107 protein-coding genes (1 of these 107 only partly in view) are annotated in these 113,706 nt (G+C 63.6%); 63 read left to right on the top strand and 44 right to left on the bottom strand.

All coding sequences use genetic code 11. The annotated features are described in order from the left end of the window. The 5 genes from VL52_RS00530 to VL52_RS00510 form a co-directional block, all read right to left on the bottom strand. Positions 1-533 carry the beginning of a helix-turn-helix domain-containing protein gene (locus tag VL52_RS00530; protein ID WP_046155236.1) on the bottom strand. The gene continues 1,444 nt to the left of window position 1, outside the view, so the window shows 533 of its 1,977 coding nt (coding positions 1-533); the start codon lies at positions 531-533; its stop codon lies beyond the left edge, outside the window. Further along, positions 526-1,572, bottom strand: a complete 1,047-nt coding sequence (locus tag VL52_RS00525; protein ID WP_046155235.1) for a TniB family NTP-binding protein — start codon at positions 1,570-1,572, stop codon at positions 526-528. The genes VL52_RS00530 and VL52_RS00525 overlap by 8 nt, the downstream gene beginning before the upstream one ends. Beyond that, positions 1,572-3,536, bottom strand: coding sequence for a TnsB C-terminal domain-containing protein (locus VL52_RS23025; RefSeq protein ID WP_082113568.1), 1,965 nt, complete (start codon positions 3,534-3,536; stop codon positions 1,572-1,574). The genes VL52_RS00525 and VL52_RS23025 overlap by 1 nt, the downstream gene beginning before the upstream one ends. Beyond that, positions 3,517-4,158, bottom strand: a complete 642-nt coding sequence (locus VL52_RS23020) for a TnsA endonuclease N-terminal domain-containing protein (RefSeq protein ID WP_082113567.1) — start codon at positions 4,156-4,158, stop codon at positions 3,517-3,519. The genes VL52_RS23025 and VL52_RS23020 overlap by 20 nt, the downstream gene beginning before the upstream one ends. A gap of 320 nt (positions 4,159-4,478) precedes the next feature. Next, on the bottom strand, positions 4,479-4,751 hold the full coding sequence (locus tag VL52_RS00510; RefSeq protein ID WP_144410128.1) for a hypothetical protein: 273 nt from the start codon (positions 4,749-4,751) through the stop codon (positions 4,479-4,481). Positions 4,752-4,946: 195 nt separating this feature from the next. Here VL52_RS00510 and VL52_RS00505 point away from each other — a divergent pair, with 195 nt between their 5' ends. Both VL52_RS00505 and VL52_RS23015 read left to right on the top strand, forming a co-directional pair. Then, complete coding sequence (locus VL52_RS00505) at positions 4,947-5,954, top strand: hypothetical protein (RefSeq protein ID WP_144410127.1); 1,008 nt, start codon at positions 4,947-4,949, stop codon at positions 5,952-5,954. Next, positions 5,888-6,424 carry an Xre family toxin-antitoxin system antitoxin gene (locus tag VL52_RS23015; protein WP_082113566.1) on the top strand — a complete coding sequence of 179 codons (537 nt, stop codon included), beginning with the start codon at positions 5,888-5,890 and terminating at the stop codon, positions 6,422-6,424. The genes VL52_RS00505 and VL52_RS23015 overlap by 67 nt, the downstream gene beginning before the upstream one ends. Before the next feature lie 73 nt (positions 6,425-6,497). On the opposite strand, the gene VL52_RS25525 is transcribed toward VL52_RS23015, so the two are convergent. Further along, the gene (locus tag VL52_RS25525) at positions 6,498-6,860 is read right to left on the bottom strand and encodes a HigA family addiction module antitoxin (RefSeq protein WP_268753670.1); all 363 of its coding nucleotides are present in this window, start codon (positions 6,858-6,860) and stop codon (positions 6,498-6,500) included. Between VL52_RS25525 and VL52_RS00495 the strand changes: the two genes are divergently transcribed. The 4 genes from VL52_RS00495 to VL52_RS24330 all read left to right on the top strand — a co-directional run bounded on the left by VL52_RS00495 (position 6,774) and on the right by VL52_RS24330 (position 12,004). After that, complete coding sequence (locus VL52_RS00495) at positions 6,774-7,520, top strand: DUF5131 family protein (RefSeq protein WP_046155233.1); 747 nt, start codon at positions 6,774-6,776, stop codon at positions 7,518-7,520. The genes VL52_RS25525 and VL52_RS00495 overlap by 87 nt on opposite strands. 172 nt (positions 7,521-7,692) lie before the next feature. Continuing rightward, positions 7,693-8,991 (top strand): three-Cys-motif partner protein TcmP, encoded by a 1,299-nt coding sequence (locus tag VL52_RS00490; protein WP_082113564.1) that lies wholly within the window; start codon positions 7,693-7,695, stop codon positions 8,989-8,991. Positions 8,992-9,344: 353 nt separating this feature from the next. Beyond that, complete coding sequence (locus VL52_RS00485; RefSeq protein WP_046155231.1) at positions 9,345-11,357, top strand: STM2767 family DEAD/DEAH box helicase; 2,013 nt, start codon at positions 9,345-9,347, stop codon at positions 11,355-11,357. Positions 11,358-11,359: 2 nt separating this feature from the next. Further along, positions 11,360-12,004: an STM2766 family helicase-associated protein gene (locus VL52_RS24330; RefSeq protein WP_144410126.1), complete on the top strand. Its 645-nt coding sequence runs from the start codon at positions 11,360-11,362 to the stop codon at positions 12,002-12,004. Between the two features lie 353 nt (positions 12,005-12,357). Here the strand turns inward: VL52_RS24330 and gyrB are convergent, their stop codons facing one another. From gyrB to dnaA, 3 genes are all read right to left on the bottom strand, one after another. Beyond that, the gene (gene gyrB, locus VL52_RS00475) at positions 12,358-14,748 is read right to left on the bottom strand and encodes a DNA topoisomerase (ATP-hydrolyzing) subunit B (protein WP_046155230.1); all 2,391 of its coding nucleotides are present in this window, start codon (positions 14,746-14,748) and stop codon (positions 12,358-12,360) included. A gap of 130 nt (positions 14,749-14,878) precedes the next feature. Then, the gene (gene dnaN / locus VL52_RS00470; RefSeq protein WP_046155229.1) at positions 14,879-15,988 is read right to left on the bottom strand and encodes a DNA polymerase III subunit beta; all 1,110 of its coding nucleotides are present in this window, start codon (positions 15,986-15,988) and stop codon (positions 14,879-14,881) included. 42 nt (positions 15,989-16,030) lie between these two features. Further along, positions 16,031-17,434: a chromosomal replication initiator protein DnaA gene (gene dnaA, locus VL52_RS00465; RefSeq protein WP_046155228.1), complete on the bottom strand. Its 1,404-nt coding sequence runs from the start codon at positions 17,432-17,434 to the stop codon at positions 16,031-16,033. Positions 17,435-17,764: 330 nt separating this feature from the next. Here dnaA and rpmH point away from each other — a divergent pair, with 330 nt between their 5' ends. The 7 genes from rpmH (at position 17,765) to VL52_RS00430 (ending at position 24,394) form a co-directional block, all read left to right on the top strand. Next, complete coding sequence (gene rpmH, locus VL52_RS00460; protein ID WP_021477546.1) at positions 17,765-17,899, top strand: 50S ribosomal protein L34; 135 nt, start codon at positions 17,765-17,767, stop codon at positions 17,897-17,899. A gap of 4 nt (positions 17,900-17,903) precedes the next feature. Beyond that, the gene (gene rnpA / locus VL52_RS00455) at positions 17,904-18,269 is read left to right on the top strand and encodes a ribonuclease P protein component (RefSeq protein WP_011137952.1); all 366 of its coding nucleotides are present in this window, start codon (positions 17,904-17,906) and stop codon (positions 18,267-18,269) included. After that, complete coding sequence (yidD, locus tag VL52_RS00450) at positions 18,245-18,454, top strand: membrane protein insertion efficiency factor YidD (RefSeq protein WP_021477548.1); 210 nt, start codon at positions 18,245-18,247, stop codon at positions 18,452-18,454. Before rnpA ends, yidD begins: the two co-directional genes overlap by 25 nt. A gap of 19 nt (positions 18,455-18,473) precedes the next feature. Further along, entirely contained in the window at positions 18,474-20,111 is a 1,638-nt protein-coding gene (gene yidC / locus VL52_RS00445; RefSeq protein WP_046155227.1) for a membrane protein insertase YidC, read from the top strand. Positions 20,112-20,438: 327 nt separating this feature from the next. Next, a complete protein-coding gene (gene mnmE, locus VL52_RS00440; RefSeq protein ID WP_046155226.1) occupies positions 20,439-21,791 on the top strand; it encodes a tRNA uridine-5-carboxymethylaminomethyl(34) synthesis GTPase MnmE in 1,353 nt (450 codons plus the stop codon). A gap of 360 nt (positions 21,792-22,151) precedes the next feature. Further along, the gene (locus tag VL52_RS00435) at positions 22,152-22,643 is read left to right on the top strand and encodes a putative pterin-binding protein (protein ID WP_046155225.1); all 492 of its coding nucleotides are present in this window, start codon (positions 22,152-22,154) and stop codon (positions 22,641-22,643) included. Positions 22,644-22,699: 56 nt separating this feature from the next. Continuing rightward, entirely contained in the window at positions 22,700-24,394 is a 1,695-nt protein-coding gene (locus VL52_RS00430) for an ATP-binding response regulator (protein ID WP_046155224.1), read from the top strand. Between the two features lie 511 nt (positions 24,395-24,905). Here the strand turns inward: VL52_RS00430 and VL52_RS00425 are convergent. Next, positions 24,906-26,111, bottom strand: coding sequence for a bifunctional transcriptional activator/DNA repair enzyme AdaA (locus tag VL52_RS00425; RefSeq protein ID WP_082113563.1), 1,206 nt, complete (start codon positions 26,109-26,111; stop codon positions 24,906-24,908). 143 nt (positions 26,112-26,254) lie between these two features. On the opposite strand from VL52_RS00425, the gene VL52_RS00420 reads away from it, so the two are divergent. Further along, complete coding sequence (locus VL52_RS00420; protein ID WP_046155223.1) at positions 26,255-27,091, top strand: isocitrate lyase/PEP mutase family protein; 837 nt, start codon at positions 26,255-26,257, stop codon at positions 27,089-27,091. 72 nt (positions 27,092-27,163) lie between these two features. Here the strand turns inward: VL52_RS00420 and VL52_RS00415 are convergent, their stop codons facing one another. The 10 genes from VL52_RS00415 to VL52_RS00370 form a co-directional block, all read right to left on the bottom strand. Next, positions 27,164-27,895, bottom strand: a complete 732-nt coding sequence (locus VL52_RS00415; protein ID WP_046155222.1) for an ABC transporter permease — start codon at positions 27,893-27,895, stop codon at positions 27,164-27,166. Continuing rightward, the gene (locus VL52_RS00410) at positions 27,892-28,821 is read right to left on the bottom strand and encodes an ABC transporter ATP-binding protein (RefSeq protein ID WP_046155221.1); all 930 of its coding nucleotides are present in this window, start codon (positions 28,819-28,821) and stop codon (positions 27,892-27,894) included. Before VL52_RS00410 ends, VL52_RS00415 begins: the two co-directional genes overlap by 4 nt. Next, positions 28,818-29,957 carry an ABC transporter permease gene (locus tag VL52_RS00405; RefSeq protein WP_046155220.1) on the bottom strand — a complete coding sequence of 380 codons (1,140 nt, stop codon included), beginning with the start codon at positions 29,955-29,957 and terminating at the stop codon, positions 28,818-28,820. Before VL52_RS00405 ends, VL52_RS00410 begins: the two co-directional genes overlap by 4 nt. 19 nt (positions 29,958-29,976) lie before the next feature. Next, the gene (osmF, locus tag VL52_RS00400; RefSeq protein ID WP_046155219.1) at positions 29,977-30,894 is read right to left on the bottom strand and encodes a glycine betaine ABC transporter substrate-binding protein OsmF; all 918 of its coding nucleotides are present in this window, start codon (positions 30,892-30,894) and stop codon (positions 29,977-29,979) included. 129 nt (positions 30,895-31,023) lie between these two features. Next, positions 31,024-31,371: a hypothetical protein gene (locus VL52_RS00395; RefSeq protein ID WP_046155218.1), complete on the bottom strand. Its 348-nt coding sequence runs from the start codon at positions 31,369-31,371 to the stop codon at positions 31,024-31,026. A gap of 145 nt (positions 31,372-31,516) precedes the next feature. After that, positions 31,517-31,816 carry a GIY-YIG nuclease family protein gene (locus tag VL52_RS00390; protein ID WP_046155217.1) on the bottom strand — a complete coding sequence of 100 codons (300 nt, stop codon included), beginning with the start codon at positions 31,814-31,816 and terminating at the stop codon, positions 31,517-31,519. Further along, positions 31,803-33,386: a TerC family protein gene (locus VL52_RS00385; protein ID WP_046155216.1), complete on the bottom strand. Its 1,584-nt coding sequence runs from the start codon at positions 33,384-33,386 to the stop codon at positions 31,803-31,805. The genes VL52_RS00390 and VL52_RS00385 overlap by 14 nt, the downstream gene beginning before the upstream one ends. A 130-nt stretch (positions 33,387-33,516) precedes the next feature. Then, positions 33,517-34,662 carry a c-type cytochrome biogenesis protein CcsB gene (gene ccsB / locus VL52_RS00380; RefSeq protein ID WP_046155308.1) on the bottom strand — a complete coding sequence of 382 codons (1,146 nt, stop codon included), beginning with the start codon at positions 34,660-34,662 and terminating at the stop codon, positions 33,517-33,519. Beyond that, positions 34,662-36,683: a cytochrome c biogenesis protein ResB gene (locus VL52_RS00375; protein ID WP_046155215.1), complete on the bottom strand. Its 2,022-nt coding sequence runs from the start codon at positions 36,681-36,683 to the stop codon at positions 34,662-34,664. The genes ccsB and VL52_RS00375 overlap by 1 nt, the downstream gene beginning before the upstream one ends. Before the next feature lie 128 nt (positions 36,684-36,811). Then, positions 36,812-37,426, bottom strand: coding sequence for a c-type cytochrome (locus tag VL52_RS00370; protein WP_046155214.1), 615 nt, complete (start codon positions 37,424-37,426; stop codon positions 36,812-36,814). Between the two features lie 92 nt (positions 37,427-37,518). Between VL52_RS00370 and yihA the strand changes: the two genes are divergently transcribed. Then, entirely contained in the window at positions 37,519-38,139 is a 621-nt protein-coding gene (yihA, locus tag VL52_RS00365) for a ribosome biogenesis GTP-binding protein YihA/YsxC (protein ID WP_021475550.1), read from the top strand. 204 nt (positions 38,140-38,343) lie between these two features. Here the strand turns inward: yihA and VL52_RS00360 are convergent, their stop codons facing one another. The 3 genes from VL52_RS00360 to VL52_RS23650 all read right to left on the bottom strand — a co-directional run bounded on the left by VL52_RS00360 (position 38,344) and on the right by VL52_RS23650 (position 40,475). Then, entirely contained in the window at positions 38,344-39,156 is an 813-nt protein-coding gene (locus VL52_RS00360) for a septal ring lytic transglycosylase RlpA family protein (protein ID WP_231178476.1), read from the bottom strand. Between the two features lie 103 nt (positions 39,157-39,259). Continuing rightward, on the bottom strand, positions 39,260-39,724 hold the full coding sequence (trmL, locus tag VL52_RS23655) for a tRNA (uridine(34)/cytosine(34)/5-carboxymethylaminomethyluridine(34)-2'-O)-methyltransferase TrmL (RefSeq protein WP_021475552.1): 465 nt from the start codon (positions 39,722-39,724) through the stop codon (positions 39,260-39,262). A gap of 40 nt (positions 39,725-39,764) precedes the next feature. Beyond that, complete coding sequence (locus tag VL52_RS23650; protein ID WP_235429163.1) at positions 39,765-40,475, bottom strand: ComFC family protein; 711 nt, start codon at positions 40,473-40,475, stop codon at positions 39,765-39,767. Between the two features lie 98 nt (positions 40,476-40,573). Between VL52_RS23650 and bioB the strand changes: the two genes are divergently transcribed. From bioB to VL52_RS00300, 10 genes are all read left to right on the top strand, one after another. After that, positions 40,574-41,557 (top strand): biotin synthase BioB, encoded by a 984-nt coding sequence (gene bioB / locus VL52_RS00345; RefSeq protein WP_082107249.1) that lies wholly within the window; start codon positions 40,574-40,576, stop codon positions 41,555-41,557. A 113-nt stretch (positions 41,558-41,670) separates the two neighbouring features. Next, positions 41,671-42,822, top strand: coding sequence for an 8-amino-7-oxononanoate synthase (gene bioF / locus VL52_RS00340; RefSeq protein WP_046155211.1), 1,152 nt, complete (start codon positions 41,671-41,673; stop codon positions 42,820-42,822). Between the two features lie 115 nt (positions 42,823-42,937). Further along, complete coding sequence (locus tag VL52_RS00335) at positions 42,938-45,781, top strand: bifunctional diguanylate cyclase/phosphodiesterase (RefSeq protein ID WP_046155210.1); 2,844 nt, start codon at positions 42,938-42,940, stop codon at positions 45,779-45,781. Continuing rightward, the gene (locus tag VL52_RS00330) at positions 45,771-46,388 is read left to right on the top strand and encodes a class I SAM-dependent methyltransferase (RefSeq protein WP_046155209.1); all 618 of its coding nucleotides are present in this window, start codon (positions 45,771-45,773) and stop codon (positions 46,386-46,388) included. The genes VL52_RS00335 and VL52_RS00330 overlap by 11 nt, the downstream gene beginning before the upstream one ends. Positions 46,389-46,412: 24 nt before the next feature. Next, positions 46,413-47,177 (top strand): pimeloyl-ACP methyl ester esterase BioH, encoded by a 765-nt coding sequence (gene bioH / locus VL52_RS00325; RefSeq protein ID WP_046155208.1) that lies wholly within the window; start codon positions 46,413-46,415, stop codon positions 47,175-47,177. After that, complete coding sequence (gene bioC, locus VL52_RS00320) at positions 47,174-48,079, top strand: malonyl-ACP O-methyltransferase BioC (RefSeq protein ID WP_046155207.1); 906 nt, start codon at positions 47,174-47,176, stop codon at positions 48,077-48,079. Before bioH ends, bioC begins: the two co-directional genes overlap by 4 nt. Before the next feature lie 38 nt (positions 48,080-48,117). Further along, the gene (locus VL52_RS00315; RefSeq protein ID WP_046155206.1) at positions 48,118-48,666 is read left to right on the top strand and encodes a GNAT family N-acetyltransferase; all 549 of its coding nucleotides are present in this window, start codon (positions 48,118-48,120) and stop codon (positions 48,664-48,666) included. A 15-nt stretch (positions 48,667-48,681) separates the two neighbouring features. Next, positions 48,682-49,581, top strand: a complete 900-nt coding sequence (locus VL52_RS00310) for a patatin-like phospholipase family protein (protein WP_144410125.1) — start codon at positions 48,682-48,684, stop codon at positions 49,579-49,581. Between the two features lie 83 nt (positions 49,582-49,664). Further along, on the top strand, positions 49,665-50,315 hold the full coding sequence (locus VL52_RS00305; RefSeq protein ID WP_046155204.1) for a glutathione S-transferase family protein: 651 nt from the start codon (positions 49,665-49,667) through the stop codon (positions 50,313-50,315). Positions 50,316-50,509: 194 nt separating this feature from the next. Further along, entirely contained in the window at positions 50,510-51,394 is an 885-nt protein-coding gene (locus tag VL52_RS00300) for a sterol desaturase family protein (RefSeq protein ID WP_046155203.1), read from the top strand. Positions 51,395-51,460: 66 nt separating this feature from the next. On the opposite strand, the gene VL52_RS00295 is transcribed toward VL52_RS00300, so the two are convergent. Next, on the bottom strand, positions 51,461-52,144 hold the full coding sequence (locus VL52_RS00295) for a glycine zipper 2TM domain-containing protein (protein WP_144410124.1): 684 nt from the start codon (positions 52,142-52,144) through the stop codon (positions 51,461-51,463). A 349-nt stretch (positions 52,145-52,493) separates the two neighbouring features. Here VL52_RS00295 and VL52_RS00290 point away from each other — a divergent pair, with 349 nt between their 5' ends. From VL52_RS00290 to VL52_RS00280, 3 genes are all read left to right on the top strand, one after another. Further along, the gene (locus VL52_RS00290) at positions 52,494-53,864 is read left to right on the top strand and encodes an amino acid permease (protein WP_046155202.1); all 1,371 of its coding nucleotides are present in this window, start codon (positions 52,494-52,496) and stop codon (positions 53,862-53,864) included. Positions 53,865-54,191: 327 nt separating this feature from the next. Continuing rightward, positions 54,192-55,568 (top strand): amino acid permease, encoded by a 1,377-nt coding sequence (locus VL52_RS00285; RefSeq protein ID WP_046155201.1) that lies wholly within the window; start codon positions 54,192-54,194, stop codon positions 55,566-55,568. Positions 55,569-55,787: 219 nt separating this feature from the next. Further along, complete coding sequence (locus VL52_RS00280) at positions 55,788-57,101, top strand: sodium-dependent transporter (RefSeq protein ID WP_046155200.1); 1,314 nt, start codon at positions 55,788-55,790, stop codon at positions 57,099-57,101. Here VL52_RS00280 and VL52_RS00275 read toward each other — a convergent pair. From VL52_RS00275 to VL52_RS00260, 4 genes are all read right to left on the bottom strand, one after another. Beyond that, a complete protein-coding gene (locus tag VL52_RS00275; protein WP_046155199.1) occupies positions 57,096-57,419 on the bottom strand; it encodes an AzlD domain-containing protein in 324 nt (107 codons plus the stop codon). The two genes, VL52_RS00280 and VL52_RS00275, sit on opposite strands and share 6 nt — an antisense overlap. Further along, entirely contained in the window at positions 57,416-58,126 is a 711-nt protein-coding gene (locus tag VL52_RS00270; protein ID WP_046155198.1) for an AzlC family ABC transporter permease, read from the bottom strand. Before VL52_RS00270 ends, VL52_RS00275 begins: the two co-directional genes overlap by 4 nt. A 96-nt stretch (positions 58,127-58,222) precedes the next feature. Continuing rightward, on the bottom strand, positions 58,223-59,056 hold the full coding sequence (locus tag VL52_RS00265) for a helix-turn-helix domain-containing protein (protein WP_046155197.1): 834 nt from the start codon (positions 59,054-59,056) through the stop codon (positions 58,223-58,225). A gap of 85 nt (positions 59,057-59,141) precedes the next feature. Further along, on the bottom strand, positions 59,142-59,789 hold the full coding sequence (locus VL52_RS00260; protein ID WP_046155196.1) for a MarC family NAAT transporter: 648 nt from the start codon (positions 59,787-59,789) through the stop codon (positions 59,142-59,144). Positions 59,790-59,978: 189 nt separating this feature from the next. Between VL52_RS00260 and VL52_RS00255 the strand changes: the two genes are divergently transcribed. The 3 genes from VL52_RS00255 (at position 59,979) to dinB (ending at position 62,244) form a co-directional block, all read left to right on the top strand. Further along, positions 59,979-60,434: a copper chaperone PCu(A)C gene (locus VL52_RS00255; protein WP_046155195.1), complete on the top strand. Its 456-nt coding sequence runs from the start codon at positions 59,979-59,981 to the stop codon at positions 60,432-60,434. A 358-nt stretch (positions 60,435-60,792) separates the two neighbouring features. Further along, on the top strand, positions 60,793-61,092 hold the full coding sequence (locus tag VL52_RS00250) for an Rdx family protein (RefSeq protein ID WP_021479181.1): 300 nt from the start codon (positions 60,793-60,795) through the stop codon (positions 61,090-61,092). A gap of 6 nt (positions 61,093-61,098) precedes the next feature. Next, on the top strand, positions 61,099-62,244 hold the full coding sequence (dinB, locus tag VL52_RS00245) for a DNA polymerase IV (RefSeq protein WP_046155194.1): 1,146 nt from the start codon (positions 61,099-61,101) through the stop codon (positions 62,242-62,244). Positions 62,245-62,250: 6 nt separating this feature from the next. On the opposite strand, the gene VL52_RS00240 is transcribed toward dinB, so the two are convergent. The 6 genes from VL52_RS00240 to VL52_RS00215 form a co-directional block, all read right to left on the bottom strand. Then, positions 62,251-65,007 carry a M16 family metallopeptidase gene (locus VL52_RS00240; RefSeq protein ID WP_046155193.1) on the bottom strand — a complete coding sequence of 919 codons (2,757 nt, stop codon included), beginning with the start codon at positions 65,005-65,007 and terminating at the stop codon, positions 62,251-62,253. Between the two features lie 146 nt (positions 65,008-65,153). Beyond that, complete coding sequence (gene rodA / locus VL52_RS00235) at positions 65,154-66,248, bottom strand: rod shape-determining protein RodA (protein WP_046155192.1); 1,095 nt, start codon at positions 66,246-66,248, stop codon at positions 65,154-65,156. Next, on the bottom strand, positions 66,229-68,169 hold the full coding sequence (gene mrdA, locus VL52_RS00230) for a penicillin-binding protein 2 (protein WP_046155191.1): 1,941 nt from the start codon (positions 68,167-68,169) through the stop codon (positions 66,229-66,231). The genes rodA and mrdA overlap by 20 nt, the downstream gene beginning before the upstream one ends. Positions 68,170-68,183: 14 nt before the next feature. Beyond that, entirely contained in the window at positions 68,184-68,687 is a 504-nt protein-coding gene (gene mreD, locus VL52_RS00225) for a rod shape-determining protein MreD (protein WP_046155190.1), read from the bottom strand. 6 nt (positions 68,688-68,693) lie between these two features. Further along, complete coding sequence (gene mreC, locus VL52_RS00220; RefSeq protein WP_046155189.1) at positions 68,694-69,602, bottom strand: rod shape-determining protein MreC; 909 nt, start codon at positions 69,600-69,602, stop codon at positions 68,694-68,696. A 64-nt stretch (positions 69,603-69,666) separates the two neighbouring features. Then, on the bottom strand, positions 69,667-70,710 hold the full coding sequence (locus tag VL52_RS00215) for a rod shape-determining protein (protein WP_021477375.1): 1,044 nt from the start codon (positions 70,708-70,710) through the stop codon (positions 69,667-69,669). Positions 70,711-71,062: 352 nt separating this feature from the next. Between VL52_RS00215 and gatC the strand changes: the two genes are divergently transcribed. The 22 genes from gatC (at position 71,063) to VL52_RS00105 (ending at position 94,413) form a co-directional block, all read left to right on the top strand. Beyond that, positions 71,063-71,350, top strand: a complete 288-nt coding sequence (gatC, locus tag VL52_RS00210) for an Asp-tRNA(Asn)/Glu-tRNA(Gln) amidotransferase subunit GatC (protein ID WP_046155188.1) — start codon at positions 71,063-71,065, stop codon at positions 71,348-71,350. 82 nt (positions 71,351-71,432) lie between these two features. Then, a complete protein-coding gene (gene gatA, locus VL52_RS00205; protein WP_046155305.1) occupies positions 71,433-72,884 on the top strand; it encodes an Asp-tRNA(Asn)/Glu-tRNA(Gln) amidotransferase subunit GatA in 1,452 nt (483 codons plus the stop codon). Between the two features lie 157 nt (positions 72,885-73,041). Further along, positions 73,042-74,469, top strand: coding sequence for an Asp-tRNA(Asn)/Glu-tRNA(Gln) amidotransferase subunit GatB (gene gatB, locus VL52_RS00200; protein WP_046155187.1), 1,428 nt, complete (start codon positions 73,042-73,044; stop codon positions 74,467-74,469). A gap of 400 nt (positions 74,470-74,869) precedes the next feature. Beyond that, positions 74,870-75,316, top strand: coding sequence for a division/cell wall cluster transcriptional repressor MraZ (gene mraZ / locus VL52_RS00195; RefSeq protein ID WP_046155186.1), 447 nt, complete (start codon positions 74,870-74,872; stop codon positions 75,314-75,316). Then, positions 75,313-76,275 (top strand): 16S rRNA (cytosine(1402)-N(4))-methyltransferase RsmH, encoded by a 963-nt coding sequence (rsmH, locus tag VL52_RS00190; RefSeq protein ID WP_046155185.1) that lies wholly within the window; start codon positions 75,313-75,315, stop codon positions 76,273-76,275. Before mraZ ends, rsmH begins: the two co-directional genes overlap by 4 nt. After that, positions 76,272-76,544: a cell division protein FtsL gene (gene ftsL / locus VL52_RS00185; RefSeq protein WP_021477369.1), complete on the top strand. Its 273-nt coding sequence runs from the start codon at positions 76,272-76,274 to the stop codon at positions 76,542-76,544. Before rsmH ends, ftsL begins: the two co-directional genes overlap by 4 nt. Beyond that, on the top strand, positions 76,544-78,295 hold the full coding sequence (locus VL52_RS00180; RefSeq protein ID WP_046155184.1) for a peptidoglycan D,D-transpeptidase FtsI family protein: 1,752 nt from the start codon (positions 76,544-76,546) through the stop codon (positions 78,293-78,295). The genes ftsL and VL52_RS00180 overlap by 1 nt, the downstream gene beginning before the upstream one ends. A gap of 4 nt (positions 78,296-78,299) precedes the next feature. Beyond that, on the top strand, positions 78,300-79,781 hold the full coding sequence (locus tag VL52_RS00175) for a UDP-N-acetylmuramoyl-L-alanyl-D-glutamate--2,6-diaminopimelate ligase (protein ID WP_046155183.1): 1,482 nt from the start codon (positions 78,300-78,302) through the stop codon (positions 79,779-79,781). Beyond that, positions 79,778-81,139, top strand: a complete 1,362-nt coding sequence (locus tag VL52_RS00170) for a UDP-N-acetylmuramoyl-tripeptide--D-alanyl-D-alanine ligase (protein ID WP_046155182.1) — start codon at positions 79,778-79,780, stop codon at positions 81,137-81,139. The genes VL52_RS00175 and VL52_RS00170 overlap by 4 nt, the downstream gene beginning before the upstream one ends. A 1-nt stretch (position 81,140) precedes the next feature. Continuing rightward, the gene (gene mraY / locus VL52_RS00165) at positions 81,141-82,226 is read left to right on the top strand and encodes a phospho-N-acetylmuramoyl-pentapeptide-transferase (protein WP_046155181.1); all 1,086 of its coding nucleotides are present in this window, start codon (positions 81,141-81,143) and stop codon (positions 82,224-82,226) included. An 11-nt stretch (positions 82,227-82,237) separates the two neighbouring features. Next, positions 82,238-83,599 (top strand): UDP-N-acetylmuramoyl-L-alanine--D-glutamate ligase, encoded by a 1,362-nt coding sequence (gene murD, locus VL52_RS00160; protein ID WP_046155180.1) that lies wholly within the window; start codon positions 82,238-82,240, stop codon positions 83,597-83,599. Continuing rightward, positions 83,596-84,753, top strand: coding sequence for a putative lipid II flippase FtsW (gene ftsW / locus VL52_RS00155; RefSeq protein WP_021477363.1), 1,158 nt, complete (start codon positions 83,596-83,598; stop codon positions 84,751-84,753). The genes murD and ftsW overlap by 4 nt, the downstream gene beginning before the upstream one ends. A gap of 131 nt (positions 84,754-84,884) precedes the next feature. Next, positions 84,885-85,967 carry an undecaprenyldiphospho-muramoylpentapeptide beta-N-acetylglucosaminyltransferase gene (gene murG / locus VL52_RS00150; RefSeq protein WP_046155179.1) on the top strand — a complete coding sequence of 361 codons (1,083 nt, stop codon included), beginning with the start codon at positions 84,885-84,887 and terminating at the stop codon, positions 85,965-85,967. Positions 85,968-86,004: 37 nt separating this feature from the next. Continuing rightward, on the top strand, positions 86,005-87,399 hold the full coding sequence (gene murC / locus VL52_RS00145) for a UDP-N-acetylmuramate--L-alanine ligase (RefSeq protein ID WP_046155178.1): 1,395 nt from the start codon (positions 86,005-86,007) through the stop codon (positions 87,397-87,399). Positions 87,400-87,450: 51 nt separating this feature from the next. Continuing rightward, positions 87,451-88,362 (top strand): D-alanine--D-alanine ligase, encoded by a 912-nt coding sequence (locus tag VL52_RS00140; RefSeq protein WP_046155177.1) that lies wholly within the window; start codon positions 87,451-87,453, stop codon positions 88,360-88,362. After that, positions 88,352-89,077, top strand: coding sequence for a cell division protein FtsQ/DivIB (locus VL52_RS00135; protein ID WP_021477359.1), 726 nt, complete (start codon positions 88,352-88,354; stop codon positions 89,075-89,077). The genes VL52_RS00140 and VL52_RS00135 overlap by 11 nt, the downstream gene beginning before the upstream one ends. Before the next feature lie 19 nt (positions 89,078-89,096). Then, entirely contained in the window at positions 89,097-90,338 is a 1,242-nt protein-coding gene (gene ftsA, locus VL52_RS00130; RefSeq protein ID WP_046155176.1) for a cell division protein FtsA, read from the top strand. Between the two features lie 100 nt (positions 90,339-90,438). Continuing rightward, positions 90,439-91,626 (top strand): cell division protein FtsZ, encoded by a 1,188-nt coding sequence (gene ftsZ, locus VL52_RS00125; RefSeq protein ID WP_021477357.1) that lies wholly within the window; start codon positions 90,439-90,441, stop codon positions 91,624-91,626. A 112-nt stretch (positions 91,627-91,738) separates the two neighbouring features. Beyond that, positions 91,739-92,650 (top strand): UDP-3-O-acyl-N-acetylglucosamine deacetylase, encoded by a 912-nt coding sequence (lpxC, locus tag VL52_RS00120; RefSeq protein WP_046155304.1) that lies wholly within the window; start codon positions 91,739-91,741, stop codon positions 92,648-92,650. Positions 92,651-92,654: 4 nt separating this feature from the next. Further along, positions 92,655-92,837 (top strand): hypothetical protein, encoded by a 183-nt coding sequence (locus tag VL52_RS00115; RefSeq protein WP_046155175.1) that lies wholly within the window; start codon positions 92,655-92,657, stop codon positions 92,835-92,837. Positions 92,838-92,870: 33 nt separating this feature from the next. Next, on the top strand, positions 92,871-93,359 hold the full coding sequence (gene moaC / locus VL52_RS00110) for a cyclic pyranopterin monophosphate synthase MoaC (protein ID WP_046155174.1): 489 nt from the start codon (positions 92,871-92,873) through the stop codon (positions 93,357-93,359). Between the two features lie 283 nt (positions 93,360-93,642). Next, positions 93,643-94,413 carry an SDR family NAD(P)-dependent oxidoreductase gene (locus VL52_RS00105; RefSeq protein ID WP_046155173.1) on the top strand — a complete coding sequence of 257 codons (771 nt, stop codon included), beginning with the start codon at positions 93,643-93,645 and terminating at the stop codon, positions 94,411-94,413. A 49-nt stretch (positions 94,414-94,462) separates the two neighbouring features. Here VL52_RS00105 and VL52_RS00100 read toward each other — a convergent pair whose 3' ends face one another. From VL52_RS00100 to VL52_RS00070, 7 genes are all read right to left on the bottom strand, one after another. Next, complete coding sequence (locus VL52_RS00100; RefSeq protein WP_052717627.1) at positions 94,463-95,437, bottom strand: TauD/TfdA family dioxygenase; 975 nt, start codon at positions 95,435-95,437, stop codon at positions 94,463-94,465. Between the two features lie 78 nt (positions 95,438-95,515). Next, complete coding sequence (locus tag VL52_RS00095; protein WP_046155172.1) at positions 95,516-96,262, bottom strand: class I SAM-dependent methyltransferase; 747 nt, start codon at positions 96,260-96,262, stop codon at positions 95,516-95,518. Further along, a complete protein-coding gene (locus tag VL52_RS00090) occupies positions 96,259-97,629 on the bottom strand; it encodes a LeuA family protein (RefSeq protein WP_046155302.1) in 1,371 nt (456 codons plus the stop codon). Before VL52_RS00090 ends, VL52_RS00095 begins: the two co-directional genes overlap by 4 nt. Before the next feature lie 43 nt (positions 97,630-97,672). Beyond that, on the bottom strand, positions 97,673-98,482 hold the full coding sequence (locus VL52_RS00085; RefSeq protein ID WP_046155171.1) for a sterol desaturase family protein: 810 nt from the start codon (positions 98,480-98,482) through the stop codon (positions 97,673-97,675). A gap of 413 nt (positions 98,483-98,895) precedes the next feature. Further along, the gene (locus VL52_RS00080; RefSeq protein WP_046155170.1) at positions 98,896-99,498 is read right to left on the bottom strand and encodes a hypothetical protein; all 603 of its coding nucleotides are present in this window, start codon (positions 99,496-99,498) and stop codon (positions 98,896-98,898) included. 68 nt (positions 99,499-99,566) lie between these two features. Next, on the bottom strand, positions 99,567-100,073 hold the full coding sequence (locus tag VL52_RS24920) for a CNP1-like family protein (protein WP_046155169.1): 507 nt from the start codon (positions 100,071-100,073) through the stop codon (positions 99,567-99,569). Positions 100,074-100,087: 14 nt separating this feature from the next. After that, positions 100,088-100,852 carry an NRDE family protein gene (locus tag VL52_RS00070; RefSeq protein ID WP_021477346.1) on the bottom strand — a complete coding sequence of 255 codons (765 nt, stop codon included), beginning with the start codon at positions 100,850-100,852 and terminating at the stop codon, positions 100,088-100,090. A gap of 127 nt (positions 100,853-100,979) precedes the next feature. Here VL52_RS00070 and VL52_RS00065 point away from each other — a divergent pair, with 127 nt between their 5' ends. From VL52_RS00065 to VL52_RS00020, 10 genes are all read left to right on the top strand, one after another. Continuing rightward, positions 100,980-101,210 carry a sulfurtransferase TusA family protein gene (locus VL52_RS00065; RefSeq protein ID WP_021477345.1) on the top strand — a complete coding sequence of 77 codons (231 nt, stop codon included), beginning with the start codon at positions 100,980-100,982 and terminating at the stop codon, positions 101,208-101,210. Positions 101,211-101,273: 63 nt separating this feature from the next. After that, the gene (gene pyrC / locus VL52_RS00060) at positions 101,274-102,308 is read left to right on the top strand and encodes a dihydroorotase (protein WP_046155168.1); all 1,035 of its coding nucleotides are present in this window, start codon (positions 101,274-101,276) and stop codon (positions 102,306-102,308) included. Between the two features lie 421 nt (positions 102,309-102,729). Beyond that, positions 102,730-104,346 (top strand): peptide ABC transporter substrate-binding protein, encoded by a 1,617-nt coding sequence (locus tag VL52_RS00055; protein WP_046155167.1) that lies wholly within the window; start codon positions 102,730-102,732, stop codon positions 104,344-104,346. 145 nt (positions 104,347-104,491) lie between these two features. Next, entirely contained in the window at positions 104,492-105,412 is a 921-nt protein-coding gene (oppB, locus tag VL52_RS00050) for an oligopeptide ABC transporter permease OppB (RefSeq protein WP_021477341.1), read from the top strand. Positions 105,413-105,426: 14 nt separating this feature from the next. Continuing rightward, positions 105,427-106,341, top strand: coding sequence for an ABC transporter permease (locus VL52_RS00045; protein WP_021477340.1), 915 nt, complete (start codon positions 105,427-105,429; stop codon positions 106,339-106,341). A 23-nt stretch (positions 106,342-106,364) separates the two neighbouring features. Further along, the gene (locus VL52_RS00040) at positions 106,365-107,366 is read left to right on the top strand and encodes an oligopeptide/dipeptide ABC transporter ATP-binding protein (protein ID WP_021477339.1); all 1,002 of its coding nucleotides are present in this window, start codon (positions 106,365-106,367) and stop codon (positions 107,364-107,366) included. Next, the gene (oppF, locus tag VL52_RS00035; RefSeq protein ID WP_046155166.1) at positions 107,359-108,348 is read left to right on the top strand and encodes a murein tripeptide/oligopeptide ABC transporter ATP binding protein OppF; all 990 of its coding nucleotides are present in this window, start codon (positions 107,359-107,361) and stop codon (positions 108,346-108,348) included. Before VL52_RS00040 ends, oppF begins: the two co-directional genes overlap by 8 nt. Before the next feature lie 102 nt (positions 108,349-108,450). Next, positions 108,451-108,873 (top strand): DUF3224 domain-containing protein, encoded by a 423-nt coding sequence (locus VL52_RS00030; RefSeq protein ID WP_052717626.1) that lies wholly within the window; start codon positions 108,451-108,453, stop codon positions 108,871-108,873. 249 nt (positions 108,874-109,122) lie between these two features. Continuing rightward, on the top strand, positions 109,123-109,851 hold the full coding sequence (locus tag VL52_RS00025; RefSeq protein ID WP_046155165.1) for a 2-phosphosulfolactate phosphatase: 729 nt from the start codon (positions 109,123-109,125) through the stop codon (positions 109,849-109,851). A gap of 48 nt (positions 109,852-109,899) precedes the next feature. Continuing rightward, the gene (locus VL52_RS00020; RefSeq protein WP_046155164.1) at positions 109,900-110,253 is read left to right on the top strand and encodes a YbjQ family protein; all 354 of its coding nucleotides are present in this window, start codon (positions 109,900-109,902) and stop codon (positions 110,251-110,253) included. 180 nt (positions 110,254-110,433) lie between these two features. Here VL52_RS00020 and VL52_RS00015 read toward each other — a convergent pair whose 3' ends face one another. The 3 genes from VL52_RS00015 to VL52_RS00005 all read right to left on the bottom strand — a co-directional run. Then, positions 110,434-111,342, bottom strand: coding sequence for a GNAT family N-acetyltransferase (locus VL52_RS00015; protein ID WP_046155163.1), 909 nt, complete (start codon positions 111,340-111,342; stop codon positions 110,434-110,436). Next, complete coding sequence (locus VL52_RS00010) at positions 111,339-112,601, bottom strand: phenylacetate--CoA ligase family protein (RefSeq protein WP_046155162.1); 1,263 nt, start codon at positions 112,599-112,601, stop codon at positions 111,339-111,341. Before VL52_RS00010 ends, VL52_RS00015 begins: the two co-directional genes overlap by 4 nt. 42 nt (positions 112,602-112,643) lie before the next feature. Continuing rightward, positions 112,644-113,706, bottom strand: a 1,063-nt coding sequence (locus VL52_RS00005) for a long-chain-fatty-acyl-CoA reductase (RefSeq protein WP_046155161.1), incomplete at its 5' end; no start/stop codon positions are given.

Genomic DNA, 113,706 nt, shown 5'->3' with positions numbered 1-113,706 from the left:
TGCAACAACATCTGTTCCAGCGTTTCCGCCAGCAGAATGGCGGCCGCGGGCGCTTCCTCCGGGATTTCCCGACGCAGATCGGCGCCGCAGTTGCAGCGGAGCAGGCTGTCTCGATGCCAGGTCAGCGACTGGCCGCAACTGGAGCAATGGTCTACCAGCCAGGTGCCGTGTTTGGGGCAGGTGTCGAAATACAGCAACTCCCAGCCGATCCGCCACCTAGCCTCCTCCGACAGGCAGTATGGGCAGTGCCGGGCGAAGCGTCGGTTCCAGATGCTGGGCTGATGTCGCGCCAACTCGGCCACGTGGCAAACATGGTTGAGCAGCTCTGGATAAAGCGAATCGGGAGGCAGCAGCTGTTGCTGCCGTAAGGCCTCCGGGGTGAAGGCGATGCCGAGCTGTTCTAGGTCTCGCAGGCTCATGAAGTTAGCCTCGGCCAGCCGGAACAGGTAGCCGATAGGCCCCTCGGTTCGGGTTGGCCGAGGCCGGATCAGCAAGCTGGGAGCATCTTGCCTGGGGATGGTGCTGTCATGCATGGGTCACGCCTCCTTTGCTCTGATGCAGGCCCAGCTTGATGGCTACCGGCGAGCCGACTGGGTCCTTGCGGGTATGTGGGTAGAACATCTCGCCGGGGCGAGTGAGGGGGCGTAGCAACGACTCGGGATGGAAGGGATTTAGCGTGTCGGGCACGTCTTTCCAGATCCGCTCGCGAAAGCTGGCGGCCAGCACATCCAGCGATAGCGTGTTGAGGCCGGCCAGGTTGGCCGCGCAAACCGCGCCCTCCAGCAGCTTGATGGTGTAGTCGAGCAGGCCGAAACTGGCGGTATGAATGCGCCGCGCCAGGTTGGCCTCATGCAAGGGAATCTCGCAGCCCAGCGGCAGGCAGGGGGCGATGCCTTTGAGCAGCCCCCGGTATTCCAAGAAATCCGCCTCATCGTCGAGTTGGAACGGATCCATGGGGATGCACTGCGAGAAGCGGCGCGACAACTGCTCGTTGCTGCGGATCACCAGCTCGGCTGCCGACAGCCCGCACGCCACCATGCCTACGCCGGTACTCTCCAGCAGGTTCTTCAGCCAATCGGTGACATCCCGAAATGCTGTCGCGCTGGGGGTATAGAACAGATGCTGGAACTCATCGATCAACAGCAACTCCACACCGCATTGCGAGAAGAAGTCGACCAGCCGGGTGGTTTTCTCGGGGGCAGTGCCGCGGTGCGACTTCCGGTCCCCCATGGCCTCCAGGATGGCGCCCGCGAGACTGCGTACCGTCGGCGACGACGGCACTCGCACGATGAGGACCGGAATCCGAGTGCGCTGCGTCTCAAAACTGCGTGGTGACTGCGCTTCATACGCCCGGAGGACGGTGCTTTTGCCGGCACCGGAGGGGCCGATCAACAGTACGCCGCCGCCCACGCCATGCGCGCGGCGACGGTGATGCAGTTCGGCGATCTGGAACAGCGCGTGGCGAAAGCGTTGGTGGTAGATGGGTTCCAACTGCAGCTTGTAGCCCAGCACCTTGTCGGACGTGTAGCCGGCGTTCGGGGCGAACTGCCGCATCAGGTCGAGCGGATCCATCACGCGCCTCCCTTCTTGGCTGACACCGACAGCTCCGGCAGCTCATCCTGCAGTCCGTCCGGCAAGGTGTCTGGAACGGCGACTTTGCGGGTTTTGACGGGTTTTCTGGCGGCGACCAGCGGATCCTGTTTTTCCAGCACCGCTTCGCTGTTGAGGTTGAACTGGCGCGCGCCGGACTTCCGGTAGCCCATCTTCTTGTGCTGCAGCGCCGCCTGCGCCAGTTCCTGGATCTCGCGTTTCGCCTCCAGCAAATCCGGGGTGTTGCACAGCTCGCCAAAGCGCTTACGGGCATGGGCGCGGATGGTGCGGTGCATTTCCCTGGGCAGCCCCTCGGCGTACTCTGGGTCGCGGGCGGAGACGCGCAGATACACCCGGCTGTCTGGATCTAGCACATGAATGTGGCCGACATCATCCTCGTAGGTCTTGATCTCCACGGGAACGTTTTTGCCGAAACGCCGGCGGATTAACTGCACGTGGTGGTCGTTGTAATGCAGGCCTTCGAACTCGATGCCGTAGTGGAACAGCGTCCGGCTCGCCGGAATGCCGGCGATCAGCTCCAACTGCTGTGGGTCGGTGGGCAGCGCAATCGGCGTCCGATTGGCGGACTCCTGCCAACGGTCCAGCGGCCGCCCCTTAATGCCGCGGTGAGGTGTGACGTTGTAGACATCGACAATCCAGCGCACCAACAAACGCGTCAGCGTGGCCATGTCCAGGCAGGCCTGTTTCTCTGCCGGGTAGTCGCCGCGCTCTTTGGGGTTGGAAAACGTGGTGCCTGGCAGGGTGTGGATGAGGTCTACATTTTGTGTGCGGATAAACCGTTCGATCGCGCCTTTTTCCCACGACACCTTCGCGCCGCAGAACAGCATCACGATGCTCATCTCCAGGCAGGCCTGTTCAAAACCAGTGCTGTGCAGATCCGGACCATTGTCGACGGCAACCAACTGCGGGATGCCGTAGGCCGGCCACGGGTGCTTGATATCGGTCCACTGGCGCAGCAGATCGTCCTTGGGCAGGATGGCCCGCCGCAGGCACTGCAATAGCGAGTTGGCGGAGGGCGCGCTGATGCTGATGTAGAAACCGACGATCATCCGGGAGTATTGGTCGATCGCCACGGTAATCCACGGCCTGCCCAATGCCAGGCCGGTCACCAGATCGATAATGATGATATCCAGCGGGGTATGGTCGATCTCGATCCGTTCCAGGATGGCCTGAGTCTCCACACGGCCGATCGCGACGCGGTATTTCATCCGCACGGCCTCGGCGCCCTCGCGGGCTAGATCGACCAAATCCTGCTGTAGCGCCTCCAGCCAGCGGAATACCGTGGTACGGCCGGGGCATCTCATCTGCTCGTCAGGGGATAACGTCTGGTTGATGGCCTCGGTACGCGCTTTCATCCGCTGGTAGACCGCCACTTTCGGCAGCTTGTTGTCGGTGAGATAGACCTCGGCGATGACCCGCTCGAACAGCTGATAGCCCGGTTTAGTCTGGTGGTTGGATTCTGGCCGACTCCAGGGAATCAGTTTCAGAATGGAGCGGGTGGTTCGGTAACGCCGCCACCAGTCCGATACGGTCGACGCGCAAGGCGGGTAAGGGTCTCCAATCTCGCTGGCAAGTTGATCAATGCGTGCCTGCCAGACCTGCACGTTGTACGGTGTGTGGTCGGGATCGATGCCCTGCAGATAATGCAGGCGGCGCCGAACGATGGCCTGGATTTTGAGCGGATAGGTCGACAGATCGCGCGGCGTCACGAGATAGATCGCTTCGCCGAGGTTGGCCAATGACTCTTCGTCGATGATCCACTCCTGGGACTGCCAGCGTTGCAAGATTTCCGCGGAGGTCAGCGTCAGAACCTCGCCTTCGTCCGAGAGCAACTGAAGCTTGCCGCTGGCCAGCCGGCGGTCCAGCTCCCAGCGAGTCTGTCTCTGGAGGAATCCCAGGCCACGCTTAAAAGTAAATCGTTGCATGGCACTCTCCCGTAGGTAGTTGAACGAGGGAAGCCGGTGCGAGGGGCTGTGTCAGGTCGACATAGAGCCGGGCTTGCGCGATCAGGGTGTTGGTGACGTCTGGACCGAACCGCTCCAGGCATTGCGCCAAGGGGAGGGATTCGGTCAGATAGAAGGCCGCAACCAGCTGGTTGCGGGTTGGGAGGGGGCTCGCGGGATGGTTGTAGCGATACAGCAGCTGTTTCAGATTGCTGAACAGCGGCTCCTGCCGGATTTCCTTATCGGTCAAAAGCCGATAATCCAGACCTTGCGCCAACAGCTGTTCGGCAATCTGGCGGTATTTCGCTTTGACCTGGGGGCGGGCCAGTTCGGATGCCGGCTTGAGCTCGACGAACAGCACGTGTTCGTCGTACAGAAGCACCCACAAATCTGGGAAGTGGACGCGCATGGCGGTCCCGTCCCAATACGGCAACTTTTCAGGTTGCGCTTTAAAAGCAACGACACCTGGTGATAGCTCCAGCAATAGCAGGGCATCGCGTTCCGGCAGCGATTCCCATGGCACCATCTGTGCCATCTTCTTGGAGGGAAAATAACCACGGATGTGCCGGCCCCGACGGGTAACGACTCGTCGTACTCCTTGCATCGTCTTCTCCCGGCTGCGCGGGCAAGACCTCTCCCTGCGCAGCCACGCATCTGTTGGAAAGTTGGCCAAAAAAGGACGTGAAAATCCGCCGTTAAGTTGAAAACTGAACGTTTTTGGCTGGGGATGGGGGGATGTGGCTTGACCGCCTTGATGCGCGGGACGATACTAGGTTTGAGACCGCAAAAGCTTCGTCTTTTGCATCAAAGGGCTAGCCACTTACGCTAGCCTTTTTTCATATCTACCTCTCCTTCACACCTGGGTTGATCTTGGTCCGTTTTCAGGATGGTCAGCTGCTTGGCTTTCCCCTGTCCCACACGCCTTCATTTGCTATCCGCACTGGTTTCATGATCCTCTTCAGGCAATGTCTGCGCTTGTTGGCAGCCTTGTGCGGCGAGCCAGCTGGCGACGTTGTATGTGAGCGCAAAGTAACCGCGGCGCCCCTCGATCTCGAACTCTTCGATGGGCAGCGATTTCCGAGCTCGGGCCTGGCGGTATGCCGCGGGCGAGGCGTAGCCGAAGATCTTCCAGAGTTCACGACTGGGAAGTAAGGGACCATACAGTTTGGTCAGGTTGTCCCTTAGTTCGTCAGTCAAACGCTCTATATCCGCTTGTTTCGCCACGTCACACCTCGCGTCAGAATTGCATACAGCGTATGCCATGGTTTAGCGTTGGCATAGGTGGACAAAAAACGATAAGGAAATTTTCCCACCCATGAAGTGATTTGTTTAAATTCAATGGGTTGGTTGATTTTTTCTTGGCTTTTCATCGTATTTTTTGACTAAAAAGAGATGAAAAAAAATTGCCTAAAAGAATCCGTCAAAGCACTGCGGGTACGTTATTGGTACGAGGGTGTTCGTCTGCGAACGGGTGAAAAATCCGCCTATGCTTTGGAGAAGAGGTTTGAACAGAAGCCATCTGCCCAAGAGGGGGAGAAGCGAGCACCACCCAAGAAGTGGCAACGGTACAAAAATGGCAAACGGGTACCGCAAGCCAAGCTAACTTCAACGGTGGAGGACGTGGTGCCAGGCTCATCTCAGGAACTGCTCAGCCCGCTCTGGGAGGTCTTGCTCATTGAAGACGTTCTATTTCAGCGAACAAAGCGATATATCAATCAGCTGGAGCTGAAAGTACGTCGGGCCATGTATAGCTGGAGGCAGGCGGAGTTGGAGTGGACGCCAAACTCGGTGAGGAACAGCCAAGGGCGTATCCTAGTTCGGACAGGTAGTCTTGATGCGCTCGCGGGCCTGGTCTTGATGTGGGAGGTGTACCGACATCAACGGCAATATGAAGACATGCAGCTCTTGGCCGATTTGATATACAAGTGCATGTTGATTGTCGGGGAAACATTCAAGGAGCGGGGCTTGGTCGCTGAGTTCTTTGCGATCTTCGACGAGAAGGTTTTTAAACGGACAATTTGGCAAAATGGCAAAAGCGCGATGAATGCAAAAGAATTTGCCAATATGATTGGCCTACTTAATGGCACGTTATCCGCCGAGATAGATAAAACAGACCTGAAGTCGCCTCAGCATGTCCGAAAAGCCAAGCAAGTTCTCATGTATGGTGATGAACGCGATGATTGCCGATTTGGGTTTAGCCTTCCCGTATTTCCCGACTGGAGGGATGGGCCTCCTAGTCCTCGACAGCGTCGATACAGCATGACAAGGATGATGACGTGGGTTTGGGGACGCCTCCGCCTGGAGAGGCCAGAACTGGGAATGCTCAGCTATGAATGCTCCTGGGGAATAGTCCAGGAAGCTTTCGGTATGCCCAACGGTGTCGCAAATTCAGTGCGCTAACTTGTGTAGGAGGCTGCAGCGTGACCAGTAGCAGGGAGAGTGTAATACGTACACGGAGTCGGTCAGCAATGCCATTGCAAAATTGGGAGTGGACTGAACAGACACCGATGGAGCAGATCCAGGCGATCCGAGCAGGTTTACCCGCAAATCAACTGATGTTAGTTGCAGAGTGGCTGCAGGTGTCTGTTCAGGTGCTCGGTGATGTAGTCGGCATCTCCGTCCGGAAGGCCTCGCGGGCAAATGCATCGGGCCTGCCTCTAGATTCTGTGGCTAGCGAACGGCTACTCCGGGTGATGGGCATCCTGAGGGAGGCGAGAGAAACGCTGGGGAGTGATGAACACGCTCGCGAATGGTTGACCCGTTATCACCAAGAGCTTGATTGCACACCCATCAGCTTGCTGGATACCGCACTTGGGGCCGAGATGGTCCGCCGGGTACTTCAGTCAATTTCTTGGGGACTACCGGTCTGAGGTTGATGAAACACGGCGCCATCTGGTTACGGGGTGATCAGGCCAGGACAGGCTGCCCGCTCAGGCTCTCTGTTCAGCGTATCAACAGCTTCTCGACATGCGGCCGTGGCTTCTGTTGTTCCTGCCAAAGCGCCCAGGAGGATTGCATACCTAGCCAGAGCTCAGGGCTGGTACCTAATGCTTCTGCAAGGCGGAGGGCCATATCGGCACTAATCCCTGTATGACCGTGCAGAATGCAGAACCTAGCGGAACTCAGAAAAACCTTGGGGCTAGGCCAGGCAGAAATACTGGAGTTGGCGATTGCCAAGTTGCAGGAAGAGTTACAAAATCGCGATAATGAGGTGCAATTATGACAACGGTAAGCAAAATAGAGTGGACTGAGCGAACTTGGAACCCGACAGTGGGGTGCACCAAGATTTCTCCGGGGTGCAAGCACTGCTACGCAGAGGGTATGGCTGGTCGATTACAAGCGATGAAGACTCCTGGCTACGAGAATGGTTTCGAATTGACGCTGTTGCCACAACGTTTGGATGACCCGCTGAAGCGTAAAACGTCGACCACCTACTTCGTGAACTCCATGTCGGACCTGTTTCATGAAGACGTGCCGTTCGACTATGTGGCTAAGGTCTTTGACGTTATCGAGCGTGCCCACTGGCATACATTTCAGATCCTGACCAAGCGGGCTGATCGTCTGGAGGCGTTCTTTACAGGTAAAACCGCTCCAAGCAACGCTTGGTTAGGCGTGTCGGTCGAGGATCGCAGATACGGCGTACCGCGCATTGATCACCTGCGCCGTGTCGATGCAGCAATCCGCTTCCTCTCAGTTGAGCCGCTGCTCGAGGATGTAGGCGTGTTGGACTTAACCAACATCCATTGGGTAATCGTGGGTGGGGAGTCCGGGCCTAAAGCACGACCGATGAAAATTGACTGGGTCGACTCGATTCGCGGTCAATGCGAAGACGCCGGCGTCGCGTTCTTCTTCAAGCAGTGGGGTGGCTGGGGATCCGATGGTGTAAAACGCGCCAAGAAATATAACGGGCGAGAACTGCATGGTCGGACTTGGGACGAAATGCCGGCTGTTGAAGTGAGAACTTGACGTAAGAAATTATCCATAAACTTGCAGATATAAAAAATTTAATCGGGCTGATAATTTATGTGCTCTGCCGCTCCCTAATTCATGAAAATGGATGGGAGTTCGCAAGGAATTTTTAACATAGTTATCTCGTGCATTGAATTTTAGTTGGATCATTATATCTGGATGCCCTTGCATGGGCTGGAAGCCATATATCCATATGCCACGAAAGCACTATGACTGGGAAAATCCACCTGAGCTTGAAGCACATAGCAAGGTAAAGCACGAAATTTTACGAGACTACATAGTTGAGTATATAAAAGTCTATGGAAAGAACCCACTAGTTCCCAAACTTCCAATGTATTTCATAGATGGATTCGCTGGTGGTGGGAAATATTGGTTTCAACGTCCAAGCCAAATTGTTAGTGGTTCGCCATTCATAATGATGGAGGCTTGTTTCGAGGGAGAGACGTATGTCAATAAGGGGCGTACAACTAATCCTTTTCAGGTTTTTGGGCAGTATTTTTTTATCGACAAAGACAAGGATGCCCATTATGGTCTCAGAAAAAATATTGAAAATAGCCCCTTTGCGCCATGGCTTAACCAGGGGCGAATCCAGTTAATCAAAAGTACCTTCAATCAAGCAATCGAAACCATTATTCAAAGAATTGAGACCGCCAACCCGAAGGCAAGGGCGCTTTTTCTATTGGATCAGTATGGTTACAACCAGATTTCGGTTGGCATGATCAACAAAATCTTGTCCAGACTTCCTTTCTCAGAAATCATCCTAAATTTCAATGTCGATTCTCTCATTAATTATATCAGTGAGAAGAATATTGACAGTTTCATTGAAAAAACACAGTTCTCACTTGACCATCTCAGGGGGAGAGTGGAGCAACTATGGGAAAAGGGAGATGAAGACAATCGTAGGCAGATTCTTCAAAAATACTTCTATGAGGCTATAACGCGTGACTGTGGGGCAGGATATTATGAAAGCTTCTTTATTAAGAACCCCCATGGCTACGGCTTGTACTGGCTGATTCACATGTCAAGGCAACCAACTGCCAGGCACGTCATGAATGAAATTGGATGGCGATATGGGAATGAGGTTGTCCAATATGCTGGAGAAGGGCTTGATAGATTCAATATGATGGGCTATTCACCACTGCATGACGATAGATTTATGGCTGGGGAGTTAGAAATATTTTCTTTCCAGCCAGCCTACCACCAGATGACTCTGGAACGTCTATCTGAACAAATTCCACGTATGCTTCATGGTCGCTTTTCTAATGGAGTAAAAGTGGAGGAATTCTTGAATGCAACCTGTAATCATACAGGGGCATCGAAAGCACACTATTTGACAACTTTGACAAGTTTGCATGCTGGTAACGAAATTACCTTGATGGATGAAAATGGGCGAGTGCTTCGCCGAGGCTCCAAGGCAAAAGAAAAGCTTGTTTTATTCGCCACAGACCAACCGAAGCTTTTCTTGTGAGCGAGGTAAAATGGACCAAAGCTAATTGGTACTGGCTGATCAGCGAGTAGCTTAGAGTTGCTAACAAAAACCGTTAGAGAGCTTGAGCCAAGGTGAACCGATGTAGACAGTACAAAGAGTACGGCAAGGAAGTGCTGTGCGGGATCGTGGGTTTTTGGTAAATTTTATTGATCATATATTTTGAATCGCTCAGGTTTCTCATAAAATACAATGACTTTCAAATCAAAAATGACATTGCCCTGAAGTGAAACTGGCTGCAAGGATATAGATCATGCTAACCGCTATTTTAGTGTAAACTTGAAATATTTAAATTTAAAATATTTCCATACATATCTCTTTATCGGGCTTTATCAATGTCAAACAGTTTCTTTTTCCTCCAAGCAGAAAAAAATCATCTGAATCAAGGATTCCTTGATGAAGTCGAAAATCACGCGATATCAAATCGAGAGCAAATTTATGTAATTTCCAGCCCTCTTGGTGATAGTAGATATACCTACGATCACCCGAGTGTAGTCGTCGTACTCTCTCCCAAGAGGAAACTGACGTTCATAGATTTCAGTGGAAACAATGATTCATTCGACGAATTCGTTGATGATTTCGTTGAGGATCTTGCCTCAATTTCTGACAAATATAGGTATAAAGAAGCTATTGGTCGCCCACGGACTTGGAAGTCTGAACTAATTGCAACGATTTATGCCGATGAGATTGAGCCTTTTGATGCTTGGATAAAAGAGTCAGAACTGCACGATCCCGCAAAGCAGCGAATAGCGGAGCTATTGGTATCCCTTCTCACTGGTAGTATCAATGACATTGAGCGCGTGCAAGCAGATTTGCCGATCAGTCTGCTGGATAGGGTAAAGCGTAAAATACAGTTATTTGATGGTGATCAAACCCGATTTATTTATGAAAAACCAAAGAATGACATCGTACGAATCCAAGGTTTGTCTGGGACTGGAAAAACAGAGCTGCTACTGCACAAGCTTAGAGATTTATATGTAAATCGGCCAAACTCTAAAATTCTCTTCACCTGCCACAATAAGATTCTGGCAGAGCATCTTCGGAAAAGAATACCAGACTTCTTCAATTTCATGAAGGTTGAAGAGCAAATTGCTTGGGAGTCACGCCTTTGGTGTGTTCATGGATGGGGATCAAATGCACTCCCCAATTCAGGTACCTACCGCCTTATTTGTAGCGTATATAAACTACAGTTCAAGCCATTCAGTGCGTACATGTCATTCGCCAGAGCCTGTAGCGAAGCTCTTGAAGAGTTAGGAGAAGAGGTTGATCCATATTTTGATCATATTCTTATTGATGAAAGCCAAGATTTTCCTGAGTCATTTATAGCTCTTTGCCGAAAAGTTAGCCGAGATACATTGTATGTTGCGGGTGACATATTTCAGAGCATCTTCGATGCCAACATTACTCCAAATATTGCGCCTGACCATCTGCTGAGCAAGTGTTACCGCACGGATCCAAGAACACTTATGTTTGCTCATGCTATTGGAATGGGCTTGTTTGAAGAAACCAAATTACGCTGGTTAGAGGACCCTGAGTGGGTTGCTTGCGGTTACATTGTAGAGAAGGCCGCCTCAAACTCTTTATACCGCTTAACGCGTGAGCCGTTAAGGCGTTTTGAGGATATAGAAAATGATGTCCCGAGTGTGGTGCTTGAGTCTGTTAGTGGAAACTTCCTAGATGCTGCTGCATTTAGTATCGTCACTGCAATTCGTCAACTTGCCCAAGAACATCCATCCTTACAGCCTGATGATGTTGGGATCATCATCCTTGACAGAAATGATGAGGCTTTTCCACTAGCAGATAAGCTCTCTATCTTGGTACGCAGGGAGCTCGGATGGCTAGTAAACAAGGCTCATGAAACAAAGCGTCGAGAGCCGGGGCAATTGTTTGTAAGTAACAAAAATAATGTTAAAGGCCTTGAATTCCCATTTGTTATCTGTGTAAGCAAAAGCATTACTAATGGTTATGTTTATCGAAATTCGCTCTATATGACTTTGACACGCTCCTTCCTTCAGTCACGAATGATTGTTTCGGCCGAGCTTAACCAAGATATACTTCATCATATTTCTGACGGATTGAGCCGAATTAACGCGGAAGGTAAGATCGAGGTCATGCCGCCTAATGATGAAGAAAAGGCTCGGATAAAGACTACAATTACGGTAGCTGCTAGCACCCTCTCCTTCTTCGATATGGCTGATAAGGCCTTCGATGAAATTGGCGTTCTTCCTTTATGGCGTGAGCAGCTAATTGATGCACTCAAGAAAGTGATCGGAGAAGAGCCTGATATGGATAATATCAGGGAGACTAGCCGGTTTATGTACGAAAGAATGATAAAGAGCAGGGCTTAAACGTGGCTAAGCAATTCAATCTTAATATTGATAGGTACCAGGCTGAAACATACCTATCAGCCATTCGTTCAAAACGTGACATCATTGTTCTTTGGATGGAGACAGTCAAAAATTTTTTGGTAGGGCAGCCTGCGGAAGGAGCCAATTTTAGCGCACGCCTTACTATCTGTGTAGGGAAGATGAGCCGGCTTTTCTGTACGTCAGAGGGTGGGAGAAAGATATTTTCGATAAGCTTTCCATTTAGCGTAATTTTGCGTGATGAACAGTATCAATTTTTTTCTAGGGAGGGAATAGAAATTGACAGTAGAGTTTCATCAAATATCATTGCGCTAATCGATTCTGGTGAAATATTTGGTGTTCGGGATTTTTGCAGATTTATTGATCCAATCATGGAAATGTCAGACTATGATCCGCAGCTTTGGACGTTAGTGCGAGAGCTGATGATTGCCGAGGATGGTTACATCCGGTATGACTGGGATGATATCCGTGAGGATGGACACCATCATCCATTACATCATTTAGATATTTATTATTCGAGCGCCAGCACGTTTAAGGTTGGTCTTGGGCAGCAGATTGATCAGCCTGCATTAATGTCGATCTTGAATCTTGAGACAGAGTGTCACTATTTGAGGTCCGTAGCTGAGTAATCTAGCGAGAAAATGCCTGAATCACTATAAAATGGGGCATGACGCACGCTTGCGAGTCCCATTTTTGCCAAGTGACCTTGTGGCCCTCACATCAAATGTCACAAAGAATTATAAGTATCAATTCGGAATTGAACTGCCGGAGTAATAACAACCCATAGCAGGTGGATTGCGCATGGGTTACCAACATCCACTTTTGCTGAACGTAGACGGCGTGCTTCAAGAGAACAATTGAGCTAATACGAAAAATGGCCTCCAAGTCTGGAGGCCATCCTTCTCACTGCGTAGGCGGTGAGTAAAATCCCAAAAATCTAGAAAAGTGGGAAAAATCTAGATATTGGTGGGATCCTACACCTTTACACGTCGATATTCCGCGCAATCAAGGCGTTACCCTCAATGAACTGACGTCTCGGCTCCACTTCGTCGCCCATCAGGGTGGTGAACACGTCGTCCGCGCCCATCACGTCTTCGATGCGCACCTTGAGCAGGCGTCGCACGGTCGGGTCCATGGTGGTTTCCCACAGCTGTTCCGGGTTCATCTCGCCCAGGCCTTTGTAGCGCTGGATGTTCATGCCCTTTTTCACCTCGGCCAGCAGCCAGTCCAGCGCCTCGCCAAATTCGGCCACCGGTTTGACGGTTTCGCCGCGTTTGACGTGGGCGCCTTCGCGTAGCAGGCCGCCCAGCAGGTGGCCGGTCTTTTTCAGCTCGGCGTAGTCGCCGCTATCCAGGAAGTTCTGGTCCAGCACGGTGACCAGCACGTTGCCGTGCAGCTTGCGGATGATCTTCACCAGGTGGCCGTCGTTCTTTTCATCGCGCAGCAGTTGCAGCTCGATGGTGTCGGCGGACAGGTGCTTGTTCAGCTCGGCCACGGTGTGGTCGGCCTGCTGTTGGCTTTCCAGCGACAGCGGGCCGGTTTTGAGCATGGCTTCCAGCACCAGCGGGTCGATGACGCGGCTTTCGCGTTCCATCACCGCGCGGGCCAGCAGGAACTGGCGGGCGATTTCGCCCAGGGTTTCGCCGGACAGCGGGGCTTCGCCTTCGGCCGGGATCAGCTCGGCTTTTTCCAGCGCCAGTTGCAGCAGGTACTGGTTCAGTTCGCCGTCGTCTTTCAGATAGCGTTCCTGCTTGCCGTGCTTGGCCTTGTACAGCGGCGGCTGGGCGATGTAGATGTGGCCGCGCTCCACCAGCTCGGTCATCTGGCGGTAGAAGAAGGTGAGCAGCAGGGTGCGGATGTGCGCGCCGTCCACGTCGGCGTCGGTCATGATGATGATGCGGTGGTAGCGCAGCTTGTCCGGGTTGTATTCGTCCTTGCCGATGCCGCAGCCCATGGCGGTGATCAGAGTGGCCACTTCCTGGCTTTGCAGCATCTTGTCGAAGCGGGCGCGCTCCACGTTGAGGATCTTGCCCTTCAGCGGCAGGATGGCCTGGAATTTGCGGTCGCGGCCTTGCTTGGCGGAGCCGCCGGCGGAGTCGCCCTCCACCAGGTACAGTTCGCACAGCGACGGGTCTTTTTCCTGACAGTCGGCCAGCTTGCCGGGCAGGCCCAGGCCGTCCATCACGCCCTTGCGGCGGGTGATTTCGCGGGCTTTGCGCGCGGCCTCGCGGGCGCGGGCGGCTTCCACGATCTTGCCGCAGATGATCTTGGCGTCGTTGGGGTTTTCCAGCAGATAAGTCTTCAGCGCTTCGCTGACCACTTCGTTCACCACCGGGCCGATTTCGCTGGAAACCAATTTATCTTTGGTCTGGCTGGAGAACTTGGGGTCCGGCAGCTTGACGGACAGCACGCAGGTCAGGCCTTCGCGCATGTCGTCGCCGGTGGTGTCCACCTTGGCCTTCTTGGCGGCTTCGGTTTCTTCGATGAACTGGTTCAGCGTGCGGGTCATCACCTGGCGCAGCGCGGTCATGTGGGCGCCGCCGTCCCGCTGGGGGATGTTGTTGGTGAAGCACTGGACGTTCTCTTGATAAGAGTCGTTCCACTGCATCGCCACTTCCACCGTCATGCCGTCTTTCTCGCCCAGGCCGTAAAAGGTCTTGGGGTGCAGCACGTTCTTGTTGCGGTTCATGTACTCGACGAAGCCGGCCACGCCGCCGGAGAAGGCGAAGTTTTCTTCCTTGCCGCTGCGCTTGTCGATCAGCTGGATGCCCACGCCCTGGTTGAGGAACGAGAGTTCGCGGATGCGCTTGGCCAGGATGTCGAAGTGGAATTCGATGTGGCCGAAGGTTTCCACGCTGGCGAAGAAGGTGACCTCGGTGCCGCGGTGGCTGGTATGGCCGGTGACGGTGAGCGGGGCCACCGCGTCGCCGCGGCGGAATTCCATCTCATGCACCTTGCCGTCGCGCCAGATTTTCAGCTTCAGCCAGTCGGACAGCGCGTTCACCACCGACACGCCCACGCCGTGCAGGCCGCCGGAGATCTTGTAGCTGTTGCTGTCGAATTTGCCGCCGGCGTGCAGGATGGTCATGATCACTTCCGCCGCCGACCGCCCTTCTTCCGGGTGGATGTCGGTGGGAATGCCGCGGCCGTTGTCTTCCACGGAAACGGAGTTGTCCGGATTGATGGTGACCTTGATGGTGTCGGCATGGCCGGCCAGCGCCTCGTCAATGGCGTTGTCCAGCACTTCAAACACCATGTGGTGCAAGCCGGTGCCGTCCTGGGTGTCGCCAATATACATGCCGGGGCGCTTGCGCACCGCATCCAGGCCTTTAAGCACCTTGATACTGTCCGCGCCGTATTCTTGTTCGCTCATACTCAAACCTTCCAAATGGCGGCGGCTGCGCCGTGAGGCGGGCCGCGCCGGTCATTCTTGAGAGCCGTCCGCCCCGGGGCGGGGGCTCTTTAACCCGGTGGGCGGCTGGGCCGCCCGCTCCGTCGCTACATCAGATGCGCATCGGCATCACGATGTATTTGAAGTTGCTGACGTCCGGAATGGTGAACAGCGCGCTGCGGTTGGAATCGCCAAACGCCAGCTGCAGGGTGTCGGCCGGCAGATTGGTCAGCACGTCCAGCAGGTAATTGATGTTGAAGCCGATTTCCAGGGTGCCGCCCTGGAAGGCGATTTCCAGTTCTTCCTCGGCTTCTTCCTGTTCGCTGTTGGTGCACAGGATGGACATCTTGCCCGGGGCCAGCACCAGGCGCACGCCGCGGAACTTCTCGTTGGCCAGAATGGCGGCGCGCTGCAGCGCGTGCAGGAATTCCAGGCGTTCGATCAGGAAGATCTTTTCGTTGTCCAGCGGGATCACGCGGTTGTAGTCGGGGAACTTGCCGTCCACCACCTTGCTGATGATCACGGTGGCGCCGAAGCTGAAGCGCACCTGGTTGGCCAGCACTTCGATCTTGATCTCGTCGTCGCTGTCTTGCAGCAGCTTGTACAGCTCGATGATGGTCTTGCGCGGCAGGATCACCTCGGCCTTGGGCAGGGTGGCGGTGACGTCGGCGCTGGCGAAGGCCAGGCGGTGGCCGTCGGTGGCCACCAGGCGCACCTGGTTGCCGTCGGTCTGCATCAAGAGGCCGTTGAGGTAATAACGGATGTCCTGCACCGCCATCGAATACTGCACCTGGGAGATCAGGCGCTTCAGCTCGCGCTGGGACAGCGAGAAGCTGGATTCGCCGGCGCTGCCCACGGACAGCAGCGGAAAGTCTTCCGCCGGCAGGGTTTGCAGGTTGAAGCGGCTCTTGCCGGCCTTCAGCACCAGGCGGCCGCCGTCCAGCTGTTCCAGCGTGACGGTGGCGTTGCCGGGGATGGCGCGCAGGATGTCCTGCAGCTTCTTGGCCGAGGTGGTGAGGCGGAAATCCTCGCCCGGCAGCTCGTCGCTGCTGGCGGTGGTGATCTGGATTTCCAGGTCGGTGGCCAAAAAGCCTACCTGTCCGCCCTTTTTCTCGATCAGGACGTTGGATAGGATGGGCAGCGTGTGACGACGCTCGACAATGCCGGTGACTGCCAGCAAGGGCTTGAGCAGGGCATCGCGTTCGGCTTGCAGGATCAGCATGTGGCGGGCTCCCAATGAATGGTGAAGAGTCGGATCATGGTTTTAATTGCGCAGCATGGCCAGCAGCGCTTCGTAATCGTGGGCGATGTCGGCGTCGTTGGCGCGCATCTCGTTGATTGTCTTGCAGGCGTGCAGCACGGTGGTGTGGTCGCGGCCGCCGAAGGCGTCGCCGATATTGGGCAAGGACAGCTGGGTCAGCTCCTTGGCCAGCGCCATCGCCACTTGGCGCGGGCGGGCGATGTCGCGCGAACGCTTCTTGCTGTGCATGTCGGACAGCTTGATCTTGTAGTACTCGGCCACCGTCTTCTGGATGGCGTCCACCGTCACCTGGCGGTTGCCGGCGGCCAGGATGTCCTTCAGCGCTTCCTTCACCAGCTCCAGCGTGATGTTCTGGTTGGTGAAGCGGGCGTAGGCCACCACGCGCTTGAGCGCGCCTTCCAGCTCACGGACGTTGGAGCGCACGTTCTGGGCGATGAAGAACGCCACGTTGTGCTCCAGCTTGATGCTGTCGGCCTCGGCCTTCTTCATCAGAATGGCCACGCGCATCTCCAGCTCCGGCGGCTGGATTTCCACCGTCAGGCCCCAGGAGAAGCGCGAGATCAGCCGCTCTTCCATGCCTTCTATCTGCTTGGGGTAGCTGTCACAGGTCATGATCACCTGCTTGCCGCCCTCGATCAGCGCGTTGAAGGCGTAGAAGAATTCTTCCTGGGTGCGGTTCTTGCCGGCGAAGAACTGGATGTCGTCAATCAGCAACAGGTCCAGCGAGTGGTAGTAGCGCTTGAATTCATCAAAGGCCTTGTGCTGGTAGGCGCGCATGATGTCGGCCACGTAGCGTTCGGCGTGGATGTAGCGGATCTTGGCCTGCGGGTTCTTCTGGAACACGTGGTTGCCGATCGCCTGGATCAAGTGAGTCTTGCCCAGGCCCACGCCGCCGTAGACGAACAGCGGGTTATAGGCCTGGTCGCCCGGATTTTCGGCGATCTGCATCGCCGCGGCGCGCGCCAGCTGGTTGCCCTTGCCGGTCACCAGCGTGTCGAAGGTGAAGGACGGATTCAGGCGCGTGCTTTCATGGCTGCCGCCAATGGCCTTCACCGCCGCCTGCTTGGCGGGCGACGGCGCGGCCGGGGCGCTGGCCGCGGTCTTGGCCGGCTCCTTGGCCCTGGGCTGGCTGCTGCTGGCTACCGGGGCGGCGGGGCGCGAGCTGGGCGCGCCCAGGCGCAGCTCCACCGGCAGCTCGCCCACCAGTTCAACGGCCAGTTCCTCGATGCGCGGCAGGAAGCGGTCTTTGATGAACTGCATGATGAAGCGGTTCGGTGCGAACAGCGCAATGCCTTCGTCGCCGGCTTCGGCGGTCAGCGGCTTGATCCAGGTGTTGAACTGTTGCGAAGACAGTTCGGCCTCCAGGCGGGCTAGGCACGCAGGCCAGAATTGATCCAGTTCAGTCATTACATACCAAGTGAAAGCGAAAAACCCGCTGCCGGCGCATGGCTTGCAACAGCGGGAAATGCCGCACGCGGCGCGCGTTTCGCGCGCGCGAACGACGGAATGTTCGGCATGGGAGCGGCCGGCGGGCTGCGGTGTTTCGAACGCGGCGGGCTGGAGAGCCCCGGAGTGCGTTCATTTGTTGTGCAGCCGATCGGCAACGGTAAACCTAGACATTCTAACGGTTTTTTGCAAAGTTATCCACAGGGGTGGAGAAAATTCCTCGTTGACAAAGCGGCGAATATCTAGTCAAATCACGCGTTTATTTCCGTTTCGAAACAGGAAACCCATATCATGAAACGTACTTACCAGCCTTCCAATACCCGTCGCAAACGCACTCACGGCTTCCTGGTCCGCATGAAGACCCGTGGCGGCCGCGCCGTCATCGCCGCTCGCCGCGCCAAGGGCCGCAAGAAGCTGGCCGTCTAAGCCCTTGTCGGCTTACCGCTTTCGCCGTGCGCACCGGCTGTTAAAAACGGATGAGTTCTCATCCGTTTTTAGTTTGCGGCAACAGCGCAGCAATGCGTTCTTCCAGGTGTTCGCCCGTCCCAACGGCCTGGACCACGCCCGTGTGGGCCTGGTGGTCGGCAAGAAGGTCGCCAAGCGGGCGGTACGCCGCAACTATATCAAGCGCTGCGTGCGCGAGTGGTTCCGCCTGAACCAGCAAGGCCTGGACGGCGTGGACTACGTGGTGCGCGCCAAGACGGCGTTTACCCGAGAACAGCGCGCCGAAGCTGTAACGGCTTTGCAGGCCTTGTTTGCTAAACTGGCACGATGTCGCGCATCCTCATCCTCCTGATCCGTTTCTACCAGCTGGCTATCAGCCCGTGGTTGGCGCCGCGTTGCCGCTTCCAGCCCACCTGTTCCGGCTACGCGATCGAGGCGGTGAGGAAACACGGCGCGCTCAAGGGCGGCTGTCTGGCCGCCAGGCGCATCTGCCGCTGCCACCCCTGGGGCGGCAGCGGCTATGACCCGGTTCCCTGAACTTTCCGGTATCGAGAAGATGGACTCCAAGCGACTGATAATCTTTGTTCTACTGTCCGTGGGCATCTTGTTTGGGTGGAATGAATATTTCATGCCCAAGCACACCCCGCAGCAGCAAGCGGCCAAGACCCAGGCCACGACCGGCGCCGCCAATAATGTGGCGCAGCCGGCCGACGCCAACAAGCTGACCCGTGGTCAGCGCATCCACGTCAAGACCGATCTGGTCGAGGCGGAGATCGATACCGTGGGCGGCGACCTGCGCTCGCTGAAGCTTCTGAAGCACGGCGCGGCAGAAGACCACAACCAGCCGTTCCAGCTGTTCGAGGACGACGCCAAGCGCACCTACGTGGCCCAGACCGGCCTGGTGGCGGCCAGCAATCCCGCGCTGCCCACCCATAAAACCGTGTTCACCGCCGACAAGCCCAGCTACGAGCTGACCGGCGACAAGCTGGAAGTGAAGCTGACCGCGCCGGACGCCAACGGCGTCAAGGTGAGCAAGGTTTACACCTTCAGCAAGAACAGCTACGAAATCGGCGTTCGTTACGACATCGTGAACGGCGGCGCCGCGCCGCTGGCCCCCACCGCCTACTACCGCCTGCTGCGCGACAGCCAGGCGCCGGAAGGCGAAGGCCGCATGGCTCACACCTACACCGGTCCGGCCGTGTACACCTCGGAGCACAAGTTCCAGAAGGTGAGTTTCGACGATCTGGCCAAGGGCAAGGGCGACTACGCCAAGACCACTACCGACGGCTGGGTGGCGATGGTGCAGCACTACTTCATGTCCGCCTGGATCCTGAAGCCGCTGGACGGCGCCTCGGTCTGCAAGGACGAGCGTTCCTGCCGCTTCGAGCTGAAGGAAACCGCCGGCCTGAACTCCGCCGCCGCGCTGGTGGACTACGCCACCGTCGCGCCGGGCAAGAGCCTGAGCGTGTCCGTGCCGCTGTTCGCCGGTCCGGAAGAGTACAGCATCATCTCCAAGCTGGCCGACGGCATGGAGTACGCCAAGGACTTCGGCATCTTCTACATCTTCGCCTCGCCGCTGTTCTGGCTGCTGGTGAAGCTGCACGCGCTGGTGAGCAACTGGGGCTGGGCGATCGTGCTGCTGACGCTGACCGTGAAGGCGGTGTTCTACCCGCTGACCGCCGCGTCCTACCGCTCGATGGCCAAGATGAAGGCCCTGGCGCCGCGTCTGGAGCGCCTGAAGGCGCAGCATGGCGACGACCGCATGAAGTTCCAGCAGGCGGTGATGGAGATGTACAAGACCGAGAAGGTCAATCCGCTGGGCGGCTGCCTGCCCATGCTGATCCAGATCCCGGTGTTCATCGGCCTGTACTGGGCGCTGCTGGCTTCCGTGGAACTGCGCGGCGCGCCGTGGATTCTGTGGTACACCGACTTGGCCCGCCCGGACCCGTACTACATCCTGCCGGTGATCATGGCCGGCACCATGTTCCTGCAGACTTTCCTGAACCCGCCGCCGGCCGACCCGATGCAGGCGAAGATGATGAAGATCATGCCGCTGGCCTTCTCCGCGCTGTTCTTCTTCTTCCCGGCCGGCCTGGTGCTGTACTACGTGGTCAACAACGTGCTGTCGATGACCCAGCAATGGTTCATCAACAAGCAGATCGAAAAGAGCAACAAGGCCGCGCTGCAATCCTGAGCGCCCCGTCAGAATTGCTGATAGAACCCGGCCACTGGCCGGGTTTTTTGCTGGATAATTGAACAGGAGCAGCTAACAGAGCCCCTGATCCTGCGTTGCGCCTCCTTGCCGTACCATGTGTACTGTCTGCGTCGGCGCGCCTTGGCTCAGGTGCTCTGTTAGCCGCTCTAAATGAATTCGCCGCGGGCATGAAGCCGGTGCGGAGCATGAGCGCAAGGCGGCCTGCCTCCCTCTCCCCTCGGGGGAGAGGGGCGATGCCGGCTCTTGTGCCCGATGTCCGCCCGTGTACCAGCCCGCCGTCCGCGGCCAAGCATCGAAGGAATGCCGATGAACCTCAGCTACACCCCCGCCACCATCTGCGCCGTCGCCACCGCTCCGGGACGCGGCGGCGTCGGCGTGATCCGCGTCTCCGGCAAGGACCTGCTGCCGTTCGCGCAGGCCATCACCAATGGCAAGACGCCCAAGCCGCGTTACGCCACCTACACCGACTTCTTCGACGGCCACGGCCAGGCGCTGGACAACGGCCTGCTGCTGTTCTTCCCCGGCCCCAACAGCTTCACCGGCGAAGACGTGATCGAGCTGCAAGGCCACGGCGGGCCGGTGGTGCTGAAGATGCTGCTGGCGCGCTGCGTGGAGCTGGGCGCGCGACTGGCCGAGCCGGGCGAATTCACCAAGCGGGCCTTCCTCAACGACAAGCTGGACCTGGCCCAGGCCGAGAGCGTGGCCGATTTGATCGACGCCAGCAGCGAGACGGCGGCCAAGAGCGCGCTGAAATCGCTGAAGGGCGCGTTCTCGCGCGAGGTGCACGGCCTGGTGGACGAGCTGATCAACCTGCGCATGCTGGTGGAGGCGACGCTGGACTTTCCGGAAGAGGAGATCGACTTCCTGAAGCAAGCCGACGCCATCGGCCGCCTGCGCCGCCTGCGCGGGCACCTGGTAGGCGTGCAGGCCACCGCCAAGCAGGGCGCCATCCTGCGCGAGGGGATGCACGTGGTGCTGGTGGGCCAGCCCAATGTCGGCAAGTCCAGCCTGATGAACGCGCTGGCCGGCGACGACATCGCCATCGTCACCGATATCGCGGGCACCACCCGCGACACGGTGCGCGAGGAGATCGTCATCGACGGCGTGCCGGTGCACGTGATCGACACCGCCGGCCTGCGCGATACCGACGACGTGGTGGAGAAGATAGGCATCGAGCGCACCTGGCAGGCGGTGGAGCGCGCCGATCTGGCGTTGCTGCTGGTGGACAGCCGCGAGGGCCTGACCGCCGAAGTGCAGGCGATCCTGGAGCGGCTGCCGCCGGCGCTGCCGCGGGTGCAGGTCTTCAACAAGGTGGACCTGTCCGGCGAGGCCGCCGGCCTGACCGTGCAGGACGGCCACCCGCTGGTGCGCCTGTCCGCCCGCACGCTGGATGGCGTGGACGTTCTCAAGGCCAAGCTGCTGGAAATGATAGGCTACAGCGGCGCCGACGAAGGCGTGTTCCTGGCGCGTCAACGCCACCTGGACGCCATCGCCCGCGCGGCCGATCACCTGGAACTGGCGGAAGCAGACTGGGAGCAGGTGGAAATCTTCGCCGAAGAGCTGCGGATGGCGCAGAACGCGCTGTCCGAGATCACCGGCGAGTTCAGCGCCGACGATCTGCTGGGCGTGATCTTCTCGCGCTTCTGCATCGGCAAGTAGTCCGGCCCTTCTTGTCTCTCCGGCATGCGCCGGAATTGCGAAAAGCCCCGCTTCAGCGGGGCTTTTATTTTCGGGCTTCGCGTTCATGGCGCGGGGTTTGCGGGGCATGGATGCAAACGGGGCATCGCTGATCATCCCGATGCGCTGCGCGCCATGCCCGGATCGGAGACGGCGGCATTGGTAATAGCCTTGACCATATATTTTATGCGGCAAAATAAGATATAGTTTGTCATTGAGAATGACATTGTTGTTTTGGTTTAACTAATCTTTGTTAGTTATTTCCGAGTGCGTCCTGTGTTTTGAATTGCCGGTACTGGAGTTTGTGCTAGCGGATGGGCTTGGAAATGAGAGGGAGTGGTGATGAAGAGAATCTTATGGGGATTGCTCAGCCTGTTGCTGCTGAGTGGCAATGGTTGGGCGGAGAGCAATCCCGTTATTTTAACCGTTTCCGGGAAGATTGGAGTATTTACAAATAAAGACAAGACAGCATACGCTTTCAGGGTCAAAGATTTTCAGGCGCTAAAGCAGCACGACATCGTGACGAAAACCAGCTGGACGCCGGTTTCAACTTTTTCCGGCCCGCTGATGCGAGATATCTTGGCGAAAGTTGGCGCAACGGGATCGAAGGTTAAATTTCAGGCATTGAATGACTACGCGTACTCAATCGATAGGCGGGAATTTGATAAATATAATGTCATTCTGGCCCGGTCCATGAATAAAAAACAGCTGGAAGTGAAAGAGCGGGGGCCGCTGTGGATCATGTATCCTATTGCCGATATGCCTAGCGCCGCGAAGGGGCCGCAGCTGGATGCCAAGCTGGTTTGGCAAGTTGATCGCATTGTAGTCTATTGATCCATTGCAAGGTGGATGCCTGAGCGCGTGAGGGTGCGGTGAGAAATAAAGCATGGATGACTGTCAAGAGCATTCCCCCGGTATTCATACTGGTTTTTTTTGTCGCCGCTGCGAGCATTTATATTGCCATTGAACGGCATGTCGTCACTAAAAAGTTTGAGGGGAAGAACGAGGATTTGTACTGGACGGTTGCCCAGCTACAAATCGAGTTGGAGCGCTCGCGCGCGGAGCTGGTTCGTCTGAAGGCGGGCGAGCTGACCATCGATCAGGCCAACCTTAGGCTGGCGGTGGCGAAAAGTCGATTCCTCGACTTTGTCACCCCCTCCAGCGTGCATGGCTTATTGAGCTCGGTTGAAGGATTTCATGGCGTTTCTGAGTTGCTGCAGAAGTTTTTCCACGATGAAAATATTGCTTTGGTCAACCGCTCGTCCGCGCAGAATTACATTGATCAGATCGACGAAATTCGTCCCTTTCTCTCCGAGTTTGCCGTTCAGTCCCGGGTATCTGAAGTGGATAAGGATTTGGCCCGTAGTCAAAGGCTTGCCTCCGCGCTGTGGTTTGCCCTATGGGCTGGGGTCGGCATCATTGTCCTGATTCTCTTGTATCGTTATTACGCGGCGCGCCGCGACGTGGCGGCCCGGCAGGCTTTATTGGAGAAAGAGCGGGCGGCGCATAAGGCAACGGTTTCCGCCGAGCTGGACAGAACCACCTTTCTGGCTACGATCAGCCATGAGATACGCTCTCCGCTACAAACAATGCAAGTCTGCGTAGAGTTGATCGAATTCGAAGTGCCTCCCGCAGGTAAAATGCATGCGACGCTGATGCGCTTGAAGAGCAGCATGACGCATTTGTTGACCCAGGTTCGAGACATCATGGATATCTCGGCAATCAACAATATGCAGTTCCGCTTGCACCCGGAAGATGTGAATGTCGAGACCGTCTTGCACGAAGCGATTGAGGCGCATCGGGTCCAATTGGAAAACAAGGGACTGAAACTGGAAGTTTCAGTGTCTGGCCTGCCTGAAAAAGTCAGGTTGGATGGCAATCGATTGCGGCAAATCGTTGGCAATTTGATCGCGAATGCGATCCGCTATACTGACCATGGCGAGATCGCCGTCATGGCCCGCATCGACTGCGAAGATGATCAGGGGATTCTGCAGATAAGGGTCCGCGACACAGGCATTGGCATTCCCATTGAATTTCAAAGCCGGATTTTCCAGCCCTTCTGCCAAGGCAAGCTGCGTCGGCCGGGCAGCAGCGGTTTGGGTCTAGCGATAGTCAAGGAACTGGTGAGTCTGCTGGGTGGAGAGATCGAACTGACAAGCGAAGAGGGGCAGGGGGCGGAATTCGTTGTCAGGCTGCCGGTGAATATCCAAGAGGGCGGGAGTGAGAGGACGGATTGCATTCTGCTGGTTGAGGATGATGAAAATATAAGCACGCCTTTCGCCGATTGTTTGACGATGAATGGGCATCCCGTTGTTGTGGCAAGCACAGTGAAAGAGGCCTGCCGATATCTTCAGGAAAAAGCCTTCAGCATCATCTTGGTGGATATGCAGCTGGGTAAGGAAAGCGGGTATGACGTTGCGGAGTTTGCCAAGAAAAGCAGAAACAACAAGGCTGCGCCCATCATTGCAATGACGGCTTACCCTGAAGAATATGCCGACTCAAGAGCTGTCTGGTTTGTTGAGCGGCTAGAAAAGCCTTTTGATTTCAATAGGCTGCGGCAAGTTATGAAGCAGCATATGAAATAAAGCATGGTGGGGTTTTGGAGCCAGTTGTCCCGCTCACCGTCTTGCCTTTGTTTGTCAGCGTAGCCAATGCTTATTCTGGCTTAGTTTTATCCACAAGGACGTGATCCTACGATTTTTATCCACAGCTCTGCCTGGAAATGCATTGTCGCTTCAGCCGCGCAAACTGCCACCAAAACCACCGCCCCGGTGGTTTCTTGCTTTCAGGCGCGCAGCGCTGTGGACTGGCCCGGCTCCTGTAGGCATCCCTGCCTTATGAATGGGCTGATGCGGCTTTTGCAACGCGGCGATGAACCTGGGCGGCGGCGCACACCGCTCGTTGGCCATGCCCGCCGATTACCGGTTGGACTTGTACGGAGTGTCGGCCTTATGCACTCAGGCGGCTGGCGCGATTGGGCTGACCTTGCTCGGCGCGGCCTTGCTGCGCTGGATCATGAGCAGGCTGTGGACTGGTATCGGCGTGAGTATCCGAAAGTGTTCGGCGAGCGGCCACGCACCTGATCGCCTTTTTGTCTCAATCCAGATAGTGCTGGGCGTAAGCCCGCCATGGACGCCAAGCATCCATATGCGCTGGAACAGGCATGGGATTGCACTCATCAGGTTCGGCTGCTCGGGGCATGTCGTTTTCTGCGTTTGGGCTCGGTGGGAAAGCATGACTGAGGGAAGGGAAGGCAGGATCAGCGGATGGCAATGGGCATCCGTGCCGGTTCAGCCAGCTGGCGCGATCGCTGGGCGCGGTTTCGTGTTTCCACACACTCTCCGCTACGCTCCAGGCGCCGAGCAGTCGCAAGCCGGGGCGAGCGGCGACACGCTCTGCAAGCATCGGATCTTGCGCTAGATGACGCTCGATGCAGTCTGGGTCGGCGGCGAGGTCCAGCATGGCGCGCAGGCGGGCCAGAATGTCCCCTAGCGCTTGCCATTGGCGGGTTCGTACCGTCACAAGCAGCGCTGGGTGTCGCGTCGGCGTGACGCTCAGCGTGCCAGCGACGCCGCGCCAGCAAAAGACTCGGGCATAGACATCTCCTTGGATAGCTTCAAGCCCCGGGACTACATGAGCCGCCAGTTGCGCCAGCATGTCCGGCCAATCGTAAGGCGGCCGATAGCGCAGCAGCAGGCTGACTTCCCCAGGCGCGTTTTGACAAGCGGATGCATCGCGGCGCAGCTCGCCCGGGGCGCGGCGGTATAGCTGCTGGAATACTTCGTTGAAGCGGCGCACGCTGCCGAAGCCGGCGGCGAAGGCGATGTCGGTCAGCGGCAGCCGCGTTTCGTGGATCAATTGCTTCGCCAACAGCACCCGTCGCGTTTGCGCCACCGTCAGCGGCGAGGCGCCGACGTGTTCGGCGAACAGCCGCCGCAACTGGCGTTCGCCCACGCCCAATTTGTCCACCAGCCCTGCCATGCCGCCATCGTCCAACGCGCCCTGCTCGATCAGCGCCAACGCGCGCGCCACGGTGTGCGAGTGCCCGCTGTTGGCCACGCCGCGCCAAGCGCCGGAATCGGGCGCGGCTTCCGGACGGCAGCGCAGACAGGGGCGAAAGCCGGCCTCCTGCGCCGCGGCGGCGGTGGGGTAGACGGCGATGTTCTCGCGTTTGGCGGTGCGCGCCGGGCAGATCGGGCGGCAGTAGATGCCGGTGCTGCGCACGGCGATGAAGAAGCGGCCGTCGAAGCGGGCGTCGCGGCTGGCCAATGCGCGGTGGCAGAGATCGGGATCGAGTTCCATCGCGCGATGATGCGGGCAACGCGCGGCGCCGGCCAGCGGTTTTCGGACATTGACCCCGGGATGTTGTCGATGGCCGAAAACCGCCAGCCGATGAGTGGCTACCGAGCGACGATGGCGTCCCATTTCCAACCGGAGTACGCGCCATGATTGCGCCTTTGTCCCGTTTTGAACGCTTCCGCCAATTGAACCTGCAGGGCCGGCTGATGCTGCCCAACGCCTGGGACGCTGCCAGCGCCCGGCTGTTCGAGGCAGCCGGCCATGCGGCTATCGCCACCACTAGCGGAGGCATCGCCTATGCCCGCGGCCTGGGCGACGCCCAGCGCATAGGCCGCGAGGCGATGCTGGGCGAGATCGCCCGTATCGCGGCCAGCGTGGCGGTGCCGGTCAGCGCCGATATCGAGGCGGGCTATGGCCTGGCGCCGGAGGATGTGGCGTTGACGGTGAAAGGCGCGATCGAGGCCGGCGCGGTCGGCGTCAACCTGGAGGACAACGGCCACGGGCGGCTGCCGCAACCGCTGTTTGAAACGGCGGCGCAGTGTGAGCGTCTGGCCGCGGCCAGGCAGGCCGCCGGTCAGATGGACGCGCCACTGTGGATCAACGCCCGCATCGACACCTATCTGCTCGATCTTGGCTTGACGTCGGAGCGGCGGCTGGAGGAGACGCTGGCGCGCGGCAACGCTTATTTGGCTGCCGGGGCCGACATGGTGTTTGTGCCAGGACTAAGCGATGTCGCGGAGGCTGCATGGCTGGCGCAACGTTTGCATGGTCCGCTGAACTTGATGGCGTTGCCGGATGTGGCCGGGGCGGACGCCTGGTTCGACGCCGGCGTGCGGCGCGTTAGCCTGGGCGTGGGGCCGATGCTGGCGGTGATGGGTCTGGTTCGGCGCATGGCCGATGAGGCGATGCAGGGCGAGTGGCCGGCGATGAGTGCGCACAGCTATGGCTTTGCCGAGGCGGAAGCGCTGTTCGCCAGGGACTGAAAATTTATCCACAGCCAGGCCGTTCGACGTCTTTTATCCACAGCGCAGCGCAGCGCGGTCAGGGAGCGCAGTTTACGCCTGGCGCTGCGGCGTCAGCCATTCCCCCAACCACTGAAACGCCTGATCGACGACGATCGCCAGCAGCGCCACCGGCAGCGCGCCCTGGATCACGTAGGCGGTGTTGAAGCCGGACAGGCCGACGATGATGGGCAGCCCCAGCGTGCGCGCGCCGACGGTGGAGGCCAGCGCGGCGGTGCCGATATTGATCACCATCGCGGTGCGCACGCCGGCCACGATCACCGGCGCGGCCAAGGGCAGCTCCACCCGCCACAGCATCTGGCGCGCGCTCATGCCGATGCCGCGGGCGGTCTCGCGCGCGTCTTCCGGCACCGATGCCAGGCCGGCCAGCGCGGCGTGGGTGATCGGCAGCAGGCTGTACAGCGCCAGCGCGACCAGCGCCGGCGCGGCGCCGAAGCCGATCAGCGGGACCGTCAGCGCCAGCACCGCCACCGGCGGAAACGATTGGGCGATGGACAGCAGCGTTTCCAACAGCGGGCGGAAATCGCGTCCGGCAGGCCGGCAGGTCCACAGCGCGGCGCTTATCCCCAGCAGGGCCGCCGCGCCGCCGGACAGCGCGACGATGGCCAGATGCGCCAGCAGCAGCTCGCCGAAGTCGTCCTGCAGATACAGCGGACGGTCCAGCTCGGGAAACCAGTAGTGAAACAATGGCGCGCTGCGCGGCAGGCCCAGCAGCAGCGCGGCCAGGGCCAGCGCGCCGGCGATCAGCCCCGCGCGCCGCCTCATGCCGACGAGCCCAGCAGGTCTTCGAAACGCAGCGCGCCCACTTCCGCTCCCGCGGCGTCGATCACCGGCAGCGCCGCCGCGCCCTGCACGATGAAGGCGGACAGCGCTTCGCGCAGCGTGGCGTCGGCGCGCAGGGCGGCGCCGGCGGCGCGCTCGCCCGGGCGCAGCCGATCGGCCACGCGCAACAGCCCCAGCAGCCGCACGCCGGCCTCGTCCGGCTGGAAGAAGCCGCGGACGAAGCCGTTGGCCGGATTCAGCAGGATGTCGCGCGGGCTGCCCTGCTGCTGGATGCGGCCCTGGTCCATCACCGCGATGCGCTGGCCCAGCAACAGCGCCTCGTCGATGTCGTGGGTGACCAGGATGATGGTCTTGCCGGACAGGCGGTGGATGCGGGCCAGCTCCTGCTGCAGGTTGGCGCGGGTCACCGGGTCCAGCGCGCCGAAGGGCTCGTCCATCAGCAGCAGGTCGGGATCGGCCGCCAGCGCCCGGGCCACGCCGACGCGCTGCTGCTGGCCGCCGGACAATTGGTGCGGGTAGCGGCGGCGGAAGTCGGCGGGCAGCCTGAGCAGCGCCAGCAGCTCGTCCACCCGGGCCTGTATTCGCGGGCGCGGCCATTTCAGCAGTTGCGGCACCGCGGCGATGTTCTGCTCGACGGTCCAGTGCGGGAACAGGCCGACGGACTGGATCGCGTAGCCGATATGGCGGCGCAGCAGTTCCGGCGGCTGGGCGTGGATGTCGCGGCCGGCGATGCGGATCTCGCCGCTGTCCGGCTCCAGCAGCCGGTTCAGCATTTTCAGCATGGTGGACTTGCCGGAGCCGGAGGTGCCCACCAACACCGCGAATTCGCCTTCGGCGACGGTCAACGACAGGTCGGCCACCGCGGGCGCGCCGTGGAAGGCTTTGTTGACGTTGGCGATTTCAATCATCGGGGCACGGGCTCCAGCCGGGAGGCCAGTAGTTTGAAGACGGCGTCGCAGCACAGGGTGAGCAGCACGATGGGCAGCACGCCCAGCAGCACCTGGTCCGGCGCGCTGGCCGACAGGCCCTGGAACAGGATGGCCCCGAAGCCGCCGGCGCCGATCAGCGCCGCCACCGCGGCCAGACCCACCGCCTGCACCGTGGTGACGCGCAGGCCGGCGATGAACACCGGCAGCGCCAGCGGCAGTTCCACCCGGCGGAAGATCTGCCACGGCGACATGCCGATGCCGCGCGCGCTGTCGCGGACGGCGGCCGGCACCTGGCGCAGCGCGGCCAGCGTGCCGTGGGTCATCGGCAGCAGCGAGTACAGCGTCAGCGCGGTCACGGCCGGCGCCAGGCCGACGCCGGCGATGCCCGATTGCGGCCACAGCCGTCCCAGCCAGGCCAGCGGCGCGATCAGCAGAGCGAACAAGGCCAGCGAGGGGGTGGTCTGCAAGGTGTTCAAGATCGGGAACAGCCAGGCTTCGGCGCGCGGCCGGCGGAAGGCGGCCAGCCCCAGCGCCGCGCCCAGCAGCGCGGCCGGCAGCACAGACAGGCTCACTAGTTGCAGATGGCGCAGCAGCGCCTGGCTGAACGCGTCGGGATCGTTATGGTATTCGCGCAGCAGCGCCAGCGCGTCCAATCGGCCGGCTGCCAGCAGCGCCAAGGCCGGCAGGCAGCCGGCGCACGCTATGAGCGCGCGGGCGGGCGGACTCAGGGCCAGGCCGCGCAGCGATTCGGCCAGTTGCAGGCAGGCGGCCAGCTGCAGCAGCCAGAAACCGGCGCCGAAGGCGGTGCGGGCCAGCGAGTCGGAATCGCCCCCTCCCAGCCGCGCGGCCTCGACGCCGGCCAGCAGCAACAGCCCGTTGGCCAGCAGGACGGCGCACAAGGCCAGCAGGCCGCGCAGCCGGCGCGACGGGCGCAGCCACGGCGACAGCAGCAAAGGCAGCGCCGGAACGATCAGCCAGAAGGCGCCGGGCAGCGCCGGAAGGCGCAAGCCCTGGCCGCTGAGCAGGCGGTTGGGGGCGTGGCTGAGCAGCGGGCTGCATAGGCCGGCCAGCAGCAGCAGCGCCAATGCCAGCTGCACCCGGTTATGCAGCCGCATCAGGCGGGCGTCCGCGGCGTCACTTGATGAAGCCCTTGCGCTTCAGGTAGCCGGCCGCCACCTGGCGCGCGTTGCGGCCTTCCAGCGCGATGCTGGCGTTGAGTTTCTGCAAGGTCGCTTCGTCCAGCGACTGGAACACCGGCTTGAGCCAGGCGGCGATCTCGGGATGGCGGGCCAGCGCGTCGGCGCGGATGATGGGCGTCGGCGCGTACACCGGCTGCACGCCCTGGGGATCGGCCAGCGCGACCAGGCCCAGCCCGGCCACCGGGCCGTCGGTGCCGTAGGCCATCGCCGCGTTGACGCCGGATGTCTGCTCGGCCGCGGCCTTGATGGTGGCCGAGGTGTCGCCGCCGGCCAGCGCCAGCAGCTGATCCTGGCGCAGCTTGAAGCCGTAGGCGTTCTGGAAGGCGGGCAGCGCGTCCGGCCGTTCGATGAACTCCGCCGAGGCGGCCAGCTTGAAGCGGCCGCCGCGGCCCAGCCAGGCGCCCAGGTCGGCCAGCGATTGCAGGCGATTGGCGGCGGCCACGTCGCGGCGCACGGCGATGGTCCAGGTGTTGTTGGCCGGCGCCGGCGCCAGCCAGACGATGCGGTTCTTGTCGTAATCCAGCTGCTTGACGCGCTGGTAGCCGGCGGCGGCGGATTTCCACGCCGGGTTCTTTTCGTCGGAGAAGAAGAAGGCGCCGTTGCCGGTGTATTCGGGATAGATGTCGATTTCGCCGGCGGCGATGGCGGTGCGCACCACCTTGGTGTTGCCCAGCGACAGCCGGCCCTCGGTCTTCACGCCGTGGGCCTGCAGCACTTGCTGGATGATATTGCCCAGCAATGCGCCCTCGGTGTCTATCTTGGAGCCGACGCGGACGGCGTCGGCCGCGCCGGCGGCGGAGGCCAGCAGGATGCCGGCCAGCAGCGCGGCGAAGCGGGACATGCGGTTTGACATGGATTTTCCCCGTGGCGGACCGGCCGCGCATGATGACGATGGCGTTTACTATACCGCCCATCGCGTGCTTGCGGCCAGCTTCGGGAAGGAGGGGACGCGCCGTCCGCTTTCGGCGCGCGAGGGGGACGGCTAGTTGCCGCTCTTGATCTGCTGGCTGACGCCGTTTTCTTCCTGGTTCAGCGTTTTCTGGTCCTGCTTGGTGATGTGGCCATGGTCGAGCTTGGACATGTCGCGTTCCTGCTGGCGGATGTTCTTGTCTTCCTTGTGCAGCTTATGCGCTTCGGCCTTGCTGATCTGGCCGCTCTTTTCTTCCTGCTTGATGCGGCGGTTCTGATTGGCCAGCCGCTTGTTCACTTCTTCGCGGCGCGGATGGTCTTTCTGCCACTGGGTTTCGTCGGCCAGCGCGGAGCCGGCGAAGGCCAAGCCGCAGGCGGCGAGCAGGGTGGCGGACAGGGTAGTGCGAGCGAGCTTGTTCATGGCGGTTCTCCCGTTGAGGCGCAGGCAAGGCTTGCCTGCACTTCAGCCTAAGCCTTACCGGGAGAGATAGTCTGGATAAGACATATGTACATATATGTAAATACGCCTGCCTTTACAGCTGTTTACAAAGTGCGTGGCGGCCGTGTCAGGATGCCCGATCGGCATCGCCGTGGACGCGCAGAAAATCCCGTTTGGCCGCGGCGGAGAGTTGTTTGAACGCGTGCTCGGCCCGCAGCGCGGCGGAGCGGCCGGGATATTCGATCACCAGTTCGACGGCGACCGGCGGATTGAGGCGGGTGTAGCGCGCGCCCTTGCCGGCCAGGTGCTGGCGATAGCGGCGCGCGACGTCGGTGCTGACGCCGGTGTACAGCGCGCCGTCGGCGCAGCGCAGCACGTAGAGAAACCAGGGCCTGGACGGCCCCGGCTCATGCTCAGATGGCGGCATCGAAGCCGTTGGCCAGCGGGCTGATCAGCACCCGTTCGGTGCGATTGCCCTTCTGCGCGGTGACGCGCAGCTTCCATTCGCCGACGGTCACTTCGTCGCCTTCGCGCGGGATGCGCTCCAGGCAGTCCATCAGCAGGCCGGCCACGGTGTGGAAGTCTTCGTCCTCGAAGTCGCCCAGCGCCAGGTACTGCTCCAGCGTGACGAGCTCCAGGCTGCCTTCGACGTCGTAGCTGCCGTCGCCGTTCACCACGATGGCCGGGCGCTCGTGGCGCTCGTGCTCTTCCGGGAATTCGCCGGCGATCGCCTCCATCAGGTCTTTCTGGGTGACGATGCCTTCCAGGCTGCCGAACTCGTTGACCACGAAGGCCATGTCGGCGGCGTTCTGGCGGAAGCTTTCCAGCGCCTTCAGCACGGTGACGGTTTCCGGCAGCACCAGCGGCTGGCGCAGCGCGGCGTCGATGTCGAGCGCGCGGCCGTCCAAGAGCTGGGCCAGCAGATCCTTGCGGGCGACGATGCCCAGGGGCTCGTCTATGCTGCCGTCGCGGATCACCACCAGGCGGGAGTAGGGGCTGTCGCGCAGCGCCTGGCGCTGGGCCGCTTCCGGCTGGCTCAGGTCCAGGCGGTGGATGTCGGCGCGCGGGGTGGCGATCACGCGGATCGGCCGCTCGGCCAGGGTCAGCACGCTGTGTATCATCGCGCGCTCGTTGTGGCCGAAGGCGGTGTCCTCCACCTGCTGCGGGCCGGCCTCGGGCTTGGCCTCGTCGGCGCTGGCGGCGGTCAGGCGGCTGCCCATCAGGCTCAGCACCGCGTTGGCGGTGCGCTCGCGGAAGCTTTGCGAGCGGTTCAGGTAGCGGATGCGGTTGGCCTGCGACACCTGGTTGAAGGCCTCGATCAAGACCGAGAAGCCGATCGCCGCATACAGATAGCCCTTGGGAATATGGAAGCCGAAGCCGTCGGCGATCAGGCTGAAGCCGATCATCAGCAGGAAGCCCAGGCACAGCATCACCACGGTCGGATGGGCGTTGACGAAGGCGGTCAGCGGCTTGCTGGCGGCGATCATCAGGATCATGGCGATGATCACGGCCAGCATCATCACCGGCAGGTGTTCGGACATGCCGATGGCGGTGATCACCGAGTCGATCGAGAACACCGCGTCCAGCACCAGGATCTGCGCCACCACGGTGGCGAAGGCGGCGTAGGCGCGCTGGCCGCCGCTCTTGACGTGGTCGACGCCTTCCAGCCGCTCATGCAGCTCGGTGGTGGCCTTGAACAGCAGAAACACGCCGCCGCCCAGCATGATCAGGTCGCGGCCGGCGAAGCCGACCCCCATGACCGAGAACAGCGGCGTGGTCAGCGTGACCAGCCAGGAGATGCTGGCCAGCAGGATCAGGCGCATGACCAGGGCCAGCGACAGGCCGACGATGCGGGCGCGGTCGCGTTGTTCCGGAGGGAGTTTGTCGGCCAGGATGGCCACGAAGATCAGGTTGTCTATGCCGAGTACGATCTCGAGGACGATCAGCGTGAAAAGGCCCAGCCAGGCGGCGGGGTCGGACAGCCATGAAAAGTCCATGATGGTGTAACGCGTTCCTTGTGCGATAAAAAAGCGATAAAAACGCTACAAGGATACCAAATGCCAGCGTTCCGGACAGGGAAAATGCGAAAAGCCCGGCAGGTGCCGGGCTTTGGAGAGGCCGCGGGGTTTACAGGCCGCCGTAGGAATGCAGGCCGGACAGGAACATGTTGACGCCGAGGAAGGCGAAGCTGGTGACGGCCAGGCCGATCACCGCCCACCAGGCCAGCGGCGCGCCGCGCCAGCCCTTCACCAGCCGGATGTGCAGCCAGGCGGCGTAGTTCAGCCACACGATCAGCGCCCAGGTTTCCTTCGGGTCCCAGCTCCAGTAGCCGCCCCAGGCGTCGGCCGCCCACATCGCGCCCAGGATGGTGGCGATGGTGAAGAACAGGAAACCGACGGAGATGGCCTGGTACATCATTTCGTCCAGCACCTCGGCCGCCGGCAGGCGGTCTTTCAGCCAGCCCTTCTGCGCCAGCAACTGGCCGATGCCCAGCATGGCGGCCAGCGAGAAGGCGCCGTAGCCGACGAAGTTGGCCGGCACGTGGATTTTCATCCACCACGATTGCAGCGCCGGGATCAGCGGCTGGATGCCGTGCGCCTGGCGGTCGAAGCTGTACCACAGGATGAAGCCGACCGCGGCGCTGATCACCGGCAGCACCAGCGCGCCGGATTGCGCGGCGGCGAACTTGGCCTGGTAGTACAGATACATCAGCGCGGTGATCAGCGTGAACAGCACGAACACTTCGTACAGATTGGACACCGGGATGTGGCCGACGTCGGGCGCGATCAGATAGCTCTCGTACCAGCGCACGAACAGGCCGGCTAGACCCATCACCGATGCGGCCCAGGTCAGGCCGGCGCCCATCCGCGCCAGCTGCGCCGAGCGGCGGGCCAGGCCTATCCAGTAGACGGCGGTGGCCAGGAAGAACAGCGAGCACATCCACATGATCGCCGACTGGCTGGACAGCGCGTACTTGAGCCAGAACGCGCTCTGGCCGCGGGCCAGGTCATGCTGGTACAGCTGGATGCCCAGCAGCGCCAGCGCGCCCGCCAGCGGGAAGAACCAGCGCCAGGCTGGCCAGAACCAGCCCAGCGCCACCAGGCCCAGCGCCGAGCCGGCCAGGATGGCCTGCTCGTAGCCGTCCATCGCGTGGTGGTAGAGGGAGAAGGCGTAGCCGGCGGCGACGGCGATCAGCAGCGCGTACGCCCAGTCCCGGCGGTCCAGCCGCCGCCATAGCGGCAGGCGGTCGAATCTCGTTGTTGCCAGTTCCATCATAGTCCCCGTGTCAGCTGTTTGATCGCGTCGAGATGACGCTGGAAGTCGGTATCCAGATCGCGGTTGTGGCGGTTGGCGGTCATCGCCACCCGCAGTTTGCGGCCATCTATGCGTATCCACAGGCGCAGTTCTCGCACATAGAACATTAGCACGATGCCCAGCACCAGCAAGACCGATCCCAGATAGACCAGCATCTTGCCCGGCGAGCGGGTCAGCTGCAGGCCGGACGACTGCACCTGGTCGAAGCCCTCCAGTTGCAGGAACACCGGCGAGCCGTAGTCCTGCAGCGCGCTGGCGGCCACCAGGCCGTCCAGCAGGAAGCGGTAATGGGCGGCGTCGGCGGCCAGCGGCTTGGCGCCGGCCTTGTCGTCGGCCACCGCCATCACGTCCACCACCGCGCCCTGCAGGATCTTGATATAGGTCTGCGCCACCGCCTGGCGCTTGTCGGCCGGCACCCGCTCGTCGAGGAACTGCTCCAGCGCGGAGAAGCCGCCCGAGGCGAAGCGCTCCAGCACGCCCTTGACGCTGTCGCCGAACTGCTTGGCCAGCTTGTCGTCGATCACGCCGCCCTGCTGCGCCTTGCGGGTGGCGCGCGCGGCGATCTCGCCGTACAGCGCCGGGTTGCGCAGCGCGGCGTACAGGCGCATGAAGCGGTCGACCTGCATGTCGTCGTCCAGCGGCAGGCGCAGGTACTGGAAGGGATCGGCCGGGGTCTTGCGCATGCCGGCCATCAGGTAGCTGGCACCGTCCTGCGCGATCGGCGCCATGTAGTGGACGTATTCCACCGCCTGGCCCTGGGTGTCGCGCAGCTTGAAGGTGATGGACGGGCCGTAGTTTTTCAGATCCTTGTGCAGCTTCACCTCGCGCGCGTCGTGCATGCGCTGGGTGAGGGTGGGATCGCCTTCGCCCGGCTTGGCGACGTTTTCGATGTTGAACACCCTGAGCTCGCCGAATTCCAGCGCGTAGTCCTTGCCGTTGGCGCGCAGCGGCTGGCTGTTCATCGACACGCCTTTCAGTTCGGCCGGCGCGCCGCCGGGAGCGGCCAGGTTCCAGGCCTTCAGCCGCAGCGGCGAGCCGCCGTCGCCGAAGCTGGACTGGTAGATGGCGACGCCGTCGACGATCAGCGGGTGGTTGACCTGGACCGTGGCCTCGGTGGTCTTGCCGCTTTTCTTGTCGGTGACCACGATGTCGCTGGCGAACAGCTTGGGCATGCCGTTGCTGTAGTAGGCGACGTGGAATTTCTTCAGCGAGACGATGAAGGGCAGCTCCTGCACCAGGTAGCCGTTGCCGGAATTGAGGAAGGTGACGTCGGCGCTCTTGCCCTCGGCGATGGTGACGTTGCCGCGGAAGGACAGGTTGGACGGCCCCAGCCGGCTCTGCTCGGGAATCTGGCTTTGCGGGAGGTCGCGGGTTTCCGGCACGATGCGGCCGGCCACTTCCGCGAGCTTCAGCGGCAGGTTGCCGTCCAGCAGGCCGCCGACGCAGATCACGATCAGCGCGATGTGGGCGAGGAAATAGCCGAGCTTGCCGGCGGCGCCCTTCTTGGCGGCGATCAGCTTCACGCCGCCGTCGCGCTCGGCTTCGCGCCAGCGGAAGCCCTGGCCGCGCAGATAGCCCAACAGGCGCGGCAGATCGACTTCCTCGGCCTCCAGCGCCTGGCTGTGCGGCATCGCCGCCAGCGAGTTGTCGCCGGCCTTTTCGCGGTAGCCGCGCATCTGCTTGATGAAGCCCGGGCCGTTGCGCACGATGCACAGCGTGGTGGACAACACCAGGAAGGCCAGGATGATCAGGAACCAGGCCGAATGGTAGACGTCATACAAGCCGAGCAGCTCGAAGGCCTGGAACCAGAACTGGCCGAATTCGAAGGCGTAGTTGGGATAGGGCTCGTTTTGCTTGAGCACGGTGCCTATGATGGAGGCGATGCCGAGCACGGTGAGCAGCCCGATGGCGAAGCGCATCGAGCTGAACAGCTCGTACAGCGCGCGGGACAGGGTTTGGCGACGGTGTGTGGTTTTCATTGTTATGAGCGTGAAAAAGGAAGCCCGTTCGGGGCTTCCCTTTTGAACGGGCCGGAGCGGCAAAGTTGCGTCCGCCCGCGCGGCTGTCGCCGCGCGGCATGTCGGGCTCCGGCGGGAGAGGGCACGGCTCAGCGCAGGCCGGAAATGTACTCGGCCACCGCCTTCATCTCGGCATCGGTCATCCGGCCGGCGATATCGGTCATCATCAGATTCTTGCGGTCGGCGCCGGCCTTGAAGTCGGCCAGCTGCTTGGCGATGTAGCCGGCGTGCTGGCTGCCCACGCGCGGGAACTGCTCGGGCAGGCCCTTGCCGGCCGGGCCGTGGCAGGCCATACAGGCGGGCACGTGGCTGGCGGGGTTGCCGACGCGGTATATCTTGGCCCCCAGCGGCAGCAGCGCCTTGTCGGCCGCTTCGCGGTCCTTGGGTTTTTGCTGGCTGAAGTAGGCGGCCAGGTTGTGCATGTCGTCGTCGGACAGGCCGGCGGTCATGCCCAGCATGGTCGGGTTTTTGCGTTCGCCGGTCTTGAAGGCCTTGAGCTGGCTATACAGATATTGCTGGCTCTGGCCCGCGATGGTCGGATTGGCCGCTGCGACGCTGTTGCCGTCGACGCCATGGCAGGCGGCGCACACGGTGTCCACGATCTGCTTGCCTTTCGCCGGGTCACCCTTGGCCGCCGGGGAGGCTGCCAGCACGTTGCCGGCCAGGGTGAGGGATGCCATCGCCAACAGCATTTTACGTCTCATGGTCGCTCCTTTAGGGTGAGCCCCTAAAATATCTGTAAAAGTAGCAATTCCAAACCTGTTATTCTATACCAATTGATTTCAACCTTACTACCATGTCGATTTTTCAGAACGCCCGGTTTTATACCACCGTCAACCACATGAAGGACCTGCCGGCCACCCGCGCCGAGGTCGCCTTCGTCGGCCGATCCAACGCCGGCAAGTCCAGCGCCATCAACACGCTGGCCAACCGCACCCGGCTGGCCTATGTGTCCAAGACGCCGGGACGCACCCAGCACATCAACTTCTTCGAGCTGGGCGACGAGTGCTTCCTGGTGGACCTGCCGGGCTACGGCTACGCCGAAGTGCCGGAAGCGGTGCGGGCCCACTGGGTGGAGCTGCTGGGCCGCTACCTGCAGACCCGGCAGAGCCTGATCGGCCTTCTGTTGATTATGGACGCCCGCCATCCATTGAAAGACCTGGATCGCAGAATGCTGGAATTTTTCCGCGTCGCCGGCCGTCCGGTGCACATCCTGCTGTCCAAGGCCGACAAGATGTCGCGCCAGGAGCAGAACAAGGTGCTGGCCGAGGTGAAGCGCGAACTGGCCGACTATCCGTCGGTCAGCGTGCAGATGTTCTCCAGCCTGAAGAAGACCGGCGTCGACGAGGTGGAACAGGTGGTCAAGGGATGGTTCGACGCGCTGCCGCCGCAGGACGACGGCATGGCGGAACTTTGAGCGACGGGCTCCGCCTAAGCTTGCAGGTGCTCCGCACCTCCCGCTTGGCTCCCTGAGCGGGGCCTGAATCGTTGCTATCCAGGCTTTGCCCCGGCTTCTCGGCCGGGGCTTTTTATTGGGTTGGGCGGCAGACGGGCATGAAAAAAGGCGAAGGATGAATCCTTCGCCTTTTGCCCTGTTGCCATACGATTCAAGCACGGACCATCACAAGCTGGTGATGACGGTCTCCACGTGCAGGTTTTCCGCTGCGTTGCGCACCGCCTCGTCTGTCGAGAACGGTCCCAGGCGCACCTTGTATGCGCCCTGCTGGTTGACGATGCCGAGCTTGGAGTCGTACTTGTCGTCCAGCCCGTCCAGCGTCTTCTGCAGCAGCGCCTCGGCGTTGGCCAGCGTGTTGAACGAGCCAAGCTGCAGATACTTCGGATTGTCGCCCGCCCTGAGCTCCCGGCCCACAGGCTGGGTCACCGGCTGCGCGGAGGCGGAGTAGGTGCTGTCTTCGGCCGGCCAGACGCGATCGATCGCGATCTTGGCGCTGCCCTGCTGGATGAAGCCCAGCTTGTAGGCGGCGGCGTAGGACAGATCCATCAGGCGCTTCTTGTGAAACGGACCGCGGTCGTTCACGCGAACTACTACCGACTTGCCGTTGGTCAGATTGGTCACCCGGGCATAGCTCGGGATCGGCAGGGTCGGATGGGCCGCAGTCATCGCGAACATGTCGTAGCGTTCGCCAGAGGACGTCTTGCGGCCGTGGAACTGCTTGCCGTACCAGGAGGCACGGCCGACGGCGTGATACGGCTTTTCACGCACATCGGGACGGAAGCTCATGCCCAGCGCCGAGTAAGGCAGGTTGGCCGACTTGATAAGCGGCTCGTCCTGCGGAACGGCGTCGGGAACCAGGCTCAGGTTGACCGGGATATGATCGGCCGGACCGTCGTTCTGGAAATAAGCTCCGTTTTTGGCAACGGACTTCTTGTTAGTCGGCGAAGCCGACTGGTTTGTGGCACTGGCCGTCTTCACAGTGGAACAGGCCACAAGCACTAGACTGACAAATAGAAGCCACAGCCATCGGAGAACAGGTTGCATAAACCTCCCTATGCTGTTGGGCCAACTTTGCGAACCGCTATACCCCCCCTTCGAAACCGAGCTGGCGCCAAGCCTCGAACACCGTCACAGCGACGGCATTGGAGAGGTTGAGGCTTCTCGACTCGGGACGCATCGGCAGTCGAATCCTTTGCTGCGCCGGCAGGGCAGCCAGCACGTCTTGCGGCAAGCCGCGGGATTCGGGACCGAACAGAAAAACGTCCCCGGGTTGGTAGGAAATCCGGTCATGGCGCGTAGCGCCCTTGGTCGTCGCGGCGAAGATCCGCCGTCCCTGAAGCGCACGCAAACAAGCGTCCCAATCTTCATGGACGACGACGCGGGCATACTCGTGGTAATCGAGCCCTGCGCGCCGCAACTTGGCATCCTCAAGCGGGAAGCCCATGGGTTTGACCAGATGCAGTTCACAGCCGGTGTTGGCACATAAACGAATCACATTGCCCGTGTTGGGCGGAATTTCCGGCTGAAATAGAACAACAGTGAACATCGTTGGCAGGCTGGATTGTTCCAAAGAATCAAAATCTTGGTCAAGTTTTTAGGGAAAATGCTCGGGCAAGCACCCATGCGTCGACCCGTTTCGCGCCTTGTTTTTTGATCATTTTAGACAAGGCGGAGAGGGTTGCGCCGCTGGTCGCGACGTCGTCGACGATCGCGATGGAAAGCCCGTCGCACCGGCGTTTTACGTCGAATGCATGGCGAACGTTTCGCAGTCTTTCGGCGCGGCCGAGCGAGGCTTGCGGCAAAGTGTTGCATTTTCGCCAACACAGACTGTCCGAAAAACGGCTGTTTATTGTATCAGCGAACGCTTTGGCAAGCTCGGAACTCTGATTGAAGCCCCTTTCGGCCAGTCGCGGGCCTGCCAGCGGAACAGGAATGACTAAATCGTATTTATGGTCTTGACAGCGGGCAAATTCGGTGAGCAAACCAGAAAGCGCGCCAGCCAGCTGCAGCCGCCGGCCGTACTTGTAGGCATGGATCAGGCCGTTCAGAGGGTAAGCGAACAGATAGGGAACATGCAGCGCGTCGAACGCCGGCGGCTGGCGCTGGCAGTGTCCGCACAGCGCGCCGCCGACTGTCGGTTCCGCGCAACGCGGGCAGCGCTCCGCCGGCATCCGCGGCAGCATCGCCCGGCAGCCTTCGCACAGACCCTCTCGGGCGTGCGGCTGCCCGCATAGCACGCATTTCTGATTAATTATTGAGCAGTTGTCAATTATTAACTTTCTAATATTTGACAGCATGTCGACCACCCTCCAAGATTTTGTCGCCTGCCCATCGGGGCAGGGTGACGAGCCGCACGGCTCGCAGTGAGAATGACAAACAGCTATTGGAGCATACGATGCATTCTGCCACGATGGTACTCAAGCGCCCGGCCACCCCGCATCCGGAAAACACTAATTGGAGCGTAGACGATGTAGAGGCGCTGTTGGGCCTGCCTTTCATGGAGCTGGTGTTCCGCGCCGCCGAAATCCATCGCCAGTTCTTCGACCCGACCAAGATCCAGTTGTCGACGCTGGTGTCGATCAAGACCGGCGGCTGTCCGGAGGATTGCGGCTATTGCCCGCAGTCGGTGCACCACGACACGCCGGTGGCCGACCAGCCGATGATGACGGTGGACGAGGTGGTGGACGCGGCGCGCCAGGCCAAGGCCAACGGCGCGGGGCGCTTCTGCATGGGCGCGGCCTGGCGCGGCCCCAAGGACGCCGATCTGCAGAAAACGCTGGAGATGGTGCGCGAAGTGAAGGCGCTGGGCCTGGAGACCTGCGCCACTTTCGGCCTGCTGCGCGACGGCCAGGCCGAGCAGTTGAAGGACGCCGGCCTGGATTATTACAACCACAATCTGGACACCGCGCCGGACAAGTACGCCGACATCATCCAGACCCGGGAGTACGAGGACAGGCTGGACACCTTGGGCAAGGTGCGCAAGGCGGGGCTGTCGGTGTGCTGCGGCGGCATCGTCGGCATGAATGAGACCCGCGCGGACCGCGCCGGGCTGATCGCCCAGCTGGCCAATCTGGACCCGCAGCCGGAGTCGGTGCCGGTCAATAATCTGGTGCAGGTGGTGGGCACGCCGCTGCAGAACGCCGAGCGGCTGGACTGGACCGAGTTCGTGCGCACCATCGCGGTGGCGCGGATCACGATGCCGGCCAGTTACGTCAGGTTGTCGGCCGGCCGCCGCGAAATGGATGAAGCCACCCAGGCGCTGTGTTTCCTGGCCGGCGCCAATTCCATTTTCTACGGCGACAAATTGCTGACCACCGGCAATCCGGACGTGGTGGCCGACCAGGCATTGATGTCCAAGCTGGATTTGCAGGCACTGTAAAAAACATTAGCAATTCTGTACTGTAGCCTTAAATGGAAACATATATATAGTGTGTCGCACCGGGGCGGGCAGCTGCCGCGGTTTGGTCAACAACGTAAAAGAGTGCAATCGCCATGCGCCTCCAAGACCTGTCCGCAGCCCTGCTGGAATTGGACGCCAGCCATCGTCGCCGTTACCGGGCGACGCTCGAGTCGCCGCAAGGCGTCGATATTGTCATCGATGGCGAGGAATACCTGTCTTTCGCCAGCAACGATTATCTCGGCCTGGCCGATCATCCCTCCCTGGTGCGTGCGCTGCAGCAAGGCGCCGACCGCTGGGGCGCCGGCAGCGGCGCCTCCCATCTGCTGACCGGCCACACGCGGGCCCACCAGCAGGCGGAAGAAGAGCTGGCCGGCTTCGTCGGCCGCGAGGCGGCGCTGTTGTTCGGCTCCGGCTACGCGGCCAATCTGGCGGTGCTGACCAGCCTGGCGGGGCGCGGCGACGCGGTGTTCGCCGACAAGCTCAACCACGCCTCGCTGAATGACGGCTGTCTGTTGTCGAGGGCCGATTTCCAGCGGTTCCGCCACAACGACCTTGATCATCTGGAACAACTGCTGGCCGCCAGCGACGCGCCGACCAAGCTGATCGCGGTGGACGCCGTGTACAGCATGGACGGCGACCAGGCGCCGCTGCCGGCCTTGCTGGCGCTGGCCGAGCGTTACGACGCCTGGCTGTATGTCGACGACGCCCACGGTTTCGGCGTGCTGGGCGACGGCCGAGGTTCGGTCGCCGCGCACGATCTTTCCAGCGAGCGGCTGATCTATATGGCGACGCTGGGCAAGGCCGCCGGTCTGGCCGGCGCCTTCGTCGCCGGCGGCAGGCCGTTGATCGACTGGCTGGTGAACAAGGCCCGCACTTATATCTTCACCACCGCCCAGCCTCCGGCGCTGGCGGCCGCGGTGGGCGTCAGCCTGCGGCTGATCGCCGAGGCCGGCGAGCGCCGCGAGCGGCTGGGGCAGTTGATCGCCCGCTGCCGGCAGCGGCTGGACGGCACCCCTTACGCCGGCCAATCCGCCACGCCGATCCAGCCCTTCGTCGTCGGCTCGGATGAGAACGCGGTTCGGCTGGCCGACGCGCTGCGGCGGCAGGGCTACTGGGTGCCGGCGGTGCGGCCGCCGACGGTGCCGGAAAACGGCTCCCGGCTGCGGATCTCGCTGTCGGCCCGACATGAGCTTTCCCAATTGGACGCATTACTGGATCTGATGCTGAGCCAGGCGGCAAACTGAAGCCTGGCGTGGCGGAAGGCGTCCGCGCCACATGAAAACGTTCAAGCCCGGGGCATTTGCCCCGGGCTTTTGTCTGGCTGCGGACTTTCTCGGCGTCCCGTACTACGATAACGACATGAAGAGCACGGCAGAATATCTGGACGATCCGGAACGGGCCGCGGCCCGCGCTTTGTCGTTATTGCAAGGCCTGGGCGGTTTGAGCGCGGCGGCCGCATGGGGACGGAACGGGGCGGCGTGGCGGCGGCTGGCGGCGTTCGGCGATGCCGACGGCCTGCCCGACGGCGAGACCTTGTCCGCGGGAGAGTCGCTGCCGGCAGGCGCGGGCGCGCAAGCGCTGCGGGCGGGGGGCCAATCCTTGGGATGGCTGGTGTGGCGGGGCGCGCCGCCGGCGCAGCTGGAGACCGTGGCGGCGCTGCTGGCCGGCCATCTGCAGTGCGACGCGTTGCGGGCCGAGCAGGCGGCCGCGCGCGCCGCCAATGAGACGATGCTGGAAATCAGTCTGCTGGCCGGCGAGTGTCCGGCGCTGGAGCGCATGTTGCCGCGGCTGCACCGGTTGATGCAGCGTCTGCTGGACGCCGACAATTTCGGCATCGCGCTGTACGACGAGGACTGCTCCGCGTTCCACTTCCCGTTCTACGTCGACCGGCGCGATCCGTCGCCGCCGGATCCGGAGCGGATCTTTCCGTTGGCCGGCCCCCATGCGTCCTTGACCGCCTGGCTGATGCGCGGGGGCGCGCCGGTGGTGCTGACCGGGGAGCGCATCGAGGAATTGTGCCGGCAGGAGGCGCTGGCGCCTCCGGCGCAGCTGCCGGCTTTCTGGATGGGCGCGCCGCTGGCCAACGCGGCCGACGAGCTGATCGGCGCGGTGGTGCTGCAGGTGTACGATGACCAGCCGATGCCGACATCGGCCGAACAGCAGTGGTTCATGTTCGCCGCCCGCCATGTCGGGTTCGTGCTGGACCGCGTGCTGTACCATGGCCGGCTGGAGCGGCAGGTGGCGCTGCGCACCAGCGAGCTGGAGGGCGCCAACGCGCGCCTGCGCGCCGAGGTGGCTGGCCGCAAGCGCGCGGAGAAATTTCAGGAGGTGCTGTTCCGCATCGCCGAATTGTCCAATACCAGCCTGTCGCTGGAGGCGTTTCTCAGCGGCCTGCACCGGCTGTTGCTGGAGATGGTGGCGGCGCGCAACTGCGTGGTGGCGTTGTACGACATGGGCAGCGACCTGATCAGCTTCCCTTATTGCGCCGACGAATACGCGTCGTCGCTGCGGGCGCGCAAGCCCGGCAAGGGCCTGATCGAGCAGGTGCTGCACAGCGGGCGGCCGCTGCTGCTGGATCCGTACGGCAGCTTGCCGGGCGTCGCGGCGGAGGAAGGGGAGATGCCGCCCAAGAGCTGGCTGGGCGTGCCGCTGTATTGCGACCACGAGCTGCTGGGCGTGCTGGCGGTGCAGAGCTACGACGGCGAGGTGGTGTACGGCTACCGGGACCAGGAGGTGCTGGAGTTCGTGGCCAACCATATCGGCGCCGCGCTGGCTCGGGTGCGCGCGCTGGAGAGCCTGCAGCAGGCCTACGCCGACCTGGAGCAGCGGGTGCGCGAGCGCACCAGCGAGCTGGACGCGGTCAACGCCCAGCTGGAGTTCGACAGCCTGCACGATCCGCTGACCAAGCTGCCCAACCGCAATTATTTCTCCAAGGCGCTGCGCCGCGCCTGGGACGCCTACCTCGACGGCGGCGACCGCTTCGCCGTGGTGTTCATCGACCTGGACCGCTTCAAGCTGGTCAACGACACGCTGGGCCATCTGGCCGGCGACCACCTGCTGTTCGAGGCGGGGGCGCGCATCCGCGCCTGCCTGCGCCATTACGATTTCCTCGCGCGGCTAGGCGGCGACGAGTTCGCGGTGCTGATGTTCGGCATGGACGCGGTGGACGAGTGCGAGATCATCGCCCGCCGCATCGTCAGCGAGTTCGAGCGGCCGGTGATCCTGGCAGGTCGCGAGGTGTTCTCCACCGCCAGCGTCGGCGTGGTGCTGGCCGACCGCGCGCACTACCGCCAGGCCGACGACCTGCTGCGCGACGCCGACCACGCGATGTACTGCACCAAGCAGCAGGGCCGCCAGGGCTACACCTTGTTCAGCCACCAGCTGCGGATAGACCAGGCCGACCAGCTGGCGCTGGAGACCGAGCTTCGGCGCGCGCTGGAGGAGGAGGGCCAGCTGCTGCCCTACTACCAGCCTTTCATTTCCGCCGCCACCGGCGAGCTGGCAGGCTTCGAGACGCTGGTGCGCTGGCAGCATCCGCAGCGCGGGCTGGTGTCGCCGGGCGTGTTCCTGCCGGTGGCCGAGGAGAGCGGACTGATCACCCGGCTGGACCGCTACATGATCAACGCCGCCTGCGCCCAGCTGCGGGCCTGGCGGGCCGAGGGGCGGGTGGACGAGGACTGCGCGCTGCACATCAACCTGTCGTCGGCCAATTTCCGCGACCCGGACCTGGTCGGCTGGATAGGCGAGCGCATCGCCCATTACCAGCTGCCGCCGGCGATGCTGCATCTGGAAATCACCGAGAGCGCGCTGATCGACCAGCCCGAGGCCGCCGCCACCGCGATGCAGGCGCTGCACGGTCTGGGCGTCAGGCTGGCGCTGGACGATTTCGGCACCGGCTATTCGGCGCTGTCCTATCTGCACCGCTATCGTTTCGACGTGCTGAAGATAGACCAGTCCTTCGTGTTCGACCTGGATCGCAAGCAGGAGTCGGTGGCCATCGTCCGCGCCATCCTGGCGCTGGCGCGCGCGCTGGACCTGGACGTGGTGGCCGAGGGGGTGGAGACCGCCAGCCAGCAGGCGATGCTGAAGGAAATGGGCTGCGGCATGCTGCAGGGCTTCTATTTCGCGAAGCCGGCGCCGGCCTGGGCGCTGGACTGGGACAAGCTGGCGCGCCTCGGCAGGGAGCCGGACCGTGTGGCGTGAGTGCGCGAACCGCTTCAACCGCTGGCGTTACGATCTGTACGCGCCGGTGTACGACAAGGTGGCGCAGGGCTTCGCCCGCCACCGCCGCCGCTCGATCGGCCTGCTCAACCCGCAGCCGGACGAGCGCTTGCTGCTGGTCGGCGCAGGCACCGGCCTGGACCTGGATTTCCTGGTGCGCTGCCGCCATATCACTGCGATAGACATCGCGCCGGCGATGCTGGCGCGGCTGCGCGAGCGCGCGGCCAAGCTGGGCATGGAGGTGGACGCCAGGGTGATGGACGGACAGAAGCTGGACTTTCCCGACGCGAGCTTCGACGCGGTGGCGCTGCATCTGACGCTGGCGGTGGTTCCCAATCCGCGGGCCTGCCTGCTGGAGGTGGAGCGGGTGCTGAAGCCGGGCGGCCGGGTGGCGGTGTTCGACAAGTTTCTGGCCGACGGCGGGCGGGCGCCGCTGTGGCGGCGCGCCGGCAATCTGCTGGCGCGCGCCATCGCCACCGACATCAACCGCCGGCTGGGCGACATCGTTTCGGTTACCAAACTGCAACCTTTTCACGACGAAGATGCCGGCTTCGGAGGTTTCCTTCGCATCGTACTCTTGCGAAAATAGCGTTTTCGCCCAATTTGACTGTTCATGAATCTGTTTGTCGAAACGCAGGGCCAGGGACCGGACGTGGTCATGCTGCACGGCTGGGGGCTGCACGGCGGCGTGTTCGCCCGGGTGGCCGAACAACTGGCGACGCGTTTCTGCGTCCACCTGGTGGATCTGCCGGGCCACGGCGCGTCGCCGGCGCTGCAACGCTTCGACGCCGACGCGGTGGCCGATCTGCTCGCGGCCCAATTCCCGTTGCCGGCGCAGGTGGTGGGCTGGTCGCTCGGCGGCCTGATCGCCCAGCACTGGGCCGCCCGCCATCCGGCCCAGGTGAAAAGCCTGGCGCTGGTGGCCACCAGCCCGCGTTTCGTCCGCGACGAAACCTGGCCGCACGCGCAAGAGCGCAAATCGATAGAAGCCGTCGCCCAGAGCCTGGACGGCGCGTTCGAGCAGACGCTGGAGCGCTTCCTCGCCTTGCAGATGATGGGCGCGCCGGCGGCGCGCGACACGTTGAAGGCGCTGCGCGGCGAATTGTTCTCCCATGGCCGGCCGCAAGGCCTGCTGCCGGCGCTGCAGCTGCTGCTGGAGGCCGACGCGCGCGCGCTGGCCGGCCGCATCCAGTGCCCGACCGCGCTGTTCTACGGCGCGCGCGACGCGATCACCCCGATCGGCGCCGGCCGCTGGCTGGCCGAGTCGCTGCCCGACGCCGTCCTTTACGAATTCCCGCAGGCGTCGCACGCGCCCTTCCTGTCCCATGAGCAGGATTTCGTGCGCGCGCTTGCCGAGCATCTGGAAACCCAGGCATGAGTGAAGCGTTTTACACCGACAAGGCGCGCGTGCGCGCCTCGTTCGAAAAGGCCGCGGCCAGCTACGATTCCGCCGCGGTGCTGCAGCGCGAAGTGTCCGACCGCATGGCGGAACGGCTGGATTACATCAAGCATCAGCCGGCGGTGATCCTCGACGCCGGCGCCGGCACCGGCTACGGCTCGGCCGAGTTGCGGCGGCGTTATCCGCAGGCGCGGGTGATCGAGCTGGACCTGGCGCACGCGATGCTGCAGGCCTCGCGAGAGCGCGGCCGATCCGGCGACGGCTTGCTGAAGAAGCTGTTCAAGCCCAGCCAGCCGTGGCAGATCAACGCCGACATCGAAAAACTGCCCTTGGCCGACGCCAGCGTCGACATGATCTGGTCCAATCTGACCATTCAATGGATCAACGAGCCGGACCGGATGTTCGCCGAGATGCGCCGGGTGCTGAAGCCGGACGGCATGCTGATGTTTTCCACGTTGGGGCCGGACACGCTGTTCGAACTGCGCGACGCCTTCGCCGGCGTGGACGGCGCCACCCACGTCAACCAGTTCATCGACATGCACGACATCGGCGACGCGCTGATGCGCGCCGGTTTCGCCGAGCCGGTGATGGACATGGAAAAAATCGCGCTGACCTACGACGACGCCCGCGCGGTGATGCGCGACCTGAAAGCGATAGGCGCGCACAATGCCACCGCCGGCCGCGGCCGCGGCCTGATGGGCAAGCAGGCTTGGCGCAAGGTGGAGGCCGCGTACGAGCGGCACCGCCGCGACGGCAAGCTGCCGGCCAGCTACGAGGTGGTGTACGGCCACGCGTGGAAGGGCACCGAAAAGAAGCTGGCCAAGATGATCGACGACGGCCGCCAGGTGATCGAATTCGTCAAGAAGGCACCCAAGCCCTGACGGCGGACCGCCGCCGCGCAACTTAAAGAAAGTTAGCCATGGAGTTGGAAATCCGTCCCGCGCGTCCGGGCGACGCGGCTTCTCTCGCCGCGCTGTCCATCCAGGTGTGGCTGAGCACCTATGCCATCGACGGCATCCGCCAGGCGTTGGCCGACTATGTGCTGACGGAATTCACGCCGGAAAAGATGGCGGCCTTGATCGCCGATCCGGCGCGCCAGCTGCTGGTGATGGAGAAGAACGGCCATCTGCTGGCTTATGCGCAGCTGAAATCGGATGAGGCCTGCGCCGGCTGCGACGACCCGTCGTCGGAGGTGGAGCGGGTTTACCTGATGGAGAACCATACCGGACAAGGCCTGGGGCGGCGGCTGATGGCGGCGGCGCGTCAATGGGCTGCAGCGCAGCCCGGCCAGCCGCGTTTGTGGCTGAGGGTGTGGCACGGCAACGAACGCGCGATCGCCTTCTACCGCCGCATCGGCATGGCTGTTCATGGCGAAACCGATTTCGAATTGGAGGGCGCGAAGCATCTGAATTACGTGATGCTGGACCCCGCGCCCGTTGGGGCGGTCCTGGCGGCCGCCGATGTCTGAAAGACCGATGCAATCATGATTAGCAAGAGCATTCTACGTCCCGCGCTGCTGGCCGGGATCGCGTCCCTATTATCCGCCTGCATGAGCGCCGCGCCGCCGGACAGCGGCCAGGTCGCCAAGCCGCTGCAGAAACCCAGGATCGCGCTGGCGCTGGGCGGCGGCGCGGTGAAGGGCTTCGCCCACATCGGCGTGATCAAGGTGCTGGAAGGCGCCGGCATCACGCCGGACATCATCGTCGGCACCAGCGCCGGCAGCGTGGTGGGCAGCCTGTACGCGTCCGGCCTGACCGGCATGCAGCTGCAGCAGCGCGCGATCGCGCTCGACCAGGCCGACCTCACCGACTGGACGCTGTCCACCAAGGGAGTGATCAAGGGCGAGAAGCTGCAGAACTGGATCAATGCCCAGGTGGGCAACCGCCCGCTGGAAAAACTGGGCAAGCCGTTCGCCGCGGTGGCCACCGAGCTGGATTCCGGCCGCCGGGTAGTGTTCCGCACTGGCAACACCGGCCAGGCGGTGCGCGCCTCGGCCAGCATCCCCAACGTGTTCCTGCCGGTGAAGATAGGCGGCAAGAGCTATGTCGACGGCGGCCTGGTCAGCCCGGTTCCGGTCAGCGCCGCGCGCGAAATGGGCGCGCAGTTCGTCATCGCCGTCGACATCACCGGCCGCCCCAAGGCCGGCCGCGCCACCGGTTTCCTGTCGATGCTGGACCAGAGCCTGAGCATCATGAACGGCTCGGCGCTGGCGCAGGAATTGAAGCAGGCCGACGTGGTGATCCACCCGAATGTGCTGAATATCGGCTCGGCCGAGTTCGAGGCCCGCAACCAGGCCATCCTGGAGGGCGAGAAGGCGGCGCAGCAGATGCTGCCGCAGATCCGCCAATTGCTGCAGCAAAAGAGCCTGGCGCTGGCTAAATAAGGGAATAGGCTGGATGATGTAGGCCGCGCGCCGATGCCTGGCCCCGCATCGGCGCTTACGAACCCATCGCTATTGGAGTCGGCATGATCAAACTGCACGGTATTCCGCTGTCTCCCTACTACAACAAGGTGAAGATCGCCTTGCTGGAGAAGGGGGTCAATTTCCAGGAAGTGGTGACGACGCCTTCGCAAGAGGACGAGCTGCTGGAAAAGAGCCCGATGGGCAAGATTCCCTTCGTCGAGATCAACGGCCACCCGCTGGCCGAGTCCACGGTGATCCTGGAGTGGCTGGAGGACGCCTACCCCACCGCCTCGCTGCTGCCGCCGACGCCCAACGGCCGGGCGCTGGCGCGCGAGCTGACCGCGATGCTGGAGCTGTACGTGATGCTGCCGGCCAGCCCGCTGATCCGCCACATGCTGAAAGGCACCCGGCCGGAGCCGGAGAAGTGCGAGGAGATCCGCCAGGCGCTGGCGCGCGGCATCGGCGCGGTGGCCAAGCTGGCGCAATGCCGCCCATGGCTGGCCGGCGAGGACTTCAGCTTCGCCGATCTCAGCGCCGCCGGCATCCTGCCGGTGGTGGCGCGCCTGAGCCAGACTTTTCTCGGCGAGGACATGACGCAGCGGCTGGAAGGCTGTAGCGACTACCTGCGCCGTCTGGGCGAGCGCCCCAGCGTGGCGCGGGTGTGGAGCGAGCGCGACGCCTCGCTGGCCGCGCTGATGGCCCGGCGCGACTGAACAATGCGCTGGCCGCGGCATGCGGCTGTCTTGCGGTTTGGCGGCCATCTCCCCGGTTGGGCGATGGCCGCTTTTCATATGGTTTTCCCGCCACAGCGGGCGGGGAAAGCGTGTCGGCCGGGTTGCCGCGGTTGACAGCCCATCGTGCATAGAGCTTACACTCCAATCAAGTGTTTGCTCTATGGCGGGCTGCGATGAAATTTCCGATTGAATTGATCCTGCTGGCGCTGGCGCCGGTATTCCTGCTGTTCGTCGCCTGGGAGTTGTGGCTGTTCCGGCGCCAGGGCCGGCTTGGCCTCTACAATTGGCGCGATTCGCTGTGCAGCGCGGCGCTGGGCCTGCTGCACCAGGGAGCGGACAAGCTGGCCTGGGTATTGGTGCTGCCGCTGTACGGCTGGATCTACCAGCACCATCGGCTGTTAGATTTTTCCGATAGCGGGCTCAGTTTCTTGCTGTTGTTTCTCGGCCAGGATTTCCTCTATTACTGGTTCCACCGCGTCAGCCACCGCGTGCGTTGGCTGTGGGCGGCGCACAGCGTCCACCACAGCTCGACGCGGATGAACTTCACCACCGCCTTCCGTCAGAGCCTGATGTATCCGCTGGCCGGCATGTGGGCGTTCTGGCTGCCGCTGGCCTGGGTCGGTTTCCCGCCCGAGCAGGTGGTGGGAGTGGTGTTGCTCAACCTGGCCTTCCAGTTCTTCGTCCACACCCAGGCTTCGCCCAAGCTGGGCTGGTTGGAGTACGTGTTCAACACGCCCTCGATACATCGCGGCCACCATGCCAAGAACCCGCGCTACATCGACCACAACTACGCCGGCGTGCTGGTGGTCTGGGACCGGATGTTCGGCACCTATGCCGAGGAGTTGGCCAGCGACCCGTGCGACTATGGCACGGTGAAGCTGGTCAACAGCTTCAATCCGCTGTGGGTCAGCCTGGTGGAGTGGCGCGACATGCTGGCCGAGGCCTGGCGCGCCGATGGCTGGCGCGACCGGCTGGTGTTGCTGTTCGGCCCGCCGGAGGCGGCGGAGAAGGTGGCGGAACGGCAGCGCGCCGGCGAGGCGAGGCGGGCCGCGGCCTGAGGCCTTGAATGGAAAAAGGCCCGGCGATGCCGGGCCTTGTCTCTTGCTGAGGCCAATCCGCCGGGATCAGATCAGCAGCTTGCCGTCTTTGGCAGGCAGCGTCTTGCCCTTCGGCTTTTCGTCCATGCGCACGGTGCCGGTCTTGCCGTCCAGCGAGTAGCGCACGTTGTAGCCGACGATTTTCTCCGTCTTTGTTTCTTCAGTGTTGCAGATGGTGCGGGTGCCGGTCACTTGGTCGCGTTGCTGCATGCCTTCCTGTACCCGGTTGCCGGCGTAGCCGCCGGCCAGCGCGCCGATTACGGTGGCCGCCTTCTTGCCGTTGCCGCCGCCTACCTGGTTGCCCAGCAGGCCGCCGACCACGCCGCCGAGCACAGAGCCGGCAATGCGGTTTTCATCCTGCACCGGCGCCTGGTGCACCACTTGCTCCTGGTGGCAGACCTGCTTGGGCTCGGTGCCGGCCTCGCGGATAGGCGTCACGCCCAGGATCTTGGCGTGTGTCGCGTGGACCGGCTTGGGCGCGGCGGCCGCCACCGGGGTGGAGGCCTGCGGCGCCGCCTGCGCGAGGGTGGACGAGGCCGCGCTGGGCGAGAGCGCCTGGATGGCCGGAGCCGAGGCCTGGGCCAGCGGGGCGCTGGCGACGATGGCGGCTTCCGGTTTCGACGACTTCATGGCCTGGATGCCGGCCACGCCCACCGCGCCGAGCGCGATGCCGCCGCCGAGCACGCTGGCGATCAATACGGATTGTTTCATTGTTCTCTCCCTGATGTGACGCACGGGTCACTCAATGCCTTCGACTGGGATTATCGACAAACAGTTGCAAGAGCTGTGTGTGGCATTTGTCACTGCAGGTAACGGAACGTTCGTGCCGGACATGGGGCGGCGGATGCGGAAAATTCGCAGCTAGATAGGTCTGATTGAGCAATTTATGGTTTGAAGTTGCAGAAAACGGGGAATTTTATTTTTAATATTCAATCATTGTGCATATTTTGGGCATTTATATTGTATCCAATGGTTTGACGGCAATGTCGTGCTGATGTTTAGATGATCGCGCACCCGTCCGGGCGCGCGTTTGGCGCCCGCACCTCAAGGAGAATTCATAGTGAGCGAAGCCCACACCGGTTTGCAGCGACAGCTGAAAAACCGCCATATCCAGCTGATCGCGCTGGGCGGCGCCGTCGGCACCGGCCTGTTCCTCGGCTCGGCCAGCGTGTTGAAGTCGGCCGGCCCCTCGATGATCCTCGGCTACGCCATCGCCGGCTTCATCGCCTTCATGATCATGCGCCAATTGGGCGAGATGGTGGCCGAGGAGCCGGTGGCCGGCTCGTTCAGCCACTTCGCCTACCGCTACTGGGGCAGCTTCCCCGGCTTCTTGTCCGGCTGGAACTACTGGGTGCTGTACGTGCTGGTGAGCATGGCCGAGCTGACCGCGGTCGGCGCCTACGTCCAGTACTGGTGGCCGCACGTTCCGGCCTGGCTGACCGCGCTGGTGTGCTTCGTCTGCATCAACGGCATCAACCTCGCCAACGTCAAATCCTACGGCGAGACCGAGTTCTGGTTCGCGTTGATCAAAGTGGCGGCGGTGATCGGCATGATCGTCTTCGGCGGCTACCTGCTGCTGTCCGGCACCGGCGGCCCGCAGGCTTCGGTCAGCAATCTGTGGAACGACGGCGGCTTCTTCCCGCACGGTGTCAAAGGCCTGTTCATGATGATGGCGGTGATCATGTTCTCCTTCGGCGGCTTGGAGCTGATCGGCATGACCGCGGCCGAGGCGTCCGACCCGCAGAAGACCATCCCCAAGGCGGTGAACCAGGTGATCTACCGCATCCTGATCTTCTACATCGGTTCGCTGGCGGTGCTGTTGTCGCTGTACCCGTGGAGCAAGGTGGCCGCCGGCGGCAGCCCCTTCGTGATGATCTTCGAGCAGATCGGCGCCGGATTCACCGCGCACGCGCTGAACTTCGTGGTGCTGACCGCCGCGCTGTCGGTGTACAACAGCTGTGTCTACGCCACCAGCCGCATGCTGTTCGGCCTGGCCAGGCAGGGCAACGCGCCGCGCGCGCTGGGCAAGCTGGACACGCGCGGCGTGCCGGTTTACGCGACGCTGTTCTCCGCGGTCGCCACTTTCGCCTGCGTGATCCTGAACTACCTGCTGCCGGGCGAGGCGCTGGGCCTGCTGATGTCGCTGGTGGTGGCCGCGCTGGTCACCAACTGGGCGATGATCAGCCTGACCCACCTGAAGTTCCGCCGCGCCAAGAGCGGCCAGAAGCTGGTGTTCCCGTCGTTCTGGTTCCCGCTGTCCAACTGGATCTGCCTGGCCTTCATGGTGATGATCCTGGGCATCCTGCTGTTCACGCCGGGCATGGCGGTGTCGGTTTACGTGCTGCCGGTGTGGCTGGGCTTGTTGTGGGCGGGCTTCCGAATGAAGCGCGCGAAGCAGCCGGACGCCGAACTGGCGCGCCAGCTGCCGTAAACCGCGGCGCCGGCCTGTCGGGCCGGCTTCGCGATGCCAGGCCGCCTCTTGGGGCGGCCTTGTCATTGGTGGCATGGCTATCAAGCATTGGACTTTTTGTCCGATAATTGATCTTGAGAGATGGCGGCTCGATGCGAACCGAGCCTGCGTCTTTGACGAATTGCCCTGATTTGTTTTAGTCTTTCTTTGACTTGTACTGATTGGTACGTATTTCAACGAGTTGTGCGGTTGGTTTGTATTGGACATTTTGTCCGATTTTGGGTGGTTCCCCGATAAGCTCCCTGTTTCCAGCGCCGTTCCAATTCACCCACATATGGAGGCGCCAAGGTGAGCGTTCCCTCGACTTACGGCGGTTTGAAGCGCGAGCTGAAAAACCGGCATATTCAGTTGATCGCATTGGGCGGCGCCATCGGCACCGGCCTGTTCCTCGGCTCGGCCAGCGTGCTGAAGTCAGCCGGGCCCTCGATGATTCTCGGCTACGCGGTCGCCGGCTTCGTCATCTTCCTGATCATGCGCCAGCTTGGCGAAATGCTGACCGAAGAGCCGGTGGCCGGCTCGCTCAGCCATTTCGCCGGCCGCTACTGGGGCAGGTTCCCGGCTTTCCTGGCCGGCTGGAACTATTGGGCGCTGTATGTGCTGGCCGGCATGGCGGAACTGACCGCCGCCGGCGAATACGTCCGCTACTGGTGGCCGGAGGTGCCGACCTGGCTGACCGCGCTGGTCTGCTTCGCGGCGATCACCGGGGTTAACCTCGCCAGCGTCAAATACTATGGCGAGACCGAGTTCTGGTTCGCGCTGATCAAGGTGGGCGCGGTGATCTCGATGATCGTATTCGGCGGCTACCTGCTGCTGTCCGGCACCGGCGGTCCGCAGGCCTCGGTCGGCAATCTGTGGAACGACGGCGGTTTCTTTCCGCACGGCTTCGGCGGACTGTTCATGTCGATGGCGGTGATCATGTTCTCCTTTGGCGGCCTGGAGCTGATCGGCATGGCCGCCGCGGAGACCCGCGATCCGCAGAAAACCATCCCTCGGGCGGTTAACCAGGTGATCTACCGCGTGCTGATCTTCTACATCGGTTCGCTGGCGGTGCTGTTGTCGCTGTACCCGTGGAGCAAGGTGGCCGCCGGCGGCAGCCCCTTCGTGATGATCTTCGACCAGATCGGCGTTGGCTTCGCCGCGCACGCGCTTAACTTCGTGGTGCTGACGGCGGCGCTGTCGGTGTACAACGGCGGCGTTTACGCCACCAGCCGCATGCTGTTCAGCATGGCGGAGCAGGGCAACGCGCCGCGCGGCCTGGGCAAGGTGGACAAGCGCGGCGTGCCGGTGAACGCCACCCTGGCTTCGGCGCTGGCCACCTTCGTGGGCGTGATCGTCAACTATCTGCTGCCCAGCAGCGCGCTGGCGCTATTGATGTCGCTGGTGGTGACGGCGCTGGTGATCAACTGGGTGCTGATCAGCCTGACCCACCTGAAGTTCCGCCGCGCCCGCGCCGGCCGCCGCTCGCTGTTTCCGGCGCTGTGGCATCCGTTCGCCAATTGGCTGTGCCTGGCCTTCATGGCGGCGATACTCGGCGTGATGTTGTTCACGCCCGGCATCGCGGTGTCGGTGTACGTGTTGCCGTTGTGGCTTGGCCTGTTGTGGCTGGGTTTCCGGCTGCGCGGCGCGCCGCGCGCCGAGGGCGAGCTGGCGGCCGAGAATGCTTGAGCGCGCACGCCGGGCTTGACGCCTGCGGGCGTTAACCGGCATGCTTGAACCATGATGAAGCAGATTATTTCACTCCAGACCCAAAATTGGCGGTGGCGCAGCTAAGCCGGCGCGCCAGGAGTGTTCACATCCGCTTTCCGGGCCGCCGTCATGGGCGGCCTTGTTGTATCCAGCTTTTCATCCCGTGCGGCGGCAAACAGTTTTGACTCAGGAGTTGTCATGCCACGCACGCAATGGGGTTCCCGCCTCGGTTTCATTCTGGCTTCGGCCGGCGCCACGGTGGGCCTCGGTTCCATCTGGAAATTTCCCTACGTCACCGCGATGAACGGCGGCGGGGCTTTTCTGCTGGTCTACCTTGCCTTCACTTTCACCTTGGGGCTGGCCTTGCTGCAGGCCGAGCTGGCCTTGGGCCGCGCGGCTGGCTGCGGCGCGGTCGGCGCGTTCTCCAAACTGGGCTCGCCGCGCTGGAAGCTGCTGGGCTACGGCGGCGTGCTGTGCTGCTTCCTGGTGTTTTCCTTCTACAGCGTGGTCGGCGGCTGGACGCTGGGCTATCTGCTGCGCGCGCTGGACGGCCGAGTGATGAGCGATGACGTCGGCGCGCTGGGCGCGCTGTTCGGCCAGTACGTCGGCGATCCGGCCGAGGCGCTGCTGACCCACGCGCTGTTCGCCAGCCTGACGCTGCTGGTGGTGGCGGGGGGCGTGCAGAAGGGCATCGAGCGCGTCGGCAAGCTGTTGATGCCGCTGCTGTTCCTGCTGATGCTGGCGCTGATCGTGCGGGCCTTGACCCTGCCCGGCGCGATGGCCGGGGTGGAGGCGCTGTTCCGTCCCGATTTCACCCGGCTGACGCCGGGCATGCTGGTGGAGGCGCTGGGCCTGGCCTGCTTCTCGCTGTCGGTGGGCGCCGGCTGCATGCTGGCCTACGGCTCCTACCTGGGGCCGGGCACCCGGCTCGGCAATTCCGCGTTGTGGGTGACCGGGTTGACCGCGCTGACCTCGGTGCTGGCCGGCTTGATGATCTTCCCCGCCATCTACGCCTTCGGCCTGAATCCGCAAGCCGGCCCGGGCCTGACTTATATGGTGATGCCGGTGGTGTTCAACCATCTGCCCTACGGCCAGCTGTTCGCGACGGCGTTCTTCGCGCTGCTGCTGATGGCGGCGCTGACTTCGGCGGTGTCGCTGTTGGAGGTGGTGGCCATCCTGCCGATAGACGAGTTCGGCGTCGGCCGGCGCAAGGCCGCGCTGGCGGTGACCGCGCTGGCCTTCCTGGCCGGCGTGCCGGCGGCGCTGTCCTTTGGCCTCCTGGCCGACTACAAGCTGTTCGGCCGCAACGCGTTCGAGCTGATGGACTACGCCGCGTCCAATGTGCTGTTGCCGCTGGGCTGCATCGGCACCGCCTTGTTCGCCGGACGCGTGGCGTGGCCGGCGGTGAGGGATGAGCTGCGGCTGTCCGCGCCGGCGGCGATGCTGATGCGCGTCGCCTGCCGCTGGCTGGCGCCGCTGATGATAGGCCTGGTCTTGGCCTACAACCTATAGCAGCCAGCGCAGCGCGCCATAGATGGCGAAGCTGACCACGATGGCCAGCAGCGTCTTGCCGTTTTTCCAGGCGACGGCGATGGCGACGACGGTGCCGCCCAGATAGGCGTTATGCCAGGACAGGTCTATGGTTCCGGCCGGCGCCAGCGCCATCGGCACCACCAGCGCCGACAGCACCGCCGCCGGCACGTAGTGCAGCGCGCGGTTCAGCCAGCCGGGAAAGGCCAGCCGCTGGCCGAGGACCAGGAAGCTGGCGCGCACCGCCAGCGTGGCGGCCAGCATGCCGATGATGGCCGCCCAATGTTGCCATGAGTTCATGCCGCCTCCCGTTTCTGTCCGCGTTCAAGCAGCATGCCGGCGGCGACCCCCGCCAGCGCCGCCAGCATCAGGTCCAACTTGTAGGGCAGACCGCGCGCCAGCAGCGCGACCGCGCCCGCGGCCAGCGCGGCGGCCAGCGTCGGCCGCTTCTTCAACTGCGGTGCGACGATGGCGGCGAAGGTGGCCACCATCGCGAAATCCAGTCCCAATCTGTCCAGTCCCGGCACCGAGCGGCCCAGCGCCACGCCCGCCAGCGTCCATAGCTGCCAGTTCAGATACATGGACAGCGACGATCCCAGCCAATACCACTGGCCGCCGTCCGCGCCCAGGCTGCGGAAGCGGTGCTCGACCACGGCGAAGGTTTCGTCGGTGAGCCAGAACGCCAGCGGCCAGCGCCAGGACAGCGGCCATGGCCGCGCGTAGGGCAGCAGCGTGGCGCTGTACAGCGCATGGCGCAGGTTGACGACGAAGGTGGTCAGCCAGATCACCGGCAGGGCGGCACCGGCGGAAACCAGGCTGACGGCGATGAACTGCGAGGAGCCGGCGAAGACCAGCAGCGACATCGCCGCCGTGGCGGCGGGCGACAGTCCGGCGGCGATGGCCAGGGTGCCGAAGATCAAGCCGAACGGCGCCGCGCCCACCATCATCGGAATGGTGTCGCGCGCGCCGTCCAGCAGCCAGCGGCGTCGGTCGGATAAGGAGGGCATGGATGAATCCTGCGTGCGGCGGGGCCGGACATCGGCCCTCTGTTCCTGATGATGGAGCAGGCCGTCCGGGCTGTCTTGAACGATTTTGCGGCCGGCTCAGCGGGCGCGCGCGCCCACGGCCTTCTGATAGGCTGCCGGCGTGACGCCCAGCGCCTGCTGAAACGCGCGGGTCAGGTGCGGCTGGTCGGCGAAGCCCAGCTCCAGCGCCGCCGCGCCGGGCCGCATGCCGGCCGCCAGCAGCTTGCGGGCGCGCGCCACCCGCAGCTGGTTGCGCCAGGCCACCGGCGGCAGACCGGTCTCGCGCTTGAACTGGCGGCACAGCTGCCAGGGCGACAGGCCGACCGCCGCCGCCAGTTGCTGCAGCGAGTGGTTGGCGGCGGGATCGTCGGCCAGCATCTGCCTGACGGTTTCCACCGCGCCGGGGGCGGATGCCTGCTCATGGGGGCGCAGCCGCATGTATTTGACCAACACCTCGCTGAACACCGCGGCCAGCGCCGATTCGCGCCGCAGCGCGTCGCGGCTGTCGCGCAGCAGCAGGTGCAGGCAGTCCAGCCGGCGCGCCAGGCCGGGGTCGGCCACCACGGTGTCGCGGAAATAGGGCAGGCCCGCCTTGCCGTTCAGATCGGCGGCCAGGCTGCTTATCATGTCGACGCCGGGATAGAAGCCGCGATAGGCCCAGCCGTTTTCGTGGGCGGTTTCGCCGGTGTGCACCTCGCCGGGATTTATCAGCACCAGCGCGCCGACGCCGGCGCGGTGCAGGCCGCCGCGGTGGCGGTAGGACTGCGCGCCCAGGGTCAGCGTGTTGACGACGAACTCTTCGTGGAAATGGGGCGGGAAGGTCCGCTCGGCGTATTGCGCGTCCAGGCATTCCAGCGCGCCGAGGTCGTCGGCGCGGAACAGTTCGGAGCGTTCGGCGGAAAGGGCGGGCATGGCGCGGACCTGCGGTGATGGTCCGCCCATTGTGGCAGAGGCGGCGCGGCTTGTGCGCGCCGGCTTGCTTGGCTTGGGCGGCGACTCAGGAGCCGGCCATGAAGGTGCGGATGCCGGAGCCGACGAACTGCACGCCGATGCAGATCAGCAGGAAGCCCATCAACCGCGTCATCACCTCGCGGCCGCCGCGGCCCAGCCGCTCCGAGATCAGCAGCGACGACTTCAGCGTCAGCCACATGCCGGCGCAGGTCAGGCCGATGGCGGCGAAAGTCATCGCGAAGGCCAGGGCCTTGGCCGGCAGCGTGGAGAGCTCGGCGATCTCGGTGGAAATGCCGATCACCACCGCGATGGTGCCGGGGCCGCTGATGCCGGGCATCGCCAGCGGGAAGAAGGCGTAGTCCTCGCGCTCGCCGGACTGTTTGGGCGCCTGGCCGGGGTCCTGCGACAGGAACAGCATGCGGTAGCCCAGCACCGCCACCACGAAGCCGCCGGCGATGCGCAGCGCGCCGTAGGAAATGCCGAAGGCGGCCATGATCAGATTGCCGGCCAGCAGGCTCACCGCCATGATGGCGGCGGCGAACACGCAGGCGCGGCGGGCTTGCGAGTCGCGGTGCGGTTCGCTCATTTCGCGGGTCAGCGTGATGAACAGCGGAATCTTGGACAGCGGATTGGTGATGGTGATCAGGCTGAGCAGACCGCCGAACAGGAATTGCAGCGACAAGGTTTTGAACATGGTGTTGAGGCCGGGTATCTAGCCCGCCGATTGTAGAGGCTTACGTTGCGGCGGGGTAGCCGGGGACTGCGCTTTAGACCGGCGGCATGGCAAGGTGTGGCGCGAGGCCTACGGATGCGGCAATTTGTCGCGTTCATCGGCCCGCGCGGCGTGCTAGAGTGAGAGCCATTTTCAATTGGAGATCCCGCGATGAAACGTTTCGCCGCCGCCCTGTTGGGCCTGTGCCTGTCCGGCCTGGCAGCCGCCCACTCCTTCCAGTTGGGCGCCATCCACATCGGCCATCCGTGGAGCCGCGCGATGCCGGCCGCCAGCCAGACCGGCGGCGTCTACCTGTCGCTGGAAAACCAGGGCAAGGCCGAGGACAAGCTGGTGTCGGCCAGCACCCCGCGCGCCGAGCGCGCCGAGCTGCACACCCACGTCAACGACAACGGCGTGATGCGGATGCGCAAGGTGGAAGGCGGCGTGGCGGTCGCGCCGGGCCAGACCGTCAAGTTCGCGCCGGGCAGCTACCACATCATGCTGATGGGCCTGAAGCAGCCGCTGAAGGCCGGCGACCGCTTCCCGCTGACGCTGGGCTTCGAGAAGGCCGGCCAGGTGGAGGTGCAGGTGGTGGTGCAGGACGGCGCCGACGACCACGCGCACTGATAGCGCTACCAAGCGACGCCCGCAGCAGCTTGCCGCCGTTTTCGGCACAAGCTGCTGTTTTTTTGTTTGTTTGCCGGCGTTGCGCCGAAGTTACATGCTGCTTCGCAGCAATGCGCGAGGCGACCATCCCGAGCTTTACAGTCCAGGCCCGGCTGGGCACACTGGCCCGAGCAACAAGGTTGAACAAGACGATATCCGCGACGCCGGCCCCCGACTCGGCACTGCGCCAAGTCTGCCAAACATAAAGAGAAATGATGGAGGAGAGGGTGCTTCGCACCCGCACAACACGCTGCAAACAGGGGGTCGGCGCCGTTTTTTACGTTATGCTGTCGTTTTGTTCCCGCCTCGCCTCTCCATCATGAATCCGTCCGACTCCCCCGCTTCCCTTCCCCGCGTCGTCATCCACTACTGCACCGGCTGCCGTTGGCTGCTTCGCGCCGGCTGGCTGGCCCAGGAACTGTTGACCACCTTTGAGAAAGAACTGGCCGAGGTGGCGCTGCGTCCCGGCAGCGGCGGCGTGTTCCGCGTCGAGGTCGACGGCGAGCTGCTGTGGGACCGCAAGGCGGAAGACGGCTTTCCCGAGCTGAAAATCCTCAAGCAGCGGCTGCGCGACCGCATCGCGCCGGACAAGGCGCTGGGGCACAGCGACCGTCCCTGATTCCCGATGAACGCCCCGCAACGCAAGATCATCCACGTCGACTGCGACTGCTTCTACGCCGCGATCGAGATGCGCGACGACCCCAGCCTGCGAGATGCGCCGCTGGCGGTGGGCGGACGCCCGGAGACGCGCGGCGTGGTGGCCACTTGCAACTACATCGCCCGCCGTTACGGCGTGCACTCGGCGATGTCGTCGGCGCGCGCGCTCAGGCTGTGCCCGGAGCTGGTGATCCTGCCGCCGGACATGGCGCGCTACCGGCTGGCCAGCCAGCAGATCATGGCCATCTACCAGCGCTACACCGACGTGATCGAGCCGCTGTCGCTGGACGAGGCCTATCTGGACGTCACCGGCCAGCCGCACGAGCAGGGCAGCGCCACGCTGATGGCCGAAGCGATACGCCGCCAGATCCGCGACGAGGTGGGCATCACCGCGTCGGCCGGCATCGCGCCCAATAAATTCCTGGCCAAGGTGGCCAGCGACTGGAACAAGCCGGACGGCCAGTTCCTGATCCGCCCGCGCGACGTCGACGCCTTCGTCGTCACCTTGCCGGTGGAGAAGATACACGGCGTCGGCCGCGTCACCGCCGAGCGGCTGCACCGGCTGGGCATACACAGCTGCGGCGATCTCAGGCGCTGGTCGCCGGCCGACCTGTTCCGCCATTTCGGCAGCTTCGGCGAGCGGCTGCTGGCGCTGTCGCAGGGCCGCGACGAGCGGCCGGTGTCCACCGACCGCAGCCGCAAGACGATCAGCGTCGAGGAGACCTACGCCCAAGACCTGCCCGACCTCGCCAACTGCCTGTCCAAGCTGCCGGAGCTGGCGGACCGGCTGCAGGCGCGGCTGGCGCGCAGCGGCAGCCCGGAGTTCAAGGGCTTGTCGGTGAAGCTTAAGTTCGATGATTTCAGCCAGACCACGGTGGAGCAGCCGGGCTATGCGCTTTCGATGGCGGCCTTCGGCCAGCTGCTGCGCACCGGCCATGCCCGCGGCGCCCGCCCGGTGCGCTTGCTGGGCGTAGGCGTGAAGCTGGCCGACGATTTCGACCTGCCGCGCCAGCTGCGGCTGTTCGGCCGCGACGGCCGGCCGCTGCCGGACAGCGCGCCGGCGGACGAGGAAACGCCGCCGCCGGAGGGGCCGGCGGCGGATGCGAGCGCTTGACGCGCCTTACTTGGCCGCGGCCGGCTTGGCGGCGAAGTCGCCGGCGTAGGCCTGGGTCAACAGTTCCGGCCGCAGATACTTGCGCAGCGCGGCGTTGACCTCGTCCACCGTCTGCGCGTCCAGCATCGCCAGCCGCTCGCGGGTGAAGGCCATGGTGCGGCCTTGCCACAGCTGGCGCTGCAGCAGGTCGCTGAGCGGGCCGTCCTGGGCCAGCGCCACCTGGTAGGTCCGCCGCAGGCCCTGCTTGGCTTCGGCCAGCTCCTCGGCGGTGACGCCGTCTCGCAGCAGCCGCGCCAGCTCCTCGGCCACGCCCTGTTTCAGCTTGTCCAGATTCTGCGGCGCGAAGATCGCGCCCATCCGCCACGCGCCCACCTTGCCGAAGCTGGCGGCGTCGACGCCGCTGCCGGCGCCGTAGCTGATGCCGTCCTGCTGGCGCAGCCGCGTCAGCAGCCGCGATTGCGCGCCGCCGCCCAGTATCTCGTTGGCCAGCAGCAGCGCCGGGTAGTCGGGCGAGTCGTCGCCGATGGCCAGCGGCAGCGAGGCGCTGTAGACGGCGTTGGCCTTGTCCGGCGTGGCGATGGACAGGCTGGCCGGCTTGGGTTGCGGCAGCAGGCCGTCCACGCGCTGGTAGGCGGCCTTGCTGTTCCAGCGGCCGAACAGCTGGTCCAGCTGGCCGCGGACGGCTGCGGCGTCGAAGTCGCCGACCAGGGACAGCTGCGCGTGGTCGGCGCCGTAGAACTGCTGGTGGAAGCGCTTGAGCGCGTCCAGCTTCACCCCGGCGATGTCGCGGTAGGATTCGTCCAGCGTCGGGCTGTAGCGGATGTCGTCCTTGGCGTAGGCGTTCAACTGCTGATTGACCGCCTGGCCGGCCAGCGCTTGCGGCTCGCCGCGCGAGGAGTCGATGCCGGCCAGCGCCTGGCGCTTCAGCTGCTCGAACTCGTCGGCGGGGAAGGCCGGCTGCTGCAGCAGCTCGGCGATCAGCTCCAGCAGCGCCGGCAGGTTCTGGCGGGTGGTCTTGAAGCGCACCTGCAAGTCCTGGCCGTCCTGGCCGATGTCCAGGCTGGCCTGCAGCGCGTCCAGCTTATCGGCGATGGCGGCGCGGCTCAGCTTGCGGCTGCCGCGATCCAACATGTTGGCGGCCAGCTCGGCCGCCGCGGCCTGGCCGCGCAGATTACCGGCGTCGCCGAAGGAGAAGCTGAATGCGCCGTGGACGACGTTGCCGCGGGTCTGCTTGGGCAGCAGCGCGATCGCCGCGCCGTTGGCGAGCCGGCCGCGTTGGGTGCGGGCCTCGATATTGGCGGGGCTGGCGTCGAAGGCCTCGCCGGCGGCGACGGCGGTCTTGCCCTTGTAATCCTTGACCATCGCGGCCACGTCCGGCGCCGGCGGGATGACGGCGCGGTCGGGCTTGGCGGTGGGAATGAACTGGCCGTAGCTGCGGTTGCTGGGCTTGAAGTAGTTTTCCGCCGCCCGCTGCACGTCGGCTACCGTCAGCGCCGCGATGCGGTCGCGCTGCAGGAAGTACAGCCGCCAGTCGCCCAGCGCGATGGACTCCGACAGCTGCACCGCCAGCCGTTGCGGATCGTTCAGCGTTTGGTCGATGTCCTTCAAGAGCGCGGCCTTGGCGCGTTTGAGCTCGGCGGCGGTGATCGGTTTGGCGCGGATGGCCTCGACGGTGGCCTGCAGGATGGGACGGGCCTGGGCCAGGCTTTGGCGCTTGGACAGCTCGGCCAGGAACACGATGTAGCCGGGCTCGGCCAGCTCGAACGGCATCGCGCTGACGCCGACCGCCTTGTGGGCGGCGACCAGGTTCTTGTACAGGCGGCCGTTGGGCGTGTCGGCCAGGATCGCCGCCAGCGCCTGCAGCGCGGCGCTGTCCGGGTGGCTGCCGGCCGCGGTGCGGTACAGCGTCGCCGCCAACTGGGTGTCGCCGACGCGGCGCACGGTGACTTCGCGCTCGCCGTCGCGTTGCGGCTCCTCGGTCCAGGTGGGCGCGAGTTCGCGCGGTGGCCGCGGAATCTTGCCGAACAGCGTTTCGATCCGCGCCAGAGTCCGGGCGGGGTCGAACTTGCCGCCCACCACCAGCACCGCGTTGTCGGGCTGGTAATACTTGCGGTAGAAGGCCTGCAGGTTTTCGATGCGCACCTTTTCCACGTCGGAGCGCGCGCCTATCGTGCTGTGGCCGTAGTTGTGCCAGTCGAAGCTGATCGCTGACAGCTGCTTCCACAGCACGTTGGCCGGGTTGTTCTCGCCCTGTTCCATCTCGTTGCGTACCACGGTGAATTCGGTGTCCAGATCGCTTCTGGCCACCTTGCTGTTGACCATGCGGTCGGCTTCCATCGCCAGCGCCCAATCCAGGCTGGCCTCGTCGGCGGGGAAGGTTTCGAAGTAGTTGGTGCGGTCGAAGAAGGTGGAGCCGTTGAACTGCATGCCGCGCTTGGACAGCTCGGACATCAGGTTGCCGCTGGTGGGCGTACCCTTGAACAGCATGTGCTCCAACAGGTGCGCCATGCCGGTTTCGCCGTAGCCTTCGTGGCGGCTGCCGACCAGATAGGTCAGGTTGACGGTGGTGGTGGGCTTGGAGTCGTCGGGCGCCAGCAGCACGCGCAGGCCATTGGCCAGCCGGTATTCGCTGATGCCTTCGGCGCTGGCGTAGGGGGCGGCCGCCTGCGCGCGCTGGACGGCCGGCGCGGCGGTTTCGGCGTGGACGGAGAGCGCGGGCGACAAGGCCAGCGCCAGCAGCAGGCTCAGGGTCTTCAGTCTCATGGATTAAGTTGCGTTTCCTTGCTGGATGGGAGGGCGTCCGCTTGACGATGCCGCAGCGGCGTTCGAGGCGTCAAGCCGCGCGGGGCGGATGGACAAACCGGCCTGCTTGGGCAGGCCGGCTCGGCAGGGGTTCCGGAGCGGGGCGCTCAGCGCCGCAGATTGCTGATGCCCATCAGCATGCCCATGCCGATGAACAGCGTGACCGAGGCGGTGCCGCCGTAGGACATGAAGGGCAGCGGCACGCCCACCACCGGCAGGATGCCGGACACCATGCCCATGTTGACGAAGGCGTAGACGAAGAAGGACATGGTGATCGATCCGGCCATCAGCCGGCCGTACAGCGTCTGCGCGCTGGCGGTGATCATCATCGCCCGGCTCAGGATCAGCAGGTAGAGCGTCAGCAGCACCGCGTTGCCGGCCAGGCCGAATTCCTCGGAGTAGACGGCGAAGATGAAGTCGGTGGTGCGCTCGGGGATGTAGTCCAGATGGGTCTGGGTGCCGTTGAGCCAGCCCTTGCCCCACGGTCCGCCGGAGCCGATGGCGATCATCGACTGGATGATGTGGTAGCCGGTGCCCAGCGGGTCGGTGGTGGGGTCGATCAGGGTCAGCACCCGCTTGCGCTGGTAGTCGTGCAGATGGTTCCAGACGATGGGCAGGCTGGCGGCGGCCATCACCGCGCCGGCCAGGATCACTTTCCACGGCAGGCCGGCGAAGAACAGCACGAAGAAGCCGGCGGCGGCGATCAGCAGCGCGGTGCCCAGGTCGGGCTGCTTCAGCACCAGGCCCACCGGCACCAGCATGATGGCGGCGGCGATCAGGTAATGCCACCAGCGCAGCGACAGCTCGTATTTCTGGAAGAACCAGGCCAGCATCATCGGCAGCGCGATCTTCAGGATTTCCGACGGCTGGATGCGGGTGACGCCCAGGCTCAGCCAGCGGGTGGAGCCGTTCACCGTGATGCCCTTGAAGTGCACGGCGATCAGCAGCAGCACGCCCAGCACGTAGATGGGCGGCGCGAAGTTCATCACGCTCTGCGGCCGCATCCGCGCGATCACCCACATCACGGTCAGCGCCATCGCGGTGTAGATCAGCTTGTTGTCTATCTTGTCGAAGGACTGGTTGTTGGCGGAGTAGAGCAGCACCATGCTGACCGCGAAGATCAGGCCGAGGAACAGCATCAGCCAGCCGTCCAGCGGCTCTTTTATCTGCTGCCAGATCTGCTTAATCAGCGGCGTCTTCACGTACGTCTCCGTTTTCCATCGGCACGGTTTTCAGCAGGCCGGCCAGGTCGTTGCGCACCTTGCCGGTCAGGTAGAAGTCGAATAGGCCGCGCGCCACCGGCGCGGCGGCGGCGGCGCCGAAGCCGGCGTTCTCGACGATGATGGCCACCGCGATCTTGGGCTGCTCCACCGGCGCGAAGGCGATGAACCAGCTGTGGTCGCGGTACTGCTCGGCCAGCGCGGCGGCGTTGTACTTGGCGCCCTGCTTGATCGCCACCACCTGGGCGGTGCCGGTCTTGCCGGCCATCGAGTACTGCAGGCCGGCGCCGACGCGGGCGCCGGTGCCGGAGATCATCACGTTGCGCATGCCTTCCTTGATGTAGTCGAAGTATTCCTTCGGGTAAGGCAGCTGCCGGATCGGCTGCGGCTCGATCTGGCGGGATTTTCCGGTCTTGGAGTCCACCACCTGCTGCACCAGGTGCGGTTTGAACACCTGGCCGCCGTTGGCCATGATGGCGGTGGCGTTGGCCATTTGCAGCGGGGTGTAGGCGTTGAAGCCCTGGCCGATGCCGATGCTGACCACGTCGGCCGGATACCAGCGCCGCACCTCGGGCTTGTAGCGGGCGAAGCGCTTTTCCTTCCATTCCTTGGACGGCAGCACGCCGATGGATTCGCCGTCCAGGTCGATGCCTGTTTTGCTGCCCAGGCCGAAGGAGCCGACCACCGGATGGATCTTGTCTATGCCCATGTCCCAGGCCAGCTTGTAGAAGAAGGTGTCGCTGGACACGGTGATCGCGCGCTGCAGGTTGACCATGCCGTTGCCGCTTTTCTTGCTGTCGCGGAACTGGTGGCTGGAGCCGGGCAGCGTGAAGTAGCCGGGCGCCGGACGAATGTCGTGCATGCCTATGCTGTGAGTGTTCAGCGCCGCCATCGCCATGAAGGGCTTGAAAGTGGAGCCTGGCGGATAGGTGCCGCGCAGCGCGCGGTTGATCAGCGGCTTTTGCCAGTCGGTGTTCAGCGCGGTCCAGGTCTGGGTGTCGATGCCGTCGATGAACAGGCTGGGATCGAAGCCGGGCTTGGACAGGAAGGCCAGCACGCCGCCGGTGTTGGGATCTATCGCCACCAGCGCGCCGCGGCGCTCGCCGAACAGCTTGTCGGCCATTTCCTGCAGCCGGATGTCCAGCGCCAGCTTCAGCGTGTTGCCGTTGACCGGCGGCGTGCGGCGCAGGCTGCGCACCGCGCGGCCGCCGGAGTCGGTCTCCATTTCCTCGAAGCCCACCTGGCCGTGCAGGTCTTCTTCGTACACCGCTTCCAGTCCGGTCTTGCCGATGTAGTTGGTGCCCTTGTAGTTGGTGGTCTTGTCCTCTTCCTCCAGCCGCTCCTTGTCCCTCTGGTTGATGCGGCCGATGTAGCCCAGCACGTGGCTGGTCATTTCCTTGTACGGATAATCGCGGAACAGCCTGGCCTTGACCTCGACGCCGGGCAGCTCGAAGCCGTGGGCGGCGACGCGCGCGGCCTCATCGTCGGTCAACTTGACCTTCAGCGGAATGGCTTCGAAATTCTTGCTTTCGGCCAGCAGCTTCTTGAACAGCTTCTCGTCGCGCGGGCTGACGTCGGCCAGCGTCTTCAGCTTGGCGACGGTGGCGGCCAGGTCGGAAATCTTGCTCGGCGTCAGCTCCAGCGTGTAGGCGGAGTAGTTCTGCGCCAGCACGATGCCGTTGCGGTCCAGGATCAGGCCGCGGTTGGGCAGGATGGGCACCAGCGAGATGCGGTTGTTCTGGGCCAGCGTGGAGAAATGGTCGTGCTGCAGCACCTGCAGCCAGACGAAGCGCGCGAGCAGGGTGAGGAACATCAGGATGATCAGCACGTAGGCGATGATCAGCCGCAGCTCGAACTGGGCTTCTTCGGACTGCGGGTTCTTGAAACGGGACGGGCGGCGCATGGATCAGTCGGGTTTCATGCCGTGTGGTGGCGGTAAGGAATCAGCATCAGCTTGGTCAACAGCGGCCACAGCAGCGCGCCGATCAAGGGCGGCAGGAAATAGCTCCAGCCGACGAAGGCGGAGCCGGTCAGCATCCGCACCACCACCATGATCAGCTGGTTGGTCAGCATCAGCCCCAACACCACCAGCGCCTGCTGGCCCAGGTTGAACATCACCAGCTGGCGCTGGCGGCTCAGGGCGAGGAAGGCAGTGATCGAGTAGGCCAGCGCGTGCTGGCCGAACAGGCCGGCGGTGGACACGTCGGCGATGATGCCCATCATGAAGGCGATGCCGATGTTGACCCGGCGCGGCTGGTTGATCACCCAGTACAGGATCAACAGGCCGATGAAGTCGGGCAGCCAGCGCGTGCTGCCGTGCGGCAGCGGCACCAGCTCGACCAGCACGGCGATCACGAAGGTGGTCAGGATGAAGCGGCGCTTGACCGGCTTGAGCAATTCCTTGGGGCGGTCCAACGACATCTGGGCTTACTCCTCGTCGGCGGACTTCTTGCCGCCCTTGGTCTTCTTCTCCGGCAACTGCGGCGGTTCCGCCGGGCGCGGGCGCGTTTCCTTGGCCTGCAGCACCAGCACGTAGCGCGTCTGCTGCACGCCGGACAGCGGCAGGGTGCTGACGCGGGTGAAGGCGGCGCCGGCATTGCGGTCGACCTTGCTCACCACCGCCACCGGGATGCCTTCCGGGAACACGCCGTCCAGCCCCGAGGTGACGATGCGGTCGTTTTCCTTGACGTCCGAACTCTGCGGCAGATAGCGCAGCTCGATGCCGCCACCATAACCATAGAGGATGGCGCGCTCGCCGGTGCGGGCGATCATCACCGGAACCATCTGGTTCTTGTCGATGATCAAGGTCACCTCGGCGGTCAGCGGCTGCACGCGGGTCACCTGGCCCAAGAGGCCGCGCGCGTCCACCACCGGCTGGCCGGCCTGCAGCTTGGCGTCGTCGCCCTTGTCGATGATGATCTTGTACGAGAATGGGTCGCGGCCGGTGTACAGCGTCTCGGCGATCTGAGCCGAGTCGTCGCGCTGGGCGCGGATGCCGTTCAGCTGGCGCAGCTCGTTCAGCTCGCGCTCCAGCGTCTGCAGCCGTCCCAGCTGGGCGGCCATCTGCAGCTGCTTCTCGCGCAGCAGGGTGTTTTCCTGCTTCATCTCGGCCTGCGAGGTCAGGTAGTCGCCGGCGTGGCGCACCGCCTGCGCCGGCATGTTGACCGCGCGCTGCACCGGGTACAGCGCCAGCGACAGCGCTTCGCGAGCCTGTTCCATCAGGCCGTAGCGGCTGTCTCCGATCAAGAGCGCGATCGATGCGACCACGCTCATGGCCAGGCGCGCAGCCGGGGGCGGCCCGGAGCGGAAAAAGCTTGGGGTGTTGGCGAAATCCATGGCCACAGCCACCGCGCCTTGACGGCGCGGCGTTCGCTCGGTTTACAGGGTATTTGCTGGAAGTTTAAGGCACGTTGGTGAAAATGGTGCCGATCTTGTCCATTTTTTCCAGCGCCTTGCCAGAGCCGCGCACCACGCAGGTCAGCGGTTCCTCGGCCACGAACACCGGCAGGCCGGTCTCTTCCGCCAGCAGGCGGTCGATGTCCTTCAGCAGCGCGCCGCCGCCGGTCAGCACCATGCCCTTTTCGGCGATGTCGGCGCCCAGTTCCGGCGGAGTCTGTTCCAGCGCGATCTTCACTGCGGAAACGATCTGGTTCAGCGGCTCGGTCAGCGCTTCCAGGATTTCATTGGAAGACACGGTGAACGCGCGCGGAATGCCTTCGGCCAGGTTGCGGCCCTTGACTTCCATTTCGCGCACCTCGGCGCCCGGGAAGGCGGAGCCGATGGTTTTCTTGATTTCCTCGGCGGTGGTCTCGCCGATCAGCATGCCGTAGTTGCGACGGATGTAATTGATGATGGATTCGTCGAACTTGTCGCCGCCGACGCGCACCGAGTTGGAGTAGACCACGCCGCCCAGCGAGATCACGCCGACTTCGGTGGTGCCGCCGCCGATGTCCACCACCATCGAGCCGGTCGGCTCTTCCACCGGCAGGCCGGCGCCGATCGCCGCGGCCATCGGCTCTTCGATCAGTTCGACGCGGCGCGCGCCGGCGGCGAGGGCGGAGTCGCGGATCGCCTTGCGCTCCACCTGGGTGGAGCCGCAGGGCACGCAGATCACGATGCGCGGGCTGGCGGCGAAGAAGCGGTTAGGGTTCACCTTCTTGATGAACTGCTTCAGCATTTGCTCGGTGACGGTGAAGTCGGCGATCACGCCGTCCTTCATCGGACGGATCGCCTGGATGCTGCCCGGGGTGCGGCCCAGCATGCGCTTGGCCTCCAGGCCGACGGCCAGGATGGACTTTTTGTTGGTCGGCGCGTCGTTGTGGATGGCGACGACCGAAGGCTCGTCGAGGACGATGCCCTTGCTGCGCATGTAGATCAGGGTGTTGGCGGTGCCGAGGTCGATGGCGAGGTCGTTGGAGAAGTATCCGGTCAGCGAACGAAACATTGGGCGGTCCTGGTCAGTTTTCGTCAGTGGCGGACGCCGGCGGCGTCCGTAAAAATCCAGTTTAATCTGTGGCAGGCCCGTTTCCCCGCCTTTTTATCAGGCATGGCAACTATTCACTGTCCCGAGCGTTGCGCACGGGCGTTTTGTCGCGCCGATGCGGGGGACGTCGAACAGTTGTTGCCGGTCTTGCCCGGCAGCGGATTCGGCCTGCGTCTGCAGCCCCGGCGCAGGCTTCCGGCGGGGCGGGAAATGCCCTCGGAATGCGTCGTGGCGCAATGTCGATCTTGGGAGAATCAAACGGGGTATGATACCCTATAAAGCTTGAAATATTAAAGGTTTTAACGAGGAAGCCATGTCGCTGACGCATCAGGATGTCGCACGGATCGCCAAGCTTGCCCGCATCAATGTGAGCGAGGCGGAAATCGCCGCCACAGCGGACCAGCTCAACAATATTTTCGGCCTGATCGAGAAGATGCAGGCGGTGGACACCGACGGCATCGAGCCGATGGCGCATCCGCAGGACGTGTCGCTGCGTCTGCGCGACGACGTCGTCACCGAACCCAACCGTCGCGAGGCCTTCCAGGCGGTCGCGCCGCAAGTGGAAAAAGGCCTGTTCCTCGTTCCCAAAGTGATCGAGTAAGCCTGTGAGCCGTCCCGCCGCGATTGGTTCCCAGAAAATCGCCGGCCGGGCCAGACTATCCGGATAGCAAGATTTGATCGAAATGACACAAGCCACCCTCAAGCAATTGTCGCAACAGCTGGCGGCCAAACAGGTTTCCAGCGTGGAGCTGGCCAGCCAGTACCTGGACCGCATCGAGGCGCTGAACCCGCAGCTCAACGCCATTGTCACCACCGACCGCGAAAAGACGCTGGCCGAAGCCCGCGCCGCCGACGCCCGCATCGCCGCCGGCGACGCGCATCCGCTGACCGGCGTGCCGCTGGTGCACAAGGATCTGTTCTGCCAGCAAGGCTGGAAGACCAGCTGCGGCTCCAAGATGCTGGACAACTTCGTTTCGCCGTACAGCGCCCACGTGGTGGAGCAATGCGCCGCCGCCGGCATGGTGACGCTGGGCCGCGCCAATATGGACGAGTTCGCGATGGGCTCGTCCAATGAAAACTCGTTCTACGGCGCGGTGAGGAACCCGTGGGACGCCAAGGCGATTCCGGGCGGCAGCTCCGGCGGTTCCGCCGCCGCCGTCGCCGCGCGCCTGGCGCCGGTGGCCACCGCCACCGATACCGGCGGGTCCATCCGCCAGCCGGCCAGCCATTGCGGCGTCACCGGCATCAAGCCGACCTACGGCGTGGTGTCGCGCTACGGCATGGTGGCCTTCGCCTCCTCGCTGGACCAGGGCGGCCCGATCGCCCAGACCGCCGAGGACTGCGCGCTGATGCTGAACGTGATGGCCGGCTTCGACGAGCGCGACTCCACCAGCCTGGAGCGCGCCAAGGAAGACTACAGCCGCGATCTGAACCAATCCCTGGCCGGCCTGAAAGTGGGCCTGCCCAAGGAATACTTCGCCGCCGGCCTGGATGCCGACGTCGCGCGCGCTGTCGACAACGCCGTGGCCGAGCTGAAGAAGCTGGGCGCCGAGGCGGTGGAAATCGCGCTGCCGAACACCGAGCTGTCGATTCCGGCTTATTACGTGATCGCGCCGGCCGAGGCCTCGACCAACCTGTCCCGCTACGACGGCGTCCGCTACGGCCACCGCGCCAAGGACTACAAGGATCTGATCGACATGTACGAGAAGACCCGCGCCGAAGGCTTCGGCGACGAGGTCAAGCGCCGCATCCTGGTGGGCAGCTACGTGCTGAGCCACGGCTACTACGACGCTTACTACCTGAAGGCGCAGAAGATCCGCCGCCTGATCGCCAACGACTTCAAGGCCGCTTTCCAGCAGTGCGACGTGATCCTGGGACCGGTGGCGCCGACCGCCGCCTTCGATTTGGGCCAGATGGCGTCCGATCCGGTGGAGATGTATCTGTCCGACGTGTATACGCTGTCGGTGAACCTGGCCGGCCTGCCGGGCATGAGCGTGCCGGCCGGCTTCGCCGCCAACGGCCGACCGATCGGCCTGCAGATCATCGGCAATTACTTCGGCGAAGCCAGGATGCTGAACGTAGCGCACCAGTTCCAGCAAGCGACCGACTGGCACGCCAAGGCGCCCGCGCTGTAAGCCGGCGGCCGCGCGACGCGAATGCGGCGTTGGGCGCGCTTGCCGTACTGAATGTATTGCCTGCGCGCGCACCTGGTCTTCGCGCCGCTCGTGCGGGCTCAGAGTTTAAGTTTCCATGGGTGCGGCTGCGCCCTGGCATGAAAAGGATTTTCCGACCATGAAATGGGAAGTCGTAATCGGTATCGAGGTGCATGTGCAGCTCAATACCGTCTCCAAGATTTTCTCCGGCGCCAGTACCGCTTTCGGCGCCGAGCCGAACACCCAGGCTTCCGCGGTGGAGCTGGCGCTGCCCGGCGTGCTGCCGGTGCTGAACCGCGCGGTGGTGGACAAGGCCATCCGCCTGGGCCTGGCGCTGGACGCCAACATCAACCAGAAGAACGTTTTCGCCCGCAAGAACTACTTCTATCCTGACCTCCCAAAGGGCTACCAGATCAGCCAGATGGACCTGCCCATCGTCGAGGGCGGCCGGCTCAAGATCCTGGTCGGCGACCAGGAGAAGGTGATCGGCGTGACCCGCGCCCATATGGAAGAAGACGCCGGCAAGAGCCTGCACGAAGACTTCCAGGGACTGTCCGGCATCGACCTCAACCGCGCCGGCACCCCGCTGCTGGAGGTGGTGTCCGAGCCGGACATGCGCTCGGTCGACGAGGCGCTGGCCTACGTCAAGGCCTTGTACACGCTGGTGACCTGGCTGGGCATCTGCGACGGCAATATGCAGGAAGGCAGCTTCCGTATGGACGTCAATGTGTCGGTGCGCCCGGAGGGGCAAAAGGAATTCGGCACCCGTCGCGAGATCAAGAACCTCAATTCCTTCCGCTTCCTGGAGCAGGCCGCCAAGTACGAGATCCAGTGGCAGATCGATACGCTGGAAGACGGCGGCAAGGTGCAGCAGGCCACCGTGCTGTTCGACCCGGACAGCGGCGAGACCCGCATGATGCGCAGCAAGGAAGACGCGCACGACTACCGCTACTTCCCGGACCCGGACTTGCTGCCAGTGCGCATCTCCGACGAGCAGATCGCCCGCATCAAGGGCGAGATGCCGGAGCTGCCGGGCGCGATGCAGGCCCGCTTCGTGGAGAGCTACGGCGTGTCCGCCTACGACGCGGCGCTGCTGACGTCCAGCCTCAAGCAGGCGCAGTATTTCGAGGCCGCAGCCAAGGCGTCCGGCCAGGGCAAGCTGGCCGCCAACTGGATCAACGGCGAAATCGCCGCCCGCCTGAACCGCGACGGCAAGGACATCGCCGACTGCCCGATCTCGGTGGAGCGCTTGTCCGGCCTGATCGTCCGCATCGCCGACAGCACCTTGTCCAGCAAGCTGGCCAAGCAGGTGTTCGACGCGTTGTGGGACGGCGATCTGTCCGCCGACGCCATCATCGAGCGCGACGGCCTGAAGCAGGTATCCGACGTCGGCGCCATCGAAAAGATGGTGGAAGAGGCGATCGCCGCCAATCCCAAGGCGGTGGAGGAGTTCCGCGCCGGCAAGGAAAAGGCGCTGAACGCGCTGGCCGGCCAGGTGATGAAGGCGTCCAAGGGCAAGGCCAATCCGGCCCAGGTGCAGGACATCCTGCGCCAAAAGCTGTCTTGATCGTCTGATCGCCGGAGCAACAAGGCGGCCTGAATGGCCGCCCTGTTGTTTTTTAAATACATGGCTGAAAATCGCCGGCGGTAATTTGTTGCTTTTCCTGAAGATACTTGTGGTTCAAACAGTTCCATTGGCAATCATTGCCGCCTTGTTACAGTCTCCGCGACCCGCAATGTTCATGTCCCACTTTTACAGGCGAATTTAAGTCCCTGATTTGTTTCAGATTCCATTTTTACGCGCTGCCGTAAGTCATTGTCTCAAAAGGCGAATTAGTAAATCCCTATGTTGACCGTGGGGCAGTTCTTTCTTATAGTGGCGGAAAGTGGGTCAAAGTGGGTGAAAGTGGGGAAATTCTCCCCCCGGAGCGACGGCTCCGTTTTTCTCGGTCAGCGGGTCTCAAATCATGATTGGTGGCGTCAGCATCTTGTCTCTCGATAGCAAGGGGCGCTTGGCTATTCCGGCCAAGCACCGCGAGACGCTGCTGTCCGCGTTTGGGCACAAGCTGGTCGTCACCCTTGAATCCCAAGACCATCTGCTGCTTTACCCCGAACCCAACTGGCGCCCGGTCGAGGCCCGTCTGCTGGCCCTTCCCACCGGCAATCCCACCCTGAAACGCTATCAACGACTGGTGCTCGGCCATGCCGAGACCCTGGAGATGGACTCCGCCGGCCGCGTGCTGCTGCCGGCCCGCCTGCGCGAACTGACCGCGCTGGACAAGGACGTTGCCCTGGTAGGCATGGGCAACCGCTTCGAACTGTGGAATGCCGAGGAGTGGGACAACCAGACCGCTGACGCGCTGGCCATCGACCAAGCCGATTTGGCGCAACACCTTGGAGATTTCACGCTGTGAGCACCCCCACCTTCGTGCACCGCACGGTATTGCTGACCGAAGCGGTCGACGCGCTCGCCATCCGGCCGGATGGCGTCTACGTCGATTGCACTTTCGGTCGCGGAGGCCACAGCCGCCTGATCCTGTCGAAGCTCGGCCCTTCCGGCCGGCTGATCGCCTTCGACAAGGACCTGGAAGCCATCGCCGTCGCCGACAGGCTGGCGGCGGAGGATTCCCGCTTCAACATCGTGCACAACGGTTTCGAGACGCTGTCGGCCGAGCTCGCCCGCCTGGGCGTGGCCGGCGTCGACGGCGTGCTGATGGATCTGGGCGTGTCGTCGCCGCAGATCGACGACGGCAGCCGCGGTTTCAGCTTCCGCTTCGACGCGCCGCTGGACATGCGTATGGATACCACCCGCGGCGTCACCGCCGCCGAGTGGTTGGCAACGGCCGACGAGGCCGATATCAGAGAGGTCATCAAGACTTATGGTGAAGAGCGGTTTGCTCGCAAGATCGCAGCAGCCATTGTTGCGCAACGGGGGGAAAACCCCATCACGACCACCCGCGAGCTCTCTGTGCTCGTTGGGCAAAACGTCCGTACTCGCGAACCGGGCCAAGACCCGGCGACGCGAACCTTCCAGGCGATCCGGATCTTTGTGAACCGCGAGCTGGACGAGCTGAAGGCGGTGCTGCCGCAGGCCGCCCGCCTGCTGAACGAGGGCGGCCGCCTGGCGGTGATCAGCTTCCATTCGCTGGAGGACCGCATCGTCAAGCAGTACCTGCGCGATGTCAGCAGCGAGGAAAAGCTGCCGGCCTGGGCGATGGTGCGCGCGGCCGACATGGCCAAGCCGCCGATCGGTCTGGTCGGCAAGGCGATCCGCGCCGGCGACGAGGAGCTGCGCGAGAATCCGCGCGCCCGCAGCGCCATCATGCGCGTGGCCGAGCGCACCGCCGCGCCGTGGCGGGAGGGCGACGCATGAACAAGCTCAACGCGACGCTGCTGCTGATGGCCGTGTTCTCCGCCTGGTCGGTGGTGACGTCCACGCACGTGTCGCGCAAGCTCTACAGCGACTTGCAGAAGGAAACCAAGTCGGGGCAGCAGCTGGAGGTGGAGTTCGGCCAGTTGCAGCTGGAGCAGAGCACCTGGGGTGCGCACGCGGTGATCGAGAAAGCCGCCTCCACCCGCCTCGACATGCACACGCCTGATCCGCGCCAGATCCAGGTGATCACGGCGAAGGGAGCGCTGTGATGCGCGCCGGTTCCAGCTACAGCGTCCGCACCCGCCCAGCGCCGGCCAGCCCCGCGCTGCGTATGACCAGCACGCGCGTGCGCTGCGTGCTGCTGATGCTGGCCTTGCTGTTCCTGGCGCTGATCGGCCGCGCGGTCTATCTGCAGGTGGTGCAGCAGGACTTCCTGCAGGGCCAGGGCGAGGCGCGCTTCCGCCGCACCTTGATGCTGGAAGCCAACCGCGGCGTGATCACCGACCGCAACGGCGAGCCGCTGGCGATCAGCTCGCCGGTGCAGACCATCTGGGCCAGCCCGGCCGACATGGAGCCGGTGCCGCCGGCCAAGCTGCGCGAGCTGGCCGGCCTGCTGGACCTGTCGCCGGAAGAGCTGTCGTCCAAGCTGTCCGACCGCAAGAAGGAATTCGTCTACATCAAGCGCCAGATCAGTCCGGAGCTGGCCGACAAGGTGATGGCGCTGGGCGTGCCCGGCATCGCCAAGCAGCAGGAGTTCCGCCGCTTCTACCCGGCCGGCGAGATCGTGTCGCACATCATCGGTTTCACCGGCGTGGACGGCAAGGGCCAGGAAGGCGTCGAACTCGCCCGCGAGAAGATGCTGTCAGGCAAGGATGGCCGCCGCGTGGTGCTGAAGGACCGCCGCGGCCACATCATCGAGGACGTCGCAGCCATCGAGCCGCCGCGCGACGGCCAGAAGCTGGCTCTGGCGATCGACCACCGCATCCAATACCTGGCTTACCGCGAGATCAAGGCCGCGGTGGAGACCAACAAGGCCAAGGCCGGCAGCGTGGTGGTGCTGGACGCCCACACCGGCGAGCTGCTGGCGCTGGCGAATTACCCGTCGTTCAATCCGAACAACCGCAGCGGCGTGACGCCGGAGATGATGCGCAACCGCGGCGTGATCGACCTGTTCGAGCCCGGCTCCACCATGAAACCGCTGTCGATCTCTCTGGCGCTGGAGCACGGCAAGGCCAATCTGAACACGGTGCTGGACACCCACACTTACATGATCGGGCCGGCCACCATCCGCGACGTGGCGCCGCGTCCCAGCCTGGACATCCTCGGCATCATCCAGAAATCGTCCAACGTCGGTACCAGCAAGCTGGCGCTGATGAACAGCCCGGAGGAGTCCTGGGCCCATTACGACGCGCTGGGCTTCGGCCGGCCGCCGGAAACCGGCTTCCCCGGCGAGGCCGGCGGCCGGCTGCGTGACTGGCACAAATGGCGCCCGATCGAGCAGGCGACGATGTCCTTCGGCTATGGCTTGTCGGTCAGCCTGATCCAGATGGCGCGCGCCTACACCATCTTCGCCAACGACGGCGTGATGCTGCCGATCTCGCTGTACAAGACGGCCAACCCGATGCCGGGCAAGCGCGTGCTCAACGAAAAGACCGCGCACGAGATGCGCGATCTCTTGATCGCCAACAGCCAGCCGGGCGGCGGCGCCGTCGGCGGCCGCATCATCGGCTACAGCATAGGCGGCAAGAGCGGCACCGCGCGCAAGCTGGAGGGCCGCACCTACGTGGCCAACAAGCACCGAGCGCTGTTCATGGGCTTCGCGCCCGGCCACTCGCCCAAGGTGATCGTGGCGGTAATGATAGACGAGCCGTCGGCGGGCAAATACTACGGCGGCGCGGTGTCCGCGCCGGTGTTCTCGCAGGTGGCGGGCGGCGCGCTGCGCGTGCTGAACATCGCGCCTGACGAGCCATCCAACAACACTTTATTGCCGGAATCGACCCCGGTTCCGGCGGATTTTTAAGATCATGAAGAGCCGTTTGACTGCGTTGCCGGACTGGGGTCCGGCCTTGTTGCAACAGCTGGGCCTCCCGATCAAGCGGGTGGAGGCCGACAGCCGCCGCGTGCTGCCGGGCGACGTGTTCCTCGCCTGCCGCGGCGAGTACGTCGACGGCCGCGATTTCATTCCCGCCGCGCTGGAAAAGGGCGCGGCCGCGGTGCTGTGGGACGACGCCGACGGCTTCGTCTGGAACGCCGAATGGCAAGTGCCCAATCTGGCGGTGCCCAATCTGCGCGAGCGCGCCGGCATCGTCGCAGCCCATGTGCTGGGCCAGCCCTCGCGCGACCTGACCGTGGTCGGCATCACCGGCACCAACGGCAAGACCTCCATTTCCCATTGGCTGGCGCAGGCGTTTTCGCTGCTGGGCCAGAAGGCGGCGTTGATCGGCACCGTTGGCAACGGCTTCTATGGTCAATTGACCGAAACCACCCACACCACGCCGGATCCGGTGACGGTGCAGCAGAAGCTGGCCGAATACCGCCGCCAGGGCGCGCACGTGGTGACGATGGAAGTGTCCAGCCACGGCCTGGACCAGTTCCGCGTCAACGGCGTCGAGTTCGCCACCGCGGTGTTCACCAACCTGACCCGCGACCACCTCGACTACCACGGTTCGATGGAAGCCTACGGCGAGTCGAAGAAGAAGCTGTTCTTCTGGGAAGGCCTGAAGCATGCGGTGATCAACGCCGACGACGCTTTCGGCCGCCAGCTGGCTGCCGAGATCGATCCTAAGCAGACCCGCGTGGTCACCTACGGCCTGGAGCAGGGCGATGTGCGCCCGCTGGCGCTGGCCGCCACGCTGGAAGGCCTGCAGCTGACCGTGGCCACGCCATGGGGCACGGTCGACGTGCGCACCGGCCTGGTGGGGCGCTTCAACGCCGCCAATCTTCTGGCCTGTCTGGCCACGCTGTGCGTCAACGGCGTCAGCCTGCAGGACGCCGCCGCGGTGATGGCGCGCATCCAGCCGGCCCGCGGCCGGATGCAGAGCGTCGGCGGCGCGCATGAGCCGCTGGTGGTGATCGATTACGCCCACACTCCCGACGCGCTGGAGAAGGCGCTGGCCACGCTGTCCGAGATCCGCCCCGCCGGCGGCAGGCTGTTTTGCGTGTTCGGCTGCGGCGGCGACCGCGATCCGGGCAAGCGCCCGATGATGGGCGCCATCGCCGAGAAGCACGCCGACGTGGCGGTGCTGACCAGCGACAACCCGCGCAGCGAGGACCCGCAGGCCATCATCCGCGACGTGCTGGCCGGCATGGACGCCGCCCGCGCGCATGTCGAGGCCGACCGCGAGGCCGCCATCCACTGGGCGGTGGGCCAGGCCAAGGTGGGCGACGTGGTGCTGGTGGCCGGCAAGGGCCACGAGGAATACCAGGACATCGCCGGCGTCAAGCGGCCGTTCTCCGACTTCCGCGTCGCGGAAGAGGCGCTGACCGCGTGGGGGAAGCCGCGATGATGACGCTGAGCCAAGCCGCCCGCTTCGCGCAAGGCCGCCTGACCGGCGCCGACGGCGAAGTGCTGCGCGTGATCACCGACAGCCGCCAGGCGCAGCCGGGCGATCTGTTCGTCGCGCTGAAGGGCGAGCGTTTCGACGCTCATGATTTCGTCGCCGAGGTTGTGGCCCGCGGCGCCGCCGCGCTGGTGCGCGACGGCTTCGAATTGGCTGGCGCCAGCCTGATCCAGGCGGGCGACGACACCCGGCTGGCGCTGGGCCGCTTGGCCGCCGGCTGGCGCGAAACCCAGCCGGCCGTCCGCATCGGCGTAACCGGCTCCAACGGCAAGACCACGGTCAAGGAAATGCTGGCCGCGATTCTGCGCGCCCACGCCGGCGACGACGCCGTGCTGGCCACCGCCGGCAATTTCAACAACGACATCGGCCTGCCGCTGACGCTGCTGCAACTGAAGCCGCAACATCGCTACGCCGTGATCGAGATGGGCATGAACCATCACGGCGAACTCAGTTACCTGACCGGGCTGACCCGGCCGCGGGTGGCGCTGGTCAACAACGCGATGCGCGCCCACTTCGGCCATTTCGGCTCCACCGAGGATGTCGCCCGCGCCAAGGCCGAGATTTTCGAAGGCCTGGCCGACGGCGGCGTGGCGGTGGTCAACGCCGACGACGCCAATCTGCCGCTGTTCCGCGCGGCCGCCGGCGGCCATCGGCAGCTCAGTTTCGGCCTGGAGCAGGCTGACGTGAGCGCGCGCGGCCTGGTCCTGTCGGCGCTGGGAAGCCGCTTCACGCTGCGCTCTCCGGCGGGGGACGCGGAGATTTCGCTGCCGGCGCCGGGCGAGCACAACGTCAGGAACGCGCTGGCCGCAGCGGCCGTCGCCTTGGCGCTGGATGTGCCGCTGGCCGCCATCGCCCAAGGCCTGGCCGCCTTCGGCGGCGCCAAGGGCCGCCTGCAGATCAAGCAAAGCCCGCGCGGCCTGACCGTGATCGACGACAGCTACAACGCCAATCCGGATTCGATGAAGGCCGGCCTCGACGTGCTGGCCGGCCTGCCGGGCCCGCGTTGCTTCGTGATGGGCGATATCGGCGAATTGGGCGAGGCCGCGCCGGCCTTGCACGCCGAGGTTGGGGAACACGCGCGCCTGCTCGGCATCGAACAGCTCTTTGCGTTGGGCGAGGCCTCGCGCCGCGCGGTGGCCGCGTTCGGCGATGCAGGGCAGGGATTTGATTCGATTGACGAGTTGTTGGAATGCCTGGATAGCCGGCTGGCGTCGGGCACCGCCGTTCTGGTCAAGGGGTCGCGCTTCATGCGCATGGAACGGGTGGTGGAACACCTGATGCAAGCAAAGAAAGAGGGAGTTTAAGGTGCTGCTTTGGTTGGCTGATCTGTTGGGTTCGCATATCCGGGCCTTCAATGTCTTCAATTACACCACGCTGCGCGCGGTGATGGCGGCGCTGACTTCGCTCGCCATCTCGCTGATGATGGGGCCGTGGGTGATCCGCAAGCTGACCGAGCTGAAGGTCGGCCAGGCAGTGCGCAACGACGGTCCGCAGACCCATCTGGTCAAGGCCGGCACGCCGACCATGGGCGGTTCGCTGATTCTGCTGGCCATCACCATCACCATGCTGTTGTGGGCGGATTTGTCCAACAAATACGTGTGGCTGCTGCTGGGGGTGATGCTGGGCACCGGCGCGCTGGGCTTTTACGACGACTGGCGCAAGGTGGTGTACAAGGACCCGAAAGGCGTGTCCGCCAAGTTCAAGATGGGGTGGCAGTCGGCCATCGCCATCGGCGCCGGCGTGTTCCTGATCGCCACCGCCAAGCTGCCGGCGTCCACCGAGCTGATCGTGCCCTTCTTCAAGACCGTCGCCTACCCGCTGGGCGCGGTGGGTTTTTGCGTGCTGACCTATTTCGTCATCGTCGGCACTTCCAACGCGGTGAACCTTACCGACGGCCTGGATGGCCTGGCGGCATTGCCGACGGTGCTGGTGGCCGCCGGCCTGGCCATCTTCGCCTACGTCGCCGGTCACGCGGTGTTCTCCAAATACCTGGGCCTGCCTTTCATCCCCGGCGCGCACGAGGTGGTGGTGTTCTGCGCGGCGATGTGCGGCGCCTGCCTGGGGTTTTTATGGTTCAACGCCTATCCGGCCCAGGTGTTCATGGGCGACGTGGGCGCGCTGGCGCTGGGCGCCGCGCTGGGCGCGGTGGCGGTGATCGTGCGCCAGGAGATCGTGCTGTTCCTGATGGGCGGCCTGTTCGTGATGGAGGCGCTGTCGGTGATGATCCAGGTCACCTCGTTCAAGCTGACCGGCAAGCGGGTGTTCCGCATGGCGCCGCTGCATCACCATTTTGAATTGAAGGGCTGGAAGGAAACGCAGGTCGTGGTTCGCTTCTGGATCGTCACCATGATGCTGGTGCTGATCGGCCTGTCGACGCTGAAGCTGCGCTGAGGACGAAAGAGATGGATTACGCCAATCGACATGTGACGGTGGTGGGGCTGGGAGGCTCGGGCCTGGCGGCCGCGCGTTACCTGGCCGCGCACGGCGCGCGCGTGCGCGTCGCCGACGCCAATCCGTCCGCCGAGCGGCTGGCCGAGCTGGAGCGCCATCTGCCGGGCGTCGAGGTGATCGTCGGCGTTTTCGACGATGCGACCTTCGCCGGTTCCGACCTGCTGGTGGTCAGCCCCGGCGTGCCGCTGGCCAATCCGGCCATCGCCGCCTTCCGCCGCTCCGGCGGCGAGGCGGTCGGCGACATCGAGATACTGGCGCGCGCGATTCAGGGCGACGGCAGCAAGGTGATCGCCATCACCGGCTCCAACGGCAAGAGCACGGTCACCAGCCTGGTCGGCCATCTGTGCGAGGCAGCGGGCCTGGACACCGTCGTCGCCGGCAATATCGGCCTGGCGGTGCTGGAGGCTTTGCTCGCGCGCGAACAGCGCGGCCGCCGGCCCGACGCGTGGGTACTGGAGCTGTCCAGTTTCCAGCTGGAGTCGACGTTCACGCTGGAGGCCGACGCCGCCACCGTGCTCAACATTTCCGAGGACCACCTCGACCGCTACGAGGATTTGCTGGATTACGCGCACGCCAAGACCCGGGTGTTCAACGGCAAGGGCGCGCAGATATTGAACAAGGACGACGCGCTGGTGCGGGCGATGATCCGCCCCGGCCATCCGGTCAAGTGGTTCTCGCTGAACGGCGCCGCCGACTACGCGCTGGCCCGCAACGGCGGCTACTGGCTGAGCGTGGGCGGCGAAAAGGTGTTCGATTGCGCCGACATGCAGCTGCAGGGCCTGCACAACGCCGCCAACGCGCTGGCCGCGCTGGCGCTGTGCCAGGGCATCGGCCTGCCGCTGGACAAGCTGCTGGAAGGCCTGAAAACCTTCCGCGGTCTCGCCCATCGCGTCGAGTTGGTAGACGAATTCGACGGTGTTGCGTTTATCGATGATTCCAAGGGCACCAATGTCGGCGCGACCGAGGCCGCGTTGAACGGCATGACCCGCCGGGTGGTGCTGATCGCCGGCGGCGACGGCAAGGGCCAGGATTTCGCGCCGTTGAGGCCGGCCTGCCAGCGCATCGCGCGCGCGGTGCTGCTGATCGGCCGCGACGCCGGACGGATCGAGGCGGCGCTAGCCGATAGCGGGCTGACGCTGGAGCGCTGCGACACGCTGGAGGAGGCAACCCGCCGCGCGGCGGCGCTGGCCCGGCCGGGCGACGTGGTGTTGCTGTCGCCGGCCTGCGCCAGCCTGGACATGTTCAAGAACTACGCGCATCGCGCCCAGGTGTTCATCGACACCGTGGCGGCGGTGAAGGCGGCCCGCGCATGATCCGCAATCCGGCCAGCCGCTACACGGCGATCACCGCTCTGGACGAGGCGCTGGCCTGGGCGCTGGCGCTGCTGTTGTCGATCAGCCTGGTGATGGTGTATTCGGCGTCGATCGCGTACGCGGAAGCGGACGCGGCGACGCAGAACCGTTACTTCTACCTGATCCGCCACGTGGTGTTCATGGTGATCGGGCTGTCTGCGGCGTTCGCGGCGTTCCAGATCCCGACGGCATTCTGGCAGAAGTATTCGGGAAAGATCTTCCTGATCGGCTTGGTGATGCTGGTGCTGGTGCTGATTCCCGGCATCGGCAAGGTGGTCAACGGCTCGCGCCGCTGGATCAACCTGTTCGTGCTGAATCTGCAGCCGTCGGAGGTGATGAAGTTCGCCACCGTGCTGTACGCGGCCGATTACACGGTGCGCAAGAGCCACCTGCTGCACAGCATCAAGGAAGGCTTTGCGCCGATGTTCGCGGCGATGGTGGTGGTGGCCTTCCTGCTGCTGCGCGAGCCGGACTTCGGCGCGCTGATGGTGGTGATGAGCATCGCGATGGGCCTGCTGTTTTTGGGCGGCATCAATATGCGCATCTTTTCGGGGCTCGCGGCGATGGCGGTGGTGGCCATCGTGCTGCTGATCGTGTCGTCGCCGTACCGGCTGAAGCGGGTGCTGGGCTTCATGGACCCGTGGGACGACCCGTACGGCAAGGGCTACCAGCTGTCGCACTCGCTGATCGCCATCGGCCGCGGCGAATGGTTCGGCGTGGGCCTGGGCGGCAGCATCGAGAAGCTGTTCTACCTGCCGGAGGCGCACACCGACTTCATCATGGCGGTGATCGCCGAGGAGTTCGGCTTCGCCGGCATCTGCGTGGTGATCGGCCTCTACGCCTGGATCGTGCGCCGCGCCTTCCACATCGGCGTGGAGTCGAAAAAGCTGGAGCGCTATTACCAGGCGCTGGTGGCGCAGGGCATAGGCATTTGGCTGGGCATCCAGGTGTTCTTCAACATCGGGGTGAACATGGGCTTGCTGCCGACCAAGGGTTTGACGCTGCCGCTGATGTCGTTCGGCGGTTCGGCGATGCTGATGAATTTGATCGCGGTGGCGGTGCTGCTGCGGGTGGACTACGAAAACCGAAGGATTATGCGGGGCTATAAGGTTTAGCCCCGCATAAGGAAAGGCTGCAGCCTTTCCAGGCGCCTTGGCGCCGTGTCCTTTGGTTTCTGCGAGCCCGATGGGCGAAGCAAGAACCGGCGCATGATGCGCGGCAACAAGATTTAACGGAACGGATAGAGATGGCGAATCGCACGGTCATGGTGATGGCGGCAGGCACTGGCGGACACATCGTCCCCGGCCTCGCCGTGGCCAAAGAGCTGCAAAGCCGCGGCTGGAAGGTGGTGTGGCTGGGCACCCGCCGCGGCATGGAAAACAAGCTGGTGCCGCCGACCGGCATCCCGCTGGAGCGGCTGAATTTCCACGGCGTGCGCGGCAAGGGCCTGCTGGGCTCGGTCCAGGGCGCGCTGCAGCTGGCCGGCGCGTTCTTCAGCAGCGCGGCGCAGATTTTCCGCCACCGTCCGGACGTGGTGCTGGGCATGGGCGGCTATGTCTGCCTGCCCGGCGGCGTGATGGCCGGCCTGCTGTGGAAGCCGCTGGTGCTGGTCAACGCCGACGCCGGCCTGCTGCTCAGCAACAAGGCGCTGCTGCCGTTCGCCAAGAAGCTGGCCTGCGGTTTCGACGGCAGCGCGGCGCGCGAGCCCAAGGCGCTGGTCACCGGCAACCCGGTGCGCGGCGAGATCGAGAACATCGCGCCGCCGGCCGAGCGCTTCGCCGGCCGCAGCGGTCCGCTGAAGGTGCTGGTGGTCGGCGGCAGCCTGGGCGCCAAGGTTTTGAACGAAACGCTGCCGCAGGCGATGGCCAAGCTGCCGGCCGATAAGCGGCCGCTGCTGACGCACCAGACCGGCGAGGCGAACTTCGCCGCGGTCGAGGCCGCCTATCAGGCCGGCGGCCTGCGGGAGCAAGTGGAGCTGCTGCCCTTCGTCGACGACATGCCCAGGCGCCTGGCCGAGTGCGATCTGGTGATCTGCCGCGCCGGCGCGATCACGGTCAGCGAGTTGTGCGCGGCCGGCGTGCCCAGCGTGCTGGTGCCGCTGGTGGTGTCCACCACCGGCCATCAGCGCGACAACGCCGAGTGGATGGCCGAGGCCGGCGCGGCCTGGCATCTGCCGCAGAAGGAATTGAACGCCGACGGGCTGGCGGGCCTGCTGGCGGGTTTGGACAGAGACCAGTTGCTGGACAAGGCCGGACGCGCGCGCGCGCTGGCCCGTTCCGGCGCGGCCGGCCGGGTGGCCGACCTGTGCCAGCAGCTGGCCGGGGAATGACAGGGCGCCGACCGAGCGTCCAAGCAGAGACACAGACATGAAACACAGGGTCAAACACATACATTTCGTGGGCATAGGCGGCGTCGGCATGTGCGGCATCGCCGAGGTGCTGCACGGCCTGGGCTACACCGTGTCGGGTTCGGACATGGCCGACGGCGCCACCACCAAGCGGCTGGCCGCCGAAGGCGTGCGCGTGTTCTTCGGCCACGACGCCACCTATGTGGAAGGCGCCGACGTGGTGGTGACCTCCACCGCGGTGAAGGCGGACAACCCGGAAGTGCTGGCGGCGCGCGACAAGCGCGTGCCGGTGATTCCGCGCGCGCTGATGCTGGCCGAGCTGATGCGCTTCAAGCAGGGCATCGCCATCGCCGGCACCCACGGCAAGACCACTACCACCAGCCTGACCGCGTCGGTGCTGGGCGCGGCCGGACTGGACCCGACTTTCGTCATCGGCGGCAAGCTGACCGCCGCCGGGGCCAACGCCAAGCTGGGCCTGGGCGAATTCCTGGTGGCCGAGGCCGACGAATCGGACGCGTCCTTCCTGCATCTGAGCCCGGTGATGGCGGTGGTGACCAATATCGACGCCGACCACATGGACACCTACGACCACAGTTTCGACAAGCTGAAGCAGGCCTTCGTCGATTTCCTGCAGCGGATGCCGTTTTACGGCCGCGCGGTGCTGTGCGTCGACGATCCCAACGTGCGCGAGATCCGCGAGCGCGTCACCAAGCCGGTAACGACCTACGGCCTGGACGATTCCGCCGACATTTACGCCGAGAACGTGCGCGCGGCCGCCGGCCAGATGCATTTCGACGTGGTGGTGAAGAACGGCGCCATCACCCGCTTCCCGCTGGTGTTGAACCTGCCGGGCCGCCACAACGTGCTGAACGCGCTGTCGGCGATCGCCATCGGCCTGGAGTGCGGCGCCAGCATCGAAGCCATCCAGAAGGGCCTGTCCGAGTTCGCCGGCGTCGGCCGCCGCTTCCAGCGCTACGGCGAAGTGAAGGCCCAGGACGGCGGCAGCTTCACGCTGGTGGACGATTACGGCCATCACCCGGTGGAAATGGCCGCCACGCTGGCCGCGGTGCGCGGCGCCTTCCCCGGCCGCCGCCTGTTGCTGGCCTTCCAGCCGCACCGCTATACCCGCACCCGCGACCTGTTCGAGGACTTCGTCAAGGTGCTGTCCAGCGTCGACGCGCTGCTGCTCTCCGAGGTTTACGCCGCCGGCGAAGCGCCCATCGTCGCCGCCGACGGCCGGGCGCTGGCGCGCGCGGTGCGCGTGGGCGGCAAGGTGGAGCCGCTGTTCGTCGAGGACATCGCCGAGATGCCGCAGGCCATCCTGGACGCCGCCCGCGACGGCGACGTGGTGGTGACCATGGGCGCCGGCTCGGTCGGCGCGGTGCCAGGCAAAGTGACGGCCCTGGCGGGTTGATCGGGATATTTCCGTCCGCGCCGTGGGCGCGGGCTTGTTGAGGATAGATAGATGAAGCAGTACGGCAAAGTGGCGGTGTTGATGGGTGGAAGCTCGTCCGAGCGCGAGGTGTCGCTGATGAGCGGCGCCGGCGTGTTGGCGGCGCTGCAGTCCAAGGGCGTGGACGCCCACAGGTTCGATCCGTCGGAAAAGCCGTTGTCGGCGCTGAAGGAAGAAGGTTTCGCTTGCGTGTTCAACATCCTGCACGGCCCGTTCGGCGAGGATGGCACGCTGCAGGGCGCGCTGGAGGCGCTGGGCGTGCCGTATACCGGCTGCGGCGTGATGGCCTCGGCCATCGCCATGGACAAGTGGCGCACCAAGCTGTTGTGGAAGGGCGCTGGCCTGCCGATTCCGGCGTTCGAGCTGTTGGACGAAAGCAGCGATTTCGACGCGATAGAGAAGGCGCTGGGCCTGCCGATCTTCGTCAAGCCGTCCAGCGAGGGCTCGAGCATAGGCGTGACCAAGGTGAAGGCGGCGGGCGAATTGCGCGCGGCTTTCGAAGAGGCGCGCAAGTACGACGACGTGGTGATCGCCGAGCAATTCATCGGCGGCGGCGAGTACACCTGCGCGGTGATCGGCGACCAAGCGTATCCGACCATCAAGATTGAACCGGCCACCGAGTATTACGATTACCAGGCCAAGTATTTCCGCGACGACACGGTCTACCGCTGCCCGTCCGGCCTGGCTCCGGAAGTGGAAGCCAGGGCGCGCGAACTGGCGCTGAAGGCGTTCAAGGTATTGGGCTGCCGCGGCTGGAGCCGGGTGGACTTCCTGATGGACGAGGCGGGCGAAATCTACCTGCTGGAAGCGAATACCAGTCCGGGCATGACCAGCCACAGCCTGGTGCCGATGGCGGCCAAGGTGGAGGGCATCGCTTACGAGGACCTGTGTCTGAAGGTATTGGATACGGTGCATGTGGGATAACCATCGGCTGCTCAGGAGCCTGGCCAATCTGATGCTGGGCGCCACGGCGCTGATGCTGCTGTACGCGGGGGGATTCTGGCTGACGCACGCGCCGGTGTTCCCGGTGAAGAAGATACGGATTCAGGGCGACATGAACCGGGTGACGGCCGAACAGCTGAAGTTCATCGCGGAGCACGAACTGTCCGGCACCTTCTTCACGCTGGATATCGACAAGACGCGGGCCGCCTTCGGCAAATTGCCATGGGTGCGCGACGCGCAGGTGAGACGGCGCTGGCCGGACGCGCTGGATATCACCGTGGAGGAGCATGTGGCGCTGGCGCGCTGGGGGGAGAACGGTCTGGTCAATACCCGCGGCGAGCGTTTCGACGCGGCCAGCGACGCCAAGCTGCCGGTGTTTTTCGGGCCGGCGGGCGCGGAGAAGGACATGACGGCGATGCTGACGCAGATGCGCCAGACCTTGCAGCCGTCGGGCCTGGCGCCGCGCGAATTGTGGCTGTCGTCGAGGCGGGCGTGGAAAGTGGTGCTGGACAACCAGCTGCAGCTGGAGCTGGGACGTAATGACGTGGCGGCGCGCGCGGAGCGCTTCGCCACCTACTGGAAGAGCGAGTTGGCGCGGTTGCCGTATCACATCGAATACGTCGACCTGCGCTATCCGAATGGATTCGCCGTGCGGATGCCCGACTACAAGGCGCCGCCGGCCAAGGGAAACAAGTGATTAGGCGTTGGAGCGACAGGTGAGCAAACCAAAGGAAAGCAAGAACATGCTGGTCGGCCTGGACATCGGCACCTCCAAGATCGTGGCGATCGTGGCCGAGGTGCTGGAAGACGGCCAGCTTAACATCGTCGGCATGGGGCACACCCCGTCGCGCGGCTTGAAGCGCGGCATGGTGGTGAACATCGAGTCCACCGTGCAGGCGATCCAGCGCGCGCTGGAAGAGGCCGAGCTGATGGCCGACTGCAAGATTCACGAGGTGTTCGTCGGCATCGCCGGCAGCCACATCAAGAGCGTGAACTCGCACGGCATGGTGGCGATCAAGGATCGAGAAGTCACCAAGATGGACATCGACCGCGTGATCGAGACCGCGCGCGCCGTGACCATTCCGCCGGACCACCAGGTGCTGCACATCCTGACCCAGGAATACAGCATCGACGGCCAGGAAGGCGTGCGCGAACCCTTGGGCATGAGCGGCGTGCGGCTGGAGGCCAAGGTGCACATCGTCACCGGCGCGGTGTCCGCCGCCCAGAACGTGACCAAGTGCGTGCGCCGCTGCGGCCTGGAAGTGTCCGACCTGGTGCTGCAGCCGATGGCCTCGGCCATCGCCGTGCTGTCCGAGGACGAGAAGGACCTGGGCGTGTGCCTGATCGACATCGGCGGCGGCACCACCGACATCGCCGTGTACGTGGGCGGCGCGATCCGCCACACCGCGGTGATCCCGATCGCCGGCGACCAGATCACCAACGACATCGCGATGGCGCTGCGCACCCCGACCAAGGAGGCCGAGGACATCAAGATCCAGCACGCCGTGGCCTTGGTGGGCATGGCCGATCCGGCGCAGATGATAGAAGTGCCGGGCGTGGGCGAGCGCGGTCCGCGCCAGATGTCCCGCGCGACGCTGGCCGAAGTGGTCGAGCCGCGCGTCGAGGAGTTGTTCCAGCTGGTGCAGCAGGAGCTGCGCCGCAGCGGTTTCGAGGAAATGCTGTCGTCCGGCATGGTGCTGACCGGCGGCGCCAGCCTGATGCCGGGCATGGTGGAGCTCGCCGAGGAGGTGTTCCACCTGCCGGTGCGCGTCGGCGTGCCCAAGTACGTCGGCGGCCTCGCCGAGGTGGTGAAGACCCCGCGCTTCTCCACCGGCGTCGGCCTGCTGCTGTACGGCAAGGACCAGATCCAGGGCTATGCCGGCCCGGTGAAGGCCGAGTCGGCCGGCATGGGCCAGATGTTCACGCGGATGAAGGCGTGGTTCGGCAGCAATTTCTGATTGGATTAGGTGCCGCCGGCGGGTGCCGGCGGCGTGTTTAAGGTTGTTCGGGCGTAGTACCAGGCAGTAATGAATGGCTCATCTTTATGAGGAGAGGAAAATGAGCGGAATGGTTTTTGAAGTCATGCAGGAAACGGCCAGCTCGGCCGTCATCAAGGTCATCGGCGTCGGCGGCGGCGGTTGCAACGCCATCGACAACATGATCACCGGCAATGTGCACGGCGTGGAATTCATCTGCGCCAACACCGACGCGCAGTCCCTGCAGCGCAACCGCGCGCCGCAGAAGCTGCAGCTGGGCACCAACCTGACGCGCGGCCTGGGCGCCGGCGCCAATCCTGAAGTGGGCCGCAGCGCGGCGCTGGAAGACCGCGAGCGCATCGCCGAAAGCCTGCGCGGCGCGAACATGGTGTTCGTCACCGCCGGCATGGGCGGCGGCACCGGCACCGGCGCGGCGCCGGTCGTGGCCGAAGTGGCCAAGGAAATGGGCATTCTGACCGTGGGCGTGGTCACCCGTCCGTTCGACCATGAAGGCAAGCGCCTGAAAGTGGCGCAGAACGGTATCGAGGACCTGAAGAAGCACGTGGACTCGCTGATCGTGATTCCCAACGAGAAGCTGATGGAAGTGCTGGGCGACGACGTCACCATGCGCGAAGCCTTCCGCGCCGCCGACGACGTGTTGAAGGGCGCCGTGGCCGGCATCGCCGAAGTGATCACCTGCCCGGGCCTGATCAACGTCGACTTCGCCGACGTGCGCACCGTGATGGGCGAGATGGGCCTGGCGATGATGGGTTCCGCCTACGCCTCCGGCATCGACCGCGCCCGCGTGGCCGCCGAGCAGGCCGTGGCCAGCCCGCTGTTGGACAACATCACGCTGGAAGGCGCGCGCGGCGTGCTGGTGAACATCTCCACCGCGCCGGGTTGCCTGAAGATGAGCGAGTACCGCGAGATCATGGGCATCATCCGCCAGTACGCGGACGAGGACGCGCAGATCAAGTTCGGCACCGCCGAAGTGGAGGACATGCCGGAGGACACCATCCGCGTGACGCTGATCGCCACCGGCCTGGGCCAGAAGAAAACCGTCCGCAACGAGGATCGTCCGGAGTACATCAAGATCGTCAAGACCGGCACCGACGACCGCGCGGTGGAAATGGTGAACTACGAGGATCTGGATGCGCCGGCCATCATGCGCACCGGCCGCCGCCGCGCCAATCCCTCGCTGGATTTCTCCAACCCCGAGGTCAGCGAGAGCTACGACATCCCGGCCTTCCTGCGCAAGCAGGCGGACTGAACGGAGGATACGGATAGATAAACGCTATTCATGTCAGCGAATCAATCAATAAAGCATGGCCGAGCGCTATGCTAGAATCGGGTTTTCCCGTCTGGTTGAGTAGCCTGAAATGATTCTGCAGCGCACGCTGAAGCAAGCGATCAGCGCCACGGGCGTCGGTCTGCATTCCGGCGAGCGGGTGAAGCTCACCCTGCTGCCGGCGCCGCCCGATACCGGCATCGTCTTCCGTCGCACCGACTTGCCCGAGCCGGTCGACGTGAAGGTAGAACCTTCGCTCGTGAACGACACGCGCCTCTCCTCCACGCTGGTGACGGACACCGGCGTGCGTGTCGGCACGATCGAACATCTGATGTCGGCGTTCGCCGGCTTCGGCATCGACAACCTGGTCGTCGAGGTGACGGCGGCGGAGATTCCCATCATGGATGGGTCCGCCGCGCCGTTCCTCTATCTGCTGCAGACGGCTGGGGTGGCCGAGCAGCCCAAGAAAAAGCGTTTCATCCGCGTCAAGCAGACTGTGATGGTGGAGGACCGCGGCGTGTGGGTCCGGCTGGACCCGCACGACGGCTTCAAGATCACGCTGTCCATCGAGTTCAACCATCCGGCGTTCAACCGCGCGCCGCAGACGGTGGAAGTGGACTTCGCCCACCATTCCTATACCGACGAGATCAGCCGGGCCCGCACCTTCGGCTTCATGCACGAGGTGGAGTACATGCGCAACCATGGCCTGGGTCGCGGCGGCAGCCTGGACAACGCCATCGTGATCGACGATGAGTACGTGCTGAATCCGGAAGGCCTGCGCTTCCCTGACGAATTCGTCCGCCACAAGATACTGGACGCGATCGGCGACCTTTACGTCGTAGGCTATCCCTTGATCGCGGCGTTCTCCGGCCACAAGTCCGGCCACGCGATGAACAACAAGCTGTTGCGCAAGCTGCTGGAAACGCCGGAGGCCTGGGAATACGCCAGCTTCGACGATCCGTTGGACGCGCCGTCCAGCTTCCATCTGTTGCCGTCAGAGGAGTGAGGCCGTGTTCGGCTTCTGGCGGCTGTGGCTTTTGGCGACGGTGCTGGCGATAGGCTGGGCGCTGTTGTGCTTCGCCCTTACCCATGACCGCCGCTATCTGCGCCGCGCGCTGGCCATCGCCCGCTGGAGCGCCGGCCTACTGGCCGTCGTTTCCTGCTTCTGGCTGATTTTCCGCCTGCTGCGCTGATCGCGGCGGGCGTTTTCATTTGAAGGGTACGCCATGACACGACTCACCCATTTCGACGCAGCCGGGCAGGCCCACATGGTGGATGTCGGCGGCAAGGCCGCCACGGCCCGCCGCGCGGTGGCCGAAGGCGCGATCCGCATGCTGCCGGCCACCTTCGCGCTGGTGAGGGATGGCGGCCACAAGAAGGGCGACGTGCTGGGCATCGCCCGCGTCGCCGCCATCATGGCGGCCAAGAAGACCTGGGACCTGATCCCGCTGTGCCACCCGATCGCGTTGACGCGGCTGGCGGTGGACTTCGAGCTGCTGGACGGCGAATCGGCGGTGCGGATAGAAGTGACCGCCGAGTGCAATGGCCAGACCGGCGTCGAGATGGAGGCGCTGACCGCGGTCAATGTCGGCCTCTTGACCATCTACGACATGTGCAAGGCGGTGGACCGCGGCATGGAGATCACCGGCGTCCGCCTGCTGGAAAAAGACGGCGGCAAGAGCGGGGCATGGCGTCATGCCGATACCGAAGCCTGACTATTGCCGTGGCCGGAATGATATGTTCCGGCATCGATAATGGCTTTCCCCCCTGATACATTTCCAGTTCCTATTTTCCTTCCGGTGGTTTTGCGAATAAGTTCCGCAGGGGCCTGCTCGTGGTTTCCCATGGCGGAAAATGAATGGCTATTGCCTGCATGATGCTGCATTGTTGATATTTAAATGGCATGTTAATATTTTTAAGTGCTTGCCAATTTAATATTTTCAGGGAAATTGGATTGGCTTGAGTACTCAGTCTTATCAATCCAAATAAGGGCAGATCATGTCGAAAGTCGTCGTAATCAGCGGTGGCGGGACGGGAATTGGCTACGCTTGCGCACAGTATTATGCCAAGCAGGAAATGCAGGTCGTGATATTGGGCCGCCGGATGGATACGCTGTCTCAGGCTGCGGCGAATATCGCCGAGGCGTTTCCAAAGGCGCCTGCTGTTTTGGCCTTGACTGCGGATTTGTCTATCCCGGAACAAGCGCAAAACGCCTGCGATGTCATACGGCAGGAATTCAAAACCGTCGATACGCTGATCAATGCGGCGGGCAGCAATGCGATCCGCCGCGCGCCTGCGGGAAGTTACGCTGATGGTTTGGCGGGCGTGGCGAGGCGGTGGAATGATAATTTTCAAAACAACACCCTCTCGGCCGTATTGCTGACGGAAGGCATTCGCCCAATATTGAAGCGGCCCGGCGGAAGCGTCATTCTGATCAGCTCCATCGCGGCTTATCGCGGCTCGTCCATCGGCTGTTATGCGGCGGCGAAGGCGGCATTGCATCCATATTGCTACGATCTGGCGGCGGCATTAAGTCCGGAAGGCATTACGGTCAATGCCGTGGCGCCGGGTTATGTGCAGGACACCGAGTTTTTTGGCGCGGCGCTGTCGCCGGAGCAACAAAAGAGCAAGCAGGCGGAAGCGTTGAACGGCCGGGGCGGGACTCCGCAGGATGTCGCCAATGCCATTGCCTGGCTGACCTCCGCCGAAGCAGGGCACATTACGGCGCAAATCATCCAGATCAACGGCGGCGCCGAAAAGGGGCGTTGAGCCGATGGCCTTCCATTCCGGAGAGCGGAATGGAAGGCTGCTCCCTTCTCTAGGCCGGACGCACTCCTCCGCGGAGCACGCCGGGCTGGATCGTATGGAAAATCGTCGAGAACGCTTCCGGCAGCGGCCGAGTGAATTCGCTCGCCAGCCAGCAACGCAGCAGGCAGCGCTCGGCGCCCGGCGCGTCGACGAACTCGGTTCGGGAATGCAGCGTGGTGTGATTGTTGACCAGGGCGATGCTGCCTTTTTCGAAGCTGACCTGCACCGACATGTCGGGATGGTTGATGACTTGGTCTATTTCGCTCAGCATCGTTTTGACTTCGTCCGGCAGCGCAATGCCGTGGCGGATGGCGGAATCGTTGAATTTCCGGATGTAGCGCAGGACGAACGCGTCATCCGACTCGCTGAGTATCGGCAAATGGCAGTAGCTGTCGCCTGAGCTGCCCTCGTCGCGAAGGTCGTGCGGGATCGGGGTCGTCAGCCATTTGATCCAGTCCGGATTCCTTTTTTCCAGAACCTCTATCAACTTAGCCGACGAGCAGATCTTGAATTCGCCGCCATGGCTCGCCGCTTCCCAGCAGGCCAGCACCGTGATGTCGGCGCGGTCCGAGTGGAAAGCGAGCTCCTGGTTGGTCATGTGGCCGCGGGCGGGGGCCAGCTTGGAGTCTTTGTGGCCGGCATCCTTGACCTCTTTGATGACATCGCCGTTTTTGTTGATGGAGACCGGCAGGCCAAGCAGGGTGCAGAATTCGAAAAAAGCGTGATGGAACGCTTCGCGGGACGCCTGGGCCAGCGCCGCGCTGTGCAGCCAGATCGCGCCGCTGCCGGATTCCAGTTGATGATGGATGGCGTGGCGCAGTTGCTGCGCTCGCTGAGCATGCTCGGCATGGCTTGTCCCGCTGACCAGCTGGCCAAGCAGGCCTTCCAGTTCCTCGGCTATCGGGGCGGGCAGCGCCAGCGCGTCCGGCGCGGTCCAGGGCTCGGGCCGTTGATGGGTGATCGGTTTCAAAGCAATTGCAGGCATCGCTCGATCCTTTGATCTTTGATGTCGTTGATCGGGTTGTTTGCCGGCCGCGGCATCCGGGGAGGATGCCGCCTGCCGTCATGCCTTTTCCGCGATATAGGCGTAGATATCAAAATTCACCTTGACCGGATCGCTGCCGCCGACGGTCTGCATCTTGTCCAGAAGATAATCCGCATAGTTCTCTTCGGGCTTCTGGTCCATATATGCGGTGACATAGCTGGTGGACAGCAGAAACAGCGCGAGCTCGAATGGGGTCAATTCAATGATGTTGGAAAATATTTTTCGCTTCGCCTCCTTGAACCCCCCGATCTGGGCAATCTTCTCCAGCGTATCGTCATATTGCAGCAGCCTGGGATCGCGGAATTTTCCCCACTTGTTGACCAGTTCTTCCTCGATCAATAAGCGCAAGTCGCCGTAGGCTTGCGGCACGTCGTATTTGTAAGCGCAGAACAGGCCGCCGCCGACCAGCTGGCGCTTGATGATTTCCAGCACTTTGGATCGGTCCATCCAATAGAAGGAAGTGGCGCTGGTGATGAGGTCGAATCGCCGCTCGCTCGCGTAGCTCTCGGCTGGCACGGTCGCAAAGCGCAGGGCGGGATAGTTGGCGGTGGCCTTGTCGATCAGATTGGCGCCATGGTCAATGCCTTCCACGTATGCGAAATGAGGCGCCAGCCTGATGGTCGAGACGCCATTGCCGCAGCCCATGTCCAGCGCGGCGGCGCGGCCCGGCGTTTTCTCAAGCAGGAATTGATAAAGCTCTTCCGGATATTGGATCTTGCGGCGTATGGCGTCGTAGGCATCCGCATGCTTGTCAAACTGTTTCATGCGCTGATCTCTAGCAGGCTGTCTTCATATTTTCCCTTATGGACAAAGTTGATGAAACTGCCTTTGCCATGGAGGAAGCGATAAGTATGTTCCGCGCCGGCTGGGACGAAGGCCGTGGCCGGGCTGTGCATGGTCTGGGTTTTTCCCGAGATGGAAACCTCGACGGTCAGGCCCTGGTAATCCTGCTCATCGCCCAGGAACATGAAGACGGAGTCGCAATTGTGCCGATGGCTATCGACATGGCCCTGCTCATTGGGAGCAATCGCGTCGACATGGCGCGCGATGAAATAATATGGCGACGCTTCCAGCAAGCGGTAGTCCAGCATCACGAAACGTTTGCCGGGACCATGCCTGTGGTAGCGCAGCTCGGTCGCCGATTTTTCGAATGGCTGGATGAACAGGTTTGACTCATGCATCGCCGGATGTTTTTCGATCGCGGACTTTGCCCGGAATAGGCCGGCGTCGAAAATATTGTATGAGCTGGCGTCTTTTTCATTTGCTTGCCGATGCAGCTTTGCGGCATGCGCGAAGACGTTTTGCCCCGTGATGGGATGCATCGGGGAGTGGCCGATGCGGCTGAAGGTCGCGACCAGTTCGGACAAGGCCAGCGCATCGGCGAGCTTGTATAGGGGCTTGTCGGATTTCGCCTGCAGCAAGGTGGCCAGCTGGAAGGTATCCGTAATGCCCGCTCTTTCGCCAATGCCATTGCAGCTGGCCGAAATCCAGCGAACGCCGGCCCGCATCGCTTCCAGCGTGTTCGCCAAAGCCAGGCCCCTGTCGTTGTGGACATGGTATTCGAACTCCACTTGGTGGAATTCCTTGGTCAGGTTCGACAGGATTTCAAATGTCTCGTGCGGGAACAGATTGCCGACGCTGTCGGCGAAGCATACCCGGTCCGCGCCGGCCAGCTGCGCGACTCTGGTGATCCGCATGAGGTCGCTGAGCGAGGTGCGGCTGGCATCCTCGATGGTGGCGCGGACGAGCAGGCCCTTGTCCTTGGCATAGCGGATGGACTCGGAGAACAGCTTGATGACCTGTTCCTGGGATTGGCCGTGGAATTTCGTCGCCAGAGAGACGACATTGAACGAGGCGAACATGCCCACCCACTGGGCGCCTGATTCGATAACGGCGTCAATGTCTTCTTGCCGGCATCTGGCGTGCGCCAGCACGGGAACGGCTGCCACCCCGACTACGGCTTTGACCCTATCCATTTCGAAGCGGGAAATATAAGGATGGCCGCATTCGATCATGTCCACGCCAAAAGCGGATATTTTTTTCGCCAGTATGATGCTTTGCTCAATGTCGAATGAGCATTGAATGGTCTGGCAGCCTTCCCGCAACGTGCAGTCGATGATTTTGGTATTCATGATGGTATCGCCATTTGTCAGCATTGTGGTTCGAAGCCCATGTTCAGTTTTGAGATGTCCATTCCTTGACCGGTGTTTTGCCGAAGGGCAGGAAGATCAACTTGGCGGCGGAAAAGTCCGTATGGTGGTCCAGGCCGGTTTCAAAGCCGGTTGGGCGCTCATCGACGGAGTGGGTGCGGAAGATCCGGTCCCAGAGCGAGAAGATGAAACCATAGTTGGTATCCGTGTATTCGATCTCGCGGCCATGATGGATGTTGTGGAACGAGGGCATGACGAAAAGCTTGCTGAGCAGGTTTTCCAGCTTTTGCGGAATATTGATATTGCAGTGATGGAAAGTGGTCACGCAGAAAGAGATAACTTCGAAAGCCACAACCGTGGTGAACGGTACGCCGATCAGCAACATGCCGGGAATGCGAATGGCGAGAACAAGGAATTTCTCGCCGAAATGCTGGCGAAAACCGGTGGTTGAATCAATATGCTCATCAAGGTGATGCATGGCATGGAATCGCCACAGCACCGGTATTTTGTGCGCAGACCAATGAATGGTGTAATTGAGCAGATCGAGCAACATGATGTCGATGACAAAAGCCAGCGCGCCGGTATACCAGTCGGGGCGATGCATCCGATAAGGAAAATCTCTGATCATATATACCATCAGCGGCGCGATGATGATCGGAGCGCTGATGAAACGATAACTGATCGCTACGATGACGTTGTTGAAGAGACGCTTTTTACTGCGCTCAGGACTAAAGGCATGCTTGGGAAAAATGCGCTCCAGCGCAAAAATGGCTATGAACGCGATCGCGCATATTACGATGCCGTGGCTAATGATATAAGTCACTGCCTCTTTCATGATGATTACTCCAGGAGTGGTTGTTTATCGATACCAATATTACATAGGAATAATCATTGATATAACTCATGCATTATGAATTATTGAGGGGTGAATTGTTAATATTTATGTTTTTGGCCGGCGGTTGGTTTTGATGGCGATGGGGATATTGCAAGCCGGCGGCAATTCCGGATGTTTTGTGCCGATGATCGGTATCGCCTGTCGATGGCGAGTCGAATGGCCGGTATGTTTGCGCCATTTTTTAATGGCGGAGTTGGCCCTCGCCGGCTGGCGAGGAGTCGTGATTCGAGATGCAGCGGGCAGGCGCCGGATGGCCTGGTTTGTCTCGATTTCGCATCAAGGCCCCATAGAGCAGGCTCCGCCCGCGCCAATCGCGGGGCTGGGCAGAGCGCGCCGCGCTGGCGGGCCGGTTTTCAATCCGGGAGCGGTGAGGCCGACGCGGTATGGTGTTCGGCGGCGTGGCGCAGGCAGGGCGAGTGGATCTCGTGCCAGCGGTCGCTGCGGTTCCATTCATAGAGGCCGCGTCCCAGCTGAAGGTGAAGGTAGACATGCTGGTAGCGGGAGCGCTCCAGCATGCTGTGGGTCAGCTGGTTCAGTTCCGGGATGGAGATGTAGAGCAGCAGCGTGGATGGAAGCGCGCCGTGTTCGAAAGTGCCGGCCGCCAGCAGCAGATGCAGTTGATGGCCGTTCGGCACATGGTAGTCCTTGCCCACCTTGGCCTCGATGCGGCAGGCGACGTCCAGCGCGTTGGCCGGCCGGGTGAACATCCAGCCTATGCCGCCGGCCGCTTGCTGGGCCTGCTGGATTTCCTTTTTGCGGGCGTTGCGCCGGGCATATTCGCCGGCCAGCACCTCGGTCACCTCGATGGCCAGACAGCGGCCGTCCGACAGCGATACGCCGACATCGGGCGCGGGGCACTTCAGCGATTTCACATCGAGCGGGTCAATGCCTTTTTGCTCGAACAGCCGCCTGACCCATTCCCTTTCCCGACTTTCCTGCAGAGTTTGCTGATCCATCGGCGCCTACGCGAATGCAAGACAGATGTTTCATCTTAGAACATCCGGCGCAGGCGTCGATCATGGCGTCAGCGGGCGCCGCGCAGCGAGGCGATCGCCTGGGCGGCGTCGCGCGGCGCGCTGTGCGACGGGCACATCAGCTCCCGCAATTCGCGCCTGAGTTTGTCGGCGCTGTTGATCGCCAGCCACTGCGGCCGCATCGACGCGATCCAGCGGTGGTTGATGCTGTCGCCGAAGCCGTAGGCCTTGTATTGGTTGTCCTTGCACAGGATGCCCTCGGCGCTGAGGTTTTCCACGCCGCTGGGCGTGAGCACGCGGCTGACGAAGCGCACCACGCCGTCGCCGCCCACGCTGAGCGTCTTGGCGTCGACGAAGAAGCGGTTCTGCTGCAGCCAGTCCGGCTTCACTTCTATCCAGTCCGGCGTCTGCGGGTAGTCGGGCAGCGCGTAGTCCTGTTCGGCCCAGGGCTGCTCTTCCTGGAATTCGATGTTCTTGTTGATTCTGTCGCTGCCGGCCAGCGCGGGCAGGCTCAGACACAGCGCCAACAGCGCCGGCAGGGTTGTGATGGCTTTCAAATGCGGATGCTCCGTCAGCGCGCCTGTCCGGCGCGCAGGTTGTAATGTCGGCGGCCGGTTTCGCGGCCGGCCAGGCCCCAGCTCAGTTCGGAAAAACTGATGTCGCCGCGGCTGGACACCGTCAGCAGCATCGAAGCGCGGGTGCCGTAGTCGCGGCCCTGGATGAAGATCGGCGACAGCGTCTTTTCCAGCGCCAGGCCGATGCGGGTATTGGGCAGATGGCCGGGGCCGGCGGGCGTCGGATCGGACAGCGCGGCGTAGGCCTGCTCCTCGGTCGGCGGGCGGCCGAAATCGCCCAGGCGCTCCGCCAGCCGCTGGCACTTGAACCACGGCGTGTCCAGCGTGGCGTTGGACAGCGTGTGGATGCCAGGCGTGACGCGGGCGATCTGCCGGCCCGGGCTGTGGAAGAAGAACAGGTCCGAGGTGGTGCCGAACAGCAGGTTGAACGGCCCGTAGCGGTGGCACTCCTCGCGCAGCCAGTCGGCGAAGGCGAACGGATCGTCGTCGCCGGTGACGAAGCGCTGCACCAGCTCGCCGCGAGAGCGCTCCGCCTTGGGCGGGAAGCCGTCGCGGAAGTTGGTGACGGCGGCGATGCGGTTGCGGCCGTCCACCATCAGCCAGCCGCCGCCGGATTGCTGGTCGCGTCCGCCCAGGGTATGGGGGTATTCCGGCCACCAGTCCAGCGGCTCGGCGGGGCGGGCGTAGTATTCGTCGCGGTTGGCCAAAAGTACCAGCTGGCCCATGCCCGGCGTTTTGTAGGCGAAAGCGAGGATGCACATATTGCGGTGACCGATTTGGGTAAGGCTTGACGACTGGCGTAAACTATACGGCTGCGGCCCGCCGGTTTGCGCGGCCGGCCGCCATGTGATTCATTGTAACCTGATATGGCTGAAGGATACCCGGCCCATGACTCCCGACAAGCATATTGATCTTTCCGGCCTGAATTGCCCGCTGCCGATCTTGCGAGCCAAGAAGGCGCTGGCCGATATGGACAGCGGCGCCGTGCTGGAAGTGATCGCCACCGATCCGGGCGCGCCCAAGGACTTTGAAGCTTTTTGCCGCCAGACCGGCAACGGCCTGCTGGAATCGACCACCACCGGCGAAGGCAAGTTCCGGATGGTGCTCCGGCGCAAGTAGACATCCCTGGCGATGGTTTTCCATCGCCATTGTTTTATCCATCGTTACGGCAAGCCACCCACCATGCAGACTCTTACCTTGATCCGCCCCGACGACTGGCACCTGCACCTGCGCGATGACGCCGCGCTGGCCGCGGTGCTGCCCGACACCTGTCGCCAGATGGGCCGCGCCATCGTGATGCCCAATCTGAAGCCGCCGGTCACCACCGTGGCCGCCGCCGCCGCCTACCGCGACCGCATCCTGGCCGCCCGTCCGTCCGGCAGCACCTTTGAACCGCTGATGACGCTGTACCTGACCGACAATACCCGGCCGGAGGAAATCCGCCTGGCCAAGGCCAGCGGCTTCGTCCATGGCGTCAAGTTGTATCCGGCGGGGGCCACCACCAATTCCGACCACGGCGTCACCGACATCTTCAAGGCGCTGCCGGCGCTGGAGGCGATGGCTGAAACCGGCTTGCCGCTGCTGGTGCACGGCGAGGTCACTGACGCCGATATCGACGTGTTCGACCGCGAGGCGGTGTTCATCGAGCGGGTGATGAAGCCGTTGCTGGCCAAGCTGCCGGCGTTGAAGGTGGTGTTCGAGCACATCACCACCCGCGAGGCGGCCGAGTTCGTCGCCGCAGCGCCGGCCAACGTCGCGGCCACGATCACCGCCCACCACCTGCTGATGAATCGCAACGCGCTGTTCGTCGGCGGCATCCGGCCGCATCATTACTGTCTGCCGGTGCTGAAGCGCGAACTGCACCGCCAGGCGCTGCTGAAGGCCGCCACATCCGGTTCTGCCAAGTTCTTCCTCGGCACCGACAGCGCGCCGCACGCCAAGGGCGCCAAGGAGGCGGCCTGCGGCTGCGCCGGCATGTACACCGCCAACGCGGCGATCGAGCTCTACGCCGAAGCCTTCGAAGCCGCCGGCGCGCTGGACAAGCTGGAGGCTTTCGCCAGCCTGAACGGCCCGGCTTTCTACGGCCTGCCGGCCAACGGCGACAAGATCGAATTGGTCAAGGAAGGCTGGACGGTGCCGGCCGAGCTTGCCTACCCAGGCGGCAGCCTAGTGCCCTTGCGCGCCGGGGAAAGCATCGCCTGGCGTCTGCGAGGCTGATCCTCGCCTGCGATCGCAAAGCCGCCTTTGGGCGGCTTTTTTTATTTGTCCTGCAGAGTGTCTGAAATCCGCCGGAAGCATTGCTTCTGTTTATAAGTGAATAATTATTTTTCGACGCGATTTGAAGGTGATTATCTCCGTTTCCGATGAATTTTGCTTGGGCCAGGCAATAATATTTCACATGGCAAAATGCCATAAGTATAAAACGATGAAGCTGCGCAGGCCGTTGATTTGCTTGACTTGACTATTGTCGGACAGATTTTCCTTTTTGAGAAAAATGAATAGCATATTGTGCCGATAGGGGCTTGATGGAATCAAAACCCTCTGCGCATAATCGTCGGACCCACTCTGGATACAATAGAGTGAAAAAATTCGAACAACCCGCCTGACGCGGGATGCTACAGAATCAGGAGAATTAGAGATGTCGAACAAGCAATCGCTGCAGGTGATCGCCGCCGCCGTCGCGCTGGCCATGGCTTCCGGATCCGCGCTGGCCGCCAAGGTGCCGGCAGGCGTCAAGCTGGCCGCCAAGCAGGAACTGGTGCGCTCCAATGGCTCCGAGCCGGAATCGCTGGACCCGATGGTCGTGGAAGGGGTGCCCGCCAACGTCATTACCCATGACATGTTCGAGGGCCTGACCGCCACCGACAACGACGGCACGCTGGTGCCGGGCGTGGCCGAATCCTGGAAGCAGACCGGCCCCACCACCTGGGTGTTCCACTTGCGCAAGAACGCCAAGTGGTCGGACGGCAGCATCGTCACCGCCGACGACTTCGTCTACGGCATCCGCCGCCTGGTCGATCCGAAGCTGGCCGCGCCTTACGCCGGCACCTTCGGCATCTTCTTCGAGAACGGTCCGGAAGTCGTCGCCGGCAAGAAGCCGACCACCGCGATCGGCGTGAAGGCGCTGGACAAGTACACGCTGGAAGTGAAGACCGCCTTCCCGGTCTCCTACCTGCCCGAACTGATGTCCAATGCCCAGCTCGGCCCGGCTCCGAAGGCCGTGATCGACAAGTACGGCAAGGACTGGACCAAGCCGGGCAAGATGGTTTCCAACGGCCCCTTCGTGCTGAAGGACTGGCAGGTCAACAGCAAGGTCGTCATCGAAAAGAACCCGCAGTACTGGGACGCCAAGAATGTGCAGCTGAGCCGCGTCAGCTTCCTGCCGATCGAAGACCAGAACGCGGACAACAAGCTCTACCTGTCGGGCCAGACCGACATGACTTATGAAATTCCGCCGGGCAGCTTCGCCAAGCTGAAGAGCGACATGCCCAAGGATCTGAAGAACAACACCATTCTCGGCATCCGCTATTACAGCCTGAACAACCGCGACCCGCTGATGAAGGATGTGCGCGTGCGCAAGGCCCTGTCCATGGTGGTGGACCGCGATCTGCTGGCGCAGAAGATCACCGCCGACGGCCAGCAGCCGTCTTACAGCGTGATGGTCAAGGGCGTGCACGGCGCGCAGCCGACTACCTACGACTGGGCGAAATGGCCGATGGCCAAGCGCGTGGACGAGGCCAAGAAGCTGTTGGCCCAGGCCGGCGTGAAGCCGGGCACCACGCTGAAGCTGTCCTACAATACCAGCGACTATCACAAGAAGATGGCGATCTTCGTCGCGTCCGAGTGGAAGTCCAAGCTGGGCCTGAACACCTCGATGGACAACACCGAGTTCAAGGTATTTCTGAAGAAGCGCCATGACGGCGATTACCAGGTGGCCCGCAACGGCTGGCTGGCCGACTACAACGACGCCACCACTTTCCTGGCGCTGGTGCAGTGCGGCAATACCCAGAACGACAACTTCAATTGCAACAAGAAGGCCGAAGAGCTGATCAAGCAGGGCAACGAGTCCACCGATCCGGCCAAGCGCGCCCAGTTGCTGACCCAGGCCACCAAGCTGGTGATGGACGACTATCCGATGATCCCGGTGCTGCAGTACACGCTGCCGCGCCTGGTGAAGCCGTACGTCGGCGGCTACTCGCTGAAGAATCCGGTAGACCGCTACCGCAGCAAGTACCTGTACATCGTTCAGCACTAAGCGTGAAAGCGCGGCGTTTGTCCGCGTGACGAGGCCGGTTGTCCCGCCCGGGGCAACCGGCCGATGATTGTGGTGTTCTCGCCCTCCGGGGGAGGCCGGCGGCTGCTTGCCGCCGTCCCGGATCGGCGATCGGGAGTTTCAAGCGATGTGGTCTTACACTCTTCGCCGCGTGTTGGTTACCATACCAACCGTCTGGGCCGTGACGACGGTCTGCTATCTGCTGCTGCATATGACCCCTGGCGGTCCGTTCGACGGCGAACGCAAGATTTCTCCGGAGGTGCTGGCCAATCTGCAGGCCAAATACCATCTGGACCTGCCGTTGTGGAAGCAGTATCTCTATTACCTGAACAGCCTGCTGCATGGCGATCTGGGCGCGTCGTTCCGCTACGCGGACTGGAGCGTCAATGACCTGGTGGCCCACGCGCTGCCGGTGTCCGCCGCCATCGGCGGCAGCGCCATCGTGATCTCGCTGTTCATCGGCGTGCTGCTCGGCACCATCGCCGCCCTGCGGCAGAACAGCGCCATCGACTACCTGGTGATGCTGGTCGGCAATATGGGCAGCGCCTTCCCGTCCTTCATCATCGGCCCGGTGCTGGTGCTGATCTTCTCGATGCTGCTGCACTGGCTGCCGTCCGGCGGTTGGGATGACTTTTCCATCCAGTACATGGTGCTGCCGGTCGCGCTGCTCACCTTCATCAACGTGGCCACCATCGGCCGCGTGATGCGCGGCAGCCTGATCGAGGTGATGAACAGCAACTTCATCCGCACCGCCCGCGCCAAGGGCCTGCCGCTGCGCACCATCGTGCTGCGCCATGCGCTGAAGCCGGCGCTGATGCCGGTGGTGACGCTGCTGGGGCCGCTGGCGATCTCGTCCATCACCTCCGCCGTGGTGACCGAATCGATCTTTTCGCTGCCGGGCCTGGGCAAGCTGATCGTCAACGGCGCCTCCAACCGCGACTACACGCTGGTGTTGGGCCTGGTGGTGCTGGTGACCGTGATCACCGTGGTGTTCAACCTCCTCGTCGACCTGGCTTACGCCTTGCTCGATCCCAAGATCCGTTATTGAGGGGGGAGCCCGCAATGATGAAAACCAAGCAAGCCGCGGCTGCCGCGGCTCTGGAAAGCGGCCTCGCCGAAGCGGCGACCGAAGGCCGCAGCCCGTGGCGCGACGCCCGCGTCCGCTTTCTTCGCAACAAGGCCGCAGTGGTCAGCCTGGTGATCCTGAGCCTGATCACCGTGTCCTGTATCTTCGGGCCGATGCTGCTGCCGCACGGCTACGCCGACACCGACTGGGATGCGATCAGCCTGGCACCGACCTTCCAGAACCTGCATCTGTTCGGCACCGACGAGCTGGGCCGCGACCTGTTGGTGCGCACGCTGATCGGCGGCCGCATCTCGCTGATGGTCGGCGCGCTGGCCACCATCGCCGCGGTGCTGATCGGCGTGATCTGGGGCGCCACCGCCGGCTTCCTCGGCGGCAAGGTGGACAACGCCATGATGCGCGTGGTCGACATGATGTACGCGGTGCCCTACCTGCTGATCGCCATCCTGATGGTGACGCTGCTGGGCCGCGAGTTCTACCTGGTGGTGCTGACCATCACCGTCCTCGGCTGGATGGACATGGCGCGCGTGGTGCGCGGCCAGACGCTGGCCATCCGCTCCAAGGAGTACATCGAGGCCGCTCACGCGATCGGCGTTTCCACTCCCACCATCATCTTCCGCCACATCGTGCCCAATCTGCTGGGCATCGTGGTGATCTACACCACGGTGACGGTGCCGGGCGTGATCCTGACCGAGTCGGTATTGTCCTTCCTCGGCCTGGGCGTGCAGGAGCCGATGACCAGCTGGGGCGTCTTGATCGGCGACGGCACCAAGGCGATGGAGAGCCAGCCCTGGATGCTGCTGTTCCCGGCCGGCATGCTGTCGCTGACGCTCTACTGCGCCAACTACATCGGCGACGGCCTGCGCGACGCGCTGGACCCGAAAGACCGCTGACCCCAGGATAGACGAGGCAAGCCATGAGCATTTTGAAAGTCAACAACCTCGGGGTTCAGTTCCAGACCAACGACGGCGTGGTCAACGCCGTCAACGGCGTGAGCTTCGAGCTGAACAAGGGCCAGACCCTGGGCATCGTCGGCGAGTCCGGCTCCGGCAAGAGCCAGACCATGCTGGCGATGATGGGCCTGTTGGCCAAGAACGGCCAGGCCAGCGGCCAGGCGCTATTCCACGGCCAGGATCTGCTGACGCTGCCGACCCGCGACCTCAACCGCATCCGCGGCGACCGCGTGTCGATGATCTTCCAGGACCCGATGACCTCGCTGAACCCCTACCTGACGGTGGAGCGGCAGATGACCGAGGTGCTGGAGCTGCACAAGGGCATGAGCCGGCGCGACGCCAAAAAGCGCGCGATCGAGCTGTTGGACGCGGTGCGCATTCCCGAGGCCGCGCGCCGGGTGGACATGTATCCGCACGAGTTTTCCGGCGGCATGCGCCAGCGGGTGATGATCGCGATGGCGCTGTTGTGCGAGCCGGAGCTCTTGATCGCCGACGAGCCGACCACCGCGCTCGACGTCACCGTGCAGGCGCAGATCCTGTCGCTGCTGAAGGATCTGCAGCGCGATTTCGGCACCGCCATCATCATGATCACCCACGATCTGGGCGTGGTGGCCGGCCTGTGCGAGAACGTGCTGGTGATGTACGGCGGCCGCGCGATGGAGTACGGCCGCGCCGACGACATCTTCTACCACCCGAGCCACCCCTACACCATCGGCTTGTTGGGCGCGCTGCCGCGGCTGGATCACGAGGACGCCGCGCTGATCAGCATCCCGGGCAATCCGCCGAACATGGCCAATATGCCCAAGGGCTGCCCGTTCAGCGAACGCTGCGCGCACGCCGTCGCCCGCTGCGCCAGCGAGCTGCCGCCGCTGGCCGCCAATCCGCTCAATCCGCAGATTCTGCGCGCCTGTCACAAGCCGGCGGAGGAACTGGTCAAAGCCGCCGAGGAGGTGACCCATGCCTGACAACAAGCAACCCATCCTGTCGGTGCGCAACGTCAAGGTGCATTTCCAGGTCAAGGGCGGCGACGCCTGGCCATGGAGCCCGAAGAAAACGCTGAAGGCGGTGGACGGCGTCAGCTTCGACCTGTACGCCGGCGAGACGCTGGGCGTGGTCGGCGAGTCCGGCTGCGGCAAGTCCACGCTGTCCCGCGCCATCCTCAACCTGATCCCGGCCACCGCCGGCGAGATCGTGTGGATGGGCAAGGACCTGCGCAAGGGAGGGCAGAAGGATTGGCTGAGCGTCCGCAAGGACATCCAGATGATCTTCCAGGATCCGCTGGCGTCGCTGAATCCGCGGATGACCATCGCCCAGATCATAGGCGAGCCGCTGCGCGTGCATCGGCCCGAGCTGTCGGCCGACGAGGTGATGAAGCGCGTCAAGGCGATGATGCGCAAGGTGGGTCTGCGCGAGCAGATGATCAACCGCTATCCGCACGAGTTTTCCGGCGGCCAGTGCCAACGCATCGGCATCGCCCGAGCGCTGATCCTGGAGCCCAAGCTGATCATCTGCGACGAGCCGGTATCGGCGCTCGACGTGTCGATCCAGGCGCAGATCATCAATCTGCTGAAAGAGCTGCAGCGCGAGATGGGCCTGGCGCTGATCTTCATCGCCCACGACCTGGCCGTGGTCAAGCATATCTCCGACCGCATCCTGGTGATGTACCTGGGCCGCGAGATGGAACTGGCGCAAAAGCACGCCTTGTACGACGTGCCCTCGCACCCGTACACCCGCGCGCTGCTGTCGGCGATCCCGGTGCCGGATCCTAAGCTGGAAAAGAACAAGACCATCCAGATCCTGCAGGGCGATCTGCCCAGTCCGATCAATCCGCCGTCCGGCTGCGTGTTCCGCACCCGTTGCCCGCAGGCGGAGGCGCGCTGCGCGCAGGAAGTGCCCGCGCTGCGCCGCCTGAGCGAGGAGACCCAGGCGTCCTGCCTGTTGGCCTGATTCCGCCGCGCCGCAGCATACGCGCCGCCAGCCCCAGGGTTGGCGGCGTTTTTGTTTGCCGGCTGTTATGCTGAATTGTCATCTTCAGAAAGGAGCCTGACCATGAGCACCCATCTTGTCGTCGCGCTGGGCTGCGCGTTCCAGACCCGGCAGTGGCAGGAGCAGAGCCTGCTGCAGACCGAAGGCGCCGGCGAGCTCAAGCGCGCCAGCATCGTCAACGAACTGACCGGCCCGCTGACGGGCGAGGGCCGGCTGGAATACCAGCTGCTGTATCCGACATCGCCGGACGGCGATGTGATCTTCACCGGCTTCGAACGGGTGACCGGGACTTGGGATGGATTGAGCGGCAGCTTCGTGTTGCGTCATGACGGCGTGTATTCGCCGACCGCCGGCGCCCGCGCGGCGCTGCAGGTGTTGTCTGGCAGCGGCAGCGGCGATTTTGCCGGACTGTCTGGCGAAGGGCGGCTGGCGGCCCGCGCCGGCGAGCGCGGCGGCGAATATACGCTGATGCTGAAGCGGGGCTGACAGGGCCGGTGTTGGAAATTCATCAGCCCTGACGCCGGCCTTGGCGCTTTTTCCTGTTTTTTAGCCGGTTTTCTTTGAGCTTTCCCGCGTTAATCGTTAATCTTCTGACCTTACTTATAAGAAACAAGGCGTCGTCAGAGCGCCTGGGACAAGAGGTCGCGGCCCGGACCGCGACGGTATCGAAGAATCAACGGAAACACCGCCTCCGGCGCAAGCCGCTGGCGGTGTTCCATCTTGATGGGATGTGGGATGCATTACGCGCAACAGGAATATTCCGTGCGTCTGCAATGGGGCTTGCCGGCGGTTCAGCATCTGAGCGCGCAGGCGGCCCATTGCGTGATCGTCGACGTGCTGTCGTTCGGCACCAGCGTCGACATCGCCTGCGGCAACGGCGCCGAGGTGCTGCCTTACCGCTACAGGACGACCGGCGCCGCCGATTTCGCCAGCGAGCAGCAGGCGATACTGGCCGCCGAGCGCAGCCATCACCAGCCTTCGCTGTCGCCGGCTTCGCTGTGCGGGCTGAAGGCCGGCAGCCGCCTGGTGCTGCCCTCGCAGAACGGCGCGGCGCTGAGTTTGATCAGCGAGTCGGCGAACACCGTCGCTGCCTGCCTGCGCAACGCGGCCGCGGCGGCCGACTATCTTGAAACGATGGGCGGCGACGTGCTGCTGGTGGCCGCCGGCGAGCTGGATGCGGAGGGCCGGCTGCGTTTCGCCTATGAAGACTTCATCGGCGCCGGCGCCATCATCCAGCGCTTGCGCCGCGGCAAGTCGCCGGAGGCGCTGGCGGCCGAGGCGGCGTTCGAGCTGGCCCGCCACGACCTGGAGCGCCAGCTGCAATACACGGCCTCTGGCGCGGAGCTGGCCGCGCGGGGCTTCCAGGACGACATCGTTCTGGCCGCGCAACTGAACATCAGCGCCTGCGTGCCGGTGCTGGACGACGGCGCCTTCCGCGCCGGGCGCGAGCTGGCCGCCGCCTGAGCGGCCGGCGTCTTCAACTTTCCAGTTCAACTTTCCAGGGAGAAATCCATGCTGCCAGCCAAGATGGTCACCACCGCTTTCGAACTGCCCGGCTACCGGGTGAGCGCCAACCTGGGCGTGGTGCGCGGCATCACCGTGCGCTCGCGCTCGCTGGTCGGCAATTTCTTCGGCGGCCTGCAGTCGCTGTTCGGCGGCAACATCACCATCTATACCAGCTTGTGCGAGCGGGCCCGCTCGGAAACCTACGCCGAGATGTGCCAGCACGCGCAGGCGCTGGGGGCCGACGCGGTGATCGGCATGCGCTACGATGCCACCGAGGTGATGACCGGGCTGACCGAGGTGCTGTGCTACGGCACCGCGGTCAAGCTGGAGCCGCTTGCAGGCCGCGAGCAAAACCCCTGATCCCGCGTTGCGCCTCCTTGCCGTACTGGATGTACTGTCTGCGTCGGCGCGCCTTGGCTCAGGCGCTGCGCTAGGTTTTGCCCGCAGCCTGCCGCTCGCGAGCAGGAAGGCAAAACCCCTGATCCGGCGTTGCGCCTCCTTGCCGTGCCTAATGCGCAGCCCGGTCCGGCTCGCTTTGGCTTAAGCGTTCAGCCGGTACAGCCGTTCGGCCTGTTCGTCGCAGAAGCGGATGTCCTGCCCGGACAGGCCGCGCAGCCACAGCAGCTGCCAGCCGCCGGCGGGCGCCGGCAGCAGCCCGCCGAAGCGGAAGCCGGCATTCTGCAGCTGGATCCGCCGCGCTAGCGTTTCCGTTGCGGCCGGCAGCTTCAGATAGAGCAGCTGGCCGGCGGGCAGCGCGGCGATTTCGGCCAGCCGCGCTTCGGTCGGCTGTTGCGAGGTCAGCTCCAGCCTTTGGCCGTGGCGCGCCAGCGCCAGGCCGGGCAGGGCCGCGCCGGCGGGCCCGTACTCTCCCTCGCCGAATGCCTGGCGTAGCGGCGCCAGCCAGGATTCCCATTCCGCCGGCCAGGCCAGTTGCGGCAGCGGCCTAGGCTGCAGCGGCAGGCAGCCGAACACGATGCTTTCCGGCTCCGGCTTGCCGAACGGCGAATCGACGTAATCCAGCAACAGCGCGGTGTTGTGAAAGCCGAGCGCGCCGGCGACGTACTGGCTTTGCGGGTGCGAGCACACCTGCTTGATGGTCAAGAGCGCGATGCCGAGCTCGGCGGCCATGGCCCGCAAATGGCGGCCCAGCAGGCTGGCGATGCCCTGGCCGCGCGCGTCCGGGTGTACCGCGTTCAGCGCCAGCTCCGCCTGGCCGGGCCGGGCCGGGTCCAGCCACAGCGTCGCGTGGCCTAGCAGCCGGCCGTCGCGCACCGCCACCGCCGAGCGCCACTGTCCGCTGGCGTTGCGTTGCTGGATCTGGCTGGGCAGGTAGACGTCGGCGTAGACGTAGTGGTCGCCGTAGACGGAGCGGAAAAGCGCGCTGATGTCGGCGGCGTCGGACGGCTGGTAAGCGCGCGCCCAGGCGGCGTGAGGATGGCGGGCGCTCATACGGTCGCCTCCGCCGGCTGGTAGTCGCGCCGATCCACCACCCGCATCAGCTTGCCGGAGCGCGGATGGGTGCGCATCGCTTCCGGCGTGGTCTGGCGCAGCGCCAGGCTCAGCCGGTCCGCCTGGCACAGCTCGGCGATCGCCGGCTGCTTGGCCAGCAGCGCCTGGCGCATCCGTTCCAGATCCAATGGCGCGCGCGCAGCCAGCAGCAGTTCCAGCCGGTCGCGGCCGTGCTCGCGCGAGATGTCCAATTGCCAGCCCAGCAGTTCGTGCAGTTCGCCCAGCGCGCGGCCCAGCTCATCCGGGAACAGCGATAGCGTGCCGACGCGGACGCGGTGGCCGTTGCCGGCCCGGCCCAGCAGCGCGAACTTGCGGTAGGGTCCGGGCGCTTCGCGCCAGCAGGCGAGGTCGCCGCTGGGATAGCGGATCACCGGCATCAGCCGGCGCTGCAGATTGGTCACCAGCAGCAGGCCGCGCCGGCCGGGTTCCTCTATCGGCTCGCCGCTGTCCTCGTCGACGATCTCGACGACGCTGTCTTCATCGAATACCCGGTGCTCGCCATGCGCGCAGTCCGGGTCGGCGTAGCCGATCAGGCCGGCGTCGACGCTGGCGCAGCCGACCGATCCGATCCGGGCCAGCGGGAACGCCTGCTTCAGCAAGGCGATCTGCTCGCCGAACAGGCTTTCGCCGCCGTACAGCACGGTCTCCACCTCGGGCAGCGCCCGCGATTGTTCTTCCAGATGGTGGGCGAAGCGCAGCAGCTGGGCCGGCACGCCGGCCAGCACGTTGATGCGGTGGCTGCGGATCGCGCCGGCGAGCGCATCGTTGTCGACATTGCAGGTGAACGGGTATTCCAGCACCGGCGCCGGCGAATGCGACAGCGCGCCGTGGATGAACAGCAAGCTGGTGTAGAGGTCGCCGGCGAAGAACAGATTGGCGACGCGGTCGCCGGGTCTCAGCTGGCGGGCGAGGCCGGCGCCGAAGGCGGCGACGAAGGCTTGCCATTCATCGCGGCTGAACACCGAAAGCTTGCCGTCGCCGGTGGAGCCGCCGGTCTTGAACACGTGGCCGTCGACCGGGGCGGCGGTCAGCGCCGGCCAGCGCGACAGGTCCTGCGAGTCCCACCAGTAGACGGCGGGATCGACCGGAGGGAGGTCAGACAGCCGCCAGCCTTCGGCGGGCAGGCCATGGTAGAGCGCGTTGTAGTGCGGCGAATGGTTGCGGGCGTGTTCGACCAGCGATATCAGTTTCGGATTCATGATTATGTGTGTACATGCCGGCGCCGCGGCGCCGGCCGGGTTTCATCGTCTAAGGTCCAGCACCAGCGGGGTTTTCCCGCTGTGCGGGTGGCGGCGGAATTCGGCGGCAGGGGTGGCGGCCACGTCCAGCTGCAGCAAGCCGCCGCCGACCACTTCGTTCAGCATCGGTTCTTCCAGCAGCCGGGCGCGTACCGCCCATGGATCGCCGTCGGCCAGCAGCCGGATGCGGTCGCCGCCGCTGTCGGCGTTGTCGACCAGCCACTGCATCGGCAGACCGATCTTTTCGGTCAGGGCGGCCGGGTTGACGAAGATGGTGCCGACCCGCAGCAGCGCGCCGTGGCGGCCGGTCAGGCGGAAGCGCGGCGCAGCCAGGCCGCAGGGGCAGCCGCCGTCCAGCCACTGGCCCAGGTCGCCCAGGTCGTAGCGCTCCACCCGCTGCGCTTCGCGCTCGCGGGAGGTGAACACCAGGCGGCCGGATGCGCCGGCAGCGGCGGGCTGGTCGCTGTCGGTATCCAGTACTTCCAGCCACTGGGTTTCGGCCAGCAGGTGGAACTCGCCGTCGGCGCAGTGCGGGCAGGCGTGTCCCAGCGGGCCGGCGTCCACCGAGCCGTACATCGCCGAGCGGATCAGCTCTACGCCGAAGCTGCCGATGTAGGCGCGCTGGCCGTCGCTGATGTGCTCACCGCCGCAGAACACCTTGCGCACGCCGCCGTAGCGGCGCAGCAGCTTGTTCTCGCATTCGAACAGCCGGTGCAGCGTGCCCGGCATGCCGATCAGGGTGTTGATCTTCTGCTCGACGATGAAGTGGGCGATCTCGCTGAAGTCGTCGTCGGACGGGCCGCCCATCGGATACTGGGCGACGCCCATGTGGTCGAGGATGGTGAAGAAGCTGAGCATGCCGCCGTACAGCTTGCCGCCGTACAGCAGATTCATCGCGCGGTCGGCGGCCGGGTCAAGGCCGGCGGCCAGCAGGCCGTCGGCGGCGGCGCGCATCTGGCGGTGGTAGTCGCGGTAGCTGAAGCCGGCCAGCTTGGGCGCGCCGCTGCTGCCGCCGCTGCGGAAGAACAGCTGCGCCTTGCCGTTGGCGCCCTGACTGCTGGAAGGC

Source organism: Chromobacterium vaccinii (genome assembly GCF_000971335.1).
GTDB classification, from domain to species: domain Bacteria; phylum Pseudomonadota; class Gammaproteobacteria; order Burkholderiales; family Chromobacteriaceae; genus Chromobacterium; species Chromobacterium vaccinii.
This window is presented reverse-complemented; position numbering and strand designations above follow the sequence as displayed.

Excerpts from the sequence above, each read along its gene's own strand:
- VL52_RS00525 (WP_046155235.1), bottom strand. The coding sequence starts at position 1,572 with ATGGATCCGCTCGACCTGATGCGGCAGTTCGCCCCGAACGCCGGCTAC.
- VL52_RS23025 (WP_082113568.1), bottom strand. The coding sequence starts at position 3,536 with ATGCAACGATTTACTTTTAAGCGTGGCCTGGGATTCCTCCAGAGACAG.
- VL52_RS23020 (WP_082113567.1), bottom strand. The coding sequence starts at position 4,158 with ATGCAAGGAGTACGACGAGTCGTTACCCGTCGGGGCCGGCACATCCGT.
- VL52_RS00505 (WP_144410127.1), top strand. The coding sequence starts at position 4,947 with ATGAAAAAAAATTGCCTAAAAGAATCCGTCAAAGCACTGCGGGTACGT.
- VL52_RS23015 (WP_082113566.1), top strand. The coding sequence starts at position 5,888 with ATGCTCCTGGGGAATAGTCCAGGAAGCTTTCGGTATGCCCAACGGTGT.
- VL52_RS00495 (WP_046155233.1), top strand. The coding sequence starts at position 6,774 with ATGACAACGGTAAGCAAAATAGAGTGGACTGAGCGAACTTGGAACCCG.
- VL52_RS00490 (WP_082113564.1), top strand. The coding sequence starts at position 7,693 with ATGGGCTGGAAGCCATATATCCATATGCCACGAAAGCACTATGACTGG.
- VL52_RS00485 (WP_046155231.1), top strand. The coding sequence starts at position 9,345 with ATGTCAAACAGTTTCTTTTTCCTCCAAGCAGAAAAAAATCATCTGAAT.
- gyrB (WP_046155230.1), bottom strand. The coding sequence starts at position 14,748 with ATGAGCGAACAAGAATACGGCGCGGACAGTATCAAGGTGCTTAAAGGC.
- dnaN (WP_046155229.1), bottom strand. The coding sequence starts at position 15,988 with ATGCTGATCCTGCAAGCCGAACGCGATGCCCTGCTCAAGCCCTTGCTG.
- dnaA (WP_046155228.1), bottom strand. The coding sequence starts at position 17,434 with ATGACTGAACTGGATCAATTCTGGCCTGCGTGCCTAGCCCGCCTGGAG.
- rpmH (WP_021477546.1), top strand. The coding sequence starts at position 17,765 with ATGAAACGTACTTACCAGCCTTCCAATACCCGTCGCAAACGCACTCAC.
- yidD (WP_021477548.1), top strand. The coding sequence starts at position 18,245 with ATGTCGCGCATCCTCATCCTCCTGATCCGTTTCTACCAGCTGGCTATC.
- yidC (WP_046155227.1), top strand. The coding sequence starts at position 18,474 with ATGGACTCCAAGCGACTGATAATCTTTGTTCTACTGTCCGTGGGCATC.
- mnmE (WP_046155226.1), top strand. The coding sequence starts at position 20,439 with ATGAACCTCAGCTACACCCCCGCCACCATCTGCGCCGTCGCCACCGCT.
- VL52_RS00435 (WP_046155225.1), top strand. The coding sequence starts at position 22,152 with ATGAAGAGAATCTTATGGGGATTGCTCAGCCTGTTGCTGCTGAGTGGC.
- VL52_RS00430 (WP_046155224.1), top strand. The coding sequence starts at position 22,700 with ATGACTGTCAAGAGCATTCCCCCGGTATTCATACTGGTTTTTTTTGTC.
- VL52_RS00425 (WP_082113563.1), bottom strand. The coding sequence starts at position 26,111 with ATGGAACTCGATCCCGATCTCTGCCACCGCGCATTGGCCAGCCGCGAC.
- VL52_RS00420 (WP_046155223.1), top strand. The coding sequence starts at position 26,255 with ATGATTGCGCCTTTGTCCCGTTTTGAACGCTTCCGCCAATTGAACCTG.
- VL52_RS00415 (WP_046155222.1), bottom strand. The coding sequence starts at position 27,895 with ATGAGGCGGCGCGCGGGGCTGATCGCCGGCGCGCTGGCCCTGGCCGCG.
- VL52_RS00410 (WP_046155221.1), bottom strand. The coding sequence starts at position 28,821 with ATGATTGAAATCGCCAACGTCAACAAAGCCTTCCACGGCGCGCCCGCG.
- VL52_RS00405 (WP_046155220.1), bottom strand. The coding sequence starts at position 29,957 with ATGCGGCTGCATAACCGGGTGCAGCTGGCATTGGCGCTGCTGCTGCTG.
- osmF (WP_046155219.1), bottom strand. The coding sequence starts at position 30,894 with ATGTCAAACCGCATGTCCCGCTTCGCCGCGCTGCTGGCCGGCATCCTG.
- VL52_RS00395 (WP_046155218.1), bottom strand. The coding sequence starts at position 31,371 with ATGAACAAGCTCGCTCGCACTACCCTGTCCGCCACCCTGCTCGCCGCC.
- VL52_RS00390 (WP_046155217.1), bottom strand. The coding sequence starts at position 31,816 with ATGCCGCCATCTGAGCATGAGCCGGGGCCGTCCAGGCCCTGGTTTCTC.
- VL52_RS00385 (WP_046155216.1), bottom strand. The coding sequence starts at position 33,386 with ATGGACTTTTCATGGCTGTCCGACCCCGCCGCCTGGCTGGGCCTTTTC.
- ccsB (WP_046155308.1), bottom strand. The coding sequence starts at position 34,662 with ATGGAACTGGCAACAACGAGATTCGACCGCCTGCCGCTATGGCGGCGG.
- VL52_RS00375 (WP_046155215.1), bottom strand. The coding sequence starts at position 36,683 with ATGAAAACCACACACCGTCGCCAAACCCTGTCCCGCGCGCTGTACGAG.
- VL52_RS00370 (WP_046155214.1), bottom strand. The coding sequence starts at position 37,426 with ATGAGACGTAAAATGCTGTTGGCGATGGCATCCCTCACCCTGGCCGGC.
- yihA (WP_021475550.1), top strand. The coding sequence starts at position 37,519 with ATGTCGATTTTTCAGAACGCCCGGTTTTATACCACCGTCAACCACATG.
- trmL (WP_021475552.1), bottom strand. The coding sequence starts at position 39,724 with ATGTTCACTGTTGTTCTATTTCAGCCGGAAATTCCGCCCAACACGGGC.
- VL52_RS23650 (WP_235429163.1), bottom strand. The coding sequence starts at position 40,475 with ATGCTGTCAAATATTAGAAAGTTAATAATTGACAACTGCTCAATAATT.
- bioB (WP_082107249.1), top strand. The coding sequence starts at position 40,574 with ATGCATTCTGCCACGATGGTACTCAAGCGCCCGGCCACCCCGCATCCG.
- bioF (WP_046155211.1), top strand. The coding sequence starts at position 41,671 with ATGCGCCTCCAAGACCTGTCCGCAGCCCTGCTGGAATTGGACGCCAGC.
- VL52_RS00335 (WP_046155210.1), top strand. The coding sequence starts at position 42,938 with ATGAAGAGCACGGCAGAATATCTGGACGATCCGGAACGGGCCGCGGCC.
- bioH (WP_046155208.1), top strand. The coding sequence starts at position 46,413 with ATGAATCTGTTTGTCGAAACGCAGGGCCAGGGACCGGACGTGGTCATG.
- bioC (WP_046155207.1), top strand. The coding sequence starts at position 47,174 with ATGAGTGAAGCGTTTTACACCGACAAGGCGCGCGTGCGCGCCTCGTTC.
- VL52_RS00315 (WP_046155206.1), top strand. The coding sequence starts at position 48,118 with ATGGAGTTGGAAATCCGTCCCGCGCGTCCGGGCGACGCGGCTTCTCTC.
- VL52_RS00310 (WP_144410125.1), top strand. The coding sequence starts at position 48,682 with ATGATTAGCAAGAGCATTCTACGTCCCGCGCTGCTGGCCGGGATCGCG.
- VL52_RS00305 (WP_046155204.1), top strand. The coding sequence starts at position 49,665 with ATGATCAAACTGCACGGTATTCCGCTGTCTCCCTACTACAACAAGGTG.
- VL52_RS00300 (WP_046155203.1), top strand. The coding sequence starts at position 50,510 with ATGAAATTTCCGATTGAATTGATCCTGCTGGCGCTGGCGCCGGTATTC.
- VL52_RS00295 (WP_144410124.1), bottom strand. The coding sequence starts at position 52,144 with ATGAAACAATCCGTATTGATCGCCAGCGTGCTCGGCGGCGGCATCGCG.
- VL52_RS00280 (WP_046155200.1), top strand. The coding sequence starts at position 55,788 with ATGCCACGCACGCAATGGGGTTCCCGCCTCGGTTTCATTCTGGCTTCG.
- VL52_RS00275 (WP_046155199.1), bottom strand. The coding sequence starts at position 57,419 with ATGAACTCATGGCAACATTGGGCGGCCATCATCGGCATGCTGGCCGCC.
- VL52_RS00270 (WP_046155198.1), bottom strand. The coding sequence starts at position 58,126 with ATGCCCTCCTTATCCGACCGACGCCGCTGGCTGCTGGACGGCGCGCGC.
- VL52_RS00265 (WP_046155197.1), bottom strand. The coding sequence starts at position 59,056 with ATGCCCGCCCTTTCCGCCGAACGCTCCGAACTGTTCCGCGCCGACGAC.
- VL52_RS00260 (WP_046155196.1), bottom strand. The coding sequence starts at position 59,789 with ATGTTCAAAACCTTGTCGCTGCAATTCCTGTTCGGCGGTCTGCTCAGC.
- VL52_RS00255 (WP_046155195.1), top strand. The coding sequence starts at position 59,979 with ATGAAACGTTTCGCCGCCGCCCTGTTGGGCCTGTGCCTGTCCGGCCTG.
- VL52_RS00250 (WP_021479181.1), top strand. The coding sequence starts at position 60,793 with ATGAATCCGTCCGACTCCCCCGCTTCCCTTCCCCGCGTCGTCATCCAC.
- dinB (WP_046155194.1), top strand. The coding sequence starts at position 61,099 with ATGAACGCCCCGCAACGCAAGATCATCCACGTCGACTGCGACTGCTTC.
- VL52_RS00240 (WP_046155193.1), bottom strand. The coding sequence starts at position 65,007 with ATGAGACTGAAGACCCTGAGCCTGCTGCTGGCGCTGGCCTTGTCGCCC.
- mrdA (WP_046155191.1), bottom strand. The coding sequence starts at position 68,169 with ATGCGCCGCCCGTCCCGTTTCAAGAACCCGCAGTCCGAAGAAGCCCAG.
- mreD (WP_046155190.1), bottom strand. The coding sequence starts at position 68,687 with ATGTCGTTGGACCGCCCCAAGGAATTGCTCAAGCCGGTCAAGCGCCGC.
- mreC (WP_046155189.1), bottom strand. The coding sequence starts at position 69,602 with ATGGATTTCGCCAACACCCCAAGCTTTTTCCGCTCCGGGCCGCCCCCG.
- VL52_RS00215 (WP_021477375.1), bottom strand. The coding sequence starts at position 70,710 with ATGTTTCGTTCGCTGACCGGATACTTCTCCAACGACCTCGCCATCGAC.
- gatC (WP_046155188.1), top strand. The coding sequence starts at position 71,063 with ATGTCGCTGACGCATCAGGATGTCGCACGGATCGCCAAGCTTGCCCGC.
- gatA (WP_046155305.1), top strand. The coding sequence starts at position 71,433 with ATGACACAAGCCACCCTCAAGCAATTGTCGCAACAGCTGGCGGCCAAA.
- gatB (WP_046155187.1), top strand. The coding sequence starts at position 73,042 with ATGAAATGGGAAGTCGTAATCGGTATCGAGGTGCATGTGCAGCTCAAT.
- mraZ (WP_046155186.1), top strand. The coding sequence starts at position 74,870 with ATGATTGGTGGCGTCAGCATCTTGTCTCTCGATAGCAAGGGGCGCTTG.
- ftsL (WP_021477369.1), top strand. The coding sequence starts at position 76,272 with ATGAACAAGCTCAACGCGACGCTGCTGCTGATGGCCGTGTTCTCCGCC.
- VL52_RS00180 (WP_046155184.1), top strand. The coding sequence starts at position 76,544 with ATGCGCGCCGGTTCCAGCTACAGCGTCCGCACCCGCCCAGCGCCGGCC.
- VL52_RS00175 (WP_046155183.1), top strand. The coding sequence starts at position 78,300 with ATGAAGAGCCGTTTGACTGCGTTGCCGGACTGGGGTCCGGCCTTGTTG.
- VL52_RS00170 (WP_046155182.1), top strand. The coding sequence starts at position 79,778 with ATGATGACGCTGAGCCAAGCCGCCCGCTTCGCGCAAGGCCGCCTGACC.
- murD (WP_046155180.1), top strand. The coding sequence starts at position 82,238 with ATGGATTACGCCAATCGACATGTGACGGTGGTGGGGCTGGGAGGCTCG.
- ftsW (WP_021477363.1), top strand. The coding sequence starts at position 83,596 with ATGATCCGCAATCCGGCCAGCCGCTACACGGCGATCACCGCTCTGGAC.
- murG (WP_046155179.1), top strand. The coding sequence starts at position 84,885 with ATGGCGAATCGCACGGTCATGGTGATGGCGGCAGGCACTGGCGGACAC.
- murC (WP_046155178.1), top strand. The coding sequence starts at position 86,005 with ATGAAACACAGGGTCAAACACATACATTTCGTGGGCATAGGCGGCGTC.
- VL52_RS00140 (WP_046155177.1), top strand. The coding sequence starts at position 87,451 with ATGAAGCAGTACGGCAAAGTGGCGGTGTTGATGGGTGGAAGCTCGTCC.
- VL52_RS00135 (WP_021477359.1), top strand. The coding sequence starts at position 88,352 with ATGTGGGATAACCATCGGCTGCTCAGGAGCCTGGCCAATCTGATGCTG.
- ftsZ (WP_021477357.1), top strand. The coding sequence starts at position 90,439 with ATGAGCGGAATGGTTTTTGAAGTCATGCAGGAAACGGCCAGCTCGGCC.
- moaC (WP_046155174.1), top strand. The coding sequence starts at position 92,871 with ATGACACGACTCACCCATTTCGACGCAGCCGGGCAGGCCCACATGGTG.
- VL52_RS00105 (WP_046155173.1), top strand. The coding sequence starts at position 93,643 with ATGTCGAAAGTCGTCGTAATCAGCGGTGGCGGGACGGGAATTGGCTAC.
- VL52_RS00100 (WP_052717627.1), bottom strand. The coding sequence starts at position 95,437 with ATGCCTGCAATTGCTTTGAAACCGATCACCCATCAACGGCCCGAGCCC.
- VL52_RS00095 (WP_046155172.1), bottom strand. The coding sequence starts at position 96,262 with ATGAAACAGTTTGACAAGCATGCGGATGCCTACGACGCCATACGCCGC.
- VL52_RS00090 (WP_046155302.1), bottom strand. The coding sequence starts at position 97,629 with ATGAATACCAAAATCATCGACTGCACGTTGCGGGAAGGCTGCCAGACC.
- VL52_RS00085 (WP_046155171.1), bottom strand. The coding sequence starts at position 98,482 with ATGAAAGAGGCAGTGACTTATATCATTAGCCACGGCATCGTAATATGC.
- VL52_RS00080 (WP_046155170.1), bottom strand. The coding sequence starts at position 99,498 with ATGGATCAGCAAACTCTGCAGGAAAGTCGGGAAAGGGAATGGGTCAGG.
- VL52_RS00070 (WP_021477346.1), bottom strand. The coding sequence starts at position 100,852 with ATGTGCATCCTCGCTTTCGCCTACAAAACGCCGGGCATGGGCCAGCTG.
- VL52_RS00065 (WP_021477345.1), top strand. The coding sequence starts at position 100,980 with ATGACTCCCGACAAGCATATTGATCTTTCCGGCCTGAATTGCCCGCTG.
- pyrC (WP_046155168.1), top strand. The coding sequence starts at position 101,274 with ATGCAGACTCTTACCTTGATCCGCCCCGACGACTGGCACCTGCACCTG.
- VL52_RS00055 (WP_046155167.1), top strand. The coding sequence starts at position 102,730 with ATGTCGAACAAGCAATCGCTGCAGGTGATCGCCGCCGCCGTCGCGCTG.
- oppB (WP_021477341.1), top strand. The coding sequence starts at position 104,492 with ATGTGGTCTTACACTCTTCGCCGCGTGTTGGTTACCATACCAACCGTC.
- VL52_RS00045 (WP_021477340.1), top strand. The coding sequence starts at position 105,427 with ATGATGAAAACCAAGCAAGCCGCGGCTGCCGCGGCTCTGGAAAGCGGC.
- VL52_RS00040 (WP_021477339.1), top strand. The coding sequence starts at position 106,365 with ATGAGCATTTTGAAAGTCAACAACCTCGGGGTTCAGTTCCAGACCAAC.
- oppF (WP_046155166.1), top strand. The coding sequence starts at position 107,359 with ATGCCTGACAACAAGCAACCCATCCTGTCGGTGCGCAACGTCAAGGTG.
- VL52_RS00030 (WP_052717626.1), top strand. The coding sequence starts at position 108,451 with ATGAGCACCCATCTTGTCGTCGCGCTGGGCTGCGCGTTCCAGACCCGG.
- VL52_RS00025 (WP_046155165.1), top strand. The coding sequence starts at position 109,123 with ATGCATTACGCGCAACAGGAATATTCCGTGCGTCTGCAATGGGGCTTG.
- VL52_RS00020 (WP_046155164.1), top strand. The coding sequence starts at position 109,900 with ATGCTGCCAGCCAAGATGGTCACCACCGCTTTCGAACTGCCCGGCTAC.
- VL52_RS00015 (WP_046155163.1), bottom strand. The coding sequence starts at position 111,342 with ATGAGCGCCCGCCATCCTCACGCCGCCTGGGCGCGCGCTTACCAGCCG.
- VL52_RS00010 (WP_046155162.1), bottom strand. The coding sequence starts at position 112,601 with ATGAATCCGAAACTGATATCGCTGGTCGAACACGCCCGCAACCATTCG.